Below are 115,343 nucleotides of genomic sequence, written 5' to 3' on the forward strand. Positions count from 1 at the left end.
ACATCGATCGCTTTAAATTCGTCAATGATGACTACGGCCACGCGGCGGGCGACACACTGGTCCGGCTTATGGGCGAACGCGTGCTCCGGTTCTTGGGCGAGGACGCGATCGTGGCACGCATTGGCGGCGACGAGTTCGCGATCTTGTGCACGCCAACCCTAGGCACCACACCAGCTGCGATGTGCAGCGCCTTGGCTGCGCACATGCGAGATCCCTTTGACTTCGACAGCTTCTCGATCGCAGTCACGATCTCGGCAGGCTTCATCGAAACGCAAGACGAACACGGCGACGACATCAACCTGCTGCTCAACCGCGCGGACCTCGCCCTCTATTCATCCAAGCGGGGCGGCCGCAATCGGGTCACCGCGTTCACGGATGGGCTGGAGGAAGAGCGCGCCTTGGCCCGGGCACTTGAGCGCGACCTTCCGCAAGGCCTGGCCGCAGGTGAACTGCGCGTGGTGTATCAGCCCATCTATTCAGCAGCTCGCGGCATGGATGAAGTGGAAGCCCTAGTACGGTGGCGGCATCACGAACTTGGCGATATCTCACCCGCCAAGTTCATCCCTGCCGCCGAACGCTCTGGCCTGATGCCGCAGCTTGGCGCCTGGATCATCGAGCGCGCCCTCACCGACCTTTCGCGTTGGGCCGGATTGTCCATGAGCCTTAACCTGTCTCCGCTGCAGCTGCAGCAGGACGGATTCGTCAGCTTCCTGCTAGAGTGCTGTCGCAAGAACCAGGTCGAACCGACCCGGATCTGCCTGGAAGTGACAGAGACGATCTCTATCGAGCGCAACACGCGCGCGCTACTCACGCTTGAGCTACTGCGCGGAGCGGGTTTCCGGATCGCCCTCGACGATTTCGGCACCGGCTATTCCTCCCTTTGCATGATGAAGACGTTTGACTTCGATCGCCTCAAGCTCGACCGTTCCCTCGTGGAGGATGTCGACACCAACACGACGTCGCTGGCGGTATTCAATGCGGCGGTAAACATGGCCCGCCAGATTGGCGCAGAGGTGGTAGCCGAAGGTGTTTCCGAAGAGCACCTTGTCGCTACCGCCTCCGAAGCGGGCTGCACCCACTTGCAGGGCTTCCACCTTAGTGCTCCCGTCGAAGCCGACATGGTTGCGCACCTCTTCGCGGCTCCGGACGCGGGTGAGCTAAACCGCGGTGCTACATCGAAGCCCTCCCTGCATCGCGCCGCTGCCTAGACTTCCGCTTTCCGAACAAGGTCGAGGCGAGCTGTGCCGGAAGATGCGCTTGCCTCAGCCGCGCAGACCGGCAGCCATCTGGCTCCGACGTCCGTGCGCAACAGAGTTTCCACCACCGCTGAGAACAGTGGAATGTACCGGGCAAATGCCTCATCGGCAATCCGATCGCATATAGGCACCTGTGCTGTGAAAGCACTTAGCCGCTTCCACATGATGATCCGCGTTCCTGCGAAGTTGTGCATGTGTGCCATTCGCGAAACGACGAAGTAACTGACATCGCGCGACGACATGTAGGCCGCCACCTCGCGCAGAGGGTCCTGGCATACGTCGCGTTGCCCCTCCCAATGAGTATGGGCAGGTTGAGGGTGGCCGCCTTGCCTGAAAGGTGCCCGGGAACAAGGCCGCCCCCCGCGTTCGGCGTAGTGGCACCGAGCCAGTAGGCAGACGACGATGCTCCGCTCTCCGCGCTGGCATATGCCTCGGGCACATCTTCCCAGTGGAGGGCAAATCGCTTGTCGAAGGTCCGCAGTGCGGCCAGCCCTTCTGACGGGTTGTCCTTGCCGAGCAAGCAGATGTCTTCGCCTGCCGTCCTGGCCGGCAGCCGCGTGCAAACCGCGCTGCTGCCCAGCATCGCGAGACCATGGAAGCTCCGGTGCTTAGCCTGCATCAGAAGCGCGATATGTCCGCCCATCGACTGACCTTCACCCACGATGGCGGAAGGCTGGAGCGGCGCCAGACCCTCACCCAATTCCCCCGCAGCCAGCCTCTCCAGAATGAGCTTCAGGACAGCGTTGTTGGCTTCTGCTGCAATCTCCAGCGAAGCGTCCTCGAGGTCGGGTATGTCGCTCTCACCGACACGCAAGTGGTCCATCGCTACCACGACCACTCCGCGATCCATGTGGTGGTGCGCTTCGCTGTAGCCCGGCTCCCGCAAGTTGAAGTAGTGGCGGCTGTAGCCGCCCCCGGGCAGGGCATACGAGCTACGGAACATGCTCCCGAGCGTGGGCATCGCACGGAACATGCACCGTGGCAGCCAGTGCCCAGGAGCGCCCGTTGCTAAGCGCGCCCGTCTCTATGCGCACATCTACGCTCTGGTGCGGCATTTCGTCTCTCCCGGTGCAAATGGCTTTGCCCAAGGCATAGCGGCAAAGGAGAACGGAGCGACGCAAGCGCAGGAGGTGCCACAAGCCTGCTCCGCCAGCATCTCGCCATCAGTCCAGAACCGCCTTCTCGCCGCCCTTCTTGCGGGTCAGCAGCAGGAACAGCGCGGGGATCACGAAGAGTGACATGATCGTCGCTGAAACCAGACCGAAGATGATGACGAAGCACAGCGGTCGGTACATGGGATTGCCGATCGCCAGCGGCACGAGGCCGACGATGGTTGTGACCGAGGTCGTCAGGATCGGCCGCAGACGATCCGCCGATCCTCGCGCTGCGGCCTCCAGCTTGTCGCAGCCCTCCGCCAGTCGGCGGTTCATGGTGTCCACCATGACGATCCCGTCATTGGCGACGATGCCGATCAACGAGATCACGCCGATCATCGCGAAGAATGAGAACGACATCCCGAAGGCGAAAAATCCAATGAAGGTTCCGATCAGCGCCAGAGGCATTGTGATCAGGATGATGAACGCCTGAGGGAAGCTGTCGAACACGATCACCAGCACGCCGAACACCATGATGAGCGCGATCACCAGCGCAATGCCGGCAGAGCCGAACGTCTCGCTCGTTTCCTCCGCTTCGCCGCCAATCGAGAAAGTGTACCCCGCCGGCCATTGCTTCTGCATCGCCTCCAGCTTTGGCCGGATCGCCTCCGCTATCTGTGTCACGGCACGCCCCTGGTTCTTCGCCAGAACGGTCAGTGCGCGCTGGCCTCCGCGGTGGGCGATGGAGATTGGGGCTTCGTCCTGAATGGGCTCCAGCAGCGACATCGCAGCGACCGACTCCCCCTGCGGCGTAAAGGCTCGCACCAGCGCCAGCTCTTCAGGCCGCTTGGGACCGCCCGACTGCCCGCTCTCACGACCGGGCCAGGCGATCCCCATGCGGATCTCCAGGTCATCCTCGGGCCCGGCGGTCGCAAAGTTGGCAATCGGCTCATTGCCGAAGGCAAAGCGAGTCTGCGCAACAAGGTCCGCAGGGTCCAGGCCATAGAAGTTCACGGCCTCACGGCGGGGCCGAAGCGCGATCTCGGCCATGACGTTCCCGAGGTTATCGCGCACGTCGACCGCGCCTTCAGTGCGTTCCAGCAGATCCTGCACGTCTTCGGAGATGGTCCGAAGCGTGTCCATGTCGGTGCCGGAGATGGTGATCTCGATCGGATCGCCCTGTGTCGGCTGCCCGGTCTCAGGCACGACTAGCAGCGACGCCCCCGCGACGTTCGCGCTCAGATAGTCCCCGATCTCCTGACGCAACTGGTCTGCCAGAACATAGCTAGGATCGTCGCGGTCTCCCTCGTCGGTGAAAGTGGCGGAAAAGCCGATGAAGTTCTCTGCTTCCGATGGCTGAAGCGAAGCCGCGACGGAGCCGCTGGCGAACGGGCTCTTGCGGCCGACCAGCTTGATGATGCTATCAAAGTAAGGCTTCTCGCGCAGGATCGCACCGACGGCATCCGCCACTTCCTGCGACTGCGGGAGTTGGGTGTCCGCTGGCAGCTCGATGTTGATGCCCAACCGCTCGCCATCCGTCTTGGGATAGAGCTCAAGGGTTGTCTGCGAGATCGCGATGAGCGACACGGCGAACATCGCCAGCGCCCCCCCGACCCAGATCCACGCGTGCTTGCGACTGGAAAGAACCCGGCGGCTGTTGAAATCCTGCAAGCAGGCCGAGCCTTTTTCCGTCAACTCGTCCGCCTTGAGCTTGCGCTGCTCCGCTCCCTTGTCCGCCACCCGGCCAAGCAGGTAACGCGACAGCGGCACGCACACGAGAAGAGCCACCACGAAGGCAAGCGTGAGGCAGGCGATCGCGGTCACGGGCAAGACGCGGATGAACTTGCCGCTGACGCCACCGATCGCCATCAGCGGCGCCAGAGCAAGAATAGTGGTGAGCTGCCCGGCAAACGCAGGCATGGCGTAGTTGTCGATCGTTGCCAGTGCCGCTTGGCCGAAGCTCTTGCGATTGACGTAGATCTCCTCGTGCATGCCCTCCATCATCAGGATGAAGACATCCACCAGCAGGCCCAGCGCCAGCACCATGCCGATGATGACCAGTTCGTTGAGCGAATAGCCGAGCAGCAGCACCACCAGCAGGGCGCCAGAAAACGTGACGGGGACAGCAAGCCCGGCGATCAGCCCCTCGCGCCAGCTGAGCACGAGGAAGAGGATCACGAAAACCGCCAGCATCGCCTGCCAGCCGTTGTTGAACACGCCTGTCAGGGAGTCCCATATCTGCGTGGCCTCGTTCTGCGTAACCGCAAAATCGATGTTGTCGGGCCACAAGCTGGTCTTCTGCATCGCCTCCAGCTCGGACCGAACCGTGTCGATAACCTTGATCGTGTCCGCGCCCGGGGTTTTCTTGATGGAGACCGATATCGTCGGAACGAACCGCCCGTCTCCCGAGGTGTAAAACGCCCGCGCAGTCTCGTTCTCCAGCGCGCGCTGCACCGTGGCGACGTCGGCGAGACGTATCGGCGTGGCGTTGTTACCCTGCCCCGGACGCGCCACCGGCAGCATTGCGAGATCTTCCACCGTGCGGAACTGCCCTTCAAGCCGTACCACCGCGCCGATCTGGTCGCTCTGTATCTCTCCAAAGGGCTGCTCAAGATTGGCGCGCTGAACAGCATCGCGGACCGTAGTCGGGGACAGGCCAAGCGCCAGCAGCCGTTCGGGATTGAGCAGGATCTGCACGACCTGCTCACGCGCGCCGCCCAGTTCCACTTCGTTGACGCCGGAAACGGTCTCCAGCCGATCCTGTACCCGCTCGGCCAGTGCACTGAGTGCCGCCGCATCGGCCTCGCCGTGGAGCGCCACTGTCAGGATTGGCCGATCGTCGACGGAGATCTGTTCCACGCTGGGCCGCTCGGCCGCTTGCGGCAGTTCTGCCTGCGCGCGGTCCACAGCGGCGCGCAATCTTTGCAAGGCGTCCTGCGCGTTCGCGTCCGCCTGAAACTCGACCGAGATGATCGAATAGCTGTCGAAAGATGCGCTGTTGATAGTCTCTACGCCTGCGAGCGACGTCAGCTCATCCTCGATCTCCTGCGTGACCTGCTGCTCGATGGTCTGTGGATCGGCGCCCGGCCATTCGGTCGTGATCGTGGCCTGCGGGATCTCCAGATCGGGCAGCGATTCCTTGACCAGCTGCGTGTAGGCCAGAACTCCACCCACCGAGAGCAGGAGCACGAGCAGAATACCGAACGTGGTCTTGAGGAAGAAGAAGCGCTTGAGCGAACTGGCCTCGGCCACGGCTTCGCTCTCCCCGCGCTCCTGCCGCTCCTGCGTTTCGCTTTCGTCTGACTGCGTCATGGTGACTGCCGCGGCCGTGTGGGCCGCTGCCCGATCACCCGCACCCGGTCGCCATCATTGATCTGGCTATTACCGTCCGTCACCACCAGTTCGCCTGGGCGGAGGCCGGATACGACCGCGCGACTGTTTGCCCCGGAAAGGCCGAGTTCGACCGCGCGCTCGTCCACCTGGCGCGTCTTCGGGTTCAGGACGAAGATGAAGGGACGATTATCGCGATACCGGATCGCGTCGAACGGCACCGCGAGCATCTCCGGCGCCTCCGCCCCGCGAATCCATGCCGACACGAACTCACCATCCTGCAGGAGCTCTGACCCCGCCGTGGTGCGGATCTCCGCCTGGAAAGTGCGAGTCTCCGGATCGAGCGCCGGACTGACGGCGGTCACTCGTCCGCGGATTTCGAACTGGGAAGGTGCCACTGGCGGCGCATTGGTGGAGCGGGCGCTGGCGACAGGCGCACCTGCGGGCGCGTCGCTCGGCCGGATCAGCACCTCACTCCCGACCTCGATCTGGCGCGCGGCGAACGAAGGAACGTCGACCGATATCTCGAAGCGGGAAGCGTCGATGACGAGCACCGGAATGGTCTGGAGCGCCCCCGCTTCACTTTGTGTCTGCACGATCTGCGGGCTGAAATAGCGCCCTTGCTCCAGGTTGAGCCGTGCCAGCACGCCGTTGATCGGCGACACGATCCGCGTTTCAGATACGGTCACCTGCGCCGCCTGAACCTGGGCCTGGGCCGACTGAACCTGGGCCCGAGCGGCGGCAAGCCGCGCCTGGGCTTGCGCAACTCCGGCGCGCGCCTCTGCAAGCCGTGCTTCGGCTTCGTCGTACTCCTGCTCGGACGCAGAGTTCTGCCGCAGCAGGATCTGGTATCGCTCGAAAGTTTCGCGAGTGAGTTCCAACTGCGCGCGCGCCTGCCGCAGATTGGCTTGCGCCACATCCACGTCGGTCCTCGCGCCGGTCACCGCTGCACGCGCATTGGCGAGATCCGCCTGCGCCCGGTCCGGTTGCAACCGCGCGATCAGCTGTCCGCGTCGCACCCGCTCACCCACATCCAGGCCGGGCGCGACATAGGTGACGCGGCCCGACCCCGGAAATGTCAGGAACTCGCGCTGCTCGGCGCGCGCGGTGCCTTGCGCATAGATCCACGACTGCACGCTCTCAACTTGCGCGCGCACCACCCTTACGCTGGTCTCGACCCGATCGGCAGCGGACGAGTCAGCGGTTTCTTCGTCCCCGCCGCCACTACAGCCCACAAGGCCGATTACGGCTGCCAGTGGGAGAAGAAGACGAAGGGCAAACATGGCGGTCAATCCTGCGGCAGCGCGGTCATCGGGGCCTGCTCGAAGCCACCTCCCAGCGCGAGGTGAAGTGCGATGCGGTTGTCCAGCCGCGCGCGGGTGGCAGCGACGTAGGCGCTGCTGGCGTCCAGGGCGTTCTGCTGGCTCTGCAGCACCGTCGCGAAGGGATCGATGCCAGCGCGATAGCGGTTGAAGGAGATAGTAACCGACGCTTGCGCCGCCTCTGTGGCTGCACGCAGGGCTGCCTGGCGTCTGGCGAGCTCGGCCTCCACCGCCAGAGCCGTCTCGACTTCCGACAGGGCCTGCAGCACCGTTTCTGCATAGGCCTCCACCGCCTCCGCTTTCCGGCCTTCCGCCAAGTCCACTTGCGCGCGCAGGCGCCCACCTTGGAAGATAGGCTGGAGCAACTGGCCGGCGATGCTCCAGATGAAGAAGTCACCGTTCAGAAGATCGCCCAGCTCGCTGCTGGAGGTACCCGCAGAGCCGGTAAGATCGATATTGGGCAAAAGCGCGCGCTCCGCTGCTGCTTCTCGATACCCGGCAGAGACAAGGCGCAGTTCGGCTTCACGAACGTCCGGGCGCCGGGCCAGGAGCTGGGCCGGCAGGCCGGCGGGTGGGGGCGGCGGCACCTCTGGCAGCACCTCCGCCGCGGCGACCGCGCCGTCGGGATAGGCGCGGATCAACTGGTCGAAGTTGCGGGTCGCACGCTGAAGCGCTTCGCGTCGCTGCGCCAGACTCGCTCTCGCCTGGCCGAGATTAGCGAAAGCCAGCGTCTTGTCGTTGGGCGGCGCAATGCCGACGTCCACGCGGTTGCCCACTTGCCGCGCCACTTCTGCGATCGCGGTTTCCAGCTGCTCGGCAACCTTAACCTGCTGCTGCGCCTCGACCAGCCCGAAATAGGACTGCGCCACCTGAGCCGCGATGGCCTGGCGAACCGCGCGCAGGTTCTCCTCGCTGGCCAGAAACTCCGCTCGCGCGGCAGCAGTCTGTGATGCGATGCGGCCCCATAGGTCGATCGTCCAGCTGACATTGCCCGTGAGCGAGAAACTGTCGGTCGTGAAGGCTGTCGCGCTCGCCTCATCGCCCTCACCTTCGCCACCTTCAGCTCCGCCGTCATCGCCTGTGCCACCGCCTGCACCTGCTCCCGGCGTTCCGCCGCCCAGCAGCGCACCGAAGCCCGAACCGGCCAAATTCTGCCGCTGTCTTGACGCATTGAGGCCGACGCCAAGCTGGGGATAGAGGTCGGCCCGCGCCACTCGAGCCTGCGCACGCGCCTGCTCCACCCGAGCGACGGCTTGCAGGATCTGCGGGTTGTATACTGCCGCCCGTTCGACATAGCCGTTGAGCTGATCGTCGCCGAAGCGCCGCCACCACTCGTCGATGACCGCCCCCTGCTCTGCCGACGCAGCAACGAAGCGCGTCGGCGGGTCGGCGACGATCCGGTCCAGCTCGGGCGTCGCCACGCGCGGCGCCGCACATCCGCCGACAAGAACGACGCACGCCAGAACAGGCCCGGACCTCGCAACAGCCGAGGCTGTGAGCCGGAGGCCTCCTGCAATTTCACTGCAAAGCGCAAGGTAACGCGATCCCGCGCGTCGTCGTGCATTTCGCAAGGATGCAAGTAGCTGCTGCCCCGCAGCTGCAAACGCGTACACTGTGCCCCCAAGACCAAAGTTATCGCTCCTGAACTCAGAAGCGTTTGGCTGGTTCCGCCTTCCGCCCCAGAGCGCGCAGCGGCGATACGCGCCTGCTTAACATCCCCCACAGGCGGAGCGATCCTCCGCGCACCCTTCTTGATAATTGTTCGCAAAAGGGTTGTCATGCTCACGAGCATTGCTAATGCGAGTCGGTCTTAACTGAGGGGGAATTACAGTGTTGGCCGGTTCGAGCCTGATATCCATCACTTGTCTCATGTCGTCGGTCCCAACGGCTGCGCCTGCCGTGCCCGCAGTTGCGCTGAGCGATGCGCCCCGCGACACGGACATTCTGGTTACCGGCATCAACGACCAGCGGCCCACCACATCGACCAAGCTGCCCCTCACGCTGAAAGAGACGCCGCAGTCGGTAACTGTTGTGGACCGCCAGCGGATCGAAGACTTCAACCTGACCACGATCACGGATGTGCTCGCCCAGACGCCCGGCGTGACCATCTCGTCCACGGACAGCAACCGGACGAATTTCAACATTCGCGGCTTCCCGGTCCGCAATTTCCAGTTGGATGGCGTGCCGACGATCTATCAGGTAGGAGCCTATGAAAACAGCGCGATAGGCGATGTCGCAATCTATGACCGGATCGAGGTGATCCGCGGCGCGGCGGGGCTTGTCACCGGCGTTGGCGATCCATCTGCCACGGTAAACCTGATCCGCAAGCGGGCGCCGGCAGAGCTCGGCGGCTACTTCTCCGCACAGGCGGGCAGCTTCTCCACATATCGGATGGAAGCCGATGTCGGGGGACCGCTGACCAGCGACGGCACCGTTCGCGCGCGGCTGGTGGGCGCTTACACGGACCGCGAGTCCTACATCGATCTGCAGCATGATCGCATCCCGGTGCTCTACGGCACTCTGGAATGGGACGTGACGCCGCGGACCCGGCTGCGCGTCGGTGCGGACTATCTGCGCACGGACTCGCAAGGCGCGGGCTGGGGATCGGTGCCACTGTTCTACAGCGATGGCACGCAGACGGACTTCCCGCGCTCGTTCACCGGCACCGCCGGATGGACTCAGTGGCTGCGCGAGACGACCACGATGTTTGCGGCGGTAGAGCAGGACATTGGCCGCGACTGGCTGGTGCGCGTCAGCTACAACCGCAAGCGGGGGCAGAATGACAGCAAGCTGTTGAACATCCCCAGCGGCTTTCCCAATCGAGACGGGACCGGGCTTGGTGCGCCGTGGATCTTCTATGGCGAAGTGGAGCAGAACGAGGACGCCGTAGACGCTTACGTGGCAGGCAATTTCACGCTTTTCGGCCGGGAACACGAACTCGTCGCGGGCATGAACCATTTTGAGCGTGACTTCCTGGTGAACCAGTCCCGGTTCGCGGTCCCTGAAGACTATCCCGGGGCCAGCAGTCTCGACATCGACCCGTGGAACCCCGACTTAGCGCCGCCACCCATCGTTCGATCCAACCTGCCCGACTTCACGCAGGATCTGCGACAGACCGGCGGATATGGTGTGGTACGGCTGAACCCGGCGGACTGGCTGAAGGTGATCGCGGGCGTCCGCTACACAGACTATCGCAGCGACCGTGACGACTACGACGCCGCAGGCGTGCTGGAGCCGGACGGCCCCAACAGCGTCCAGCATGAGAAGAAGTGGGCACCTTACGGCGGCATCGTGGCCGACCTGACGCCCGCGATCTCGCTGTATGCCAGCTACGCCAGCGTGTTCTCGCCCGTGTCGGCCCGCAACGCAGCCAACGAGATCCTGCCGCCGACGACCGGTGTCAATTACGAAGCCGGTGTCAAAGCCTCGCCCTTCGGTGAGGGCTTCAACATTTCGGTCGCTGGCTTCCACATCAAACAGGACAATCTGACGCAGACCGACCCTAACGGCGTCCCGAACTCACTACCCGGCAATATCACGCCATCGATCTCGATCTCCGGCGTCAAGACCTGGGGCGGTGAACTGGAACTGGCGGGCGAGCCGCTGCCGGGCTGGTCGCTGAACGGAAGCTACACCTACGCACGCACGGAAGACCGCTTCGGCGACCGGGTAAACCCCTTCTTCCCGCTCCATGTTGGCCGCATCTACACGACTTACCGTATGCTTGCCGACCGGCTTACGGTGGGCGGAGGCGTGACCGCACAGTCGCGCATCTTCGATCGGGGCAACGTCCCGTCGGGCCGCTACAACCCGGATGGAGCTCCGGTGCTGGTGCCAGGCACCGTGGAGCAAGGCGCCTATGCCACCGTCGACTTGCTGGCGCGCTACAAGCTGACTGAGCGCGCGATCCTGAGTGTCAACGCCACCAACCTGTTCGACAAGACCTACTACCGCAACGTCCGCTTCGCCTTCGGCGGTCCCGGCGGTTTCTATGGGGAGCCGCGCCGGGTAACGGGCAGCCTGCGGGTCAACTTCTGACGGACAGCGCACGATGGGATCGGCTCACACGACCATGAACCGCCGCGGAGGAACGGGGGCGGCGCCATGGCGGCGGCGAGGAGACGCGGCGCTGCGCCTCCTCGCCGCCCTGCCGCTCGGCTATGCAGTGGCAAGTCTGTGGGCGATGGCTCTCGCTCGCGTGCTGCCTGGGCCTCCTGAGGAAGCAACCGTAGCGGCAAGCCTGATCGCCTTCCTGATCTGCGCAGTCGCCGCCATGTACGCTTATGCCGCGCGAACCGGCTGGCGGGCTTTCTGGGTTCTCACGGCAGCAGGGGGACTGGCCGCTTTTATCGCCTGGCTTTCCATCTCGGCGGGGGGCCGTCTATGAGCCGCAGCTTCCGCCAGTCACAGGCCGGGCTGCACACCTGGTCGGGTCTCCTGCTCGGCTGGGTGCTGTTCCTGGTTTTCGCCACCGGCACGATCGCGTTCTGGCGCGAGGGAATGAACCGCTGGATGCGTCCGGAACTCGCGCGCGTCGAACAGCCGATGCAGGTTCTGGCCGGAGCGCAGCGCTTCCTGCAGGGGAAGGCGCCCGATGCGAAGAGCTGGTTCATCCCGATCGCCAGCGAGCGCTCGCCCGGTGCGCAGGTGTTCTGGCAGCCGCAGCCCAAAGAAGGCGAGCCTCCCCGCCGCCGCAGCCGCCGCGACACCCAGGTGCTGATCGGGGCGGATGGCGAACCCGCGCAGGCACGCGAAACCCGCGGTGGAGAGTTCTTTTACCGCTTCCACTTCGACCTCCATTATATGCCGGTGATCTGGGCCCGCTGGCTGGTCGGCTTTGCGGCGATGATGATGCTGGTGGCGATCCTGAGCGGCATCGTCACGCACAAGAAGATCTTCCGTGACTTCTTCACCCTGCGGCGGATGAAGGGACAGCGATCCTGGCTCGATGGCCATAACGCGACGGCGGTTCTGGCGCTGCCGTTTCACCTTATGATCACGTACACCGGGCTGGTCACGCTGATGGCATTGCTGATGCCTTGGGCGGTCGTGGCGAACTACACCGACGAAACGAAGCTGTTCGAAGCGCTCTTCCCGCAAGGGGAGGCGGTTGAGCGCAGCGGTATCGAGGCCCCCTTGATCGATCTGCGAACGGTGCTGCGCGATGCCGAGGACCGCCTGGGCGGATCCGCCGGGTCGATCAGCGTCAGCGAGCCAGGGGATGCTTCCGCACGCATCACCGTCCACCGCGCCCCATCGTCCATGCTCAGTTCCCGCACGCCCAGCCTCACCTACGATGGGGTCTCGGGTCGGCTGCTGTGGCAGTCACCCGAGCCGGGAGCAGCATCGGTCACGGCAGGGGCGATGATCGGCCTGCACGCCGGGCGCTTCGCCGACGATGCACTGCGTTGGATATACTTCCTTTGCGGCGTGGCCGGGTCACTGATGGTGGCCAGTGGCCTGATCTTGTGGACGGTGAAGCGGCGCGAGAAGCTGCCCGACCCACAGCGTCCGCACTTCGCCTTTCGCTTGGTGGAACGCTTGAATGTCGCAACGCTTGCTGGCTTTCCACTGGGTATTGCCTGTATGCTTTGGGCCAATCGCCTGCTGCCGGTCGGGATGGCCGATCGCGCCGACTGGGAAATCCACACGCTGTTCCTGTCCTGGCTCGCAGCTTTCGCGCTTACTCTGCTGCGTCGTCCCGCATGGAGTTGGACCGCCTTACTCGGCGCGACGGGATTTCTGCTGGCCGCCCTGCCGGTCTACAACCTCTTGGCCACGGACAAAGGCCTGGTGAACGCACTCCTCGCGGGTGACCTGCTGTTCGTTGGGGTAGACGCCACTTTGATCGTGTTCGGGATTGGGTTCCTGCTGGTCGCTCTTCGGGTCGCGCGGCATCGCGGAGAGCCTCGCCAATTCCGGCGCGGCAAGCCTGCAGCCGCACCGGAGCCGGAACCCGCGCTGGCAATCCTGGAGCCGGCCGAGTGAGCGTGCTTGCACTCGCCGCCGCGCTGCTGGCGTTCGTCCTGCTGGGCTTGTCCACGGACATGCATCACAGCCGCCACTTGCAAGGACGGCCAGCACCCCGGCGCAAGCGCGGTATGCGCGGCGCTGCATGGAGCTCGCTCGTGGCAGCGCTGCTGATGTCCGTCGCAGCGCGCGGATGGGTCTTCGGGCCCATCCTGTGGTTCGGGCTGGTGATGCTGAGCGCCGGGATCGTGTTCCTCTGCCTCAACTTCGTGCCTGCCAGTGGCGCATCGCCACGTCCGAAAACGCGCCCTCCCGTCTCGCACCGCTAAAGCCGATGCGCTTCCGCGCCACCGATCAGCGCCGCGGCACAGCCGTGGCCTGGCGTCAGGACAAAGCGCATCAATTCAGGCAAGGCGCCGCGCGTGGCGGAACCGGGCGTAGCGGTTGAGCAGATCGTTGATCAGCTGGTCGCGCGTGAAGCCAGTCACGTCGTGCGGCTGGTCGCCTTCCGATGTCTGCGCCATGGCCCGGTAATGTTGCCGCTCCGCTCCGTGCATCCGGCGCGTCTCGGCATAGGCGAAGTTGGGCGAGCGAAAACCTCGGGCGCGGATCGTGTAACGGAAGCTGCCATGCTCGCCATGAGGCACGTTGAAGACAAGCTGGTCGCTATTCTGTTCCAGAGTGGGCGAGAGGCCATTCTCCAGCATCTGCTCGGTCATTGCACTGAGCGCCGGATAGGCCGTATCCGCAAGATAGGCTGCGATGTCGCTCTTCTCATGGTGATGAGTGATGCTGTCGAGCCGCTGCTGCCAGGTCATGCCGGTGCGGGCGGGCGGAGGTGCCTCGGCGGCAATGGAGAGGTCGATCGACGTGCCACGGCTCTCCGTCTGCAACGCCCTCAGCAGCGCATAGCAGATGAAGACCATCACGATGGCAAACGGCAGGGCGCTGGCTATGGCGGCGGTCTGCAGGGCCTGGAGTCCACCTGTCAGCAGCAGTACGGCCGCGACCAGCCCGGCACACACTGCCCAGAAAATGCGCTGCCACACAGGCGGGTCCTCGACTGCGCCGTTGGTGATCATGTCGATCACCAGAGCCCCGGAATCGGCCGAGGTGACGAAGAAGGTTATGACCAGCAGCGTCGCTATGCCGGACGCGATCATGGACAACGGCAGCTGCTCCAGCGTGACGAACAGCGCCACGGGAAGGTCCGTGGCCACAGTCTGTGCGATCGGAGCGACACCCGCCAGGTCAAGGGCAATCGCGGTGTTGCCGAACACTGTCATCCAGAGGAAGGTGAACAGGACCGGCACCAGCAGCACGCCGGCCACGAATTCGCGGATCGTGCGCCCGCGTGAGATCCGCGCAATGAACATGCCCACGAACGGCGACCACGATATCCACCAGCCCCAGTAGAACAGCGTCCAGTTTCCGAGCCACGGATTGGGCTCGTAAGCGTACATGCGGAAGGTACGCTGGACGACGGAGCCCAGATACGCGCCGATGTTCTGCACATAGGCCTGCAGCAGGAACACGGTCGAGCCAGCGAGCAACACGAACAGCAACAGAGCGATTGCCAGGATGATGTTTAGTTCGGACAGGCGCTTGATCCCCGCATCAAGACCCGCCGCCGCCGACAGGGTTGCAAGTCCCGTAATGACGGCGATCAGCACCACCTGCACCAGCGGCCCCGTGGGCAGCCCGAACAGATAGTTGAAACCCGCATTGACCTGCAGCACCCCGAAACCCAGAGATGTCGCGACGCCGAACATGGTGCCAAGCACGGCAAAGATATCGATGGCATGGCCTATCGGGCCATGGATGCGGTTGCCGATCAGCGGGAACAGTGCCGAGCGAATGGTCAGCGGCAGTCCACGGCGAAAAGCGAAATACGCAAGCGCTAGTCCGATCACGATATAGATCGCCCAGGCGTGCAAACCCCAGTGGAAGAAGGTCAGCGGCAGCGCCTCGCGCGCGGCGGCGATGGTGCGCCCCTCCCCCACCGGCGGAAGCGAGTAATGCTGGATCGGCTCAGCCACTCCGAAGAACAGGAGGCCGATGCCCATGCCTGCGCTGAACAGCATCGCGAACCAGGAGAGATAGCTGTACTCTGGCTCGCTCTCGTCCGGGCCAAGTTTCACATCGCCATAGCGGCTGATCATCAGGAACAGCACGAAAACCAGAAAACCGGCGACCGAAAGGATGTAGAACCAGCCGAAATCGAGGACGATCAGCGCCTGTACAGCCGCGAACAGCCGCTCCGCACGGCCGGGGAACACAGATCCGAACAGCGCGAAAGCCAGGATCAGCGCGGCCGACACGAAGAAGACCGGCGGATTGACGTTCATCCGCGGAGCACGTCCCGCCGGAGCGGCTTCTTTCAGGACTGGCTCGCTCATTCGCCTCCTCGTGTGCGCGGCCGCGGCGGCTTCGGCAGGAACATCGCTAACGGCTGGGCCGCTGCCCAGTTGCCGCGCCTGTAAATATCAGCTGCACCCGCCGGTAGGCTCCGAAGCGGCCAATGCGCAAGCGAGGCGGCAGGAAACTCCTGCCGCAGATCACCCGGCCTCGTAGAGACGCCGCTCCACGAAGCCGCTGCCTTTGAGCTGATGGAGCGCCTTTGCGCCCCACAGCACGGCAAGGTCCACCAGCGGCTCGACGATGATCACCAGCATGTAAGCGGCGCCGAACGTGGCCACCGAAGCCGCGCTGGCCGACGTGAAGCCTTGCCCCCAGAAGGTCCAGAACGCCACCCAGCTGACGATCCCGGCCTGGTAGGTGCTAGAGAGCGTAAGAGTCTGGCTATAGCCAAGGGCGACGTAGGGCGTATCGGGCGCGATGATCCGGCGTGCGAGTGCGCTCAGGCCGAACAGCGGCACCAACAAGGTGGTCACGTTCATGCCGAACTGCGGCAGGTCAGAGGGCGCGAAGAACATGCCCTGGACCAGTAATCCGACAACGAGGCCGATCGCGGTCGGCGCAAGTCCCAGCCCCAGGAACAGGGTCGATCCCAGGATCAGGTGTACTTCCGAGACGCCGACCGGATGGTGCGGCAACACCTGGAAGAAGCTGAAAGCCAGCGCACTGGCAACGAGGCAGCGCGCAGCCAGGGATAACGATCCATTGGTTTTGACGGCATCGGCTGCCAACTTCAGAGCATAGGATCCGGCGGCAGCTGCGGTGATATAGCCCAGCCAGATCTTGCCCGGGGCAACGAAGCCCGGTTCGATGTGCATTGCAGTTCTCCTGCCGTCCCACCGACGGCTTTGAGTGGACAGATGCACGGCCGGTCTCCTGGCTCGCGGGTCATCGCTTGATGCGCACCTTCCCAAGCCTCGCATGTCTCAGCGTCCGGCCCAGTGGATGGCGGGACTGGTCCGCCATGCGCTTCTCGCTCGCCGCTTACAGTCGCGGGGGCGGCTGAGGCTCCGGGCGATACCGCCCTACCCTCATTCCCAGTGTTTCAGAGCCAACTGGCTCAAAAACGCCGTACGGGGGCAGCGGTAACGACGGTCCGGACTTCCAGTCAAGAAAAATGCCGCCTCCACCTCATCAGTGCCATGCGCAACTCGCACCTTGCCGCAGCGGTTGGCGGCGAGTACGAGCATTCCTGTTCGCACTGGCCTTGGCCGCTGCGGACGAAGATCGCGCCGGTGCCTCGCAAGAGGCTTGAATGGGAATGCGGTGAGAGGGCTTGCTCCTCGATTCCGCGGCTGTCCCTGCAACTGTAAGCGGTGAGCGCGATGCACATGCTCTCTGGATCGAGAGCAGCCACTGGGCCGGACGCTGAGACATGCGAGGCCTGGGAAGGCGTGCATCAAGCCTTGACCCGCGAGCCAGGAGACCTGCCGGCGTCTGGTCGCTCTTGCCGTGGCCCAGGGGATGGCCAAGGCACGGTACCTTCCGTCTGAGCGACATCATGCATGCGGCCGGGGCCGCATCGGCACGCTTGCGTCGGGCGCCTCTCGCGCCGGTCCGATGCGCGTGTGCCGTTCGCTGGCGCGCGTCATCTGCGTACCGGCCTGCCCCGCCGCGTAGTGTCGCCGGCGCGGCAGGAGAGTACCTTGAGCAAAGTACCCACGACCGTCATCACCGGCTTTCTCGGAGCCGGCAAGACCACACTGATCCGCCATCTGCTCGGCAACGCCGGCGGGCGACGTCTGGCGCTCATCATCAACGAGTTCGGGGATGTCGGCGTCGATGGCGAACTGGTGAAGGGCTGCAACGATGCCGCCTGTCCCGAGGACGATATAGTCGAACTGGCCAATGGCTGCATCTGCTGCACCGTCGCCGACGACTTCCTGCCGACGATGATGAAGCTGCTCGACCGGCCCAACCGGCCCGAGCACATCATCATCGAGACTTCGGGGCTCGCCCTGCCCAAGCCGCTGGTCAAGGCGTTCCAGTGGCCCGACATCCGTACCCGCGCCACGGTGGATGGCGTGGTCGCGCTGATCGACGCCGACGCGGTGGCAGCCGGGCGCTTCGCCACTGACGAGGCCGCACTGGCGGCGGCCCGCGCCGCCGATCCCAGCCTCGACCATGAAAGCCCGCTGGAAGAGCTGTTCGAGGAGCAGCTCGGCTGCGCCGACATGGTTGTGCTCAACAAGACCGACCTGATCGACGCCGAGCCGCTGGCTGCAGTCGAACGGCAAGTGGAAGCGGAAATCCGCCCCGGCGTGAAGATCGTGCGCGCAGCCCATGGCGTGGTGGACATCGCCGCCTTGCTCGGCATCACCGCCGCCGCCGAGGACGATCTCGACTCCCGCCCCTCGCACATCGACGGCCTGGACGCCGATCACGATCACGACGACTTCGACAGCTTCGTCGTCGCGGGCGGCGAAGTGGCCGATCTGGACGCCATGCTGACGGGCATGGCTACGTTGATCGCCCGCCATGATGTGCTGCGCATCAAGGGCATGGTCGCAGTGACAGGCAAAGGCAGCCGTCTCGTGGTGCAGGCCGTCGGCCCGCGCATCCAGCACTTCTACGATCGCCCTTGGCTTCCGTCCGAAAGCAGGCGCACGCAGCTGGTGGTCATCGGTCAGAAGGGCCTGGACCGCGCTGCCATCGAAGCGGGTCTTGCCCCGCAGCTCGGTTCCGTAGCCGCCTGATGCACCTGCTGTCCGCCACCCCCGGCACGATCTCCAACGGCGAGGAGGCGATCGACCTCGATCAGCCGCCGGGTGACATCGTGATCCTCACGGTGGCGGACAGCGAGCTGGCGTGCTTCGCCAAAGCTGCGGCCAGGCTGGCTGAGGAAACGCCCACAGCGCCGAGCGTGCGCCTCGCAAACCTGCTGCAACTGCGGCATCCGTACTCGGTCGACCTCTATGTCGAGAAGGTGCTGGCGCACGCCCGCTTCATCTGCGTCGTGCTGCTGGGCGGCAAGAGCTACTGGCCCTACGGCATTGACGAGATCGCCGCCCTAGCCCGCGCGCGCGGCATTGCCTTTGCCGCTATTGCCGATGGGCGCGAGTTGGACCCGGCCCTGGACCGCGCCTGCACGATGCCGCTCGAATTGGTGGAGCGGCTGCGCGAGTATCTCCGGCAGGGCGGTCCAGCCAATGCCCTCTCCTTTCTGCGCACGGCGGCGCAAGCGATTGGGGAGGACTGCGGTCCTGCGGACAATCCGGTGCCGGTGGCCGAGGCCGGGCTCTACCTTTCCGGCAAGGACCGCCCGAGCCTTGCAGACCTGCGGGCGAGCTGGCGGCCGGATGCGCCGGTTGCGGTGCTGGTGTTCTATCGCGCGCTGATGATCGCCGGTACGCTGGAAGCTGTCGACGCCATGATTGCTGCGCTACAAGAGCGCGGGTTCAACGTCGCCGCCGTCCACGTGCGCGCCTTGCGCGAACCTTTCGTGATCGACTGGCTGGGCGGTCTCCTGCACGAGGTCTCGCCCGACGTGATCGTCAACGCCACCAGCTTCGCCGCCTCATCCTCGGGCGAGCCACGCAATCCGAGCGTGCTGGAACGCGCCGACTGCCCCATCCTGCAGGTCGCGTTCGCGGGCGTGGAGGAAGGCGAATGGCGCGACGCAGCGCGCGGCCTTGGACCGCGCGACCTGGCGATGAACGTCGCCCTGCCGGAGGTCGACGGACGGGTCTTCACCCGTGCTGTCGCCTTCAAGGCGGCCGAGCGCTTCGATGCGGTGACGCAATGCAGCATCGTGGTGCCCCGTGTCGCGCCGGACCGCGTGGCCTTCGTAGCCGATCTTGCCGCCGCCTGGGCGCGCCTGCGCCGCACGCCCACGCCGGAACGCCGGGTGGCGCTGGTGCTGGCGAACTATCCAAATCGCGATGGGCGGATCGGCAACGGCGTCGGCCTCGACACGCCCGCCAGCGCTGCCTCGATCCTCGCCAGTCTGGGCACGGCGGGATACGACATCGGCGATGCGCCGCGAGAGGGTGCCGCGCTGATGCGGTGCATGACCGGGGGTGTCACCAACGCTCCTGATGCGCGAGACCGACCCGGCGAGATCGCACTGCCACTGGCCGATTATCTCGCCGCATTCGCCAAGATACCGGCCGCTGCGCGCAATTCCATGCTGGAGCGCTGGGGCGAGCCGGCACACGATCCCTTTGTGCGTGACGGCGCTTTCCGGCTGCCTGTGCACCGCTTCGGCAATGTTGCGATCGCGGTGCAGCCGGCGCGCGGGTACAACATAGATCCCAAGCAGACCTACCACGATCCCGCGCTGCCGCCGCCGCACGGCTACCTTGCGTTCCATATCTGGCTGAACCGCAGTTTCGGGGCGCATGCGGTAGTCCACGTCGGCAAGCACGGCAATCTGGAGTGGCTGCCGGGCAAGGCGCTTTCCCTGTCCGATACCTGCTTTCCGGAGATCTGCGCCGGGCCGGTGCCGCAGCTCTATCCCTTCATCGTCAACGATCCGGGGGAAGGCACACAAGCCAAGCGGCGCCTCTCCGCCGTTGTCATCGATCACCTGACGCCGCCGCTCACCCGCGCGGAAAGCTACGGTCCGCTCAAGCAGCTGGAGGCGCTGGTCGACGAGTACTACCTCGCCGCCGGCATGGACCCGCGCCGCCTGGAGCGCCTGCGCCGCGACATCCTCGCGCTCGCGCGCGGGCAGGGACTGGACAAGGAAGCCGGCGCCAGCGGCGATGATGACGACGCGCTCTCCGCCATCGACAACTACTTGTGCGAGCTGAAGGAGCTGCAGATCCGCGACGGGCTGCACGTCTTCGGCCAGTCCCCCGAGGGGCGGCTCCGGCGTGATCTGATGGTGGCGCTGGCGCGTACGCCGCGCGGCTACGATCGGCCAGGACAGGCCTCGCTGCTACGGGCGATCTCGGAGGATCTGGGCCTCGGGTTCGATCCGCTGGACTGCCGCCTCGGCGACCGCTGGATGGGCCCTCGCCCGGCGGTGCTCGACCGGGTGGCCAGCGACGCATGGCGCACGCTGGGCGATACGGTGGAGCGGTTGGAACTGCTGGCCGCCGAGCTGGTCGAGGCCCCCGCGCAAACCCTTGTCGGAGACCGCACTGCCGCCGTGCTGGACGAGATCACCGGCAATCTCGCCCCCCGCGTGGCGCAATGCGGGGAGGCCGAGACCCGCGCGCTGCTGACCGGCCTCGACGGGGGCTTCGTGCCGCCCGGCCCTTCCGGCGCTCCGACGCGCGGACGGCCTGATGTGCTGCCCACCGGGCGCAACTTCTACTCTGTCGACACCCGCGCCGTACCCACCGCCGTCGCGTGGGATCTGGGGCAGCGCTCGGCGCAGTTGCTGGTCGACGACTACCTCCAGCGCGAGGGCGAATACCCGCGCGCCATGGCGCTGTCCGCCTGGGGCACCGCCAATATGCGCACCGGCGGCGACGACATCGCTCAGGCCCTCGCATTGATGGGGGTGCGTCCGCGCTGGGAGTGGACCTCAGGCAGGGTCATCGGCTTCGAGATTATGACCCTGGTCGAACTCGGCCGCCCGCGCGTGGACGTGACGCTGCGCGTATCGGGCTTCTTCCGGGACGCGTTCCCCGAGCAGATGAACCTGATCGACAGCGCGGCCCGCGCGATCATGGCGCTCGAGGAGAGCGATGCGGACAACCCCGCCGCAGCCCGCCACCGGGCCGAGATCAGTGACCTGCTGGATGCCGGGGCCGCGCCCGAAGCGGCCGCCCGGCGTGCAGGAACCCGTGTGTTCGGGTCCAAGCCCGGCGCCTATGGCGCGGGGCTGCAGGCGATGATTGACGAGCGGCTGTGGCACGAGCGTAGCGAGCTGGCCGACGTCTACCTTGACTGGGGCAGCTACGCGTACGGCGGCGGCCTCGATGGAGAGGCCGAGCGCGACCTGTTTGCCGCGCGACTTTCCCAGGTCGACGCGGTGGTACAGAACCAGGACAACCGCGAGCACGACTTGCTCGACAGCGACGATTACTACCAGTTCGAGGGCGGGATTGCCGCCGCTGTCGAGCACCTCAAGGGCCGCAAGCCGCTGTCCTATCACAACGATCACAGCCGCCCGGAACGCCCTGTGGTTCGCACGCTCGAGGACGAGATCGGCCGCATCGTGCGCGGCCGGGTGACGAACCCCAAGTGGATCGCCGGCGTCATGCGCCACGGCTACAAGGGCGCGTTCGAGATCGCCGCTTCGGTCGACTACCTGTTCGCCTTCGCCGCCACGACGCATGCCGTGCGCGACCACCACTTCGACATGGTGCACGCTGCCTTCATCGAGGACGAGGCCGTGCGCGCCTTCATGGCCGAGGCGAACCCCGCAGCCTTGCGCGAAACCGCTGCCCGCCTGTCGGAGGCGCTGGAGCGCGGTCTTTGGAAACCCAGGTCCAACAGCGCGGGCGTCCTGCTCGCCAGCTTGTCAGGAGAATGAACGTGGTCGAACGCACAGAGAAACGCCACACCGAGAAGATGAAGAAGAAGCAGGCCGCGCATGACAAGATCATGGCCGGCAAGACCGCGGAAAAAGGCCTGCTCATCGTCCACACCGGCAAGGGCAAGGGCAAGACAACGGCTGCGCTCGGCATGGTGGTGCGCGCCATCGGCCACGGCAAGAAGGTGGGCGTGGTGCAGTTCGTCAAAGGTGCGATGGCGACCGGCGAAAAGGCTGTCTTCGATGCTTTCCCCGGCAACATCGAGTTCAAGCCGATGGGCGAAGGCTTCACCTGGGACACCCAGGATCGCGCCCGCGACATCGCCGTCGCTCGCGGTGCCTGGGACGAGGTCAAGCGCATGATCGAGGACCCCAGCTACGACATGGTGCTTGCGGACGAGCTGAACATTGTGCTGCGCTACGACTACCTGCCGCTCGAGGAAGTGCTGCCGGTGCTGACGGGCCGCGCGCCGATGAAGCACGTCATCGTCACCGGCCGCAACGCACCCGAAGCGCTGGTCGCCGAGGCCGATCTCGTGACCGAGATGACTCTGGTAAAGCACCCGTTCCGCGAACAGGGCGTCAAGGCACAGCCGGGCATCGAATACTGACGATGGCACCTCGGTTCAGCCCCGAGTTCCGTGAAGAGCTTGCCGCATTGCTGGCTTGGCGCCGCGATGTGCGCCACTTCCGAACGGACCCCATCGACGAGGCGCTGCTCTCGCGGCTGCTCGTCACCGCGCAATGCGCGCCCTCAGTCGGAAACTCGCAGCCTTGGCGCTTCGTGCGCGTTCGCTCGCCCGAATTGCGGGCGGAGCTTGCCGCGCATGTCGACCAGCAAGCGGCGCTCGCCGGCTCCACCATGACCGATCCCGAGCGCAAGACCGCATACGCAGCCCTGAAGCTCCACGGCCTGGACCACGCGCCCGAAGTTGTCGCCGTCTTCTGCGACGATGCGACCGAGACTGGTCACGGACTTGGCGCCGCAACAATGCCGCAGACGCGCACCTGGTCGGTCGTGCTGGCGATCCACACACTCTGGCTCGCCGCTCGCGCCGAAGGACTGGGACTTGGCTGGGTCTCGATCGCAGAGCCCGGCGCCGTCACCACGATGGTACAAGTGCCCGCGGGATGGCGCTTCGTCGCCCTGCTGTGCCTGGGCTATCCGAGCACGCCCGATACCGTGCCCGAACTGGAACGGCGCGGGTGGCAGGCCCGGCTGGACGGACGCCCCCATGTCATCGAGCGTTGACCCCTTCCACAAGAGCCTGCGCCGCTTTGACGTAGGCGGGGCCGCCGCACACGGTCCAGGCCTGCGGAATACCGATGCGCGGAATGCCGGCGATCACCGGATGGTGCATCATCGCGGTGCCCTCGTCCACGACCCGCTCCGTTGCCGTATCGACGATCAGATAGTCCGGGCGGCTGACCGCCAGTTCCTCAAGGCTGATCTGGGACAGGCGCGGCCGCTTCAGCTTGCCTGCCAGATTCACGATACCGGCGCGGGTCATCAGGTCGTCGACGAGCGTCCCGGTTCCGGTCAGGTAGCCGCGCCGCTGGTAATAGGCTGCCACAACGGGCCTGCGCAGCTTTGGCAACTGCGCGAGCTCGCGATCCATCCGCGCGATCAGCGCCTCGCCCCGGTCCCGATGTCCGACGGCCACCGCCACTTCGCGGATCGAACGGCGGATCTCTTCGTAACTGGTGGGAGACTTCAGGTCGAGCACGGGATAGGTCTTGAACCCGAGCACCGCGACGGCCGAACTGCGGCGAGCAGGCGTGCCGATGACCAAATCCGGCTTGATGGCGACAAGCTCCTCGGCCGAGCCGCGCAGGATCCGAAGGCCCCGGCTCTCCCGTGCGGCAGCCGACATCTGCGGATCGCCCGCGTAGCGCGTAAGCCCGGCGATCTGCTCACGGTCCGCCAAGGCCAACACCAGTTGGTCCGTACACAGATTGAGCGAGACGATGCGCCTCGGCGCAGTCTGGCCAGGATCGGCAGGCGGTGCGGTAGCAAGCGCTGTCGCTCCCCCAAAGGCGGCAGCCAAGGCGAGAGTGATCCCGCCTATCCATCGAAGTTTTATCGCAAATGCCATCAAGGCTCGCCCTTAACCACACGACCCCGGGACACAAGCGTGACGGGGAGCCGATCCCATGCGAGGTATTCGTGCAAGACTATACAATACCAGCGGCACGTCATCGCGCGCTGCTCCCTGTTCTCCTCGCGGGTCTTCTCGCCACAGCCACTGCTTCGATAAGCCTAGGCCCGGTCGCACTACCTGGCAGGCAGGTCCTGGAGGCGTTCTCAGGGGGTGGAGACGAGGTGACGCGAGCGATTGTGCTGGAGCTTCGCCTGCCGCGAACGCTGGTTGCGCTGCTGGTGGGGGCCATGCTCGGGCTGGCAGGTGGCGTGCTGCAAGGCTACTTGCGCAACCCTCTGGCCGAACCTTCCGTGCTGGGAGCTTCCAATTCGGCGGCGCTGGGCGCTGTCGGGGCAATCTACTTCGGCATCGCGGAGCGGCATGTGGCGCTCCTGCCCCTGCTCGCGATCCTCTTCGGCCTGTTGGCCCTGCTGCTGCTGTTCGGCCTCGCCGGTCGCTCCGAAAGCCCGCTGGCTCTCGTGCTTGCCGGGATCGCCGTGTCCACTCTGGCGGGCGCCGGTATCAGTCTGGCGCTGAATCTGTCGTCCAACCCTTTCGCCGCCATGGAGATCATGTCCTGGCTGCTCGGTTCGGTCGAGAACCGTTCGATGGAGCATGTCTGGATCGCGTTGCCGTGCGTTGCGATGGGCCTCTCCATGCTCCTGTTCGACACGCGTGCGCTGGACGCGCTCTCGCTTGGAGAGGATGGCGCCCGCTCGCTGGGAGTGAACCTGCGCCGCACACGCGCGCGCCTGCTGATCGGCCTGGCCGTGGGAGTGGGCGGCGCCGTCGCCGTGTCCGGCTCGATCGGGTTCATCGGCCTGATCGTGCCGCACCTGATACGCCCATTCACTGACCGCAGCCCCTCCGCAGTCCTGATGCCGTCCATGCTGGGGGGCGCGATGCTGCTTGCAAGCGCCGATATCCTGGTTCGCCTGATCCCGACCCACAGCGAGCTGAAACTCGGCGTCGTCACTGCCTTCCTGGGGGTTCCGGTCTTCCTGGTGCACTTGTTGCGGGAGCGGCGCCTGTGGTGACCATCACGATTGAAGGCTTGTGTGCAGACCTTCAGCGGCGCCCGGTCCTGAACGACATTTCCGCGACGCTCGCCCCCGGCAAGATGATCGGCATTATCGGCCCGAACGGCTCGGGCAAGTCGACGCTGGTACGCGCCATACTAGGATTGGTGAGAGCGCGGCGCGGCTCGATTCTGGTCGATCGGCGCGACGTTTCTCTCGTTCCGCCACGCGAACTGGCGAGAACTATCGCCTATCTGCCGCAAGGACAGACGCTGCACTGGCCGCTTAGCGTAGAACGTTTGATTCTGCTCGGGCGCCTTCCTCACCTCGGTCCGCTGTCGCGCGTCAGCGAGGAGCACGCGCGGGCCTCCCAGGCAGCGATGGCGCGTGCGGATGTCACGCACTTATCGGGAAGGATCGTCACCGAATTGTCAGGGGGCGAGCGGGCACGCGTCATGCTGGCGCGCGCGCTCGCCGTTGGCGCCCCTGCGATTGTCGCGGACGAGCCGCTCGCCGCGTTGGACCCGGGGCACCAGATGGATGTGATGGAGCTGCTGTCGCGGGAGGCGAAAGCCGGCTCGCTTGTCGTGGTCGTGCTCCACGACCTGACGATGGCCGCGCGATACTGTGACCAGATCCTGTTGCTGAACGAAGGATCGCTGGTGGCCGACGGACCTGCCCCGCAAGTGCTGACCGAACAGGCTCTGATGCAAGTCTACGGGATCACAGCCGCTTTCAGCGATTGCCATGGCAGGGCAGCTGTCATTCCTTTCGCGCGGATGGCCTCTTCAGCTCGCCTCTGAGGGTGCGTCGAAGGTCGGGTAAGGACCGATGAGCAGAAACGTTAGGGCCGATAGCATCACCAGCGGAACCGCGATCCACAGAACCAGCTCATAGGATCCTGTCCGGTCGTAGATCGCGTTTGCGAGCATGGGGCCCAGGCCAAAGCCAAGCGTGATGAGACCGGTAAACGCGCCAAACAGGGCCCCGAAGTTGCGCAGGCCGAAGCACTTGGCAGACAGATAAGCGATGGCGTCCATCTCGGCACCGGCTGCGAAACCCAGAAACACCACCGCCACCAGAGCCGTGACGGGGTTGCCGTTCGAAGACAGCAGCAAGGCGCACGTCGCAAGCGGCAAGGCCACGCTGACAGCGGCTACGAGCCGCGCGTTGAACCGGTCGAGCAGGTACCCGCCGGACAGTCGCCCTACGATTTGTGCCACGCCGATAGCGCCTGCAATGGCTGCCGCCGCCTCCTTGCTCATGCGCTGATCGACCAGGATCGGCACGATGTTGAGCGTGAGGGCCACGCTGGCCAGAGTGAAGATGAAACCGCCACCTGCCAAAAGGGCGAAGTTGCGCGAAAGCAGTCCCTGGCGCAGCGTCAGCCCGGCAAGGCTCGGCAGTGGCGCCCCCTGCCCTGCCTCGACCGAGGCTCGGTTCTTTTCCCTGCGCCGGTCGCGATCGCTCGCGCTGGAGAAGAACAGCAACACGAGCGGCAGAACAAGCAGCAGGGAACCGCCGCCCAGCGCAACATAGGTCATCCGCCAACCCAGCTCTTTCAGGAGCAGGAGCGTCAGGATCGGCATGATGAAGGAGACGAAGCCCGTCGCGCTGAGAACCACGGCCAGCGCCAGACCGCGGCTGACCGAAAACAGGCTGGAAATCGCAGCCACCCAGACAGTCGGCTTGATGAACAGGATGCCCACGGCAACGAGCGCCCACAGCGCCCACCAGACCTGCAGGCTGCTGGTCGCCTGGGAGAGCAGCATCACTGCCGCACAGTAGAAAACCACACCGAAGATCGCCAGGCGGCGCGGACCGACGCGGTCGATGACCATCCCCATCACCAGAGAAAAGGTGACGGAGAACAGCGAAACCACGAAGAATCCGGAGCTGATCTCTGCCCGTGTCCAGCCGAACTCAGCTTCAAGCGGGCCGATCATCACGCCCATGGTATAGGCGTACATGGATGCCAGCGCTGACCCGGCAAACCCCGCCAGAACGACGGGCCAGCCACCAACCCACTCATCCCGAGCCCTGATCGGAGGGCCGTAGTCGCCGTCCGCCGCCAACGCCTGTGCCTGCATTCACCTGTCTCCCAAGCCGCTCTTCGCGGCGCTTGGCTGGCATTACAAGCGCGCACTTCATGCAAGCGCGGCTAACCAGTCTGTCGCGCCGGGATAAACGGCCATGACAACAAATTGTCAAACGGCTAGAGATCGACAATATGCAGGCCGGGGATCCGGATATGCGCAAGCAGGTTGCTCCCTCCAGCGCACGCCACTTGCGGAGGCCCAAGGCACGTCGTTCAGCGCTGGTCGGCAAGCGTGGCGCAAAAAGCACGCCGCTCGGACCATTCATCGACAAGAGCAATCAAGCCATTTGACAACAAATGGTCAATTTCCCATGGGGCGTCGCGAGTGCCTTGAGAACACTTGAGCTGCAATGCCGCTCGCTGTTTTCCGAAGACCGAAACCCTGCGCGTCGCGTGCGGGGCGGGTCTTCGCGCGCGCTGACAACGGGTCAATGGGAGAGATCAAATGCCCTTAGCAGAGATACGCAATTGCAGAACCGTCCGGAGCAGCTGCTCCGCGGCTCTACTCGCTTCGACGATGCTGGCTGCCACGCTGCTGCCTGGGCATGCATTTGCACAAAGCGCTGGCCAGAGCGCGCAGGCCAACGGCGACATCATCGTGACGGCTCGCCGCCGCGAGGAAGCAGTGCAGTCGGTTCCCATTGCGATTACCGCAATCAGTGAGGAAACGCTCCAGGACTTCCGCATTCAGGACGCATCCAGCCTGCAGGCGCTGGAGCCCAGCTTCTCGGTATCGGCATCTTCGGGCCGGCCGAATTCGCCGGTTTACTCGCTGCGCGGCATTCGCCCCACCGAGTCAATCTATGGCCAGGATCCCACCGTGGCGATCTATCTGGCCGATGTCGTTCAGTCGCCTGCGCAGGGTTCCAACCTCGGCTTCTATGATCTGCAGAACATCCAGGTGCTGAAGGGTCCGCAGGGAACGCTGTTCGGACGCAACACGATTGGCGGCGCGATCCTGCTGACGCCGCGCAAGCCGGGAGACGAGTTCGGCGGCAACGTGATGGTGGGCGCCGGCACCTACGGTCTGTTCGAGACCGAAGCGGGCATCGACATCCCCGTTGCCGACACGTTCAAGGTGCGCATCGCAGGCCGCACGATCGACGGTGGCCACTACCAGACCTACGTAAATTCCGGTGACCTTACCGGCAGGAAGATCGGCGGGGAGAAGACCCGCTCGCTCCGCACGACGATTGTGGGCGAATTCACGCCCGACATCACCAACACCATGATTATCGCATACGACAACCGCAAGACACGCGGGCGCGGCAGCACGCTGCAGGCGGTCAATCCCGACCACCCGCAGGCCACCCAGAACCCGGCGTTGTTCTCACAGCTGTTCCCTGCGCTGGAGCGCGCGCAGAACCGCCCAGTGACGGATATCGAGAGCGACCTGAAGCAGTACGACAACGTCGAAGCCTGGAGCGTGACGAACACGACCGAGGCGCGCGTCTCCGATGGCCTGACGATCAAGCTCATCGGCAACTATCGCGAAGTCGACACGGACACGCTGTTCGACCTTGATGCGACCAGCGTAGCGGGCATCCTGACGACGGAGCAGAGTGCCTCGCTGAACCATCACAGCGTAGAGCTGCAGTTCCAGGGCTCGCTCATGGACGACCGGCTCGACTGGTTGCTGGGCGGATTTTACTATCACGAGGATGGCACCGAGGACTCACCCGGCGATTTCTACGGCCGGCGGCTCGTTCAGTCCGGCGAAGTCAACAACAGCAGCTACTCGATCTTCGGACAGGGCTCGTTCAAGATCACGCCTGAGCTTACCGCCACTGCAGGCGTGCGGATGAACTGGGACAAGAAGGAGCTGACACTGCGTCAGACTCTGGGTGACTCGCTATGCCTGCTCACCGTGGACAACGGGCTCGGAAACGGCGGCACGGTGCGGCTGCCGATCTCGAACTGCAGCGTGGCCCTGAAGGACTCGTTCTCGCAGCCGACCGGCACTGTTTCGCTCGACTACAAGATCAATCCGGACGTTCTGGTCTATGTCACCAGCCGCCTCGGCTATCGCTCGGGTGGTTTCAACATCCGCGCCTCGCAGCCGGTCCAGTACCAGCCGTTCCAGCCCGAGACCGCGCTCGACTTCGAAGGCGGCTTGAAATCGGACTGGTGGATCGGTGACGTCAAGATGAGGACGAACGCCTCGGTCTTCTACCAGCTGTACGACGATATCCAGCGCACGGTTGCCATTCCCACGCCGATCGGCAGCCCGGCCTCGGTCGTTACCAACGCGGCCGCAGCCCGTGTGTTCGGTATCGAGCTGCAGCAGACCATCCGGCCGACGGACTTCTTCACCCTCCAGGTGAACTATGTCTACAACAAGCCGACCTACAAGAACTGGATCGATCCGGCCACGAACACGGACCTGTCGGACACTCCGTTCTTCTTCACGCCGCGCCACTCCGGCAACGCCATGGCCCGCTTCGACATCCCGCTCGAGGACGGCTTGGGCGAACTCTACCTGAGCGGAAATGCCGCTTACGTCGATGACCAGTGGATCAACGCGCTGCAGACCAGCGCGATCATCGCGGAGCACCCGGTCTCGGTGCGTCCGCTGCTGAAGCAGGAGGCTTACTGGCTGGTCGACCTGAGCGCTGGCTGGAGGAACATCGGCGACACCGGCGTCGATCTGAACATCTACGTGAAGAACCTGTTCGACCAGGAGTACAAGGTGGGCGGCGTCCAGCTCTACACCGGTGCGACGGGCTTCATCTCGGCAGCATACGGTCCGCCGCGGACGGCCGGTGCGCAGCTGCGCTACAGCTTCTGATCAGTTGTGGATGATCTCCGGGCGGCGTCAATGCCGCCCGGATCAACCGGAAGTCTGCCGGGCGTCACTCAGACGCATATACTGGAACTCCGCGGCCCCGAACAGCGGCCCCGAATAGCGGCCCTGGACTCAGCGACCTTGCGGAGTCAGCGCTTTGATGCAGCCCAGCAGGCGCTCCATTTCACGAAAGAGCACCTCTGCCTCAGCATCGCTGAAGTGCTCCGCAAGACCCTCTGCCAGCGCATCCGCCTTTTTGCGCACTTGCGCGGACAGCGAAATCCCGGCTGGCGTTGCCGCAAAGATCGGAGCGCGCTTGTGGCGGGGATTGTCCACCGCCCGGACCAGATCCATCTCCACCAGCTTGTTCATGGCTCTCTGCACCGATTGGCGTGAATAGCCCAGAATGCGCCCCACCTCGGACACGGTTGGCGCCTCTTCAGCCTCGCAAACGACGGACAGCGAGAGCGCCTCGAGCAGAACCAGTCCGAACCGCGCATGGGGCCCGGCGAACAAGGTGCGTAAACTGCCGTGCAGCCGATAGACCATTCCGATCACGGCCGAACGGGGATCGCGCGCCTGCCTGAGAGGGGCAGCACCTTTCACGCCGTTGGCGGAGTTTGGTTCAACAGCTGAACGGCCCGAACGTCTCGTCATGTGCAAACCACACCTAGTCGCCAGCCTGACCGACCGCAACCAGTTCACCCGGCGTTCAGAGAGAAAGTCTTGCCCGTGATGGCGTGATTGCAGGTACTTCTACGGCTACTCCGAATGCCGGATCGTGGATCAGATCGCATCCCACCGTTCGCCAATCGCGGACTTCCCCTGGATCTCGGCGTCTCGAGAAATCCGCACGCCATCGTCCGCCCAGCAGGAGAGGTAGAGGTCGCGATCCTGACGCATCGCCGCGTCGCTGTAGATGCCGTACAATTCGCGCACGGCCAGCCGATCTTCGCAGGAACCTGAGAAACTCATCGGCCTGCCTTTCGCGCTGCGCACCCTTACCGCAAGATCCGCGAGGGATAATGGATGCGACAGCCCGGTCTTTCAGCCTGTAGCCAGTCCTGGATTGCCGGGTTCGAGCCGAAGCTTCAGCGCGTTCTGGAAGTAGGCCGTAGCGGTGAACTGGCCGACAAGCACCAGCAACTCGAACGTCTGGCGGTCATCGAATGTGCTCGCAAGCTCAGTCCACGTGGCGTCGCTGACCATCGCGCCGGCGTGTAACTCCTCCACGGCCCGAAGAATGGCGCGCTCATGCCGATCCCAGCCGGGCGCTTCCGATCCAGTTCGAATGCGTTCGATTTCGTCCGTTGTGAAGCCCATGCGCCTGGCCTGGTTCACGTGCTCCCCGTACTCATACGGAGCTTGGCAGAGCCAGCCCGTGCGCAGGATCGCCAGCTTACGGTCACGGGGAGGCAGGCAGCTGCCGGGGCCCTGCAACTGCACCGTCACGTCCATGATGCTTCGCCACAGATCGGGAAAGCGGCAAAGCGTGAACATGATCTCCGGAATGGAATTCAGCGGCAGCTGCGGCGGTTGGTCCGAACCGGTGATGCCGCAAAGCAGGTGGTTGGTGTCGGCGATGACCTGCTCTGCCACTGCGCTTCGCTCACGGGGCGCGATGCGTGGAGCAGCACCGAGGATCTCCTCGTGACGGGCTTGGATCTGCGTATCGAGAGCCAGTTGATCGCTGCTCGGCGGCACTTCTCTCATACAGCTCCTTTGGCGTCAGACGCGACTGTGCGGCAGCTCAGCACCCTGAAGGTGCGACCGCAGTTTGTTCTTCACCTTGTTAGCATTGCAAGCGTCGCGTCAAGCCCGTCGGAGCCGATGGCCAGAATTTCGGGCCTTGCCAAAACCGGCGGCAGGAAGCTTCAGCGCTTGCGAACGAATTCTGCCCGCAGGACCAGCCCCTTGATCCCTTCGAACTTGCAATCGATTTCCTGCGCATCGCCCGTCAGGCGGATCGCCTTGATCAGTGTGCCCCGCTTCAGGGTCTGCCCTGCCCCCTTGACGGTCAGGTCCTTGATGAGAGTGACCTGGTCGCCATCAGCCAGGACGTTGCCGACAGCATCGCGCACCTCGACCACAGACGAGGCGGCGCGCTTTTGGGCCTGTTGAGAGGCTGGCATCCACTCGCCACTCTCTTCGTCGAATACGTACTCTTCGTCCTGCATGAACCCTCCAGTCCCGCTTAGCATAGACCGTCCGGGGCTTGGCGCCAGTCTGGAGAGCCTGTTCGTCCCACTCGGACGATAAGGGCCTGGCCAAGCTGTTACCTCAAGCTCGGATCAGCCGGCGAATGCACTCGCCACTTCCGCAAGAAGCATCTGCTCGCAGTCCTCGTAGCGCGGGGAAAAGTGGAAGGGTTCCAGCCTGCGTGCTCCGCATGACCGCCCGATCTCGCCCGCTGCTGTGGTGGTAAGGTGCGCCCTTGCCGCAGCGCGGTCGGCGTCGGCACGGGTGAAACTCGCCTCAATGAACAGGGTGTCGGCGTCACCGCATAGCTCGGCAATGGCAGTTCGATTGCCCGGCGTGTCGGCCACGTCGGTGACATAGCCCACCTTCTGCCCGCGCTCGACGCTGACCAGCGGCCGCAGCTCACCCAGTTCGCGGGTGCCTTCGTTGGGGAGCGCAACTGGCGTGTGATCCGGCAAACCGTCGCGCACTGCTGCCTTGAGCGCCTTGAGCCACGGACCGACCTCCAGCCCTGCCGCCTCGACGCGGTTGCGCCAGACGTTGACGCGGACCGGCTCCTCGATCGCGAAGCCGAGACAGGGACCGTGGTGCGCCAGGATGGCCGTACAGAGCCGCCAATGCGGTGTCTCAAGCACGGCGCCGCTTTGGACTGGAACCAGGCCCTCGGCTTCGGCGGCGAACCGCTGAGAGAAACGAAAGCGCGTGCGCTTGACGGTGTCCGGTGCTTCCACCTCATGCACGACGAACGACAGCTCCGTCGTATATCGGTCGACCAGATCCCAGGTGTACCCGCCCAGCTTCGCGCCCACACAGGCGGCAAGTCCCACCGGACCGACAATGTCGACCTGCGCGTCGCGGCCTACATTCACCCGGAGCAGCGCATCGAACCCGATAAAGTGATCCATGTGCATGTGCGACACGCCCACCGCGCCCACCCGAAGCAGGTCGCGGGCGCTCAGCCTGGCCAGGTCGCCGAGGTCCAGCAACAGCGCTCTACGCTCATGGGCGACCTCCACGAACAGCGCCGGATCACCGAAGCGCCCGTTGACCAACCTCGGTCTTAGCGTTGAGGTCACCAGCTTGTTCGTGCGAGCCACGCCTCCGACAATTCCCTGTTTGGCTTGCCCCCGCCGCTGGTGAACAGACCGTCACCGCTCGGCTGTTCGGGCATGGCCGTGCTCATCGATGCTCTCCTGCATTTTGTAGCAATGATCTGCCGGTCCATCCGTTCCGTACGCCGGCACCAGCACCTTTTCTGCCGATCCGCGGTTTCCCGGACCTACGGGCCCTACTTCTGGGTGTTTTACCGGAGGACGCTGATGAGCAGAAAGAGCGAGCGGAGCGCTTGGAGTAGCGGAGGCTACATCGGGTTGGGCATAGCCCTTGGCGCCGGTTTTGGCGTTCCTTTCGACAGCATTCCGATCGGCGCTGTCGTGGGTCTGCTTGGGGGTGTCATCGTGACTGGCCTCGCCCGGGCCAAGTCAGACTAGCAGAAGGTCTTACGCCGGCCAGTCACAAGTCAGCCCGTTGCGCACCGGCTCGGGCGTCCAGTTTGGGTTTACGCGTAAGCTTCATCAGCAATTGATGACAAATCGCGCTATGGTGGCCCTGAAGCGGTCTTCCTCGAACGGCTTGTCCATCAGGCCGTCATAGTCGTACCCGTGCAGTGCCTCTGCATTCCCGGTGATGAAGATGGTAGGCACCCTGCCCAGCCGGCGCCGGATGCTTGTCACCGCGTCCGGGCCGTTGCCGGTAAGCAGCTTCACGTCCGAGACGATGATATCGGGCTTGCGATCCATCGCGGCACTTACGGCTTCCAATTCGGTTTGAGCGTAGGAAATGCTCTTGGCGCCGGCCTGCTCCACCAGGTCGCCGATGTGAAATGCGATCACCGCCTCGTCTTCGATGATAAGTGCATGACACATTTGCGGCTCCTCTCGAAGGGGGTGAATACACGGAGAGAGCAAAGCGATCCCCTTCAGGGACAGACGGATAATTTTAGACGCCGGGCTGAGCCACCCATCAGCCAAATAGCCATTCACCGGTGATTCGGGCGCTTGGCGCTCGTCGTGACAATTCAACTCATCTGAGTGGAGAAGATCGCCCGTCAGCCATCCTTGCGAGCGAAGCTCACAGCTGCCGCACAGCCAGTTCAAAGCAAAAGACTCCTCATCGCGAGGTGTTTCATTGCTCTTTGGCCTAAAATGCCTTACATCATAAAACGCTGACGTCGCACGCGACGGACTTTCAGGGGGCCCTGCCCCCGCTTTGTCCCAAACTAGCCTCACCGAAGCATAAACGCGCCACTACTCGGCGCATACCCGTTCTACATGGGACAAGGATACCTCATCATGACCACCGGCACCGTAAAATTCTTCAATGCAGACAAGGGCTATGGTTTCATCGCGCCTGAAAACGGTGGTGACGATGCCTTCGTGCACATCACCGCAGTTCAGCAGGCCGGCATGAGCACGCTCGATAAGGATCAGCGCGTCTCCTACGATCTGGAGACCGATCGCCGCGGCAAGACCTCGGCTGTGAACCTGCAGGCCGCTTAAGGCTCGCTTCCTGCTGCGGTGGCACCAGCCGGCCGCAGCAGGCTCCAAGCTGGAGCGTCTCCACTTTGAGCGGAAACGCTCCAGATCTTCGGATGCCGCATTTTCCCAACTTTTGACCGTCCGCGGTCAAATAGAAAATGCTCAAAGGTCGCTGAAAAAAATCAAGGAATTGCACCATGTCTGATCCCACTTCGCGCCCCTTCCTCATCAACAAGGATGCCGCAGGGAACTATCGCCTCACAGTCAGAACGACACGGTACAATTCTCGGGGCTATCCGTTGGTCTCTTCTGCTTTGCAGGAAGAAACCTTCAAGACAGCCAATGCAGCCCGCGCCTACGCACGGGAACACTTCCGCGCTCAGCCGGGTGAATATACCACCAAGTAAGCCCTCGGTCGCACAGGCAATTGGTCGGTACCGGACGGCAATCCTCACGCAAGGAACGCCGGTCGGCCGAACCGCCAGACGACCCGGCAGGGCATTGTCGTTCACGCCAGTGCGACGACAACACACGAAAAGGACAGCACTATATCCATGCCTGCATACAAAGCACCCAGCTTCGAAGAGCGCCGTGAGGCTGCCGCCAAGGCCAAGGCTTCGGCACTTGCCAAGTTGCGCGCCAAGCCGCCCGTCGATGAAGCGGTGCTTGCCGCCCGGACAGCCGCTCGGCTGAAGCGGGAAGCGGCTGAAGCGGAAAAGCGAGCGGCTGCACGACAGACCAAGGAAGACGCAGCAGCTGCAAAGCGCCAGGAGGCACTTGATGCCGCAGCGGCCGCTGCCGCGATCCCTCCCGCGCCAACCGAAGCCGAGCGCAAGGCTGCGCGCGATGCCCGGTATGCGGCTCGGAAAAAGCGCAAGTCCCGGTAACAGCGCCTGGTGCGGGTCGCACAACACCACGCTTCTTCTCAATACAGCGATACAGCCCCGGAACACCGGACGCGTTGAGCAGCTCGATTCAGGATACAGAGATTTATGAGCGAGTTGCGCGAACCATCGTTCTGCGTTGAACCAGCAGCGCCCGTCTTCGCCCTTGCAGAGCCCGGCAGCAAGCCTGCAGGGCATGCACCGCAACATGCAGCCCAAGCGACATCGTCGGACGAGCAAAGGACGCGCGGGATCCTGGTCGATACCGCCGATATTCCCGGTGGCGGTCAGCTTCAGCTGGTCCGCTACGACGATCAGTTTGAGATCATGGTGGGCGAAGACCAGCTGATGAGCAGCTGGGACAGCCGCTCGGAAGAAGCGCTTGCATCGATGGTTTGCCAGCGCCTTGGCAACAGCGCGGAACGCGTGCTGATTGGCGGACTGGGCATGGGCTTCACGCTCGCTTCCGCCCTGGCAGGTCTGCCCGCCAGTGCCGAAATCGTGGTCGCGGAACTGGTGCCCAAGATCGTTGACTGGGCCGCTGGTCCTCTGGCCCCGATCTTCGGCAAATCGCTCTCCGATGCGCGGCTCTCGTTGAAGATCAAGGACGTGCACGATGTGCTCGTCGAAGAGCCGGCAGGCTACAACGCGATCCTGCTGGACGTCGACAATGGACCGGACGGCTTGGTTCACCTCGCCAATGAGCGGCTCTACTGCAACTGGGGCCTGCGCACGGCTTACGCAGCCCTGCGCCCGGGCGGAATACTGGCGGTATGGTCGGCCTATCCCGACACCAGCTTCTTCACACGGCTGACGGACGCCGGCTTTACGGTGGAAGAGCACACGTTGCCGTCGCAGATGTCGCCAGAAGATGCTCCGCACGTCATCTGGCTCGCCGCCAAACCCGCATAGCACGCCGGCTGCGTCCGGAGTGCCTACTGCAGCGCCGACGGCTGCCGTGTGGACGAACGCCAAAGGAGGCTTTTGGTGCGCTTTTCGCCACAGCGTTCAGCGTGAAGCCAAAAAGTAGACGCTTCATGTCCTGGCCTGAACAACGCTTATGAGTTGCAGGCGACCTTGTTGAGCAAGTAGCGGGCGAACGGCCTTTCAGCGCTCGCTCCGTCCGTCATCACAATCTGCCATTCAAGGCGATCACCCGTCCGGCGCCACCGATTGACGAAGTCAGCTTCCGGATAGTCATAGGTGATGTCAAAGCCGCTATTGAAGCTTTCGCCGCGCCCAGATGCGGTGAAGGCACCTCCGAAGCTGTCTGCCCAGAAGCCAGTTACAGAATCCACAGCGGAATCGGGCTGCTTGCTGGCACCACCAAAGACCAGGTGCGCCGCATACTTGTCGCTGGGATCAGCGATTGCGTTACTTTCGGCATCCAGCGACAGCATCGCGTCGTGAAGGATCAATTTCGCTACGGCCGCCATTGTCACAGGCTTGCCCATGACTTCGCCGCGCCCTTCCCAACACCCGGCAATCGCCCCAACCCCGGTCGGAACCGGCGCTGTTCCCGGCTCTGCTGCGTTTGCCTGGAACGCAAGCGCGAACGAAGCCGCGGTGACATAGAGCCTCTTCTTGAACACCGATCCCCCCTGCATCCCTAGCCGCCCTTTAGAACGCGCTATGAGCAAGGCAAGGTTTGCCCTTCCACTCGCCGCTCACCTTGTAAGTGTCCGCGCGCTCTAGCGCCGTTGTCCCACTTCCGCGGCTGCGATCGTCGTCAGGTTCACGATGCCCCTTGCGGTTGTGAGCGGCGTCAGGACGTGGATCGGCTGTGACAGCCCGACGAGCATGGGCCCCACGATGGGCGATTGCGACGAGGCAGACAGAGCCGTCAACGAGATGTTGGCTGCATCGAGGTTGGGCATCACCAGCACGTTGGCGGGGCCTTCGAAGCGGCTGTCGGGCACCAGGCGCTCGCGGATGGGCTGTGACAGCGCGGCGTCGGCGTGCATCTCCCCATCCACCAGCAGATCCGGTGCGGCCTTGCGCACGATCTCCAACGCCTTGCGCATCTTGCGTGCGCTGGGGCTGTGCGAAGTGCCGAAGCTCGAATGGGACAACAAGGCCAGGCGCGGCTCCAGCCCGAAGTTGCGGACCGCACCGGCAGCGAGCACCGTCATTTCGGCGACCTGCTCGGAACTCGGCTCGGGTACCATGTGGGTGTCGGTAATGAACAGGGCTCCCGCTTCCAGGATGAGCCCCGAAAGCGCGTAGACCCGGCTGGCCTCCGGCACACGGTCGATGATGCGCAGGACGTATTCGATCTGGCTCCAGTATTCGGAATTACCTCCAACCAGCGCGGCATCGACATGGCCGGTCTTCAGCAGCATGGCCGCCGTGACAGTCGGACGGCGGTAGACATGACGCGTGATCTCGGCGGCCGGAACGCCCTTGCGTGCGGCAACGCTTCGGTAAGCCTCGATAAGAGGGCGGATGACATCGTGATCCGTCTCGGGATCGATGACCTCCACGTCGCGGTCCAGTTCGAACCGAAGCCCCAGCGCCGGGAGACGACGCTCCAGGATCCTGCGCCGCGCAACAATGACGGGCCGCGCGATGCCGTCGTCGAGCGCAACCTGAATGGCGCGCAGGACGCGATCGTCCTCCCCCTCGCCGTAGGCGATGCGCGTGCGTGAGTGTCGCGCCGCTTCGAAGACGGGCATCATCAACTGCGCAGAGCGGGTGTTCTTCTGGCTCAGCGAACGCCGATAGGCTTCGATATCGAGCGTGCGCCGCGCGACGCCCGTGTCCATGGCCGCCTTTGCCACAGCGGGCGCGATCTCCACGATCAGGCGCGGATCGAACGGAGTGGGGATGATGTACTCCGGCCCGAACTGCAGCTTCTGTCCGCCGTAGGCCTGCGTCACCGCTTCGGGTGCCGGCTGTCGCGCGAGGGAGGCGATCGCCTCCGCCGCGGCGACCTTCATCGCCTCGTTGATGGTGGTCGCACCCGCATCGAGCGCGCCGCGGAAGATGTAGGGGAAGCAGAGGACGTTGTTGACCTGGTTCGGATAATCGGAGCGCCCGGTCGCAACGATGGCATCGGGGCGTGCGGCCTGGGCAATATCGGGCCTGATCTCCGGCTCGGGGTTCGCCAGAGCAAAGATCAACGGCCGCTCAGGCAGCAGCGGCAGCCATTCCGGCTTCAGCACACCCGGCGCGGAAAGGCCCAGGAACACGTCGGCATCCGGCAGCACTTCGGGCAGCGTGCGAGCGTCCGTATGCCGGGCATAGCGTGCCATGTTCGGCCCCATCCCTGCGCGCCCGGAATGGACGACACCATCCTTGTCGGTCAGCGTCACATTCTCGGCCGCAAGCCCCATCGACACGAGAAGGTCGACACAGGCGAGCGCGGCGGCCCCGGCACCGGACGTGACCAGACGCGCTTCCGCCAGCGTCTTGCCCTGCAGGACCAGCGCGTTGCGGACAGCAGCAGCGACGACAATGGCGGTGCCGTGCTGGTCATCATGGAACACCGGAATGTTCATCCGCTCTCGCAGCGCGGCCTCGATGGCGAAACACTCAGGCGCGCGGATGTCTTCCAGATTGATGCCGCCGAACGTGGGCTCCAGCAGGGCGACCGCTTCGATGAACTTTTCAGGATCGGTCGTGTCGATCTCGATGTCGAAAACATCGATGTCCGCGAACTTCTTGAAGAGGACGGCCTTGCCCTCCATCACCGGCTTCGACGCCAGGGCGCCGATCGCACCGAGGCCCAGCACTGCCGTCCCGTTGGTGATCACGGCTACAAGATTGCCGCGCGCGGTGTACTCTTCAGCTTTCGACGGGTCGGCTGCGATCTCTTCGCACGGCGCGGCTACACCGGGGGAATAGGCCAGTGCCAAATCGCTCTGGTTGACCATGCGCTTGGTCGGCTCGATCCGCAATTTGCCGGAGCGAGGGTGACGGTGGTATTCGAGCGCGGCACGGCGCAGCGTATCGTCCATTGCAAGCCTTGGTCATGATTTCGAAGAAGCGCGGGAAATCATGAAGGGACGCTGCCGCGCTCCATGTCAAGCGGACAGGCGCCCGATTCCGTCATTGCAGGTCCGTCGATCGAGACAGGCAGGCAGGTAAAGCCCCCCGCGGGAGGCCGGCTCACTGCAATCGCACGTGCAGCGCCGACACACCGCGCTGCTCCAACCCGCCCGTCACGAAGGGCTCTTCGAAATCCTTGTCGAGCCGCAGGTTCGGGAACTCGTCAAACAGGCGGTTGATGGTGACCCCCATCTCCACGTGGGCGACGAACCTGCCAAGGCACATGTGCGCGCCGATCCCGGTGCCCAGATGCTGCTGGAATGGCCGGTGGAGATCGAAGACCTCCGGATTATCCCAGCGCGCCGGGTCGCGATTGGCGGCGCCCAGACAGATGTCGAGGATTGAACCTTTGGGGATGAACACGCCGTGGAACTCTGTGTCGGCAGCGGCCAAGCGAGTGAAAAGCGGGTTCGTGGGGTTCCACCGCAGGGATTCCTCGATAGCGGCATCGATCAACTTACGGTCCTCACGCGCCGCGTGGTACTGGTCCGGGTTCGTGAGCAGAGCCAACAGAACGATGCCGAGCTGGCGCCATGTGGTACCGCCGCCGGCCAGCAGGATCAGCCGGGCAAAGACAACCACCTCCTGATCGGTCAGGTGGCGCCGCTCTTCCCCCGGCGGGTCGATCTCAGCTGCGAGCAACCAGGATATGATGTCGGTGCCCGGCTCCTGATGGCGCAGTTCGATCTGCTCCATCAGCATGCGCTGGACGGTGGCGTGCGCTTTCATCTGCGTCTCGATGCCGCCCTTGTTGGCGGAGGTCTGAAGCAGCGCGTTGCGGAACACGAGTGCGTCCTCGCCTCTCAGGCCGACCGCGCGGGTAATCGTGTGCACCGGCACGCGTGCGCAAAGCTGCAGGTTGAGCTCGGCCCTGTCCTGCCCGTGAAGCGCGCGCACGAGATCATCCACAAGTGCATCGATGAAGTTCTCGCGCCACCACTTCTGCGCCTTGGGCTTGATGAAGAGTGACTGCACTGCGCGCCGGAATGCGTGATGCTCGGGGTTGTCCATCTCCAGGATGCCGTAGGGCTTCGGGCCGTCGCCGCTCGGCCGATCGAGACTGTAAAGGTTATTCGAATAGTTCACGTTGTCACGAAACGCCTGGTCGCATGCCTCGAATGTGAAGCAGGTGAACCCTTGCCGTTCAAGCGCCCCCTTCTGGCGATGAAACGCGGGGAGGCCGAGGATCTGACGCAAGAAGCCCTCCTGCACCGCGCCCTGCTCGCGGGCGGCGTTCATCAGCGGGTAGGGATCGACATCGATGTAGTTGCCGACTTCTTCGGCCTCACGACGCACATCGTAGAGTTCGTCATAGAGTTCATCGTCGCCGGTGAGAACCTCACCCGCGCTGGCGCTTGTGGTCATGCCGTGCTCCTCTCTATGCACGTCGGTTTTACGGGCGTGCTGCTGGAGCATTTACCGGAGTGGCAGCGCTATGTCAAAATACTGAACTCCCGTTCGCATATGCGAATAGGGCAGTGCAGCGGTATGGAGGCTCGCCTAGCGAAAGCGTGTAGGAAGACGCGCTGAAACAAAGCGATTTCGCCATTTGCGATCTGAACGATATCCGCTAGAGTTGAGCATAAAATGGTTCAGCGGGGTTCAGCATGGCCGAATCGAATGCAATACTTTCCCAGATTGGCGATCTCGCGCAAGCTGGGGAGAAGATGATCGAGCGGCTGCGCCGCAAAGCCTTCCTCCCTGAAAGCCGCAAGGGCCTGAACGTCCGCTTTGGCATCGCGGAAGCCGCTCAGTTGCTCGGCTGCTCGACCAATCGCATCCGCATGGCAGAGGACGATGGCCGCCTCCCCCCTCCTCCGGCAGGAGAAAACGGGCGGCGGATCGGCTATTCCATAGAGGAACTGCTCCACATGCGCGAGGTGCTCGGCGCCTCCCCTGCCCGTGCGCCGCTGGACGTGCCGGCGATCATCGCAGTCCAGAACTTCAAGGGCGGCGTCGGCAAATCCACGGTGACCACGCACCTGGCCCACTACTTCGGTGTGCAAGGCTACCGTGTCCTTGTGGTCGACTGTGACAGTCAGGCGACGACCACCACCCTGTTCGGCTTCAATCCGCACTTCAACATCACGCGCGAAGAAACCCTGTATCCCTATCTCTCGATAGACCCGACACAGGCGGACCTGCTCTACGCGGTCAAGCGCACGCCGTGGCCGAACGTCGACCTGATCCCCTCCAACCTTGAGCTGTTCGATGTCGAATATGAACTCGCCGCAGCGGGTTCGGACGGGCAATCGGTACTGGCGGCTCGTTTTCGCAAGCTGAAACAAGGGCTTATGGATCTTGCCCGCGACTACGACGTGGTGATCCTCGATCCGCCCCCTGCCCTCGGCACCATCAGTCTTGCCGTGATGCAGGCGGCGAATGCGCTGCTTGTCCCGCTTGCCGCCACGACGCCGGACTTCTGCTCCACCGTGCAGTTCCTCTCGATGATGGACCAGGTGCTGGACCAGCTCACCGGCGCGGGGATCGACGTCGACTATTCGTTCGTCCGCCTCATCTGCTCCAAGTTCGACGGCAACGATCCCAGCCACGAGATGGTGCGCACGATCATGGAGCAGACCTTCGGCCCTGCCCTGCTCCCGGTGCCGATCCTCGACAGTGCCGAGATCAGCCACGCCGCGATGCGGATGATGACGGTGTACGAACTGGAAAAGCCCATCGGCACGCCGCGCACGCACAAGCGTTGCCGCGCCAACCTCGACGAGGCGCTTGGTCAGCTCGAGCAACTGGTGCGGACCGGATGGGGACGCAGCCAGAAGGTGGATGAGGAACTGCTGGTCAATGGCTGACCACCCCTCAGGACACGGCACAGCCCGCAAGCTGCGGGCATTTGTGCTTTCCTACACACCATTGTTCACGTTATGTTCCGCCCGTCTGACTGTCTGAGGTACGTGCCATGGCTCGCAAGCAATCCGATTACCTCGCCGCTCTGCTCTCCGACGATGAGGGATCGTTAGCCGCTGAGGCTGACAAGCCGGAGACTGCCCCGCCTCCCCTTCCGCGCGCGGAACGCACGCGGGGAACCACTCTGCTGGGCCGAGAGAGCGCACTGGCCCGCGTGGCCAGCGGCGAAGTTCGCCAGGTTACGCAGCTTCTGCTCGACCCCGCGCGGGTCCGCGTGTGGCCCGGCAATGCTCGCAGCTATGCCCACTTGTCCGAGGAATCCTGCCGCGAACTGATCGACTCGATCGTCGCAGAGGGCGGACAGAAAGTGCCTGCGGTGGTGCGGCGGATCGAAGGCGATCCCGACCATGATTATGAGGTGATCGCCGGCACGCGGCGCCACTGGTCGATCTCATGGTTGCGCCGCCACTCGTACCCCGACATGCAGTTTGTCGCGCAGGTCGCTCAGCTGGATGACGAGGCGGCATTCCGGCTCGCAGATCTTGAGAACCGGGCCCGCCAGGATGTCTCCGACCTGGAGCGCGCGCGCAACTATGCCGAGGCGCTCAAGGCGCATTACGGCAGTCACCTCACCCGGATGGCGGAGCGATTGAAGCTGTCGAAGGGATGGCTTTCGAAGATGCTCAAGGTCGCCGCTCTACCCGATGCGGTGGTGGCCGCCTTCGCATCGCCTGCCGATGTGCAGCTGAAGCCGGCGTATGCGCTGGCGCAGGCTCTGGACAATAGCGACAAGGCTCCCGCGATCCGCAAGGAAGCTCAGCGGCTGTCCAGGGAGCAAACGGCCAGGCGCGCAGAGGGGCGCCCTGCCCTGCCCGCAGCTGACGTGCTGAAGTCGCTGCTCGCCGCTCCGGAAACCGATCGCTCCCAGCCCAAGAACGCGACTGTCGTTCTGGCGCGCACGGGGCGGCCGGTCATCACCCTTCAGTCCAGCAATCGCCAAGGACTGACGGTGCGCCTTCATTCCGGTTCCGGCGCCAATCATGAAGACGTAGCGAACTGCCTGCGCGATCTCCTCGCGCAACTCGAAGAGGAAGGCCGAGGGTTGAAGCCGTGATAGGCAGACAGCCCCCTGCCCTCACTACTGTTTCCCCGGGGAAACAGTCCTGAAGGGAAACGAAGTGAGCCGCCCACGCGAAGCTACCAGCAGCGAGCAGTTCGATCTGTTCCTGCCCTATGTCGCCAACATGCCGATGCGCGACCAGCGCGAGATGATGGAGCGGCCCTTCTTCAGCCTCGCGAAGTCCAAACGGATCAAGCCGATCGATTACACCAGCCCCGACGGCAAGGTGCATGTCCACGTATCGGCAAATCCTGATTATGGAATGGCGACGATCTGGGATGCCGACATCCTGATCTACTGCGCCAGTGTGCTGGCGGATATGGCCCGCCGCGGCGCCAACGATATCCCGCGCAAGCTGCACCTGATGCCCTACGACCTGCTGCGCGCGATCGGCCGCCCCACCACTGGGCGCGCCTATGAACTGCTGGGTCAGGCTCTGGACCGCCTTGTCTCCACCACGATCAAGACGAACCTGCGTGCGGAGAACCGCCGCGAAGCGACGTTCTCCTGGCTCGACGGGTGGACGCAGCTCGTGGACCAGAAAACTGAGCGGTCGCGCGGCATGACCATCGAGCTTTCGAACTGGTTCTGGGAAGGCGTGATGATGAAGGGCGGCGTGCTCTCCATCGACCGCGCTTACTTCGACATCACCGGAGGTCGCGAACGCTGGCTATACCGCGTGGCGCGCAAGCATGCAGGCGGGGCAGGGGAAGGGGGCTTTGCCATCACTATGCCCGTCCTGTTCGAGAAGTCAGGCGCGGAAGGCCAATATCGCCGCTTCAAGTTCGAGATGCTCAAGCTGGCGGAGAAGGATGATCTGCCTGGCTATGCGCTGAGCGTGGAAACGGCCAAGGACGGTGAGCCGATGATCCGTATGCGCCGGGTCGATGGCAAGGGCGGCGCAGAGATCGGTCTTGCTGCCAATCCAGCGCTGGAAGGGGAGGGCGGGGCAAGCCAACTTTCCGGCACGCCAGAAGCCTCAAGCCACACGAATGAAGCGGTGGAGACCGCTCGGCCCCGAGCTGCGGGACCATTCCGCAAAGCCAGTGCGCGTTCTCAACGGCCCGACGGAAAGGCCAGAGGGGCACAAACAGCGCGATCAGGAGACGAGAGTGTTTCCCCGGGGAAACAGGACGACATCATCGACGTGCGCATGCTTATCCGGTCCACGGTTGCCGGGCTTTCCGATGCCGCGACCCGCGGCTTCATGACCGACGAAACAATCGACCTGCTGCGCCGCGAGTGTCCGGGGTGGGATCTCCATACCCTTCACGCCGAGTTCGAGCGCTGGGTATCGGCCAGCCCTGAGCGTACACCCGCAGACTGGCAGCGCGCGTTCGTCGGATGGGTGCGGCGCCACCACGCAAAGCACCGGAACCAGCTGCGCGGCTAGACCTCAGCTTGGCCGCGCAGCCCGAGCAGCCATTCGCGAGGTCAGCGCGAAGGCCTGCGAAGGATCACTCGTACCGCTCTATGGTAACGCCGACCCTGTCCCCGAGGTTCCATTTCCCCACTCTTTTCCCTAGCCATCTGCGCTCCGCAGTCCGATCGCAAACGAGAGGGGGCCACCCGTTCCCGAAGTGTCGCGTCTGGGAGAACTCTTCATGCAGTGCCGTCCGACAGCCCGTCATTGCCGCAGTTTGCGCCCTCAGATTGAACGTACTTCGGCGGGATGCTGGCGAAAGTAATTCAATCGACGCTGGAGGGGACAGACCATCGACACACCGGGAACGTCTTGAGCCTCGCAATCGACCTTTCAGGAACACCCCGACGACACTCCGGGAACGCAGAACTCGATCTATCAGGAACGGTGCCACGACCTTTCAGGAACAGCCACAATCCTCCGACTCGCGCCAAAGCGGGCCTCCACAAGGCTCAGAGTGCAGCCTAACCTTTTCTAACCTACTTCTAACGCCCTCTAACCTTCAGGAAGCTCATGAAGGGGTTAGATAATGGGACGATGCACCTCAGGCACAGCCCTTTGCCTGCGCGCAACTGGCAGTGCTGCGCGATCCGAAGGCGAGGCTGCGCGTCCTCATCTGCCGAGAGATGCCGCTATCGCCATGACCGACGGCAAACGCGAATGGCGCGAATACCGGCATGAGCACACGCTGCGGAGAACGACCGAGCGCTACAATGTGAGAACGAACAGAGAACATAAGTTGTGCTCTCCGCTATCTCTGCGCGCAAATCGGTTTTAAGCCTCACAGGGCGCGTTGGAGCCCTCTCGCGGGGTTCGGGGTGCCTCGCCCCTCCAGAGCTCTTCTGAGGCCCCTCCAGGCGGCCTGGCGGGCAGCATCAGCCAAGTCCCCGATCCCGGCTGATGCCTGGCAGTGCCAAGCACCTCGCGTCCCTCTCACCCGCCGGCGCGATTGTTCACCGAGGGCCAAGGCGGGCCCGTGCGTACTCCCGAAAGCGGACCAGCCGCGAGGGTCAGTGGGAAATCAGGACAGGGAGAGCAGGCGCATCGAGGATCGAGCGCGTCACACCGCCTAGAACGAACTCGCGTGCTCGTGAGTGACCGAAGGCGCCCATAACCAGCAGATCCAGTCCTTCGCCTGTGCAATAGCTTTGGAGAGCGGCCGCCGCATCCATTCCGTCTGCAGGTACGTTGACGGACTGCGCGGTGATCCCGTGCCATTCCAGATTGCGGATGACGTCGGCAACAGGTGCGGTCTTCGACAGGTCCTTGTCACCCGTGATCTGGACGATCTTCACGACCGATGCGCGGTGCAGCAAGGACATGGCATCTGAGAGCGCGCGCGCCGCGACGCTGCTGCCGTCCCAAGCAACGGCAACCCGGTCCAGGCGTTGAGCGGAGGCATGCGGCAGGAGGAGAACGGGATGCCCGCTCTCAAATACCAGCCCCTCCGCGACGGAGCGCGTCTCCGCATGCCCGTAGACGGGAACCACCGTCAGATCGTGAGTCCGCGCGCGGATGGCGAGTTGCCATGGCGTCACCATCCCGGGGCATTCCACGACGGTGCATTGGCCAAGACGGTCTTGCGGAAGGATCGCCTTGAATGCTGCGACCAAGATCTGTGCGTTTTCCTCGCTCCTGCTGTTTTCCGCAGCGATCGTGCCATCGACGTTCAGGAGCGTGTTGGCCAGCCAGCTGGATACCGGAGGGATGTGCACCTGACAGACGCCGAGGGAAGCCTTCGCATCCAGCAGGTTCGCCAGCGCTGCCATGGCTTCCATGGCCCATTCCGGCGTCGGTTCGGGATGGCTGTTGGCCTGCAGTAGGATGTCGCGCACCGTAGTCTCCTTCAGTCACCGCCTGCGCGGCTTGCCGTCCTGCATAGCGCCTATCCGTGGAAAACAAACAAAGGTTATGTCCTTCGTCCGGAGCGGATTATGGCTTGAGGGCAGGGCGGGTGGCTTCGAGCGGGTAGGCGGCCACTGTCATGGCTGCGCACCAGAGGGCTGCAGTCCAGAAACCCAGGGGCAGGTCGTGCACTGCCGTGAATGCGCCTGCTCCTGCGCCTGCGACGAGGCTGGCCCACAGGAGCAGGTAGGGCAACCAGTCGGACGGGCCTTGCCCCCGTATAGCGCCCGCCATTCGTTGACCGGCGCGCACCAGCGTACCGGTCATGTAGGTCAGGCCGATACTCACCTCTCCCTCTCGCAAAAAGACGTTGTTCAACGCTCCCATTCCAAACGCGAGCAGCATGGCGGCTACGCTGATCTGGCCGGAGGTGACGAGCGCGGCAGCCGTGCAAAGGGCGAGGGTGGAGATCAGCAGCACGAGGGACTTGCGTCGGGCCGGACGCAAGGGAGCTATCAACGCGCCTGCGACGACGCCCGCCACGAATGAGGCGATAAGGGCGGTTGCCAGCAGAGCGAGATGGCTACCGTCCACCGATGCGACTGCGAGCCGCGTCGAGTTCCCGCTCATGAACGAGACGAACAGGCCGCCGGTGCCAACGAACGCGACTGCGTCGACAAAGCCGGCAAGCGCCGCCAGCGCCATGGCGAAGATCCGAAAGCGTCGTTCGTATCCGGTCATCTGATCACCGCGTCGCGATTGGGTGAGAGAAGCGGTATTTCACTATAATGCCCGTGAGACCATCGCGCGCTCAGCCGAAGGGCTTCTTCTCGTACACCGTGACAATCGCACTCCCGTCCCAGACATAGCACAAATGTCGCTCCTGACGGCAATTCGCCAGCAGGCGAGGGCGGAACACGGCGGCACATTCACCCCCTGCGTGGCGCACGCTTTGGTACACGATGCCGTTGGAACCGTCCTCTCGCAAGCGGCTGGCGAGCGCCTGACCGGCCGCATAGCTGTCCGCTGCGTAAAGGGCAGGGCGGTTCTCGCGCAGGTCGCGGATATCGTGCAGTTCTGCATCGAGATCGACGGCGTAGACACGCATGTCGAGCTCCTGCGCAGGTTCACGGGTGCGGCTCAGGAACACGGTCCGGTGGTGCCGCGTCTCCGCAACTGCAGTCTCGATCGTCTTGCCAGCATAGAACACACCGAAGCTGCCGTCCGAAAAGCGGCTGCCATCGGGGTTGAGGTGCGTGAAGGCGGCCATAATCGCCGAGGTGCCCGGCCCTGAAACGCGGTCTTCCGGCGCCACCAAGGCGAGTTCGCCCACTTCGTCGCGCAGCCGGTCATTGGTCATCGCCTCGATGGCGTAGACAGCTTCGAGATCGGCAGGGTCGGCAACCTCTTCAAACAGCGAGATGGGCGGAAACCGGCTCGCCACGATGCGGTAGCAAGGTCGCCAGTGCACGTGCACCTGTGGGATATCGTCCATCAGCCGCGCTGGGCGTCGATGTACTGGCGTACCACGAAAAGATCGGCCACATTGCCCGAGGTCATGCGCTCAATCGCGGGACGGCCCGCGAACAGCGGCGCTTCATTGGGTTTGCGCACCCATTCATCGGCGGTTCGGGGCAGGAGCATTTTCAGCCCCTTGTAGATCCCCATCACATAGGAGATCCGCTCCAGCGCGTCCTTCGGGATGGCGGTGACGGCGCCGCGCTTCCAGGCCTGGAAGGTCGAGCGGTTGTCGAGCCCGAGCAGTTTCATCTGCTCAGCCTCCTTGAGGCCCCAGGCTTCGGCGATGCGGAAGAAGGTGCGCAGCGCCGGACCGGTCAGATCCTTGCGGCTTGGCGCTTTGGCACGAGCGGGTTCACCGTTCGCGGGTGAGGCGACTGTAGCCATATGACCTCCTTTCTCGATTCATAATGTACAGGATCTGTACGAAATTCAAGAGAACGTTCGAATAATGTACATTACGCGGTGAAACGAGCGTGCTGCCTCAACGTCCTTGCCGTGCTGATCGTCAGTATGTTAGCGAGCAGCGGAAGACGGCGGAGGAGCTAAGCAGTGGATTTGGGATCAAAGTCCGGCCTTGCCCTTCGCTCGACCGTGACTGGCGATGCCTTGCGGCTTTCGCTGGAGCGGGTGGCGGTGGTGCCTCCGGGGCTTGGCGAAGTGCTGGTCCGAATGGACGCTGCCCCCATCCATCCTGCCGATGTGATGGTGCTGTTCGCAGGCGCGGAGCTTGGCGCCGCGCGCACGGATAGCCCTGAAGCTCTTGTCGCGCCGCTCCCGGAGCATGCCCGCAGCGGGGCAGCAGGGCGCATGGACAGGCCGCTGAAGGTGGGCCTCGAAGGCGCGGGCGTGGTGCTTGCTGCGGGGCAGGACGCAGAAGCCCTGATCGGCAAAAGCGTGGCCGTTCTGGTGCCGGGGCTCGGTGCTTATGCACAATACTGCACCGTTCCCGCGGCAAGCTGTATCGAACTGCCCGCAGGGTTGGGGCCGCGCGCGGGTGCGGCAGCGTTCACCAATCCGCTGACCGCGCTGGCTATGGTCGAAACACTGCACCAGACCGGCGAGCGGGCGATGGTGCACACCGCTGCTGCGTCCAGTCTTGGGCAGATGCTGGTGCGGATCTGTGCCGAGGACGGGATTGGCCTGATCAACATCGTTCGGCGGCCAGAGCAGGTCGATCTGCTCCGTGCGCTGGGTGCGGACCATGTCTGCGATTCGAGCGCGTCTGACTTTAGGGCGCAACTTGCACGGGCTCTCGCAGAAACGGGCGCACGGGTCGCGTTCGACGCGATTGGCGGGGGCGACATGGCCAGCACCTTGCTGGAGGCCATGGAGGAGGCCGCCGTCGGGCAGATGGCGGACTTCAACGCCTATGGCTCACCGGACATGAAGCGGGTCTACCTTTACGGCCGTCTGGACTCCGGCGTTACCGTCATTCCGCGAGGGCCATACGGTCTGCTCTGGAGCCTGGAGGGGTGGTCGATGCCGCCCATCCTGGAACGGGCAGGGGAGGGGCGCACCGCAGACCTGAGGCGCCGCATAGCGGAGGGGCTCAGCACGACATTCACCACGGCGTTCGGTTCTGAGATCACGTTGCCGCAGATGCTGGATCCGGCGGTGGTGCAGCGCTTCGCCCGTCATGAGACCGCTGGCAAGTTCCTCGTCACGATGCCTGCGAACGAGGATCGTTGACAACGCCAGTGGCGCGCTATCAAGGTGACGATCATAACGCCACCACACGAGTTGAGATCTAGGCATGCGCAGCCGTAACCATTTCGCCTCTTGCCCATGCCTGACCTGCAGCTCTCTTCACGCAGGCCGCCACAGGCGCCGCCCCGCGGCGCGCGGAGAGCTTGGGTCCGGTGCAGGTGCAGCGCGCGAGCCTGCTGTTCAGTCCGGTACACGGGCAGACGGCTCGCGGCTTCCGCCGCTTCATCATGTCGGCATGGTCGTGCGTGACTGCGAACGGACCGTGGCCAATCTCTCCAGCGCGCTGGGTTTCGGGCCAGCCTTCCCGTTCGAGGGGGTCTTTCCCGAGGCGGTACTTGCCAACGGGGAGAAGGGCCTGTCGCTGAAGGGCGCGTTCGTGTGGATGGGGAATACCGCTCTCGAAATCGTAGAGCCGGGCGACGTTCGTTCACCGCACCACGCATTCCTGCAGGAGCGGGGTGAGGGGTTGCACCACCTCGCTTACTGGGTCGAGTCCGTGCAGGACGAGATTGCGCGCATGGGAGCTGGCGGTGTCCCGCCCAGGATGCTGGTCGACGGGACCGGGCCCGGAAATGACGTTCCCTGGTGTTACCTCGAAGGCGACATGGCCGGTTCCGCCCTGATCGAGCTGATCGAGCGCTGCGAGGGTTCGGAACAGTACTACGAGGCTGTTTTCAAGGCGATCGGAGGCAAGATCCCTGGCTGACGCCGCGCGGATCGTCGCAGAAAGCGTCCATTTCAATTTCCCGCGTCCAACGATCATCAGGGAACCATTGTTCTCCAACAAAAACCTCTTGACGGCGGTCTGATCTGCTAACAAGCTGACGAGCATAAGAGTAAGAACTGGAGGGGATGGGATGATGGCGGCTGCCTCCGGGAGCTCGCGTGCGCTTTGGCGCGCCACTTTACACAGCACTGTTGCGGCGGCCGCTTGTCTCGTGGCAGCGGCGATGCCGCAGGCTGCTCTGGCGCAGACGGCTGAGGTGCCAGAGGACGATGACGACGATGCGATCGTGGTGACCGCCCAGCGTCGGCAGGAACTCGCCCGCGACGTTCCGATCACCATCTCGAGCGCCAGTGCAGAGCAGCTTGAGGCGGCGAACGTGCAGTCGCTCCTCTCTTTGCCGAAGCTTGCACCGGGCGTGCGGATCAACCAGCAGGGCTCCTACACGCAGCCGACGATCCGCGGTATCGGAACCACGCTGGTCCAGACCGGTGTCGGCAGCAGCGTGGGCACTTACGTGGACGGGTTCTACTTGCCCAACGCGCTGGCGCTGGACTTCAACTTCGTGAACGTCACCGGGATACAAGTCCTGAAGGGCCCGCAAGGCACACTGTTCGGACGCAATACGACCGGCGGCGCGATCCTGATCTCGACCGCCGAGCCGAGCCTCGACACGGGCGGTAGCGTCGAGGCGTCCTACGCCCGCTTCGATGCGAAGAGATTGCAGGGTTACGTCACGACCGGGCTGACAGACAATCTGGCGGTGTCGCTGGAAGGCCAATTCAACGAAGGCGACGGATTTCACCGCGACAACCTGTACGATGGCAGCCAGGCGACGGGCAGCGGTTATGCGCCCGGCGTGAAGATCCGCACTCCCGGAGCCTACGAGAAATGGTCCGTTCGTGCGAGCGCAAAGGCCTTCCTCTCGGACAGTGCCTCGCTCCTGTTGCGGTACATGCATGAAGACCGCGACGATCCGCGCGGAGTGGTGAACGGCACGTATTCCGCCAACGGCCTGGTGTACAGCGGAGGCGACGCGTACCCCGGCGCCGTCTTCGGGCTGGGCCGGCGCGACTTTGCCGCCAACGCACGCACCGAATTGCGTCTGCGAGCCGACACCTTCCAGCTGACCGGAGAGTTCGACCTCGGTTTTGCCGACCTCAAGTCCTATACGCAGTATCGCGAGGAAGAGATCGAGCAGTTCACCGAAGGCGACTACTCGTCTTATGCCGTGCTGGCTCTCGGGCTGCCTGAGCGCGACAAGATCATGTCGCAGGAACTGGTGGTCAATTCGAAGCCCGGCGGGCGCCTGCAATATTCGGCGGGCCTGTTCCTGTTCCAGCAAAAGGTGGAGGCAGACGTCAACCTGGCGGCGCCTTTCGCGGCGGCTTTCGGCCTTGCGCCCGATGCCAGCACGCTGTTCGATTTCAGCGCCACAGGTGCCAAGATCAGCACTTACGCGCTCTTCGCGGACGTCACCTATGAGGCGTTCGACAACCTGTTCGTGACCGGCGGCCTGCGTCTTAGCCGCGACAAGGTTGAGGACGTCTACTACCAGACTTTCCCCGGCGTACCCGATCTCTTCACCTACCAGAGCGACCGCACGGACGATAAGCTGACACCGCGCGTGGTGATCCGCTACAAGCCCAGCAACGCCACCAGCATCTATGCATCGTTCACCAAGGGCTACAAATCGGCGGTCCCAGATTACCGCTCGACCTCGGGAAGCGAGTATCTGGAGCCGGAAGACGTAACCGCGTGGGAAGTGGGCGCCAAGTACGGGACGGGGGCACTCTCGGCCGAGATCGCGGGCTTCACTTACAACTACAAGAACCTGCAGAACGGTTACTACGTGTCAGGTTCAACGATCCTTTCAAACGCAGCCAAGGCGCGCATCAAGGGCGTGGAAGCGTCGCTGCGCTATGACTTCGGCAACGGCCTGGAAGTGACCGCTGCCGGCACGTATGTCGATGCCAAGTACCGCGACTATCCGGTTGCCGGTTTCTTCGCTCCCATCGTCAGGCGCGACCTCGACGGCGACGGCGTGCTCGACTTCGAGGGTATGGACACCTCGAACACCGTTCAGGCTGCCGGGAACAGGGTGCAGCAGGCGCCGAAGTTCACCGGCACCGTCTCCGCCCGGTACGTCACCGAACTCGGGGGCGGGCGCCTGACGACCTCTGCCAACCTGTTCCATACATCGCGCATCTACTACGACGCCGCGAACCAGTTCTCGCAAGGTGCCTATGACATCCTGAGCGCGCGGATCGAATGGACCGATCCGTCCGATCGATGGACGGTGGCGGTCTACGGGGACAACCTGTTCGACGAGACGTACCTGACGCAGTTCCAGGTCGGTACGGCAGGCGTGGGTACGATCTATGGAGAGCCCATCACCTATGGGGCATCGCTCCGCTACAGGTTCGGCGCCGACTAAGCCGGGCCTGGGTCGGGCGCACATCCTCCCGCTCCCGACCCAGCCTTTTTACGAAAAAAACGGCAAGCGCCAGAAAGGCAAGTCATAATGGCGGAAAGCAAGCCCCGGAAGGTGGCGGTGGTCACAGGCGGCAGTTCGGGGATCGGGCGCGCCTCGGCTCTGGCATTCGCTTCGGCCGGATATGCAGTCGGCATTCTGGATAGAAGCGAAGAGGGCGGCCGCGCAGTGGCGCAATCGCTGCAGGAGCGCGGAACGCCCAGCCATTTCGCCTCGGTCGACGTCGAGGACAATGCTGCAACCGGCGCCGCGATCGACGCGATCGTGTCAGCCCTGGGCGGGCTTGACGCCGCCTTCAATGCCGCCGGGATCGACGGTGAACCGGGGAAGAGAGTGCATGAGTGCACGGCCGACAACTGGGCGCGCGTGATCGGCATTGACCTCACCGGAGTATGGCACTGCATGCGCCATCAACTCCAGCATATGCTGGCCGCAGGAGGCGGTGCCATCGTCAACTGCTCGTCGGCAGCCGGACTGGTGGGCGCGCCGACCTACGCCGCCTATTCCGCCGCCAAGCACGGCGTCATTGGCCTCACGAAATCCGCCGCGCTGGAGTATGCGCGGGACAACATCCGGATCAATGCCGTCTGTCCGGGGATGACCGATACCGCGATGACGCGGGAAGGGGACAAGGAAGCGTTGTTCGATCAGCTCGTGGCGCAAAGCCCGCTGGGCCGTCGTGGTCTGCCAGAGGAAATCGCCGCTGCCGCGGTGTGGCTTTGCAGCGAAGAGGCAAGCTTCGTCACGGGGATCGCCATGCCGGTGGACGGCGGGCACACGGTCGGCTGAGGGGCCAGTCCCGCCGCGAGCCCGCGTCCCGCCTGCCTCAAGCGCGCCGGGAGCATCGCTCCCCTTAGTGCTCCCGTGACTGGAGTGCTCCCGTGATTGGCGCACAGGAAAGCGGCACCCGCCACCAGGCGCCGTGCCGAAAAGTCAGTACTCCAGCACCATGCGCTTGATGTGCATGATCGGACCGCCTTCCATCGCCACAGGCTCATCTTGTGCGAGGCGGAAGGGGCCGATCCGCTTCATCCAGGTTTCGTACATGATCCGCAGCTCCATACGCGCAAGGTGCATGCCCAGGCACAGATGATGCCCCGCGCCGAAAGCGTAGTGGTGCGGCCCGCGATTGTCGCTGCCCGGCGTGTTGCTGCCGGACCAGACGATATTCCAGATCATGTCGCCGGCCTTCATCGCAACGCCGTTCAGCTCGGTATCGACAGCGACCGAGCGCTGGACGTTGACAAAGGCAGACCGCCGCAACAGCCACTCCGCAGTGTCCTTGATGTGTTCGGGATGATCGCGCAGGTCTTGCTGCAAGTCAGGGTCCATCGCGAGATAACGCATGCCGAAGCACATCGCGTTCGTTACGGTGTCCAGGCCGCCCAGGAACAGGACGTAGCACATGGAGAGCAGTTCCTGCGGGCCGATGGGCGTGCCCCTGACACTCTCCTGGATGAGCGCCGATACCAGGTCGTCGCGCGGGTCCTCGCGCCGGGCGGCAATCACTTCGCCCAGCATTCCCATGACCTGGGCATTGGCATCCGCGCGTGCCTCCGCCTGCGCGGGATCGTAGAGGCCCTCCGGATCGAGGATGCGCACCGCAAGAGCGCGGAACTCGGGGAAACGCTCTAGCGGCAGACCCATCAGCTCCATGAAGATGGTGATCGGCATCGGCACCGCCACTTCGCTTACGAAGTCGCAACGGCCTTTGTCGGCAACCTCGCCGATAAGCTCCTCGGCGCGCCGGCGGACGGCCTCCTCCAGCTTCTTGATTCTGGCGGGGCCGAGATACTTGATGAGCACGTTGCGCCATGGGCCGTGCTCAGGCGGTTCCAGTCCGAGCGGAATGAATGGCGCGCCGATGGCGGCCATGAGATACTGATTGAGATGGCTGGTGGTGAACCGGTCGGGGCTGGTGAGGGCGGTCTTGATGTGCTCTTCGTCAAAGACCATCCAGTGCCCGCCATTGTATGGCGAATAGGCGACCGGGGGTGCGCTGGCGCGCAGCTCGTCCAGTCGCTGGAATACGTCCTTCTTCATTCCGTGATCGGCGCAGATGTCGAAATCGATGACGAGCTCGGCAGGGACGTGATCGGGGACTCCGGCGCGCGTGGCGGATTCGGTCTGTGCGGTCATGCTCGGCCTCCTGGGTCCTCTCCGCGATCTCGCAGTTCAGGCATGCAGTCCGTATAGCGATAATGTAAACAGCGGTCTACATTATATACGGTAGTGCACATTCAGGCCGAGCACGATGGCAGGGGCTACCCTGCGTATTCCGGTTGAGCCGGCTCTCCGAACGCGCTCAGCAGCACCTGTTGCCGCCGCTCCACCTCGGGTCTGGCTGACGGATGGGTGATGATGTGCTCGCTATTGTTCTCGATCGCGCGTGCAACGGCACGGCCGAGCCACAGCGGGTCCATCATCTGCGCCTGGCGGACCTCTTCCGGGACGTCTGCCATGAGCGCCGCCGAGTCCTCGGACATGGACATGTAGCTGCGGGTTAGGCCGGGGTACAGCGTGGACACGCCGACGCCGAACGGCGCCAGTTCCTGGCGCAGTGCGTCGGTCATGCCGGTCACCGCGAACTTGCTGGCCGAATAAGCGCCGAAGGTCCCGTGTGCGAGCAGCCCGTTAAGCGAGGAGGTGTTGACGATGTGGCCCTGACCGCGCGCCTTCATGTCGGGCGCAAAGGCCCGGATCCCGTTGAACACGCCGGTCACGTTGATGGCCATGATCCTGGCGAAGAGCGACGGCGGCGTTTCATCCAGCAGCAAGGGGGCAGTCGCGATGCCGGCGTTGTTGCACAGCACGTCGACCGGACCCAGCTCCGCTTCGACTTCGGCCTTTGCCTTGGCCCAGCTTTGTTCGTCGGTGACGTCGATGGCGATTGCGCGGGCTGCTTGGCCCAGCGCCTCGGCCTCCTTGCGGGCACGGTCGAGGTCGATGTCGGACAGTACGACGCGCATCCCCTTCTCGACCAAGGCTGCCCCGATACCGGCGCCGATACCGCCGCCGCCGCCAGTGATAAACGCGATTTTACCTGCCAGATCCATGGCAATCCCTCTCCCTCGTTCCTGTTGCTTCTGCTTGTTTTCGATCAGGCAAGATCGGTGACGGAGCGAGTGATCTCCATGGATGCGCGCGCAGCCGCATGCTCTGGCTCCATCTCCCTGTGCACCTCTACCGCCATCTGAACGTGCCCCAGGCTCAGCATGAGGTTCAGGAGCCGTTTGTCCGCGGGCGTCAGCTCCGGGAGCGGCCTGGTGTCGAGATAGGCGAGGGCCGGGTCGAGCAGGGGAGCCGCGGCATCGAAAAAGGTGCTGCGTTCCTCGGCGGTGCTTTGGCTGCGGCGTTCGCTGCGGGCGGCGCAGGTGGTGGCGGCCCAGCGATCGACGAACGGCTCGAGCGTCTCAAACCCCGCAGGCAGCGTTTCAGGAGCCAGTGTTTCAGAGCCCGAGGCTTTGGGGGCGCTCATGCTTCCAACTCCTGTGCAGCCTGCTCGCGCTTGTACTTTTCCACCATCTCGTTCGACTGGACGTAAAGGTGGCGGCACAGGCCTTCCATCGCCTGGAAGTGGATATGCTCCAGAGCACCGCTGTTGAGGCCGCGCTGGCCGGCCCTGATCACATTGACGTCTTCGGCATGAATGTCCCGCGCCACCACGAAGGCGTATTCGCGCGCCATCAGTTCGCTCGCCGACTGCGCCTCTCCCACCCAGTACAGCCGGATGACGCCGCGCGACCGGCGCGCCGAGAGCGGATAGACCGTGTGACTGAAGTGCTGGGTCGGCGAACCGAACAGGAAGAAGTTGGGAAACAGCGCGTAGTATTGCCGGTTGGTAGGATGCGGTAGGAGGCCCTTTTCGGCCGCGAACTGCGATGCCTTGCCGAAGACCAAGGTCTGGAACGCGGTTGCGGCGTTGGGGTCAAAGCCGGGCCAGAAGGTCTGCGTGCGATGCGGACCATAGAAGCCGTAGTCCTCGGGATAGCCGAAGGGGTTCTCCGCCGTGAACGAGGCCGCGCCGCTGCGCGAGTGGATGAACTTCAGGTGGTAGCTTTCCTGGAAGTTGTCGTAATCCAGCTTCCAGTTCGCATCGAGGTTATACGTGTATTCGCTGAACTGCGTCGCGCGGGCGCAAGGCGTCTGCTCAAGCTGATCGACAAGGTATTCGCCCAGGAACTCCTTGAGGTTCTGCGCAGGCTGCCGAGCGAGGTTGATGAAGATCAGGCCGCCGCAGGTATCGACGGCCACCTGACGCAGCGCGCAGTCCTCCTTGCTGGTGAAGAAGTTCGCGAAATCGGGCGCTGACCGCAGCTGCCCGTCGAGCCCGAAGTTCCACATGTGATAGGGGCAGATGAAGCCGTTGACGCGGCCTTCGCTCTCTCCCGTCAGCTGGGTGCCACGGTGCGTGCACACATTGTGAAACGCGCGTATCGTTTCGTCCTTGCCCCGCACGATGAGGATGGACGCTTCAGCGAATTCCAGGTCGCGGCGGATGAAGCTGCCGGGTTCGGACAGTTCGCAGACGTGACCGATCTGCAGCCAGGTTCGCATGAAGATCGCCTGGCGTTCCAGTTCGAAATAGGCCGGGTCGTGATACGCCTTGGCGGGAATGGGGTCTTTGCCGAGCCACGCTGTGCGGTCGGTCGGCGGACGATAGGCGATAGCGGTTTCCGCGTTCATGCGCTGGTCCTTGTTATGCCTGCGCGCCCGATTGCGGCGCGCGGCTCTCTCCATGGCTTGAGCTTACTCCGATCATTTTCGGCTGCAACATGTTTTTGGACACATGTGTATGAAAAGATGCACTGAACGCGTGGCGGCCCTTTGGAGCGGTGGACCAAGCCAGCAGCAGATGAGGAGAACACTGGCCCGCTGCGCGCGCGCTCGCTAAGGCCGGCGCATGACGGTGGCGAAGAAGAAGCGGCAGGGGCGCCCGCACAAAGGGTACGACCAGACGCATCGTGAGATGATCGAAACGGCGGTGCGGCTCATATCCGAGAAGGGAGCCGAGGGGCTTTCCGTGGCAGTGCTCGCGCGTGAGATGGGGATCAGCCGCGCCAACGTCTATTATCACTTCGCCAATCGCGAGGCGCTGCTGGACGCGGTGAAGGTCTGGGCCTCAGATCAGCTGGCGCGAGGGATGGATGAAAGCTGGCCGGTGACGGACAGAACGGTCGGCATTACCCGCTTCGTGCTGGAGAACCCTGAACTGGTGAAGCTGTGGATCGATGACTTCATTTCAGGCGACGATGTTCGGCAAAGCTACACCCGGTGGGAGCCTCTGGTGCAGGGATTGCAGCAGCGCTTCGACGAGCAGTGTCCCGATGAGGAGATCGACGCGGAAGTCTATTGCACCATCATGCTGACGTCCGCCTTCATCGCGCCGCGCATCTTTGCGCGCAGCGTCAGGCCCGACCTGCCGCTTGAGGCCATCGTCGCCCGCTTTGTGAAGGAACAGCACCGGGTGCTACGGCGGGACGGCCTTGACTGGGAGGCCTGAGCGGCTCGCCATCTAAGCTACTGGGCCTCGCCAGGCGCAAAGGGCGGGGCGTAGATGCCGTCCAGCACGAAGCGAATGACGGCCTTGCGGACCATCTCGTCGTCTGAGAGTTCTTTCGGGAACAGCCATTCGCGAAACATCACGCATCCCAGCACCGCTGCAAAGCTGATCCTGACCATGAGATCCGGAGAGATTTTCTCCGAAGGGGATTGGCGCATCCGGGTCATGGCGGCTCCATGCGCGAAGTACTCGTGCAGCGCGTCGACATCGGCCACACCGGCCACTCCACGAACGTCCGCGGTGATCAACGAGAAGAACATGCGCTCGTGTTCACGCAGGAAATCGAGCAATTCCGTGACGTAGCGTTCGGCTTCCCGCTCCAGCGAGACCGGGCCGTCTGGCGGGCCAGCGGAGCGGGCCGTGAAGGTCTGCAGGTGTTCGTCGAGAGGCTGCAGGACCGCTGCCCGGAAGAGTTCAGCCTTGGACGAGAAGTATCGGAAGATCTGCGCTTCAGTGCTGCGCGCACGTTTTGCGATCGCCGCGGTGGTGGCGCCGTCGAAGCCGTAGAGCGAATACTCGACTGCCGCGGCGCGGACGATTTCGTCGCGCAAGTCTTCGCTGGAGCGCCGTTTACGGACCGTCGGCTTTTTCTCTGTCAATGAATTGGCTCCATCCGAAAGTTGCGCGACCGGCGTGTAGCACCGGCGCGCACCTCAAGCGCGGGCAATGCAACTATGGTGCTGCCGGCTTTCGCGCCAGAGCCTTGTGCTCTCTTGCCGCAGAGCGTCCACCCGCGATGAGAGCGTCCCTTGCTCTGGAGTGTGACTAAGGATAGATAGCACACGCTATCATAATCGCCAGCGGCACGAGAGGTGAGAGGCCATGCAGATCCAGCCGAGTATTCTGGCCCACCTTGCGGATCTTGAGAGCGCGGTGGCGAACCTCTCCAACACGTGGCATCCGGACGATCCGACCTACCGGGCAGAGCTGTACCGACAGACCATGACGAGCCTGTCCTACGCCTATTTCGCCTACTTCCATGCCACTCCGGAACATCCGGACTGGGCGCCGCTGTGGAACCCGGTCTTCACCCTGCAGCCGAACCCGGACGACATCTACATCCAATCGCCCATCCGCGGCGACCTGACCTATCGGATCTCGGGCAACCGCGGGACCTGCAAGATTCTCTCGTTCACAAGCCAGAAGGTGCAGTCCGGCTCAGTGGACGAGATGCCTCGCCCCAACGGCCATAACGAAGTCGACGATACCGACTTGGGCCTGAAGCCGGGGGAAGAGTTTTCGGTGATCTTCAGTACCGAGCGCCCGGCAGGCTACGCGGGCAAGTGGGCGCGGATCGATCCGGAGGCCGGTTATCTCTATATGCGGTATCGCAGCTATGACTGGCTGAACGAAGTCGACCCGGTCGTGTCGATCGAGTGCCTCGACCCGGTACCCCCCAAGCCCCGCCTGACGCCGGAAGACATCGTCCATCGCCTGCAGGAAATGGCCAGGTTTCCCGGTCGCAAGACCAGGCTCTACTTCGCCATGCAGAACGGGGTGAAGGAGAGGGTGGGCTTCAACGTCTTCGAGCCCGTGCGAATGCAGGGCGCGCTTGTGAAGCAGGTCTATTGGCCTGCCTGCTTCCGGTTCGATGCGGACGAGGCCCTGATTGTCGAGACCGAGATCCCGGCCCGGGCGCCATACTGGAACATCCAGTTGAACGACCCGCTCTTCAATGCGATGGAATACGTCTATCGGCTGTCGAGCAGCAACGGGCACTACGCAAAACTTAGCTCCGACGGCAAGTACCGGGCCGTAATTGCGCTGGAAGACCCGCAGGTGCCGAACTGGTTGGACCCCGCAGGCTACACGGAAGGCGGGATCTACGGCCGCTGGTACGACTGCGACAGCGAGCCTGTCCCCACGATCAAGCGAGTCAAGTTGACGCAGCTGCGCGATCATCTGCCGCCGGACACGCCAGTGGTCTCGCCGGAAGAGCGTGCCGAGGAACTGCGCCAGCGCGTGCGCGCCTGCCAGCGCCGTCGACGCTGGTAGCGGAGCATTTACGGAACGGACGATTGAATTGCGACGGAGACGAGCATGACCGCCAGACTGGGCATCGATTGCATCAGCGTGTTTGGCCTGCCTCCGGTCGCCTTCATCGAGCTGGCAGCGGAACTGGGCTGCGACAGTGTCAGCCTTGGGCTGAGTTCGATGGAGTATAATCCGGAAGGCTATCCCCGCTTTTCGCTGCGGGAGGACAAGACGCTCCGGCGCGAGATCAAGGCAGCCCTCAGCGCCAACGGCGTGCAGATCGCCTTGGGAGAGAACCTGCCCGTCATTCCCGGATCAGACAGCACGAATACGTGGCGCGCCAGCCTCGACGTGCTTAGCGAACTGGGAGCGCAGCGGATCAACTCGGTCAGCTTCGAGCCGGAGTTCGCTCGCAACGTCGATCAGTATGGGCGGCTGGCAGAACTTTGCGGCGCGTACGGCATCGTGCCCCTGATCGAGTTCGTGCCGATCTTCGGCATTGCCGACTTGCCCACCACAGTCAGGATGATCGAGGCAGTCGGCGCGCCCAACCTCGGGCTGATCGTCGATACCATGCACTGCGGGCGCACCGGCGTGACCGGCGATGATCTGCGCGCACTCCCGCCGGAGTGGATCGGCTACCTGCAATTGTGCGACGCGCCGCTGACATCCGACGCCGATTACATGGACGAGGCGGTGCACGAGCGGATGGCGCCGGGCGATGGCGAATTGGCGCTGGCTGAGTATCTCGCGGCCGTGCCCCGCAACGTGAAGGTCAGCCTTGAGGTCCCGCAGCGTTCGCGTGTCGAAGCCGGGCAGGGGCCACGCGAACGCCTCGCGTACTGCGTCAGCCGGGCGCGCGCATTGCTGGACGCGCTCTGAGTGGCGAGACGGTCCAGCTCCGCTAGGGTGAGACGCCCCGCGCGACCGCTTACGCCATGATGACGTGGACCTTGGTCTCATCGTTGGGACCGCGCAGCATGGCCATCGTGTCGGGCAGGGCATCGAGAGGGACGGTGTTGGTGATGATAGCCTTGGGATCGGTGTGCCCCTTGTCCATCTGGTCGGCGATGTAGAGAAACTCCTTCATCGAGTAGCCGACCAGGAACTGCACGTTCACGCACTTGTACGAGGCGAGGGCGGGGATCACCGGATCGGGCGCAGTGCAGAAGCCCAGCGATACGACTTTGCCGAATGGCCCCGCGTGCATCACCGCCTTGTTGAGCATCCCCTCGGCACCGACACATTCGAGCACCACGTCCGGCGGGCCGCCGAGCGCTTCCATGACTTCGCCGATCTCGTTGTCGCCATAGGCGACGAACCGGTCGGCACCCATCTGCAGCGAGAGGTCCTTGCGGCGGTCGGAGCGCGACATCGCAACCATCTTCCCTGCACCCAGGCGGCGTGCCCAATACATGGCGTAGAGCGCTACAGTGCCACCGCCCAGCACCAGCACACGGTCTCCCGGCTGGATACGGGCGTGCTTCACCCCATAGAGGCTGATCGCCAGCGGCTCTATCAATGCGCCGTCTGCCAGCGAGAGCACGGAGGGCAGCTTTGTGGCGACCTGGGCGGGCACGCGGGCCAGTTCGGCAAAGCCATGCATGGCGCTGCCGGGAGCGCTTTGGCACAGCACGTTGTTCTGGTGCGCGCAGCCGGGGCACTGGCCACAGGCGACCGAGGGCAGCACCGCGATGCGATCTCCGATGGCAAGGCTGGAGACGCCGGCTCCGAGTGCGACGATCTCCCCGGCATATTCGTGGCCGAACTGCACGCCCGCGCCAAAGTCCCACATGCCGCCCTTGGTCATCGACAGGTCGGTGCCGCAAATGCCGCAGCGGCTGACCTTGATCAGCACTTCGCCGGCGGCAGGCGCCGGATCGGCCAGGTTCTCGATCACGACCGGCTCGCCGCGGCCGGGATAGATGGCGGCTTTCATGTGCGCTTCTCCACAAGGTCATAATGCGCGATGTAGTCTTGGAAGGGCGCGCGGGCCTCGTCTTCGGTCATGTCATAGTCAGCAATCGAGTAACGGTGCGCGCCGTGGGCAAGCTCGGGCTTGTCCTCGATCCGTCTGGCAAGGGCGGGGCGCAGGTCATCGGGAATGTCCATGGCGATGAAGGCATAGATCCGCTCCAGCACGCCCATCGGGTCCGCATGGAAATCGGTGTGGATCACGTCGAGCACTTTGCCGGGATGATCCTGCCGCACCCGCTCGGCCTTGGTTACGGCTCGCGCCCACTTTGCGGTTTCGCGCCGCATCATGATGGCGCCGCGCTGGTCCGCACGGCCATCCTCCATCAGCGGGTGCAATTGCATCAGCAGGGAGACGAGGCTGGCCAACGCTTTGGCGGGATCGCGGTGAGTCTGGATCACCTTGGCATCGGGGAAGATGGCGAAGAGCAGGTCGAGGTTCTCGATATGGCCGGGGTTTTTCAGCAGCCACCGCTTGTCCGGATCGTTGCTGCCGATCAGCTGGATACAGCGATAGAGATGCCGATAGGCGTCCGCTTCGCTTTGTGCCTGCCGCCAGGCATCGTAAGTCGGCGCGGACCAGCCGCTGCACCACAGGTTCGAGACGAAGGACTGGCGCAGCACCATGCAATCTTCATGCACTTCTTCCGCCGCGCGATGGTGGGCGGCGCGATGCTCTGGCGCGGCGGCATACTGCGCCTCAAGCTGGGCGGCGGTCCTGCGAAACTGCGGGTAGTCGCTCCACGTCTCGATGGGCGGGCGCGGCATGGGCGAGTCCAGCAGCCATGTCTGCAATCCCTGGAACCGCTGGTCCACCGCCATCAGCCGGTGCAGCGCGGTGGTGCCGGTGCGCGGCACGCCGGTGATGACGACCGGGCTGAGGATCGGCCGCGCCTCGAAGCCGGGGCTGTCCTTCATGGACCTGACCGCTTCATTGCGCCCGCGCAGCACGTCCACGACCATCGACCAGGCGAGGGCGCGACCGCCTTCGCTGAACTGGGGATCGTAGTCCATCGACTGCAACAGCACCTTCAGGCCGGGCAGGTAGTCACGCGATCCGAAGTCGTCGGAGCCGGTTTGTGCGATGACCAGCTCATGGACGCGGTCGAGGGAGTCGCGGAACCGTTCCGGCGGAGCGCAGCGCAGGTTCATTCGGTCGTCCTCGCAAGGGGCGAAAGGGAAGCCTCTCCTGCCGGTACCATTTCAGGCGACTGCGCCCTTCATGAAGGCAGGGATGGTCGTCATCACCGTCCTGGCGCGATATCCAGGCCCATCCCGGTTTTGCATGCCCCATCCTTTCCGCTTCTGCCCGGCCCGGTCAGCTTTGCCACGGACTCACTGTCTGGAGGTGGTACCACTCTCATCCGCAGCCGCAAAGATGGATAGTGCGTACTATCTGATGTGCGGTGCGTCCCCGGCCGATTTGATCCTCGTGGGGCTTGTTGTCCTGTACGGCCTGACATAGCGCGGGCGGGAAGCCTGAGGCATAGTGCGGATCGGCTTGCGTTGGCCGGGACGGGCCGATTTGAGTGAGGGGGAGTACGAAGCGCCATGCCGGCCACCTTGCGAGAGCAGAATGTCGCCCGCACCAAGAACGCCATCCTGAAGGCTGCTCAGGTTCTCTTTGCCACGCGCGGTTATGCCGAAGCGGGGGTGCGCGACATCGCGGAGCGTGCGCGCGTTAACCCCGCGCTGATCGCGCGCTATTACGGCTCTAAGGCCGAATTGTTCGCCACCGCGCTGGAGGCATCACTGGACGTCAGTGTCTTCACTTCCACGAAGCGAGAAGAGTTCGGCGAAGCGTTGTCCCACGTTTTCTGCGACACCAAGGCAAGCGCCGCACTTGCCGTTCCCATGCTGGTGTTTGCTGCCGGCGATACGCAGGCGCGCAAGGCCGCCTTGCAGATCCTGCAGAGCAAAGTCGCACAGCCGCTCGCCAACTGGTTTGCGACAGACGACGCCGCCGACCGGGCGACCCAGGTTATCGTGCTGGTGACCGGCTTTTACACTTACCGGCTGATGCTTCCGCTGGAGCCGCTCAAGGGCGAACCCTCGCCCGGCATGCGTGAGTGGCTGGCGCGGTCGCTACAGCAAATCGTCGATCGCTAACCGCGCGAGTGCCGACCGCCCTGATGCCGAGTGCTCATCCCGGGCTTTGCTCCGCACGCAGTTTCCGGTTCAGCAAGATCTCGTGCTCGTCGGCATAAGCCCGGCATGCGCTGCCATTTCGTGGCGAGCGAATAGCCCCCGACGCATCGGGGTGTGCGGTCAGCAGGATGTCACAAGGCATGGTGCGGAAACGGGCGAACGTGTTGCGGAACATTGTCACGCGCTCAGGGTGATCGGAGAACCGCCAAGCACCGGAAGCGACCGGGTTGAGGCTTGAGGCGAAGACGACGGTGGCGCAGTCCTTCCCCTCGCAACTGCGCCATTGCCAACTCATGCTGCCTTCCGTGTGACCGGGCGAGGCGACGGCCGTGACGGCGACATCGCCGAGCCGGATCTGCTCACCATTCCGCACGGCGCGCACCTTGTCTATGGCCGGGAAGCGCGCAAGCGTACTGGCCTGTGGGTCATCGGGATCTGCGCCGCCGTTCTGCAGCACAGCCGCGGCGGGCGGGCTTGCAATGACCGTGGCGCCGCTGTCGCGGGCGAGGGCGGCGATGCCTCCCGCATGGTCGTAATGCGGCTCGGTCGACAGGATCAGCTTCACGTCGCGAATGGAAAAGCCCAGCCGACGCAGGTTGGCCTCGATGTCGGGTACCGCCTGCGGGACCGCGCCATCGACCAGGATCAGCCCCGCGCTGGTGCGGATCAGGGCGACGCTGAGGCCCCCGAAGCCGACCGCATAAGTGTTGCCGAAGACCTGCTTGGGTGCTTGTGGCGTCAACCAGCGTTGTGCGTACTCAGCGGCTATCGGTCGCAGCAAGGGGTCGTCGCCCGATGATGCTGCCAGCGACCCGATTGCAGCCAGACTGATGGCGAGTGTTGTTCGCGCGCGCTTCATGTAATGACCTCCCGCAGTTATGGGCCAATCCTGCGGCGGGAGCGCCTGCACCACAAAGCATCATTTCTCGACAGAGCCATAAGCTGACCTTATGCCGAGGCATGGATCGAGCACAGCTGCCCCTCAATGCCTTGCGTGCGTTCGAGGCTGCCGCGCGCCACCTGTCTTTCACGCGTGCCGCGATGGAACTGTGCGTCAGCCAGGGCGCGGTCAGCCAGCAGGTCGCCTCCCTCGAGGCGCGCCTGGGCACGGCGCTGTTCCGCCGCCTGCCGCGCGGACTGGCGCTCACCGATGAAGGTCATGCCCTGTGTCCGGTTATGGCCGATGCGCTCGACCGGATTGCCGCTGTGATCGAGCGGATCGAGGGCGGCCAGCCCCGTGAATTGCTCTCTCTCAGCGTCGTCGGCACCTTTGCTAGCGGGTGGTTGCTGGAGCGCCTGCCGGATTTCGCGCGGACGTGCCCGCAAGTCGATCTGCGCCTCTCCACGCACAACAACCGCATCGACCTTGCGGGTGAGGGGATCGACCTTGCGCTCCGTTTCGGCAGTGGCGCCTGGCACGGCACCCATGCGGAGCTGGTGTTGCGCGCTCCCCTTGCCCCGCTTTGCTCACCTGAGACAGCCATGCGCCTCACCGAGCCGAGTGCCCTTGCCCGCGAGCCGCTGCTGCGATCCTATCGGGCCGACGAGTGGCCGCGCTGGTTCGCTGCGGCGGGGTTGCCGTGCCCGGCCTTGCGTGGTCCCATGTTCGACAGCTCGGTGCTGATGGTGGAAGCGGCGCGGCGCGGCTTCGGGGTGGCACTTGCCCCTGCTGCCATGTTCACCGCCGATCTGCGGGCTGGAGACCTTATGCAGCCCTTTGAAGCTACGGTGGACCTTGGCGGCTACTGGCTCACGCGCCTGCAGTCGCGCGCGGACAGCCCAGCCATGGGAGCCTTCCGCGATTGGCTGCTGGCCGCTGCAGCTCAGCCATACGCGAACTGAGATGCCTGCGCGCGAGGTTGCAAGCTGCTGAAGGTTGTGTGGCCATGGCAGAGAACGCTAAGTCTCCGCGCACAACGACAGAACGACACAGAGCTGGAGACCCATGAGGCACGAACAGACTGCCGACCTTCCCTACCTTCGCAAGGTGGTGGGCGCTTCGATGGCGGGCACCATCGTCGAATGGTATGAGTTCTTTCTGTACGGCACGGCCGCCACGCTCGTGTTCGGCAAGCTGTTCTTCCCGCAGACCGGCAACGAGCTGGACGGCATTATTGCCGCGTTTGGCACTTACGCGGTGGGCTTCATCGCGCGGCCTTTAGGCGGGGTCGTGTTCGGGCACATCGGCGACAAGATCGGCCGCAAGTCGCTGCTGCAGTTCAGCCTGATGCTGATCGGCGTCTCAACCTTCCTGATGGGCTGTCTGCCGACCTATGACACGATCGGCTACTGGGCACCGGCGCTGCTGGTCCTGCTTCGCTTCATCCAGGGCTTTGCGCTTGGCGGAGAGTGGGGCGGTGCCGTTCTGCTGGTCGCCGAGCACAGCCCGAACCGCAGTCGAGCCTTCTGGGGCAGCTTCCCGCAGGCCGGTGTGCCGCTGGGCAACGTCCTGGCGACGATTGTCCTGCTCGTCCTTTCCGCCACGCTGACTGAGGAGGCTTTCCTCGCCTGGGGCTGGCGGATCGGCTTCTGGCTGTCGGTCGTCATTGTCGCCATCGGCTATTACATCCGCACCAAGGTGAGTGACTCGCCGATCTTCGAAGCCGCGAAGGCAGAGGCGGAGGAACGTGCGGACGAGGGCTATGGCTTGACGGAAGTGTTCCGCCGCTATCCGCGCGGAGTGTTCACCGCCATGGGTCTGCGGGTGGGTGAGAATATCCTCTACTACATGGTAGTCACCTTCTCGATCACGTATCTGGCTCATATTGGCGTCAGCACGACCGAGATCCTGTCGCTGATGTTCATCGGCCACGTTCTGCAGGTGGCGATGATCCCGGCGATAGGTACTCTTGCCGACCGGGTTGGCCGAAAGCCGGTCTATATTGCCGGCGCGGCGCTCACGATGGCATGGCCCTTCGCCGCCTTTCCCATGTTCGGCAGCGGGCAACCGATGGTGGTCCTGAGCGCGATCCTGCTGGGCATGGCGGTGCACGCGCTGATGTATTCTGCGCAACCCGCGATCATGGCCGAGATGTTCCCCACCCGGATGCGCTATTCGGGTGTGTCGCTGGGCTATCAGGTCACTGCAATCGTCGCCGGATCGTGGGCGCCGCTGATCGGCACGGCGCTGCTGCGCCAATATGACGACTGGCTGCCGATCGCGATCTACATCATGGTCGCCGGTCTGGTCAGCCTCGGGTCCGCGCTGGTGATGAGAGAGACGCGAGGCATCTCGCTGCTCGCCATCGACCGGGAGGATCAGCGCAGGCTCGCCCGCGCCTGAGGCAGGGGGACGGCGCATCGCAGCGTCACGGGTCCGCGTAGCCCAAAGCGCGGACTTGCAGGGTGTGTTGCGCCGGGTTCCTGGTGAAGAAGAGGCCCGCGCCACGCTCCGAACGGCCCGGCACGTAGTCGACCATTGCGCGGCTGGTTTCGAGCGCCGTTCCACCGCTCGTCAGCTCTCCTTCCACCCCGACGGATGCGGCAGTGGCGGGCGAGCGGTTGCGCAGTTTCACCTCGACGACATAGCCGGTTGCAACTGGCGTGATCCGGGCGACCGACGCCTCCACAGCCGGAGGCTGCCCAGCGGCGGTGCCATTCACCGCATCCCATCCGATCACGCCCACGATCACCAGAGTAAGGGTAAGGCCGATTCCTGCCGCGATCCACTCAAGCGCGGGGATACCCGGCTTGGCTGGCGTTGTGAGGTCCTGCTCCGGTTTGGCCATGCAAAGTTCCTTCAGACCACAAGCCGCGCGATCGCCGCACCTACCGCTGCCGGGAAACCCAGAACGATTGTCATGGTCGCGATCTGCTGGAGACCGGCGCCGTCGGTGCGGCCAAAGGTCCACAGCACGAAAAGGCTGGTGAGGAGAGCGATGGCATATCCGGTGACGGTGTAGCCGAAGAAGCGCGCGTTGAAGGTGGTGCCTTCCGGCGTATCCTCCTGCCCCGGAAAGCCCACGCCGAAGACGAAAGCGTGGAGCAGCAGGATGGAAAGCATGACAAGCGCGAGGCTGTGCCATGGCGTCATCTTGAAGCCGATCAGGATCATCTCCTCGGTAGGGGCTACGTTGAAGGCCAGGAACAGCGCACCCGCCATCATCAGGAACAGCTGCCCGCCGTATCCCGCCTCTGCCTCGGCGGCATCCTCGGTCTCCTGATCCTTTGCGCCCGCCAGCTGCTTGCGGGCGATCATCGCGCCGAAGCTTGCGGGCACGCATTGGACGACGATCTTCCCGAAGATCTCGTTGAACGGCATCTGCGCATCCAGGATCCCGAAGATGCCGAGGACAACGGCCGACGCGATCACTCCGACCGCGACCGCGGCAAGAGCATCCATGATGTCGTCGACAAGGCGCACCGTAGGCTCGAAGCCGGAGAACCGCGACAGGCCCGTCAGCACGACGAAGTTGAGGATGAACAGGAGAAGCAGGCGAAAGCGGTCCATGTAGAACCCAAGGAACCACATCTCCATTGTCATCAGCATGGGCAGGCTGAAGATGACCGCGCCGCCGAACGCTCTTGCCAGTCCTCCCGCATAGTCGCTGTTGCTCTGGGCGGGAGGGCTAGGGGCAGGGGAACTGGCCCTTCGATGCATGAGGATCCTCATATCGAATATGGAAGTCGCAAAACGCCGCGGATTGCCGTGCGTTCCTGACTTACGCTGGCGATGGATGGCAAGGGGGAGAGTGAAAACGCTTGACCCTGACACGATGTCAGACCCTACATCGGTGTGCGATGGAGACGATCGCATGACAAATCACGACTGCAGGACAGGACACGGCCCAAGTCACGGCCCAAGTCACGGCCCAAGTCACGGCCCAAGTCACGGCCCAAGTCACGGCCCAAGTCACGGCCCAAGTCACGGCCCAGGAGACGGCCTAGGACACGGCTGTGGCGGCGACACGGCAGGGGCAGACCACGTCAAGGATCCCGTCTGCGGGATGACAGTGGACCTGGCAGTCACCCCGCACCATGCGCATCATGCGGGGCAGGATTATCACTTCTGCAGCGCCGGCTGCCGTACCAAGTTCATCGGCAACCCTGAAAGCTACCTGAGCGGCGCGCCCCGTCCGCAGCCCGATGCCACGCCCGGCGCGATCTGGACTTGTCCGATGCACCCGGAGATCCGCCGCGAGGGACCGGCAAGCTGCCCGATCTGCGGAATGGCGCTGGAGCCGGAGGAACCCTCCCTCGACGATGCACCGAACCCGGAGCTTGTGGACTTCACGCGCCGGACCTGGATCGCAGGCGCGCTGACCGTGCCGCTGCTGCTTGTTTCCATGGTCGCCGAAATGCTCGGCATCGCGTTCGTACCGGCGGCGTGGAACCCCTGGGTCCAACTGGCGCTGGCCGCGCCCATCGTTCTGTGGGCGGGGCGGCCTTTCTTCGAGCGCGGCTGGGCGTCGCTGCGCTCGCGCAACCTCAACATGTTCACGCTGGTGTCGATTGGGGTCGGTGCTGCGTTTCTCTACAGTCTGGTGGCGACTGTCGCGCCGCAGCTGTTCCCGCCCACGTTCCGCATGCATGGCATGGTGCCGGTCTACTACGAGGCAGCCGGTGTCGTCGTCACGCTGGTGCTCCTCGGGCAGGTTCTGGAACTGCGCGCCCGCGCGGCGACGGGGCGGGCGATCCGCGCCCTGATGAACCTTGCTCCCAGGACCGCGCACCGGATCGGCGCCGACGGCTCGGAGGGCGAGGTCGAGTTGAGCGACGTCAGGGAAGGAGACCGGCTGCGTGTGCGGCCCGGAGAGGGGATCCCGGTCGACGGCAGCGTGGTCGAAGGGCGTTCATCGGTCGACGAGTCCATGCTGACCGGCGAGCCCGTGCCGGTCATGAAGGAAGCGGGGTCCAGCCTCACGGGCGGGACCGTGAACGGGACGGGCAGCCTCATCATGGAAGCGCGGGCGGTCGGCTCCGACACGGTGCTGGCCCGGATCGTCAGGATGGTCGCGGAGGCGCAGCGCAGCCGCGCTCCCATCCAGGCGGTTGCTGATCGGATCTCCGGCTGGTTCGTCCCGCTGGTGGTCGGCATCGCAGTGCTGACGTTTATCGTCTGGAACCTTGTCGGACCGGAGCCGCGGTTCGGTCATGCCCTGCTGAATGCGATAGCGGTGCTCATCATCGCCTGCCCCTGTGCGCTGGGGCTCGCGACGCCGATGTCTGTCATGGTCGGCACCGGGCGCGGGGCACAGGCTGGAGTGCTCGTGAAGAATGCCGAAGCTCTGCAGATGCTGGAGAAGGTCGACACTCTGGTGATCGACAAGACCGGCACGTTGACCGATGGCAAGCCAAGGCTGATCGCTGTCGAGACGGTGGGCAGCTTTGCCGAAGAGGACCTGCTGAGCCTTTCGGCGGCGGTTGAACGCCGCTCCGAACATCCCCTTGCCCATGCGGTGCTGATCGCTGCGCAGGAGCGCGGGATTCCGGTTGCGGAGGCGGAGGACTTCTCCTCGACGACCGGAGCCGGAGTGGCCGCGCTGGTCTCAGGGCGCTTGGTGGCGATCGGCAATGCAGCGATGATGCGCGCTGCCGGTGCCGATCCGGACGTGGTGCAAGAGCAGGCCGAGGGCTATCGGCAGCAAGGCGCGGGTGTCATGCTCGTTGCTGTCGACGGTCGGCTGGCAGGCCTGCTGGCGGTGGCGGACCCGGTCAAGTCATCGGCGCGTGAGGCCATGGCGGATCTTCGCGCCGAAGGTCTGCGGGTGGTCATGCTGACGGGCGATGGCCGAAGCACCGCAGAAGCTGTCGCGCGATCGGTCGGCGGCATCGACGAAGTTCATGCCGATCTCAAGCCCGAGGACAAGGCGCGCATCGTGGGCGAGTTGAAGGCAAAGGGCGCCGTTGTCGCAATGGCCGGTGATGGCATCAACGACGCACCGGCGCTTGCGGCTGCCGATGTCGGCGTGGCCATGGGCACCGGCACCGATGTCGCCATCGAGAGCGCCGGAATGACGCTGACCAAGGGCGATCTTGCGGCGATGGTGCGGGCCCGCCGCCTTGCCGACGCGACGATGCGCAATATCCGCCAGAACCTTGGGTTCTCATTCGTGTTCAACGGATTGGGCGTGCCGATAGCAGCCGGCGTGCTCTATCCGGTGGCTGGCATCCTGCTTTCGCCGATGCTCGCAGGGGCCGCGATGGCGCTTTCCTCCTTTGCAGTGGTGACGAACGCACTGCGCTTGAACAGGGTGCGCCTGTGAACATCGGCCAGGCTTCGGAGGCGAGCGGCGTCTCGCAGCGGATGATCCGCCATTACGAGAAGATCGGCCTGATCCCGCCCCCGCCGCGGCGCGACAGCGGGTATCGGGACTATGCCGATGCCGACGTGGCGCGGCTTCGGTTTGTGGCCCATGCGCGCGATCTGGGCTTTCCGCTTGAGGAGATCCGCGCGTTGCTGGGTCTGTGGCAGGATCGCTCCCGATCCAGCGCGGACGTAAAGGCGCTCGCTTCGGCCCGGGCAGAGGAACTCGGGCGCAAGGCCCGTGCCCTGGAACAGATGAGGGCCACGCTGCTCGATCTGGCGAGCCGATGCCACGGCGACGACCGGCCAGAGTGCCCGATCATCAACCGGCTCGCCGAATGACCTCCGGGGTCCGGACGCTCTGCTCAGAGCGGCCAGACCCACAGGATCAGCGGTGTCCCCAGCGCCAGGACCAGCACCGACAAGGGCGCGCCAAGGCGGGCGTAGTCCGCGAACCGGTAACCGCCGGGCCCAAGCACCAGCGTGTTGCACTGGTGCCCGATAGGCGTCAGGAAGTCGCACCCCGCGCCGACGGCCGTGGCGATCAGGAAGGCTTCCGGCCGATAGCCCAGATCATTCGCGAAGACAGCTGCGATCGGCGCCATCACCAGCACGGTGGCGGCATTGTTGAGAAACGGCGTGACGGCCATGGCGGCGGCCAGGATCAGCATGACGGCGCCCCATGGCGGCAGGCTGGCTGCAAGGCTGGCCAGCTGAGTGGCGATCACATCGGAGGCGCCCGTGCTCTGCAGGGTGGCGCTGACCGGTATCAGCGCGCCCAGCATGATGAGGATCGGCCATTCGACAGCGTCGTAAGCGTCGCGCACCGGGAGTGCTCCGGTGATGAGTACCAGCCCCGCCGCAGCGAAGAAGGCAACGGCCACCGGAACCAGCCCCAGTGCCGTTGCCGCCATCGCGATCCCCAGGATAATGACAGCGAGCCATCCGCGCCGCGCGGTGCCGAGGCGGATCTCCCGCTCGGCGATGGGCAGGACACCCAGTTCGCGCAGCCTCTCCGGCATCAGGTCCAGAGCGCCCTGTAGGACGATCACGTCACCGGCACGAAGGATACTCTGGCCTGGCTCGTTTCCGAGTTTCTCGCCCTCGCGAGAGATGGCGATGAGGCGCAGGCGCATCCGGTCCTGCAGGCGCAGGCGGGCGGCATTCCGATCGATCAGGGCAGAGCCAGCCATGATGACGCCTTCCACGACGCCGATCTCATCCTCGCGGTCGTCCTTCTCCTGCCCGGCCAGGATCAGGCGGTCACCGGCGATCACGCGCTCCAGTGCGTCCGGCTCCCCGGTCAGGATCAGGATGTCGCCGCCGCCAAGGTGCATGGCCGGGTGTACCGCGCCGCTCCTGCCGTTGCGCTTGATCGCCGTCACTTCGACGTCGCCGCCATGCCGGTTGATGAAGTGTTCCAGCGTCTCGCCGACCAGCGAGGATTCGTCCGGCACTTTCGCAGACGTTTCGTAGGCGGAAAGGTTGAGCGCCTCCCCCATGGTAACCGCGCCGCGCCGGTCTGAGGGCAGGAGCCGGTATCCCAGACGAAGAAAGATAAGGCCGATGACGAGCAGGCCCAGCCCAGTCGGGAGATAGTCGAACATGCGGAACGGCTCGCCCACCATGTCCTCCCGCACGCGGCTGACGATGATGTTCGGAGAGGTGCCGACCAGCGTCGTGAGGCCGCCCAGCAGCGAGGCGAAGGACATCGGCATCAGGAACACAGAAGGGTTGGTGCCACTCTTGCGGGCAAACTGGGTTGCCGCGGGCATCAGCATCGCCAGCGCGCCCACGTTCTTCACCAGGCCGGAGGCCAGGCCCACCGACGTTGTGAGCAGGAACAGCTGTGACCCCACCCGTTTGACTCGCTGGGACAGGAACGCGACCGCGTCCTCGATCAGGCCCGAGCGCTGCACGGCCGCGGACATTACCAGTGCCGAGCCGACGATGATGACGATGTCGTCGGAGAAACCGGTAAAGGCATTCTCAGGCTTCACGATCCCGAGCGCGATCCCCGCCAGCAGGGCGATAATCGCTGTCACATCATAACGAAAACGGTCCCAGATAAACAAAGCCATCATGCCGATGAGCGTCGCCACCGACAGCCATTGAGGAAGGGTCATTGCACCTCGCAAGAGGAAGCAGGAATGCTTCAGCTGCCGAACACACATTCCCGGTTTAAGTGCCGAGCAGCCTTCACCTTTTTCTTTCGCACAAGGCAGGGCCGAGGAGGGCGGTGCAGCGTACTACCCGCTCTGCCCAATCAGAATGGCCGGACTCTCAGATGAAGCTGCTGGCATCCACGCTGGAGAGCGTGTTCCTGCCGCTCAGGAGAATGCTCTGCTCGAAAGTGCCGTCGCCGTTGGCGTCGTAGAAAAGCCAGCCATCGATCGTGCCGGCGATGAAGGTGACGTGGTTCACGCCTGCGGTCGTACTGGCGGCGGCCTGCGCGTCGGAATACAAGTTGGTCAGGATCGCCGCCTCTGCATAGTCCACCACCGGAAGCGAGCCAGTCAGGAAGTCGAGATCGATCCGGTCGCCGTCGGTCATGTTGAAATCGGCGATGCTGTCGTAGCTGGAGGAGTTGAACGTCGTCTCCCCCCGGTTGAAGACGAACACGTCCGCTCCTGTGCCACCGTTTAGCGTATCCCTGCCGGTCCCGCCGATCAGGATATCATCGCCCGATCCGCCCTTCAGGGTATCGCCGCCTGCGCCGCCGACCAGCAAGTCATTCCCGCTGCTGCCGTCCAGAGTGTCTTGCCCATCTTCGCCGTAAAGGCTGTCATTCCCGCCGGCGCCTAGCAGCGTATCGTTGCCAGCCCCGCCCCGCAGAATGTTGCTGCCGCCGTTACCGGTGATCGTGTTGGCAAGACCGTTGCCCGTGCCATCAAGATTGGCGGTGCCGGTCAGAGTCAGGTTCTCGACTTCCGCTGCCAGCGTATAGCTGACGGACGCTTTGACCAGATCGGTCCCGCCGCTTGCCTGTTCCACCACGATATCGTCGTTGGCGCTGTTGCCGTCGTCGGACCAGCTGTCGACGACATACGTATCGTTACCCTCGCCACCTTCCAGACGGTCCGCACCTGTCCCCCCGTCCAGCAGATCATCGCCCAGGCCGCCGAACAGGGTATCGCTGCCGCCATTGCCATAGAGGAGGTCGTTACCCAGCTCGCCAAAGATGCGGTTGGCTGCGTCGTTGCCCGTGATCGTGTTGGCAAGCTCATTCCCGAACCCGTCGATAGCTGCTGCGCCGATGAGGGTCAGCCTCTCCACGTTGGCTGCCAGTCTGTAGCTTACGGACGCGTTCACAAGGTCCGTACCGCCGCCGGCAAGCTCGATCACCTGATCGTCGTTTCCGGCGAAGCCGTCGTCCGACCAGGTGTCGACATAGAAGGTGTCATTGCCGGAGCCGCCATCCATATAATCGGCGCCTTCGCTCCCATCGATGATGTCGTTGCCGGCCAGAGCGTAGATGGTGTCGTTGAGCGCCGTCGTTTGATACGCGAGCACGGTCGTCGTCGGGCTGATCGTGTTGTTGTTGGATGACCCGGTGATCGTCTTGCCGATTTCCGACACATCGGTGATGGTGATCGAGAGGGACTGGTCGTCCACATTGAGCCCGTCGGTCGCTCGCACGACGACTTCGTAGATGCCGTCGGTATCCGCATCCAGCGGGTTTTCATAATCGGGCGCGATACTGAAGGACAGCGTGCCGGTTGCCGCGTCGATAGTGAAGAGTGCCGCGTCTGCGCCCCCCGCAATTGCGTAGCCTGGAGCCGGCCCGTCCGCATCGCTGGCCTTCACCACAGTGACCGCAGCGGTGTTCTCCGCCATGGCGATGGACGCCGCGGCGCCGCCGCCATTGGAAGAGATTACCGGGGCATTGTCGTTCACGTTCGTGACGCTGATGGCCAGCGCCTGCGAGACGCTGTTGGTACCGTCGCTGGCGCGGACCGTGACGTTGTACACGCGGTCGCCGTTGCTGTCGGACGGGGCCTCATAGTCCGGAGCGGTGAGGAACGACAGCGCGCCGGTGGCGGCATCGACCTTGAAGAGGGCAGCATCCGCCCCGCCGCTGATGCTGTAGGTGAGCGGTGTCCCGTCCGCGTCCGTGGCCTTGATCATCGCTGCGAGCAGTGTGTTCTCGGCAACGTTCAGCGCTGCTGTTGCAGATCCCCCATAAGAGGTCAGGACAGGCACATTGTCGTTCAGGTTTGCGAGAGTGACCGACAGTGTCTGCCTGTCATGGTTTGTGCCATCACTCGCCTGCACGATCACTTCATAGACGTTGTTGCCGTCCGCATCTGCGGGCGCCTCGTAATCGGGTGCCGACTTGAAAGAGAGCTTTCCGGTCGTCGGATCGATGGTGAAGAGCGATGCGTCCGCTCCTCCTGCAACGGAGAAGCTGATCGCCGTGCTGTCCGCGTCCGTGGCGGTGACAGTGGTTACAATGGTCGCGTTCTCGCTGATGGTAATTGCCGCGCCTGCACCCCCGCCGTTCGATGTGATGACCGGCGCTGCGCCGTCGGGAAGGTCGAGTATGGCGACCGAGAGCGCTTGCGTATCGACGCCGCCCGCTGCATCGTCTGCGGCGACGAGGACCTGATAGACGTTGTTCCCATCAGCATCGTTCGGCGCTTCGAAGTTCGGTGCCGAGATGAAGCGCAAGGCGCCGCTCGCCGCATCGATGGTGAAGAACGCGGCATCGTCCCCGCCGACGATGGAGAACCCGATGGTCTGCCCTGCGTCTGCATCGGTGGCCGTGATGGTGGTGACAGCAGTGCTGTTCTCGTTAATGGCAATGGACGCCGCTGTCGCGCCTCCGTTGGATGTGATGACCGGCGGATAGTTGAGGTTGTTCGCGTCCAGCGTCATGTCGGCGAACTGGAAGAACTCGACGTTGCGGGTGGTCTTTACGCCTTCGGGAGATCCAGCGCGCAGATCGGTCAGGCGATAACTGCCGTCGGTTTGCAGCGCGACGAGATATTCCGCACGCTTGCCGGTAAAGACCAGAGTGTCGACGTCACCGCTGCCATCGATGATATCATCCCCTGCGCCCGCGATGATCCGGTCGTTGCCCGCACCCCCGTGCATGTAGTCATTGCCCGCACCGCCATCGAGCAGGTCGTCACCGGTGCCGCCGTAAAGCTCGTCCGCTCCCCCGCCGCCATAAAGCGTGTCGTTGCCGGAATCGCCGTTCAGGATGTCATTGCTGATCGTATCGGGATCGTCGCCGTAGAGAATGTCATCTCCCGCGCCTCCCGAAAGATTGTCGCCGCCCGCCTGACCATAGAGGACGTCGTTGTCGTCGCCGCCGCTCAGCTTGTCGCTGCCGCGACCACCGTAGAGAATGTCGTTGCCTGCACCGCCGTCGACGATGTCGTCTCCGGAGATGTTGTTGAGGCCCAGATCGTCTCCATAAAGCAGGTCGTTGCCTGCGCCGCCTGAGATCGTGTCGCTCCCGCGCCATCCGAAAATGATATCGTCGCCCGCGTCGCCTTGGAGGTTGTCCTTGCCCGCTCCACCGATGATGACATCGTTGCCGAGCCCACCCTGGACCAGCACGCTCTTCGCGTAGTCGATACCGGCGGGGCCCTGCGCAGTCAGGTCGATAAAGTCGTCCCCGTCGCCCAACCAGAACTGCTCGATATTGTCGAAGCTGCCGAACCCGCCGCTGATCACGCCGTTGTTGTAGAACAGCGCGTCCGATAGGTTTGAGCCGTAGACGACGTCGGTGTTGGTGTCACCGAGCAGCAGGTCGGTAGAAATCTGCACGTTCGACGCGACAATTTGGTAGAAGGAGCCGGCGCCCATAAAGATCGCCGTGTTCCACACGAGCTGTGCGATCACATCGTCGGGACGGACCATGTCGAGATTGCCAACGCGCGTGAAGGCGAAGAACTGATCCTTCTCACCTGAGCCAGCAAGTGTCTGACTGCCCGCTGCGTTATAGAATGTTGCCATTTGTACCGCGCCCTCATCCCGTGAAAGGCGGCCCAGCCAAACGAGTCAGGCAATATGCCGCACAAGAAGCAATAGCCTCGGACACGTCTGCAGCGCGAAGAGCACGATGGATAAGCCGTGCCTTCTTCGTAGTTAGGTCATTCGGCTTAGGTTGCTCCCGACACCACGATTGCTGCTCGATTGACGCAGCTTTCCGCAGACAGCTTTACCGACGAGCGAAGCGGCTTGAACCACTTCACTGGCGGGGCAGAGATACCCTTGAGCCGCTGATCGGCAGCGCCTGGGCTTCGTTCCACGAGCATCGACGCGAATGGGTGCCTTACTCGCCTTCCTATTGGCCCCACCCCTACTCGCCCTGCAGGGCTTCCAGCGTTTCCGACACCTTTTCTCGTGCTGTCGGGTCGCGCGTGATCTCGAGGATCGCCCCGAGGCTGGATCGCGCGGCTGAGACCTCTCCATCGACGAGTTCCAGCCTCGCCCGCTCCCACCATGCGTGCACGGTGGACGGTGCAATCGTGGTCATGCGTACGTAAATTTCGAGGGCGCGGCGCCCCCGGCCAGCCTTTTCGGCCCGGGAGGCCTGGTTCTGGAGCAAACGCACGAGTACCGCGCGGTTCGGCATGGCCGAAACCTGCGTCACCGCCGCGCGATCGGGTTCGGCAAACGCGTGGACAAGCGCCGCGATGCGTTCCGCGCCGACCCGAACGCCGCCGGCAAACGGATCCACGATGACCGGATCTGCCTCCGTCCCGATGAGTACAAGGACATGACCCGGCACGTCCAGCAGGTCAGCATCCCAGCCCATGCGCCGTGCCGCGGCGACCCAGAGCATGGAGAGGCTGACCGGCAGGCCGCGCCGGCGGTCGAGCACGCGGATCATGTCCGCGTTGTCAGGATGGTCGTAGGTATCCTTGTCACCTGCGAAGCCGAATTCGTCCCCGAGTACGAAGGCGAGCACTTCCGCGCGCTCCGATGCGGTCTCTGCCATCTGGCCCACGACGTCGAGGCGAGTCTCGATGGCGTCGAGCAGCTCTTCGTAAGGCGCGAGGTCGGTGTCGGGATGGTCGAGTTGAGCCAGCACCAGAGCGGCTTCATCGAGTTCGATCTCATCCTCGTCGACGAGGCCAAGACGTTGCAGGTCATCATTCATGCCATCGATATGGGGATTGTCTGCGCGAATTCGAGCTTTCACAGGCGCAGGCCCCACCGGACCGCATGTGGCGGAAAGTGCGGATGTGCGGGTTCAGCCTTCGTCACTGCGGCCGTTCAGGGTGTGAGCCGGTACTCCCGCTGGATTCCGATCGCGTCCAGAAAGCGTCGATCATGGCTGACGACCAGCAATGCGCCATCATAGTTGCGCAGCGCATTTTCCAATACCTCGACCGAAGCGATGTCGAGGTGATTGGTAGGCTCGTCGAGAATGAGCAGCCAGGGGGCCGTCTCACCTGGCATTGCCGCCGCCAGGCCAGCGCGCAGCCGCTCCCCGCCCGAGAGTGTCCCGACCAACCGATCGGCATCGCGGTTGCGAAAAGCGAAGCGGGCGCAAGCAGCGTATGCCCCGTGCTGGTCCATCTCGGGATGAAGGCGGCGTATGTTGCCGAGGATGGTGTCAGCCGGATCCAGCAGTGTGACGTGCTGATCCAGCGTTGCGACCGCTCCCCCACTGCGGCGCACGGTCCCGCTCGCAGGAATGAGCGGTCCGCTCGCCATCTTGATGAGGGTGGTCTTGCCTGCACCGTTGGGCCCCGTCAGCGCCACGCGCTCCGGACCTCTGATCGTCAGTGTCCACGGTCCCAGACGCCGTTCGCCGACGGACGCCGTCACGGCATCGAGCGTAAGAACCTCTGCGCCCGACGGGAGACCGCTGGGGGGCGGGGCGATCGTGAGCGGGGTCAGCACTTCGATCTTTGTGCGAGCGTCCTCCAATCGAGCCGTCGCCTCCTGGAGTTGCCGCTCGCCCAGACGGCGCGCTTGCCCACCACTGTTTTCGGCGCGTTCGGCTTGCCTGCCCAGCAGGATGCGCGGCTCCGATTTGCGGGCCGCGAATGCCCGCCCGGCCTTGTCGCGCCGATCCTTTGCTTCGCGTTGCTCCTGAACGCCGCGTGCTGTGGCGCGCAATGCCGCCTCGCTACGCTCCCTCTCGGCGGCGGCCTGTGCACGCTCGGCATCGCGCTGTGCGGCAAAGGCGGACCAGCCTCCGCCGACGATATGCACGCCACGCGGCGTCAGTTCGACGATGCGGTCCATGTGCTCCAGCAAGGCCCGGTCATGGCTTGCCAGCAAGACCCCCCCGCGCCAGCTCGCGATCAGGCGCTCCACCGCTGCGCGACCTGCAGCATCGAGGTTATTGGTGGGCTCGTCCAGCAGCAGCAGGTCCGGTCTGACGAGTGCGAGTCGTGCCAATCCCACGCGTGTGCGTTCGCCGCCTGAAAGCGTGCCGATCTGCCGCTCCAGCGCGAGATCTGGCAATCCCACGTCTTGCAGCGCTTGATCCACGCGCGAGGACAGGTCCCAGTCTGCTGCTTCCAAATCCTCGGGCGTACCGTCTCCGGCCAGGATACGTGCGATACGCGCGGCAGCATCGGCGATGCCAAGCGCCTGGGCAAAGCTGTGATCCTCTGGCCAATGCTGGGCAAGCACATCCGATGAACCGCTGCGCGCCAGGGTGCCAGCGCCTGGTGGCAGATCGCCAGAGGCGATGCGCAGGAGCGTAGACTTGCCCGAGCCGTTGCGGCCGACAAGACCGACCCGCTCAGCGCCGATCGAGAGATTCAGATGGTCGAAAAGCGTTTGCCCGTCAGGGGCGATCGCACAAACGGCAGAGAAGGTCAGAAAGCTTGGCATGGGCACCGGCACGTACAGAGTGAACACTATGGGTCATGCTGTCGTGCTGGTTGTTCACGGCCTTACTCCTTGGTTGCCTTCCCTGTAACAGACCGCGCCCGCAAAGGCCAATCGGCCGGGCCGCGAGCGCGCCCCGGCCTTTCCGATCAGAAGCGCATGCCGACCGTCGCCATCACATTGCGCGGTGCGGCCATGAAGCAGTCTCCGCGTGCGAGGCACGATGCGAAGGTCCGCTCGTCGAACAAGTTGGTCGCGTTGAGCGCGAAACGCCACTGATCCCAGGTGATTTCCGCCAGGGCATCAACCGTGGTGCGCGACGGCGTGATGATCGTGTAGAGATCACCGGAGGGAAGCGGGCCGGTGGACTTGCTCTTGCCGTTATACACGGCGCCAGCACCCAGACGCAGCTGGGCACCGTCCGCGACGCCAAAAGTCTTGGTCGACCAGACCGACGCCGTGTGCTGGGGCATGTAGTTCAGGCTGGTGTTCGTTTCAGACCGCAGCTTGTTATAGCCGTAGTTCACCAGCAGTTCGAAGTTGCCGGGGAGAGTGTGGCTTGCCTCGAACTCCACGCCCTTGGTCGTCAGCTCGCCCGACTGAGTGGTTGCATTGCCGGGAAGGTAAAGAACGCGGTTGCGCTCCTTGATGTGGAAGGCAGTGACCGTGACCAGAGTGGCAGGCTGCGGTTGCCACTTGACCCCTGCTTCGTACTGGGTGCCGGTCTGCGGCTGGTACGGATCGCCGATAGTGCCACCCGTGTTCATGATGTTGCCGGCGACCGGCAGGAAGCTTTCGGTGTAGCTGAAGAAGGGCGAGAAACCGGCGCCGATCTCTCCGATGATGCCGGCGCGGAAGGTGGTGGCGTTGTCCTCCTGCCCGCTGGAGTTCTTCACGTGATCGCGGCGGGCGCCCACAACAACTGAAACGCGGTCGAAGAAGCGGACCTGATCCTGCACGTAGACGCCAAGCTGCTTCTGCGAGTTATAGATGAAAGGACCGGACGGATCGTAAGTGAGCAGCGCATCGCGATCGATGTCGTACAGGTCGATGGTCTCGTACCCGCGGGCATAGCGCTTGCCGACCTTGTTCCAGCTGTAGTCAATGCCGACGAGCAGCGTGTGTTCGACGTTCGCGCCGGTGTTGAACTTGAACTGCAGATTGTTGTCGGTCGAAAAGACGTTCATCCGCGCGTCGCTGGCATCGGCATAGAGGCCGATGGTCCTGCCGTCCGCGGCGAAGGGATTGGTCGGGTTGGCGTAGCTGTCAGCGTAGTGGGTGAAATACTCAAGATCGCTGTCGATGTAGCGCGCCTTGAGGCTGAGGCGGACGTTGTCTGAGAAGCGGTGCGTGATTGCGCCGCCACCTTGGAGCGAGCGGCCGTCATAGCGGTCCCAGCCCGGCTTGCCGACGAAGGTGTAGGGATCGATCCGCACACCGGGGTTCACAGGGTTCGGACGGAACGTGCCGATGATCGGCAGGAACTGAGAGGTCGAGCCGGAATCGTCCTCCTGGTAGAGGCCATTGAGCACGACATCGGTGTCGGGCGTCGGCTGCCAACGGATGGACGGGGCAAACAGGACCCGGTCATCGGGCACGTGGTCGATATAGGTGTCGGCATCGCGGACGCGCGCCACGGCGCGGACGGCCAGATTGTCCGCCAGTGCGAGGTTCACGTCGCCCAGGACTTCCTTGCGGTCGTAGCTGCCGTAGACGAGGTTCAACTCGCCGCCGGTCCGGAACTCCGGCGTCTTCGAGACGAGGTTGACGAGGCCACCGATCGAGCCTTGGCCGAACAGCACGGAAGCCGGACCGCGCACGATCTCTACCCGTGAGAAGTTGTACGGGTCAGACGTGATGCTGGCATAGGAGGAGAAGATGTCCCGCATGCCGTCGCGGAACTGGAGAGCGTCGATGCCGCGAATGTTGAACCCATCCACGCGGGTGTCGCGGCCATAGGGGTTCGCCAGAACACCGGCTGCGTATTTGACGGTATCGCTGATGCTGATCGCGCCCTGCGAGAGGTACTGATCCGCCTCGATGACGGTAACCGGCTGCGGCAGTTCGATCAGAGGCGTTTCGGTCTTTGTGCCGGCATTGGCCGCCGTAACGACAATAGTGTCCCTGTCTTCGTCAGCCGCTGCAGCGTCTTCTGCCCAAGCCGGCTGGCTTACCATTGCCCCCGCAAGCCCAGCCATCACGATCAATCTTGCCATTTGCCCGTCCCCATGTCCGTCCGGCGAGTCCGCTTCACCTATGAAGCGCGCACGCCCTACACTAATGCGATAGATTATCAATAGCACCTGATGACCAGGACTCGCGTTGCACAATCTGGCGAACCATGGCCACGGTGGCCACAAATCGGCGCGACCTTGCACATGCGGGATTGACAGTTCCCGGCAGACTGCTGTTCGGGTGTTCAGCATCGTATCAGTGGGAGAGTATCAGGATGACCAGATCGTTGAACGGCCGCGTGGCAGTGATCACCGGGGCAGGATCGGGCATGGGCCGGTCCATGGCGCTTCGCCTGGCAGAAGACGACGCCAAGATCGCGATTTGGGACATCAATGGCGAGGGAGCAGAAGAGACTGCCGAGATGGTGCGCAAGGCAGGCGGAACGGCCATCGCCATCACCGCAGACTGCTCGGAAAAGGCGGCTATCAAGGCTGCCGCGGATCAGACGCGCCGAGAACTCGGCAAGATCGCGATCCTGATCAACAACGCCGGTATCGCGCCATTCACGCCGTTTCTCGAAATCGACGAAGCGCTGCTTGAGCGGGTTCTGCGCGTCAACACGATCGGACCGTTCCTGGTGACGCAGGAATGCGTGCCCGACATGATCGAGGCGAAGTGGGGCAGGATCGTCAATATCACCTCGTCGTCGGTGCAGAGCGGCTCCGCTCTGCAGACCCACTACACCAGCTCGAAAGGCGCGCTGCTGGGCTTCACCAAGTGCCTGGCAATGGCTCTGGGTGAGCATGGGATCACCGCCAACATGATCCCGCCGGGATCGATCGACACCCCGATGCTTCGCGGCGCCGAGGTCATGCAGCGCGAGGGCGCCATCGAGGCTTACGGCAAGGCTCTCCCGGTGGGGCGGATCGGAACGGGCGAGGATATCGCGGCGGCAGCTGCTTTCCTGGTCTCGGAAGAGGGCGGCTACATGACGGGCCAGACCATCAGCGTGAACGGCGGCCGCTACATGGGCTCTGCCTGACCCAAAGGCGCGCGCGTTCTTCCCACTTGGAGAATGCGCGCCGTCCGGGTGGAGCCGGTAAGGTCTCGAAGACCCGTAGGCTCCCGAAGACAGAGAGCGCGGGGGCGGGAGATGAGAGAAAGGCGCAAGATGCGGATCGCAACGGCCGAGATCATCCTGCCGAAGTGCAAAGGGTAAGCCGATGCCTCTTCCCGCGGACCTTCGCACCCGACTGACGCTACCTGCCTTTGCGGCGCCGATGTTCCTTGTCAGCGGCACCGACCTGGCGATCGCCTGCTGCAAGGCGGGCATTATCGGGTCGCTGACACGCAACCACTGCCGCGACATGGCGGAAATGGAGCAGCAGCTCAGGACCGTTGCCGAGGCACTGGCGCAATCTGCCGAAGCCGAGCCCGGAGCGACGATCGGTCCGCTGGCGATGAACATCTCGCCGACGTTCAGCCGTGACGAGTTTCGACAGCACCTCGATATCTGCCGCCGCTACGGCGTGCGGATCATCTTTACATCCGTGGGCGATCCCACCCAGAATGCACCGCTCGTGCAGGAATATGGAATGCTCCATTTCCACGACGCGACGACGATGCGTTTTGCCGAGAAGGCGGCTGCGGCAGGGGCGGACGGGATTGTTTGCATCGGCGCGGGCGGCGGAGGGCATGCCGGTACGATCAGCCACCTGGCCTTTATCCCGCAGGTAAGGGCGATGTTCGACGGCATTATCGTGATGGCCGGCGCGGTCTCTACGGGAGCTGTGATCCGCGCCGCCGAAGTGCTGGGAGCCGATCTTGCCTATCTGGGCACCCGGATGATCGCGACCCGCGAGTCCGCAGCGCCCGATCCGTACAAGGCCATGCTGGTGGAGGGCGGCGTGACCGACGTCATCTACACCAGAGGTGTGAACGGGCTGCCGGCGAGTTGGCTGAAAGCGTCGCTGCGCTCTGTCGGGCTGAACCCCGATGAACTGTTCATCCCTCAAGGGCGGAGCACGGATCACCTCCCCGCAGGAACGACTCCCTGGCGGGACATCTGGAGCGGGGGCCAGGGGATCAGCCTGATCAAGGACGTGCCTTCCGTTGCCGAACTCGTCGAGCGTCTGCAGCGCGAGTATGTTGGCGCCTGTAATGCGCCCGACATGGCGACAGCGGCGCTCGCTGCCCTCGGCGCTCGTACCTGACGAGCACGCGCAACGTTTCGCCGGGACCGGGACGGGCGTGAACACACCCGCCGAGCTAGTCCTAGCAGCCTCCGGCAGCTGCAATACTGTCATTAAAGCCGCCGACCGCTTTAAGCTTCTTTCGATCTGGGGGGTCTTCTTGCTGTCGGCGATCAAGGCCGAGGCTCAGGGGCTCGGCGTTAGAACCAGCCAACGTGCGCAGCGCAGAAGCGGGCGTGAATGGAGCGGGCAATGGCAAGGCCGGGCTGGCGCGAGAGGTGCGCGACCGCTACGCGGGATCTTCGTCATGTCTAAGCATGTCGCGGGAGAGGAGCCCTAAGATATGAAAACCAGCCACTGGGCGATCATCTCCGCTCTATTCTTGGCAGAAATCGCCGCCACCTTTGAATCGGCTATGCTGTACGCTGCGCTGCCGACGCTGATCCGCGAATTCGGAGATCCCATCACCGCAGGCTGGCTGGTGACCATGCACATGCTGATCGGCGCTGCCGCGGGGGTTCTGGTGGGCCGAATGGGCGACATCTATGGCCGCAAGCGAATGACTCTATGGATGCTGGTGATTGCCACCATCGGTTCGATCATAAGTGCGGCAACCAACAACTTTGGCGTCGTTCTCGCCGGACGTGCGCTGCAGGGGTTGTCCGTCGCAGTCATTCCGCTCAGCATTGGGATCATTCGCGAGGCGATCGCGAAAGACCGCATTCCCGTGTCTGTCGGGCTGATGACCACCGGCTCGGGCGTGGGTGTGGCCTTTGGCCTGGTTCTTGGCGGATTGATCGTTGATAACCTCAACTGGCACTGGTTGTTCGTGGTCAGCGCGATCCTGCTCGGCCTCTCTTGGTTGGCAATCAAGCTGTGGGTGCCGGGCAAGCCTGGGATTGCGCCTAAGGAGCCTATCGACTGGGTGGAAGGGGCGCTGCCGGCGCCCGGCATCATGGCTATGCTCTATGGCGTCAGTCAGTCCAAAGCCCTGGGTTGGGGCGATCCGTGGGTCTGGGGAACGATCGTGTTGGGAGCGCTGATCATGGCGTACTGGGCGCGGCGCAGCCTGCGGGCAAAGGAACCGTTCGTCGATCTGCGCTTGCTTGCATCGCGCAACGTGGCGCTCGCCAACCTGCTGACCGTTTGCCTGGGCGCGGGTACCATGCAGGTTGTGCTGGTCTTCTCGACCTATACGCAGTCTCCCACCTGGACGATGGCTGGCCTTGGGCTAGGCGCGACGGTGGCCGGGCTCGCCAAGCTGCCATCGAACATCCTCTCGTTCTTCGCCGGACCTCTTTCGGGTTGGCTGACCAAGACGTTCGGAGACCGCTCGACGGTGGTCGCGGGTATCCTGCTCGCCGTCGTCGGGTGGATCATCGGCACGACCCTGCCCAGTACGCTTGTCGCGGTCATCGTGATCCTGAGCGTTATCTCCTTCGGCACCACGATCCTGAACGCGGCGATCTATAACGTCATCGTGGGCACCGTGCCGGAAGCGCGGACCGGTGAAGCGATCGGCACCATCGCCGTGACACGCGGCATGGCATCGGCCATCGGGGCGCAGGTCATCGCGGTTCTGCTGGCGACTGCAACGCTGACCGATCCGGTGAGCGGCGCGCAGCTTCCCTCTCCGCAGGGCTTCCGTCTGACGATGGGGTGGATAGCCGGACTGACTGCCATCGGCGGAGTGTTCGCTCTGTTCCTCAGCGTTCACCGCAAGGCCATGCCCGACACCGAGGCAGCCCTGCGTGAGCAGACCGCAAGCGAAGCGTGATCCACGCGCGTGTCCCGCTTTCCTTCTGAGGGCCAGAGCACTGCGCGATTGCACTGAGACAATGATAAAAGAGCGCGAGAGGACGAACAAATGAGGCGGATTCGGAAATCGAGCATGGCCTGTTCGGTCAGCGCACTTCTGCTGGCAAGCGCGGCTGCATCCGCCAGCCCAGCCGGCGGCGGCATGCGTCTGGATCAATTGCCGCGGATCGCCGAAGTCGACGAACGTTTCCAGTCCTACAATGTGGAGATGGTGGAGGTCACCGGAGGACGGTTCTGGGCGCCATACGGCGGGCCGCCGGGTGAGCAATACCGGCAGCGGCCGCCCGAAGATCTTTCCGACAAGCGACTTCGCGCCCTGACAAAGCACCTTGGTCCGGCCTACATGCGCGTAAGCGGCACCTGGGCCAATTCCACCTACCTTGAAGCCGATGGCGAGCACCTCAGCGAGCCGCCGGAGGGTTACAATCAAGTGCTGACGCGCGATCAGTGGCGCGGGGTCGTGGATTTCGCCAAGGCTGTCGACGCGAAGGTCGGCGTGAGCTTCGCCGTCAGCGAGGGACCAAGGGGGGCGGACGGCGTCTGGCAGACGGAGCAAGCACAACGGCTGCTGGATCTGACACGCGCGGCCGGAGGCGAACTTGGCTTTGCCGAGTTCATTAACGAGCCGAATGCCGCCTCACTAGGCCGACTGCCCAAGGGCTATTCCGTTGCAGACTACACGCGCGATTTCTCGATCTTCCTCGACTGGGCGCGCAAAGTGTCCCCGAACACGAAGATCGTCGGACCCGGGGGAGTTGGCGAAGGTGGCGACCTCAGCAAGATCCCGGTCGCGACCCTGGCCAGAATGCTGCTCACCGAAGAGCTGATGAAAGCCAATCCCAACGCTGTCGATGCAGTGTCATACCACTTTTATGGCGGCGTTTCGCAGCGCTGCGCGAACACACAGGCAGAGCAGGCGCAGCAATCGCAGGCGCTGACACCCACATGGCTCGATCTCACCCTGCGGGACTGGAAATATTATTCGGGGCTCCGCGACAAGTACGAGCGGGGCGATCCCATGTGGGTGACGGAAACGGCGCAGGCTGCTTGCGGCGGAAGTCCTTGGGCAGCGACTTTCCTGGACACGTTCCGGTATGTCAATCAGCTCGGCCTGCTGGCTCAGAAGGGCGTGCGCGTGGTGTTCCACAACACGCTTACGGCATCGGACTACTCGCTGATCGAGGAGGGTACGAAGAACCCGCGGCCGAACTATTGGGCAGCCGTGCTGTGGCGCAGGACGATGGGTACGACCGTTCTGGCCTCTCCTCCTTCGCCGGCGGAAAACCTGCGAATCTACGCTCATTGCCTGCCGGAATCGAACGGGGGAGTGGGCATGGTCGCTATCAATTATGGCGATACACCGCAGGTCCTGACCTTAGGCGAAGGAGCAAAGGTCTGGCTGCTGGAGGCGCCATCTGTTGACGGAACAAGCGTGACGGTGAACGGCCAAACGCCTCACCTGCAAGCGGACGGCTCCCTTTCCGGTCTGCGTGGCGTATCAGCAGGACCTTCAACGCGCATCCCGGCGACGTCCATAGCGTTCTTCACCAAGCCCCACGCGGGCAACGCCGCCTGCAAGTGAATGGAGTGCATCACTGATAAGACGGTGGGCTGTTTGCCACCTCATACGCTTGCTCACTCTTGTGATGCGACATTATGCCATTGCGCATGTGCAGAGGTTCGCTGCGGTGCATGCTCCAGCGCACGGACCGGTGCGCTGCAAATCCGGGCGTGAAGAGCGGCATGACCTACACAACGAGTTCTGTCAGACCGGCTGAACCGACGCAGAGCCGCAGGCCGTCTGCCCTCTTCCGTTATATCGAAGACCTGCAAGGAGAGGCGCCCCGGGGCAGCGTGCTCGATGCCGGCGATGTCGCTGACCGGGCGCTGGCGGCGGCACTGGCAGTGCAAGGCGAGAATTTGAGAGCGCGGGCCCTGAATCAGATCGCTCGCGGAGGTCGCCTGAAAAGCGGTTATGATGATGTGCTGGCTGCAGAGCGGCTTCCCGGCGCGGCGGAGTAGACAAGCAGGAACAATCTCCGCGTCGCAACACAGTTGCTCCGGCAAATCGCTCCAGCCGCTTCGCATGAATGGAGGCTTGCGGACCGACCTCGCACCTACTATCCGGCGCGCGTCCGGCACCGCTCCAGTAGCGGCGCCGGATAATGATCGCGCCGGTGCCTTGAGAGAGGCTTAAAAGGGAACGCGGTGAGGACGGTTCAGGCGCATGCCTGAAGGTCCAAATCCGGGGCTGTCCCTGCAACTGTAAGCGGTGAGCGCGATGCACACGCGGCAGGACACACGTCTTTGTCGCAGCCACTGGGCCGGACGCTAAGTCATGCGAGGCCTGGGAAGGCCGTGTATCAAGCGATGACCCGTGAGCCAGGAGACCTGCCGGCGTCTGGTCGCTCATGCTTTGGTCCAGGGGATGGCCCAGGCACGGTTCTTCCGTCGAGCGACGAACGAGCGGCTGGGGCCGTATCGGTTCGTGCCGCGGGCGCTTTCTGGCGTCCGCCCGTTGGCGCGCGCCGACCGTTCGTGCGGACGCCCCGCCTACGTCACCTGATGCCGACGGGGCACTTTCAATGGCTTTTCATCATACAGACACGTGTATTTTCGCGCTCGTGCTGAGCATGCTTCTATGCTCACCGGCGTCCGCGCAGACGCAGCCGGCAGCCCGAGAGGACGATCCGACTGGCGAGATCATCGTCACCGGCGTGGTGGACCCGCTGCAGCTCAACAAGGTCAGCGAGGGCGGAAGCCGGCTCAATCTCACGCCGCTTCAGACACCGGCGAGCGTCGAAATTCTCGATGGTGATGCGATCCGCCTGCGCGGCGACCTTACGGTTCAGGACGCCGCAGCCCGCGCCACCGGTATCGTGAACACCTCGGGCGTATTTGGCTACAACCTCTCGGCTCGCGGGTTCGCCGGTCAGAACAGCGTGATGCAGCTCTACGACGGCATGCGGATGTACAACAACACTCTGACGTTCCCGGCGGACCCGTGGATGGCGGAGGCGGTCGAAGTGCTGCGCGGACCCGCTTCGGTTCTCTATGGCGAGGCCGCGATCGGCGGTGCGGTGAACGTCGTGCGCAAGCAGCCGAGCGATGAGTACCAGCACGCCTTGCGGGCAGGGCTGGGGTCCTATGGGTTTGCGAACCTGGCGGCAGGCAGCGGCGGCCCGGTTACCGATCGCATCGGCTACCGCGTCGATGCCAGCTATCGCCAGTCCAATGGCTGGATGGAGCGTGGTGACAGCAGCGCTATCGCTCTTTCGGGTGCACTGCGCTTCCACCCGACAGAAACGCTCAGCCTGACTGTCTCGCACGATTACAGCCGCCAGAAGCCGCGAACCTGGTTCGGTGTGCCGCTGATCGACGACGGGCTCGACCTTTCGATCCGCAAGAACAACTACAACGTCAGCGATGCCGACTTGCGCTTCCGCGACAACTGGAGCCAGCTGCGAGTTGAGTGGGCGCCAAGCGACACGCTCACGCTGCGCAGCACGTTCTATCATCTGACCGCGAACAAGTACTGGTTCAACAGCGAGAACGCCAGGTGGATAGCCGCAAGTGCCACGGCGGCAGCGACCATTCGCCAGTCAAGCTTTCTCGAACTCTACCATCTTCAGCGGCAGACAGGGAACCGTACGACTGCGACGCTGTCGCACGATCTCGACAGCGGGATCGACAATCGCTTCGTGATCGGCGCGGACTACAACGACATCACCTACAAGAACGTCAGCAACAGCGGGAACAACGCCACCCGTCTCGTGGATATCGCTGACCCCTTCGTGGGGCGGTTTATCCAGCAGACCGGGGCTGCGGCGACCCAGGCCCGCTACAAGAACACGATCAGGCAGTACGCGATCTTCGCGGAGGATCGTCTGGCCTTGGGCGATCGTTTCTCTCTCGTCGGCGGGTTGCGGTATGACCGACCCGAAATCGCCAAACGAGACTACATCAACCCCGCCAACGACTTCACCTCCACGCCTGATGCGGTGACCTGGCGGCTTGGCGCGGTTCTCAACCCGGTACCGTTCATGTCGCTCTACGTCTCCTACGCCACCGCGGCTGACCCGGTTGGCGCGCTCGTGTCGACCTCCCTCGCGCAGAGCGCCTTCGACCTGTCGACCGGCAGGCAGTGGGAGGCCGGGATTAAGCATGTGTTCTGGGAGGGGCGTGGCCAGTGGACGTTCGCCGCCTACACGATCACTAAAAAGAGGCTGTTGACCTCCGATCCGCTGATCCCCTCGATCCAGGTGCAGGTGGGACAGCAATCGTCCAGGGGACTGGAGGCTTCGCTTTTCGTCGAACCCGTGCGAGACCTGAGCATCACTCTGAATGGCACTGTGCTCGACGCCCAGTACGATGATTTCGCGGAGTCCGTCGGCGGCGTTCGTTTCCAGCGAGCGGGCAATCGCCCCGCGAACATTGCCGCGAAGTCGGCCAACCTGTTTGTCAGCTGGAAATTTGCGCCCGCCTGGGTCGCCGATGGCGGTTTGAGCTACGTCGGCGACCGCTTCCAGGATGCTGCGAACACCCGGCGCCTGCCCTCCTATACGCTCACCGATTTCGGTATCCGCTGGTCTGCGACCGAAAGGCTGAGCGCGGGCGTGCGCATGCGCAACATCTTCGACGAGATCTATCCGCGCGCCACATACGGAGCGACCCAGTGGGTGCTGGGCGATCCGCGCACAATCGAAGTGGTGGTCAATGCAGCGTTCTGACCTGGGGCTTTGGAAACGCTGGCTCTGGTCTCTGCAAGAGAGTAAGACTGGCATTATTGCGTTTGACTCGCATTAGCGTAAAAAATAGAGGCCCTGTGTGGGAACATCAGGGGGAATCATGAACACCAATTGGCTGCTATCCACATCGCTGCTTGCCGTTCTTGTATGGCCTGCTGCGGCGATCGCGCAGGACGTCGCGCCTGCCGATCAGCCGATGGACATCATCGTCACGGGCGAAAAGGCCTCGCGCAGCCTGCAGGAAACGACGGCGTCCGTGAGCGTCGTGACCGCTGAGCGCATTGCTGATGAGAATATCCTGACAATTCAGGAGATCTACCAGCGCACTGCAAACGTCTCAGAGACGTATGGTGCTTCCGGCTTTTCCATTCGTGGCATCGATCAGCGCGGCGTCTCCGGCGGCGGCGATGCGGCGACTGCTACCGTGTTCGTCGACGGCGCACCCGTTCAGCAGGACATCCTCTCCAACGGCCCCACCGACATGTGGGACGTCGCCCAGGTTGAGATCTTCCGCGGACCGCAGTCGACCATCCAGGGCCTCAACGCGCTGGCTGGCGCGGTGCATATCCGTACCCAGGATCCGACCTTCGACTGGGGCGTCAGGGGTCGCGCTCTCGTGTCGTCGTTTGATACCACTCAGTTCGCCATTGCCGGCGGCGGACCGCTGGTGCCGAACGAACTGGCCTTCCGACTTTCTGCTGAAAAGCGTGATGCCGACGGATATATATACAATCCCACGCGCGCCGCACTCGAAAACCCGGTCGATTCGGTTTCGGTACGTGGCAAGCTGCTCTGGACGCCCTCGGCTCTCCCTGCTTTCGAGGCACGCCTGAACTACCATCATTTCGAGACGCAGGGCGGCTATCTGTTCGTGTACGTCGACCGATCGAATGGCGATTATTTCGACACCCGGACAAACCCGTCCGATTACCCTAACAGCAGTGTCGTCGATAACGATCAGGTGACGCTGGATTTGCGCTATGATCTGGGCGGTGGTCTGTCTCTCAGTACCTTGGGAACTTGGACGGAGACGGATTTTATCCGCAAATATGACGGGGATTACTCGGCCGCCAGCATCGCCTATAGTGACATCGCCGGTGGAGCGGAGACTTTTACGCAGGAACTGCGGCTCAACTATGAAAGCGACCGGCTGAGCGGACTTGTCGGCCTGTTCTACTATAATCGCGATCAATATCGAAAGTCGCATCAGGTCACACTGGTACCGACACCCGCCAGCACGATAATCAGTGCGCTCACGCCCAGCCTTGGTGCAGCGACGGCGCAGCAGGTTGCGGCGATCTATACCGCCGCGCTGCCCAACATCCCGGTCGACTATACGTCGGATTTCCCGACACAGGTCGAAACGATGGCCGTGTTTGCCGATGCCCGGTATCGGCTGACGGACAAACTGTCCCTCATTGGCGGCTTCCGCTACGATCATGAGCGTAACAGGATCGGCGGCGAGGCGATTGCGACATTTGTCGGCACGTTACCGGATTCAACACTCTACCCGTCACCGCTCGATGGCGCGATCACGGCTCTGAACGGCTTTGTTCTGGGGCTGGTGGACGATGCCAACGGTTCTGCCCCGGTGGGCACGCGCAAGTTCGACGCGTTCCTTCCCAAGGGCGGGATCGAGATGGCGTGGACGCCCGACCTTTCGACCGCTTTCGTGGTGCAGCGCGGCTATCGCTCGGGCGGCAGCAGCTTCAACACCGCGCGATCACAGCTCTTTGCCTATAACCCGGAATTCACCCGGAATTATGAACTCTCCTTGCGCTCGGCCTGGCTGGATGGTCGGCTGACACTCAACGGCAATGCCTTCTACATCGATTGGACTGACCAGCAGACCACCGCCAATTTCGGCAATGGCACCTATGACACGCATACGGTCAATGCCGGCAAGTCGCACCTCTACGGGTTCGAGGTTGAAGTGGCGCATCGTGTTTTGCCTGGCTTCGACTGGTACGCGAGCGTTGGACATACCCGAACGAAGTTCGATGAATTCGTGACCGAGGTCGGCTCAATCACCGACCTTTCGGGTCTGGAATTCCCATACGCGCCGAAATGGACGCTCTCCGGCGGGGCCAATGTGCGTTTTGGTGGCGGCTTCAATGCCAATATCAACGCCAGTTATCGCAGTGCGGTGCTGACTGACGTGGCCATCCCGCAGGCGGACAGCCGCGTTGGGGCGCGCACGTTGGTCAATGCGCGGATCGGCTATGAAACCGATCGCTGGAGCCTCTCGCTCTTTGCGAACAATCTGTTCGACGAGAAATACGACCAGTACGTCAATGAAGTCACCAACTTCGCCGTGATTGGGGCGCCCCGCAGCGTTGGCGTTGTGCTGAAGGCCGGAATTTGAGTGACGCCGGATTTATGCCGGCCATCGCTGCAATCCTCGCTGGCAGCCTTGCCGGCGCTTGGTCGCTGCGTCGGGCGTGGCGCCTCAAGGAAGGGAAGGGCGCTGCTGGTACACCTGATAATCTGCCAGGGCATAGGCTGACCAGTTTCGCTCCTGTCCGCGCCCGTCAACACGGTCATACATCGTCTTGTTGTAGTTGCCGCCGGCGCGAAGCCAGATCTGGCGGCTGTCCGGAGAGGCTGCGCGGCGGACGCCGAATTCCTGGATGAACACCGCCTTTGCGCCGTCTTGGTTGAACTTCAGCCCCAGCCTGCGCCCGCCACATCTTCGGACATGCCTTGGGGGATGAGACTGCGCTGAATGGCGCTTTTGGAATAGATGCCGTCCTTGCCGTTCAACTGCACATTGAAGGTCGGCGCGACGGCAGTGCCGCCGCTCATGCCGTTGGAAATCGGGATAGAGGCAGCCAGGCCGGCGGCCAAAATGGGATTGCCGCCGGAGAAAATGCCGACGAAGTCGGAAAGCTTGGAATTGTAGCCGGCCCGGATCTCGATTGTCCGGTCCAGAAACGAACTGAAGATGTTGAGGTTCGAGAACTTTGCGTCGGATGGGCCGACCTGGCGCCAGCCCGGCCCGATTGCCTAAACGCGCTTCTCGCATCATGTGACCACGATGTCCGGTGTCGCCGACAAAACGGCCATTGGCGGGTAGTGCCCTGGGACGTCGCGTAGGAAGCAGCCTTGGATAAGGTGGCCATCGCCGCTCTTCGGTAGGGTTCGGATGCGAACTTGAACCTGGAGAAGAGGACGATGACCAATGCCAAGATGGCTCTGCCGAGGATCGGTGTTCCTACACCACCCCTCGGGGCACTCCCGGTCCGGTGAACCTGCGGGAAGCAAACGGACGTCGGACTCGGAAGAGACAGAGCAAGTTTGCATGCGATATCCGGGCGCGAGCCGAACAATTGGCGGCATCGGAGTAGACTCGTTGCCTCACGGTATTACCGCTTACAGCTGTGCGGGATGCTTGATAGTAGCACCCACTGAACTCATTCCTTTTAGCATTTTAGTCGGAGCGACATGGTAGACCTACCGATCAAAAGCCGGCGGTGGTTCGCCAGCTTGTTGCTTTTGCTCGCAGGCCTGATTGGATCTCCAGCTTCGGCTAACCCGCCGGCAGGGACTTGCTTCGGCGTTTCAGCGCGAGCTGAAATCGCGCCCCCGCCATCCGGAATACGCTGCACGGGAACGCCAACAGATTATCGGGACAAGAGTTTATGGTTGCGGCTGCCCGTTGCAGCAGAGGCCGCAAATCGAGGTGGCTGGCTCGTGGTGCACAATACGCGCTTCGAGAGCATGAGTGCCATATTCGCTTACTCCGATGGATCTGCCGACGTTCAAACGATCCATGAAGGGGCGTTTCGCGATCGCTGGCATATTGGCGGCCAACTTGGCTTCTCGTCGCGTGTCGGCATTCCTGTGACAGGAGCCTGGCTGCGAATAGAGGGCCTGGAAAACTACGATCTGCTGCGCGTGCGCTTCCTGCCTGGAGAGGCTGCAGCCCGGCAATTTGAGCTGTCAGCACTGGCGATTGGCGCCGCACTCGCCCTGCTGGCCATAGCGGCTGCGTACAATGTTGGCCTTGCCGTGTTTCTGCGTCGCCAATTTTTTCTATGGCATGGCTGCTGGGCTGCATCAGTACTGGTATGGGGCATTGTCTGGTCGCAATCAGGATTGGTTCTCTTTCCCGCGATGGCTGGCACGATATCGGCGCGGCTGGCGACGATCCTTGCCTGCCTTGCAGTGATGTTCGCAGCGTTCTCGAGTGCTGCCGCACTTCGATCAGCACTGCCAGAAACAGCGAGGCGATCGGTTGTTGGTCTTGGCCTGCTTGTGGCTGCGTTAGGCATCGGCGCCAGCCTCCCCGGCGCGGCCCTCCAAGTTTACGGTACCCTTCTTGCGATCGCGACTCTGCTGACACTCACCGCAGTGGCGATCTCCATCGGCACGGCGTGGTGGCGCGGTCATGCAGAAGGTCGGGATATGGCTATCAGTTGGGCCTTCCCGATGATCGTGCTGGGTACGACCCAGCTGGTCGACCTTGATACATTTCTGTGGGGCGGGGGCGCCCAGATCGCGGTCTTGTTCGCGTCAGCCTTCCAAACCTTATGCTTATCCTCGTTGGCGACTGCGCGCCTGAGTGCCTTGCGCGTCGAACGGGATACGGCCGTGGCAGCCGGCAACGCGCTTGCCGAACTGGCTGATCGCGACCCACTCACCGGACTGCTCAATCGGAGGGGCTTTGTCACCCGTTGTGAACAGGCGTTCGGAGATCAAAAGACAATCCCATTCGGGCTGCTTTTGATTGACGTAGACCACTTCAAGCGGGTGAACGATCGGTTCGGCCACGAGGCCGGGGATGCCTTGCTCGTTTCCTTCGGCGAGAAGCTGCGATCACTTGAGCAGCGCTATCCTTGCTTAGCCGGTCGGCTGGGAGGCGAAGAATTTGTCCTGGGAGTTACTGGACTGTCGCGGCATGCGCTTGGCCTGTTCGCCGAGGTCACACGCGAGGAGCTAAACACCTGCGATCACAGCACTAGAGCGTCGCTTCCTGCTGTCACCGTCAGCATCGGTGTGGCTGAAGGCGTAGCCGATGGACCGTTCCGAAAGCTATACGGAAAAGCGGATCGCGCCCTCTATGCGGCGAAGCACGCTGGCCGGAACACTGTAGTCTTCGCCTCTGGGAGCATCGAAGTGCCGGGTGCGCAGATCAGTTTCTTCGAGCTTGGAGAATAGAAGAGGTCATATGCTCAATGCACATGGGTTGGCCGGCGTGCTCTGATAATGCTGTTGCGAAAGATCTGATGGCTATGGTCGAGCGAGCATGGGAAGCGCCCAGGACTCCCGAGCTCCCGCGCCTTTGAGACACATGTCGGTCGACTGTCAGCGGTTCGGCGTTCACCTCTGCGGTAGACGGCGTGTCGGATCGCACGAAACAACTCTGGGCCTCATCCGAAACGGTCGGTGGGAGTAGCCGCCTGAACAACGGCCGCGAGCATGCACCAACGACCAATGCATCAGGCGGACCTCCTGTGAACGCTAGCACTCTCTAACCGGCGTAATCGACAGCTGCTGTAAGCACCGACGTTCATCGGAGATGAAGTGAACGACGCATTCTGGTCGCAATAGCCGCCGCGACGCCAGACCTACAACCGGCCATTTGGCCGCATAGCCTGCTTCCGAACTCCACACCCTCGTTCAGCCCGCCGCTCGACGGGTTCAACCATGGTGTTGGGCCGGCTGATTAAGGGATTGAGGAAGCGGACGATGTTCTCGAGCCTGTCGTTGTTGCATAGTGCCAGAGCCCTACCCAGCCTGGTGGAAGCCCATGCAGACATCCACGGAGACAATGCGATCCTGATCGTCGAAGGCGTAGATCGAAATGGAGCGGAGCGTGTTCACGGTTCCATCCGGACGTTCGCTGCGTTCGTCCAAATCGAGATAGACTACGTCGCCAGCTTGCGACGCTCGGAAAAGAGTCTTGTCGTAGATGCCCCCAACGGCCTTCCATTGCACCAGCAATTCACGGTAGGCGGGCCATCGTAGTTCCTGATCACGTTCATTGCCCCGACGGACGAAGCGATCGGTGTCTATCATCGGGACCAGCACATCCCAGTCATCGTCCGTGGTTCCGTTGACGATGGCCGTCATCCGGTCCCCCCAGTCCAGCGCCTTGCGCACGCGGTCGCTCGTGATCTCATCCTGCCTCGTCCAGTCGCCAGTCATGTCTCTCTCCCCATCTGATCATATTTTCGCCGCCTACCTTTTGGAACGGCGGTCCTGCTGTTGAGGCATGCTACGTCTTCGTCACGCTTGACGTATCTGCTCCCGCTTGACGGTCACAAGTAAACCGATCGGAGGTCTTTATTACTTGCCGTCAACCATGCCGACGCGGAGGTTCTCACCAGATCCGTCAACTGCCAAGGCCGCGGCACCGACGGACGTTTCGGCATGCGTGCGCTCGAGCTTTCGATAGCTGAAGCGCCATTGCCCATCAGGGCCTCGTACATAACGTTCATGGTAGAACCCGAAGCCGCGAAGCCACTGCCTTTCTCCATCGCGATACCAGAACAGATTGTCCTCCATCGCCCACACACCGGTGGCGTTGTTGCAGTCCTGGAATTCGATGACCGGTGTGTGGCAATGGTGAACAGTGGTGACGTTAGCCATGTGCACGGCAAGCGCATCGGCGGCGGCCCGTCCGCCGACGATGGGTTCGTCGCCAATCGACATGGCGACATAGTCGTCGCTGTGAAGCTGGGCGTATGTGTCCCAGTCCTTGCGGTCGACGGCATGATCGCGCCGACCTTTCAGATCGTGGATCGCCTGCAGTTCGACCAGCCGCTCCAGATCACTCATGTCGCTCATGTCGGGCCTCTCCTCCGGGGCTTGGTACTCTTCTTGGTGCATCACGTAGATGTCGCGGTGGCGCAGCTTGTCCGCATCGCTCGAATAGGTCGAAAACTAGAGCATGATCTGCCCACCATCGGCGTTGATCGTCTGCCCGGTGACGTAGTGGCCATCGTCGCTCGCGAGGAACACGGCGATCGGGGCTATGTCCTCATCCGGACGGCCGAAGCGACGCAGCGAGATCTCATCGTAGTACTTCTGCGCGCGTTCGGGGTTGGCGTTCAGCGCCTTCTCAGCCGAGGGGCTGAGCGCCGCGGGATTGATGACGTTCACCCGGATGCCGAACTGCCCCCACTCGCGAGCGGCTGACCGGGAAAGGCCGCGGATGCCCTCCTTGTTGGCACCGTAGATGCCGTCCCCCGGCTCGCCGTAGATGCCCTGTCGCGTGCCGAAGTTGATCACCGATCCGCCCCGCGCCCTCAGGTAAGGGAAGGCAGCCTGCATGTGGTAGAGGGTTCCGAACAGGCCCGAACCGAAGGTGAGCTGGATAGACTCATCGGTGATGTCCTCGATCTTGGCCTGCCGCGTAGCCTGGGCATTATTGACGAGGATGTCGACGCGGCCGAACTGCTCGACGGCGGTCTGGATCGTGCGCTGCGCATCGTCGCGGCTCGCCACGTCTGCCTGGATGCCGATGACCTGGCCGCCATCGGCACTCAACTGGCGCGCGGCCTCCTCGATCGCATCGGCCCGCCTGCTTGAGATGACCACCGAGGCACCTTCACGCGCAAAGGCGCGCGCCATGGCAAGGCCGATGCCCTGGCTTCCTCCGGTCACGATTGCAACCCGTCCGGCCAATCTGCTCATCCGTCATCCCTCTCTTGCTGCCTGCACTGATGCGCGGGTCTTTATCAGGTCTTGGCGTAGTCAGGTTCAGAGCGGCTTCTCCGCCCAACCCTCGCCCTCGCCAGGTTTGAGGCGCCTGCCGGGAGCGAGGCCTGCCCTAGTCTTCAGGTCGAAGCCGATCGGGTCCACACCCTCTTCCAGCTGAACGCCGAATGCGGCCAACGCCCAGCCGAGCATAACGTACTGTCCCAGCGCGAAGATCAAATCCATCAGCTGCTGCGTATCGAAATGATGGGCGAGCACCGCCCATGTTGCATCCTGAACGCGGGAATGTGTCCACAATTCGTCCACACAGCGCAGCACGGCGGCATCCAGCTCGCTCCAGGAGCCCGCGTCGGGCCCGACCACGATGGCGGCGACTTGTTCCAAGGTCATGCCTAGGTTCAGGGCATAGCCGACGTGGTAGTGCCACTCATACTGTGACTTCATGTGCCAGGCGACACGAAGCGTGACGAGTTCGCGCGCCCAGGCTGGCGCGGTATTATCAATCAGGACGTGCTTGCCGAAATGGTTGAATGCCATGGCAAGCGGCGGATGGTTTGCGAGCACCATCTGGCTGCTGGTCCGCGAGCCGTTCTCCCATGCACCGGGCTCACCCCAAAACGCGAACACCTCGCGCGCGGCATCGGTCCACTGGTCGCGAGGGAGCGGGGGAACGCGGATCGGCGTTTCTGGATGTGCAGCATCGCTTCTGTCCACGGCCACCAGTTTCCTCAGCTGTTGATGGCGTCACGCGATCACGGCGCGCCCATCGATCTTAGGCGAGTGCCTAACACCGATTGGCGGGCCGCGGCAAGATCGATTGCGCCGCGATGCTTGCACCACTTACCCGATCATGGAAGGACAGCAGGGGGAGGAGCGAACAACCTTGAGCCGTGAAGCCATTCTTGACGCTGCCGAAGCGATCCTGCGCGACGAAGGCTATGCTGCCGTGAGTTCGCGAAAGGTCGCTACAGTGGCCGGCCTGAAGTCGAAGCTTGTGCACTATTACTTCAAGACCATGGACGAGCTGTTCCTGGCCTTGCTGCGCCGCGTAGAGGAAAAGCATTTCGATGAGTTGCGGAAGGCAGCCGCGTCCAACGAACCGCTGCGAGCCTTGTGGCAGCTCAGCAGGGAACCGACCGTTCCCAAGTTGCACAAGGAATTCGTTGCCCTCGCCACCCACCATGAACCGCTGCGCCAGGAGATTGCCCGCTCGGCCGAGCGCACACGCCAGATCTACGCAGCCGCTGCCGGGGATGCTTTGGTCAGGGCCGGGCTGAGCACAAGCACGTACCCCCCCGTTGCAGTCGGGATGATGATGGACGGCATCTCACGCGTTATCAGTACTGACAAAATCCTTGGCTTAGACTGCGGCCATGCGGACGCCATTTCGCTAATGGAAACATTGCTCGATCTCCTGAGCGTGTCTCAGTGTGAGTAGAAGACGGACGCGTAGCAGGCCCACATTGTCTGATGACAACCTGTGGTGGCTCTGACCGCCTTGTCGGCGCGGGTTCACAACTGCGATGGAGCATTCGCGACGACCCATGCCCGGCCATTCAGCACACTACGCGAGGCGCCCAGCTTCGTTGGGGTCGTCTAATCGCGGGTCATAGTGCAAGCTCTTTTTGCGCTGGGTCGTATGCCGGGTGCAGGGTCGTCTTCGCGGTCGGCATGAGCCGCCGCATGATGGAGCTTCGCGGGAGGAGCCTTCCAGTGTGGACGCCGCACTCTGCTGAAACAGCGGTGCACCCCATCAAACGGAATGGCTCGGCCCACGTCCCGGCAGGGACGTACCAGCGCGTCCGGGCTCGGACGCGATCCGCTATTCAGATCAACCTGTAGCTCCTGCTGTCCGGTTAAACATCTCGCCGGATCGCAGCATCGCATGCATGGTCACTGCAAGCCTGCGGGCAACGGCAACAGCAGCCCGCTTGAAGCCCACCCGTTCTCTGAGTTTGACGCCCCATGTGCGCAGCGTGCTCTCGGCTGAGCTGCGGGTGAGGATCACCGTGGCCGCCTCGTAGAGCAAGCTTCGTACATGCCGGTCGCCCCGCCTTGAAATGTGGCCGTTATAATCGACTTCGCCTGACTGATAGCGTCTGGTCGTGAGGCCAAGCCATGCCCCCACGGAACGCGACTTTTTGAAGTTGCCAGGATCTTCAATGGCAGTGGCGAAGGACGTTGCCGTGACGGCGCCCACGCCTGGGATCGACATTAGCAGGTGGCACGCTTCACTCTTGCGGGCATCGGCAATCAGCTGACGGCTGAGCTCGGCCACGCGCAAGCGCATGCTGCGCCAGACTTCGAGTAGATCGCCCTGCTCGACCACGAGATTGCGAGCCGTGCGAAGGCTGATCCCGTGGCAAAGCGGCTGATGACGATTCCAGGCGTCGGCCCGGTAATAGCGACCGCCCTGGTGGCGCGGGCGCCCGCTGCCAGCACCCTCCGTCGCGGGCGCGACTTCGCCGCCTGGCTCGGCCTCGTACCCCGACAGCACTCCAGCGGCGGCAAGGAGCGCCTTGGGCGGACAACGAAGATGGGCGAGCGTAGCTTGCGTAGGCTTCTGATCATCGGCGCGAGCTCGGTGACGAAGGTTGCGGCGCGCAGGACACACGGAAGCACCTGATCCTGCGCAGCCAAATCTTTCGACAACCCCCTTGTACCCGGTGGGGCGTTCTCTAATCGCGCCGCCTTCGTCAAGCCCTGCTGCATCTACTTCGCCCGGGTCACGGTTCTCTACGCGGTCGGCATCGGCCGCCGCAACATCTGGTCCGCTCCGGAAAGCGTAGGTGCTGCAAGGTCCACAACGGGTTTGCGCCCGTGGCGCACCCAAGGCCCCGTACCGCGCAGTCACCTACACCCTCGCCCGAGGGCGACAGTAGCGTCCGGCGAGTGCCGGACTAACTCGACTTGTCAGGCCGGCAGTGTGGCAGCAGACCAGCGGAATTCCTCTCCTGATCGCCAGATGCTGTGCAGGATGACGGAAAGTTTGCGAGCCAATGCGACGCGCGCTTTCCCCGGTCCGGCTCGTTGAGCGATGGCCTGAGCCCATTCACTCAGCTGTGACGCTCGCTTGACCCGATGCAGGATCACGCTGGCGGCCTCGTACATCAGCGTACGCGCCAGACTGTCGCCGCATCGCGAAATCCGGCCGCTACGATCGATGTCACCGGACTGGTATCGGCGGGGGGTTAAATCCAAGTGCGCTCCCACAGCACGGGATCGCGAGAACCGTTTTGGATCCTCGACAGTGCTCACGTAAACGAGCGACGACAAGGCGCCGATGCCAGGAACGCTCATCAACAAGCGGCAGGTTGGATCGGCGCGAACCTGACGCAGCACCGCTTTGTCGAACGTGGTGATCTGCTCGCCCACATGCCGCAATGCCGCAAGCAGGGGGCGAACGACCATGCCGACTTCCTGATTGCCCTGGATGAGCTCTTCGACGCGTCGGTCGAAGCGTAGGCCGCGCCCTGATCCTGGCAGCATGCCGTAGGTCTTGAGGATGCCACGGATCATGTTGGTGAGGCGCGTCCGCATGCCGACCAGCTGCGCTCTGGCACCCAGCAAAGATCTCGCCCGGTGAGCGTCCAGCGACTTTACATGCACAGGGCGGTACCACCCCGAGCGCATCACCTGAGCCAAGCCTTCGGCGTCGTTCTGATCCGTCTTGTTGAGCCGCATCTGCAGAGCGGCCTTCACTCGCCGTGCGTCTAGGCAATCCACTGTTAGGCCGGCTTGGCGCAGGCCATGTACGAGCCACGGTGTCATGGCCCCAGTCTCGATGCCAATCCTCGCGACCGCGCCGGCGTGAAGTTTGAGCTGAGAGGCCAGAACATTCGGGGTCAGTGGGACAGGTACCACGCCACTGGCGCTGCCCTCGCTCATTCACCACGCAGATAGCGGTCGACTTCTGAGAAACGTCTAGTCCCACGTACATCATTGGAGCTCTTCGATCATGCTCGCGTCACCGGGACGGTCACCCGGATCGCGGCACATTATCATCAGCTCGACTCAGACCGCGATTACCCGAGGTCCACACACGGACGCTCAAAATTTTAGCCGGTCGGGGGCTCTAGGCGACGGCATGGATGACGCGGAAACAGCAAGAAGTGGGGCAGAAGCCGTCATTCGCGGATACGACGGCGAGGTCTGGTCTTGGCAGCAACAGACATTCGCACGTTCCGAGCTACCGGTCCTGAACGAGCAGCGTCGACCGTCTCCTGCCCTTTCGGTCTCAGCTCCAAGAATTGGTCGCAGGGCCGTCGACACGCGCGATTAGGAAGTTCTTCGAACGGCGCTTCTCGCAGAGCGGGTAGCGCCGCCATTGCCGATTCTCACTCTGTGACGTCGATCTGGCGCTTCAGGCGCAGGCGACCGCTCACGACGCCAGCGGTCATTTCCGGTTGCCCGCCACCGACATGCACTTGATAGACGCCGGCCAAGGCGCGCCGATCTCCTTCGAGTGAGACGGTGCTCAAGTCCCGTGCCGAGAGCTGGAAGACGACGTTGCGACTCTCGCCGGGCGCAAGGTTGACACGCTTGAAGCCACGCAGAGCAACGTGAGGATTTCCCGGCGCGGTTGGAAAACGAAGGTAGAGCTGCGCGACCTCGTCACCCGGACGCTTACCGCTGTTGGTGAGCCGGGTGGTCACTGTCACGTCGCCGTTTCGACCTACTGATCCGAGCTGAAGTGGACCGTAGTTGAACGTCGTATAGCTCAGACCGTGGCCAAAGGGGTACAAAGGTCTGCCGGAGAAGTACCGGTACGTGCGCCCTGTCATATCGTAGTTGTCGAAAGCCGGGAGATCGCCCACGCTCCGATAGAAGGTCACCGGGAGGCGACCGGCAGGATTGACCGCACCGGCGAGCACGCGGGCGATCGCTGTCCCGCCTTCTTCACCGGGATACCATGCTTGAAGCACTGCGTTTGCATTGTCGTCGGCCCAGCCGAGGTTCATGGCGCTGCCGCTCATGTTCACGACAACAAGCGGCTTACCGGTCGCCTTGGCTTCTTTCAGGATCTGCTGCTGATCGGCAGGCAAATCGATGGTCGTACGGTCGCCACCGCTGAAGCCCGGAATTTCCAGCGACTGTTCCTCACCCTCCAGGTCGGAGGTCAGCCCCACTGCCGCGATGATGAGGTCTGCGTCGCGAGCAGCGGCATTCAGCTCGGCAGCCGGGTTGTCAGCCACTCGCGCCCAGACCAGCTGCGAGTGGTAGTAGTTGGTTTTCAAAGCCTCGATGCGGAAGGCATGACGGCGGCCTTTCTCCAGACGCACCGTTTTCAGGTCTCCCAGTGGGACGGGTTCGGCGCCGACACTGGAGACCGGCTTCCCATCCAGCGTCAAAGTGGCATTCGCGCCTCGCATCCCGATGCGGTACGTACCGGTTTCGGGTGGAACGATGAAGCCACTGAACACGACCCTGTAACCTCGGGTCGCGGGATCGTGCTCCTTGCCGATCTTTTCGACAGTCTTCGTCAGATAAGGTGTGTCGTCATATTGAGCCGGCCCGTGGTGACCCGGGTCTCGCGCGTTCGCACCTGCGGGCTTCACCGCGTAGAATTCGGCCTGGATGCCTTCCTGTCCTGCGGGCGTAACGAAGGCGGAGGGCGGGACCGGCTCTCCATCAGTATAGGATGGGCCGACCGGTGAATGGATAACTTGCGCTTGAGGGAACTGCTTCCGGATTCCCTCAAGGACCGAGACCGGCGAGACGATCTCTGCTGAGGAGTAGTTGCCGCGCAGCACCCGCAAGGAGTCAGCAAGGGGTCCGGTCACAACGATCTTGCGCGCGGTTGAGGCCAGCGGCAGGACACCATCGTTCTTCAACAGCACCATGCTCTGTTCCGCACTCCGCAATCCAAGTTCGCGATGTCCGGGCATGATGATGCGGTCGGGCTTCGAGGGGGCCGCGGCTCGCCCGCCGGGTTGTAGGTCCCCCGTACGGATGCGCGCTGCGAACAGGCGGGTGAGCGCCCGGTCAAGGTCCGTTTCCTTCAGCAGCCCCTTTGCCAGCACCTCGGCGTAGCGGTTCGGGCCTGAGATGCACTCCAAGTCCACCCCGGACTTGATTGCCACGGCTCCGGCCGAAGCAGCGTCCGGGACGAACTTGCGGGGGTCGAAGAGATCGCGAACCGCACCGCAGTCGGACACGACATAGCCTTCAAATCCCCACGCCTTGCGAAGCTTCGTCTGCAGAAGGAACTCGTTGGCGCAGGCGGGTTGACCGTTGACGGCGTTGTACGCGCACATGATCGAGCCGGCGCCACCTTCGATGATCGCGGCGCGGAATGCCGGCAGGTAAGTATCCTCCAGGTCATGAGCCGAGACGGTCACGTTGGCGAAGTTGCGCGTCGATTCCGGTCCGCTGTGGACAGCAAAGTGCTTCGGCGTAGCAATGACGTGCGGCCGCATGGGGTCGGGCCCTTGCATGCCTTCGATGTATGCAACGCCCAATTTGGCAGTCAGAAAGGGATCTTCGCCATAGGTCTCCTGCCCGCGGCCCCATCGCGGATCGCGGAAGATGTTTATGTTCGGCGACCATGCGGCAAGTCCGTTACCCTTGCCGATCTGCCCACCTCGGCCCTCGGCGCGAGCATTTGCATGGATCGCGCGCACCTCTGTTGAAATCGCGGACGCGACATCCTTGATCAGAGCATCGTTTAAGGTGGCCGCAAGGCCGATCGGCTCTGGGAAATTGGTGGTCTCACGATCGCTCATCGCGCCATGCAAAGCTTCCGTCCACCATTGGTATGCCGGGACCCCCAGGCGCGGGATGGCCGGCGCGCTGTTCACCATCTGGGCCGCCTTTTCGTCCGCAGTCATTTGCGCGACGAGAGCCGCTGCTTGCCGCTCAGCGGAGTCGTCAGCCAGAGCCGGCGCAGACGGGGGCTGCCCCACCGCCGGTACAACAGTGGCCGACATGGCAAGCGGAGCAAGAGCCATTATCGCTGCTTTGCCAAATGACTGGACCGACGAGGAGATCACGTCGCGCTTCACAACGCCTTCCCCCTTTCCGCTATTCTTATGCCTTGAAGCAGCAAGCTCACTTTCCGATGGTCAACGCTCCGAAGCACCATTGTCACGCCAGGTACGGCCAGGCAGACTGATCTCTGTAACTGGACCAAGGCGATCCGCGCTTTTTCCAACTGCGAAGCTGTATTTGCCTGCTGGCATGTGCCAGCCGCCGTTCTTCCAGTCGGCGAGCAGGCGCGGATCGATGTTGACAGTCACCTGCTTCGTCTCACCGGCTTTCAGCTCCACGCGTTGAAAACCGATCAGGCGCTGTTGCGGCTGACCCGCTTGTGAAACCAGGTAGAGCTGAGAGACGTCGGCGCCCGCGCGCTTGCCCGTGTTGCGCACGTTGAACGTGGCTGTCATTCCCGAAAGCTTGGGGCGCGACGTGTCGAAGGTGGTGTAGCTCAGTCCGTGACCGAAGGGGAACAAGGGCTTGAGCCCCTTCTGAGCATACCATCGATAGCCCACGTCCGATCCTTCCGGGAACGTGATGGGGAGAACTTGCTGCTCCTTGGGCAAAGTCCGGACGTCCTTGCCCCCTGCGGCATCGATCAGGTTCTGACCCGGCAGAACAGGATTCGGCAACTGCGCCGCTGCGACCGGGAAGGTCACCGGAAGATGTCCCGAGGGATTGACCGCGCCGGAAAGAATGCGGGCAGTCGCCTCACCGCCGCGGTTGCCGGGATACCACGCCTGCAGCACGGCCGGCACTTTGTCGATCCACGGCATCGCCACCGGACCACCAGTTTCGAGCACGACGACTGTGCGCCCGTTTGCGGCGGCCACGGATTCGATCAGGGCGTCCTGGTTGTCCGGCAGACTCAGATCAGGCACATCGCGCCCCTCGCGCCGGAACTGTTCAGCGAAAACGACCACCACGTCGGCACCGCGCGCTGCCTGAGCGGCACGGGCCGGATCGCTTCCATCGTCAAAAGATATGGCCGCTTGAGGGAATTGCTCCTTCAGCGCGGCCACTGGCGGAGACGGCATATAGAGGCGGAAGTGATACTCCTTCTCATCGTAGCGAAGCCGCAAGGGAGAACCGCCCACCGGCCAAACCTGAGACGAGCCGGCTCCTGCGGGCACGCCGACGTCAGCATGGCCGCCCACCACCAGGATACGCTTGGCGCCGGCAGCTATCGGCAGGATACCGTTCTCGTTCTTGAGCAGAACAGTTCCTTGCTCCGCCACACGCTGCGCGAGGTCGAGATGCGGGGCGAAGTAAATCGGCTTACCCGCCACGGGTGAGTCATCCGCCACCCCCAGCGCATACATGGTCCGCAAGATCCGGGACACAGAGCGATCCACATCGGCCCATGTCACGGTGCCAGCCGCAAGCGCATCCTTCAGGCGTTGACCGAACCACGGAGTATGCCGGGGTTGGGTGCCCGATTCCTGGTCCAGACCCTTGTCGATGGATACGGAATGGACCGCGCCCCAATCGGACATGACCCAGCCTTTGTAACCCCAATCGCCCCGCAGCACGTCGTTCAGCAGGAACCCGTTCTCGCATGCATAAGTCGTGTTCACCTTGTTGTAAGCACACATGACGGAGCCTGGCTCGCCGATCTCGATGGCGATCTGGAAGGCAAGCAGGTCGCTCTCACGCATGGCAGGCTCGTCCATCCGCACGTCCGCGAACGAGCGCCCGGTTTCATTCGCATTCAGCGCGTAGTGCTTGACCGTCGAGACGATCCCATTCGACTGAACGCCCCGGACCGAATAACCGCCGAGAATGCCCGTCAGCAGGGGGTCTTCGCTGAAATACTCGAACGCGCGTCCGCCGCGTGGGTCGCGCACCAGGTTGATGCCTCCGGCCAGAAGAACGTTGAAGCCCTTCGCCCGGGCCTCGGCGCCCATCGCGCGCCCGACCTGCTCGATTAACGCAGGGTTCCAGGTGGAGGCCATGGTAAGGCCTGCCGGCATCGCCGTCGCCTCGTCATTGGTGCGCATCAGCCCGCCCATGTTGGCGACGCCCAAGCTCGCATCGGATTCCGCCAGCGCCGGAATGCCGAGGCGCGGCACGCCCGGAACATAGCCGGCCCCTTTCGGGAGGTCGGCAGGAAATGTTCCGGCGGGCCATGTCTGGGGGACGAAGCCCTGTAGCATCGAAAGCTTCTCTTCCTGCGTCATCTGAGCGAGCGTCGCGGCTGCTTGTGCATCCGGATCAGCAGACTGTGCGACGGCACTCGGCCCCGTCAGGGCGGTGGCGATCAGGGCCAGAGAGATAATCTTTCCAATGCGCTTCATGTCCATCGATCCCCAGTTTCAGCATCCAGATCTCACGGCAGGTCAGCCGCCTCAGCCCGCTTCGCTCGGACCGACACCAGGCACTTGCCGGGCGAGCCCAAGTCGCGGCGAGTACGTCGCGGTGAGAGAGTCTGTGCCTCGGTGTTCGAGTGCCTTCTAGATACTTCCGGTGCGTCACCTGCCGCGTTGCCAATCGCGTGCAACCGCGAATTCGCCACTGGGACCCAGACCCTTGCGCACAGCCACGGAATCCGCCATTCTCCCGCTCGCGCTTCGTGAATTGGCAGTGGTGTTCGGGTGAACCGATTTAGACGCGGCTTGCTCGAGCTTTGGGCGATGTTTGTCCTCGCGGTGGCCGTTGGCTTCCTCGGACCCTTTGGCACATACCACAATGACCCGTTCGTCTACCGGGTTAGCGTCTGGTTCTTGCTGCTGATGGGCGCTTACCTGTTGGTGCGGCCCCTGATGTTGATCCTTGATATGGTGGCGAACGCCACGTCTCTGCCAGCGCGCCCTCTGCGCTTCTGGGGCGCCGTGGTAGCCACCGCACCGGTCGCAGCCCTTTGGAGCATTATCGGTGAGGACACGCTTCGGGCGGAGGAGGGCTATCTCCTTCTCGTATCGTTTGCGCTGCTCTGTGGCCTGGCCGTATTTGCGGTCACGGAGTGGGCCGGATGGGCTGACCGCCGCGTCAGGGCGCGATTGAGCGTTGCTGAGGTGGACGTCTCCAAATTCCAGGAGAGTGCACCGCCCGAACTGCGAGATGATAGAGACACCGAAGAAGGAACATCGCAGGCTTCCGATCCACCGCTGCGTGCCCGCCTCAGCCCAGCATTCGTGTCCCCGATCGTCGCGCTCCAGAGCGAGGATCATTACGTGCGCGTGTACGGCGCGAACAGCAGCGAACTTCTCCTGATGCGCCTCCAGGACGCAATCGCCGAGATGGGGAACGTGCGCGGGGAACGAGTCCATCGCAGCTGGTGGGTCGCGCTCTCTGGCGTCGAGGCCTTCGGACGATCCGGTCGTGCTTGGGTGGTGCGGATCGCCGGAGGGAAGCGAGTGCCCGTTGCTCGCGCCTCCGTTGAACGGCTCCAGAAATCGGGTTTCTTGCCCGACGTCCCTCGCAAGGACTGTGTCGGACGAGTTGAAACCTAATTGTGGTTAGCGCTGAACTGCCGCACGACGTTCTTTGCGCTGCAGCCAGCTCAATGGATCGCAAGGATGGAACGCCACTGCCCATGATTGCACTGCCAGTCTTCGGCTACAAATCTCACATCAGCATCGACCGGCGCTTCGGCTTCATCCGGGAGATGGCGGTGACCTCGGCGTCAGCAGCCGATGGGCGTCTGCTCCGGCAGGTCGTCAGGACGGATAACACCGGTTCCCACGTCTGGGCCGACAGTGCCTATCGCTCAAGGCGCAACGAGAAGTGGTTGTCGGATCGGATGCTCACGTCCCGAATTCATCGGCGCAAACCCATGGGCAAGCCAGTGTCGAAGGCAACCGCCCGAGCCAACGCTGCTAAATCCTCGATCCGCGCTCATGTCGAACACGTCTTCGCCCATCAGAAGAACAGGTTCGGGCTGTTCATCCGCAGCCTGGCCCGCGCCGAAGCGAAACTGACCCTTCGCAACCTCGCCTACAACTTCAACAGGCTGATCTTCCATGAGCGCCGCGAAATCATGGGATGACTATGCCTGCCACCCGGGAAAACCGGGCAAAATCGCCCGGAAGTCCCCCGCAAACCGACCCAAGGCGCGCCCGCCAGCCTCAGGCAGAAACGGCATCATCCGCCATCAGGTCGCAAGCCTCCAAGCACCCGGTTATTGCGGGTCTCCAGCTGATCTAGCAAGTATCTTGGAAATGCGCGCCTGGCAGCTTCAGAAAGCAAAGAGCCCACTAAGCGAAGTGATCGAGATCGCCCAAGCGTACGGCCCGGCCCTCCGGGAGGAGGTCGCCCACGACATTCGATCTATCGCAGGCAAGATCATCATTTCACCGGGGCGCGACCGCGGCCAAGTCTATGGGGAGCTGTGCGGCGAACTCATGGGTATTCTGAACATGGTGAGTAAAGAAGGTGGGGGCGGTGGTCCCTTATACCAACGGGCACTGCGCCCTCTCGCAACGATCTTAGCCGCCAACGCCGCTGTTCCCCGGCCAGAAGCTGCCCTTCGGAGCTGCCTTCTGTTTACGATGCTTCGTACAAGCCAAGCTGGGCCACGTTAGGATAGCGGACGGTTGGAGCTATGCATCCAACTCATCGACAAGTCTGCTCGTTTCCAAGTCTTCATAAGCTGTTGTCAGCCGCAAATGAGCCAGCACGCTCACCTCCCACCCGTAATTGACCACAGGCGTCGTTAGCCAGCCGATATAGAGGCCCCAGACAATAGCCATCCGGTACTCGCGCCATAGTTCTTCTGACGCCGGAGGTTCCTTGCATCCGTTGGCGATCAGCTGTTCGCGATAGTAGGCGAGCAATTCACGCTCACTGGTCCGGCGCTGCTCGACGGAGAGGCCCGTCGCTATCACATAGCTGACGTCGTGAATGCAGAAACCCTGGGACGCAAGCTGCCAATCCAGCAGACCCGCTTTCTCTCCGGGCAGGATGTAGGTGTTGCCGATGTGCGTGTCGCCGTGACAGACCGTCTGCGGCAGACCCGTCTGGTGGCGCTGCACCGACTGGAAGCGGCGAAAAAGTCCGTCGGGGCTCGTGCCCAGGCGCTCAACCATCTCTTTCTTGAACTGCTCACGCTCGACCTGATCGGCGATGAAGCGCGGAACCACTGCCGGATTGTTGAACTGCTGGTGAAGGCGTCCGCTCGTGTGCTTCTCCATCCACGAGAGACCGGCAGTCAGCTCCGCGCTTTGCCAATAGCGCGCGTGCAGGACGGCCAATTGATCGAGGATACTGCGCATACGCTCAAGGCTGGTGGGCACAGTGACGCTGGCGAAGGTCGCATCGCGGTCCCGCAGGTCTTCCATGACGAGCAGTAATGCGTTCGACGACGGATCGTATGCGCCGCCCAGCGTCATGGGCGCTTCCAGGAAAGTAGCAGGCCGAAGCCGGCGATAGACAGCCACCTCGTTCTCGTAGAGCGCGCCGCCCGCTCCGGCGATCGCCAGCGGCTTGTTCGGCTCCTCTGGCGCAGCACGAGCGACTTTCAGAACCAGATGGTCCGGCAGCGAGGCGTCGGCATGAACATAGACCGGCCGAATGATGATGCGCCCTGCGGAGGAAGCATTGCCGTCGCCCCAGACATGCGAAGCAACGACGGAGAAGTCGCTTAGCCGGGCATCAGGCGTTTCGGCGCAGATGACCTTGTTGAGAACGCCCAGGGTCAGGTCGTCAGCGTGAGTGGGTAGCGTAGTTTCCATCATGGCGCATGACCATGACCCCAGTGCGTCAGAGTGACAAGGCTACTGCGCACAGTTCGTGCGCTGATTTGGGGGGCGACGCTGCCACCCACATGGCCGATAGAGCCGTCATAGAAGCGTCGCGCTGAGTGGTGTGAAAGCTCTTGCTCACTCGAGGAGCGATCGTGGCTTTCCTCGCCAGCCCGCACTCCGCTTTCGGGACCGGTGTGAACTATCGCATTGATGGCGGGCAGGTGCAGTCGGTGAACTGATCCCCGGCCGGTCCGGTCAGGCCTGCTGCCGAGCCTGCGGCTTCATCGTCGCATCCACCTCGTCGATCGCTTCCTGAATAGGATCGGCCAGGGAGACCATGAGGTTTCCAAAACGTTCAAGCGCGCCAGCGTAAGCGCGAGTGAAACGCTCCTCTTCCGCTTCCGTCGAACATCCAGCGCACATGGACTGGCCGATGAGTGTCCAAGCGTCCCGCCGGGATTCGGCGAACGCCTTTGGGTCGAAGTCCGAGATACCAACGCCAGCCTGAAGTACGTGGGTCGCAACCACAAGCTCCAGAGCGGAGATGCGCGCTTCGAGGTCTACAAGGTCCATCCATGCCTCTATTTCTTGCGTCCGGGGCACTTGAGATAGTGTCGCGGCTGCCGATTGAAAGGCGCCTTACCTGACCTGGATAGCTGCCGGCTGCGCCTCTGTTCGGCTGCTCCTGCACCGCAGGATCAGAATGCCGCTCAGCAAACTTCCCGGTACGCCCGCAATCAGGAGGTATTGGTAGGATCCGAACGCGTCGAAGATCATGCCGGACAGCAAAGGTCCCAAACCGGCACACAGCGCGATTACGCTGTTCATCAGTCCGAAGATCTTCCCGAAGCTGGCCATGCCGGTGAGCTTGCTGGTCAGATAGGCAGTGATCTGGAGCTTGGTGCCGACAGCGTAGCCGATGATCGCAACGCCCGAGATGATCGCGATCAGGTTGCTGGAGACGAGCAGGATGCCGAAGCCGAGGGCAGATGTCGCGATGGTCGCGGCGCCGATCTTGGCTCCGTCGAACCGGTCCATCAAGGCACCGGTGATGAGCTTGCCCGCGATACCGGCAATGCCCGAGATGCTGGCCAGCCATGCTGCGCGCTCCCGCGTCAGGCCTAGCTCCGTAAGGATCGGCACCTGATGAACGATCACGCCGAGCCCGAGCGTCATCATGATGAACGTCGCCAGTGCCAATTGCAGCAGGGCAGGGTTGGTGAGGGCCTGGCGGATCGTCATCCTCTCGTCCGAATCGCCCAGCGGCGCGGCCTCGGAGGTGGGGCGCTCGCGAACGCGGGGCTGATCCTTCAGGAAGAACCAGGCGAGAATGAAGGCAGGTACGCACCAGCCGAAGCCGAGCCAGAACCAGGCCTCTCGCCAGCCGAAGTTCGCAATCAACCAACGGGAGACGGGCGGGACGAGCGACTGGGCGATGGCGGTTCCTGACAGCATCACCGCCAGCGCAAGGCCGCGCCCGGCGCTGAACGTGCTGGAGATCGCGTAAGTCCAGACGGTCGATTTCACCGTAAGGCCAATCAGCGCATAGACGCACCACAATCCGATCCAGTGAGCCACCGAACTGCTGGTCGTGCCGAACGAGGCCAGTGTGCATGCCGTCAGCAGCAGGCCGGGCAGGGCGATCCTGCGACTTCCCCACTTGTCTATCGCGGCGCCCACCAGGGGCGACAAAGGCACCGTCGACATGGCCGCAATCGCAAGGCCCGCAGAGATCTGGCTGCGGCTCCACCCGAACTCTGCTTGCAGGGGCTCCATGAACAGGCCCGACGCGTATGTCGCGATGGAGTGGAACGAAAAGCCGACAGCCGTCGTCAGGACGAGCGGCCAGTGGGCGCTCCACTCGTCACGCGCGCGGGGCGCTGGGGTCGCAGGTGTCAGTTGAGCCTCCTTCTGGCCACGCGAGGTGCCGGGCCGACATCAGGTTTGCTTCTGGAGGAGCGAGCGCCACCGCATGGGCGGCGCTCGCCACCCGCAATCAGTCGAAGCTGTAGCGTACGCGCAGGCCATACATCCGCGGCTCGCCCAGGTAGCGCGAGATGAAGCCGGAGGAGGACTGCTCGTTGACGTGGGTATAGTAGTGCTCGTTGGTCACGTTGGTCGCGAACAGGCCAAGGTCGACGGGCGAGCCGGCCACGCGTTCCCAGTTGAGACTGAGGTCAAGCAGGCTGAGCGGGCGCAGGGTGCCTTCTGCCGAAGTATAGGTCGTGATCAGGCTCGACCGGTAAGAGTAAGTGCCCGATGCGGTGACAGTGCCCACAGAGGAGGGTAGGGGAAGCGTGTAGGACGCCGTCACCGCCGCCTGATGCTTGGGCGAATAGGGCAGAGGCTCACCCGCGACGGAGGTGAACAGCACGAAGTTGTAGAGGCTCCCCGGCGGGATCGGCACCGGGCTCAGCGTCTTGAGCTTGGTGTTGAGATAGCCGTAGCTGGCGCTCAGGTCGAAGCCGACGAAGGGCGAGATGCCCGCCTCCACTTCCAACCCGTAGATGCGGGAGCTGCCGGCGTTCACGATCGCCGTGTTCGGAGCCACGGTGTTCTGCAGGTTGACCAGGCCAAGCTGCACCTGCTGATCGCTGAAGTCGTTGTAGTAAGCCGCCACATTGAAGCGGCCGGGTACGGCGCCGCGCCAGCTGGTCTTCGTGCCCACCTCGTAAGTGTCGACCTTTTCGGGTCCGAACGTCTCGAAACCGTCGGCGCCGAACGGATTGGTGCTGCCCTGACGGTATCCGCGGCTGTACTTGGCGTAGAGCAGGATGTCCGGGGTCGGCTTGAAGTCCAGCCCGACGGTCCATGTCGGCGCTTCGGACTTTTGCATGAGCGACTGGTTGCACGCGCTGGAGGCGTCGGCAGCTGGGATGGCGTTGCCGAAGTTGAAGGTGCCGTCCGGGTTGCGCGTGGGAGAGTTGGGCCCGAGAGCGGGATTGAGGCAGTAGACACGCGGATCGTTCTCGGCCGGGAAGCGAATGACCTGCTTGCTCGCGAAGCTGGTGGTCTTGTCCCAGGTGTAGCGCAGGCCCCCGGTGAAGGAGAGCTGCTCACTGAGCGCATAGGTGCCCTGCGCGTAGACGCCGATGTTCCGGAATGACGTGCGGGTGAGCTGGCGAGAGACGCTGCCGACGA

93 protein-coding genes, 2 pseudogenes and 3 riboswitches (2 of these 98 running past the window's edge) are annotated in these 115,343 nt (G+C 63.5%); of the genes and pseudogenes, 45 read left to right on the forward strand and 50 right to left on the reverse strand.

Annotated features, from left to right (window positions below):
• A protein-coding gene (locus tag ABUH87_RS15305) for a putative bifunctional diguanylate cyclase/phosphodiesterase (protein ID WP_367774962.1) crosses the window boundary here: on the forward strand, positions 1–1,208 show its 3' portion. The gene continues 898 nt to the left of window position 1, outside the view; only the last 1,208 of its 2,106 coding nucleotides appear in the window; its start codon lies beyond the left edge, outside the window; its stop codon occupies positions 1,206–1,208.
• Between the two features lie 196 nt (positions 1,209–1,404).
• Here the strand turns inward: ABUH87_RS15305 and ABUH87_RS15310 are convergent, their stop codons facing one another.
• The 4 genes from ABUH87_RS15310 to ABUH87_RS15325 form a co-directional block, all read right to left on the reverse strand.
• Entirely contained in the window at positions 1,405–2,199 is a 795-nt protein-coding gene (locus ABUH87_RS15310; protein ID WP_367774963.1) for an alpha/beta fold hydrolase, read from the reverse strand.
• 220 nt (positions 2,200–2,419) lie between these two features.
• Positions 2,420–5,662: an efflux RND transporter permease subunit gene (locus ABUH87_RS15315; protein WP_367774964.1), complete on the reverse strand. Its 3,243-nt coding sequence runs from the start codon at positions 5,660–5,662 to the stop codon at positions 2,420–2,422.
• Positions 5,659–6,963, reverse strand: a complete 1,305-nt coding sequence (locus tag ABUH87_RS15320) for an efflux RND transporter periplasmic adaptor subunit (RefSeq protein WP_367774965.1) — start codon at positions 6,961–6,963, stop codon at positions 5,659–5,661. The genes ABUH87_RS15315 and ABUH87_RS15320 overlap by 4 nt, the downstream gene beginning before the upstream one ends.
• 5 nt (positions 6,964–6,968) lie before the next feature.
• Positions 6,969–8,423, reverse strand: a complete 1,455-nt coding sequence (locus ABUH87_RS15325) for an efflux transporter outer membrane subunit (RefSeq protein ID WP_367774967.1) — start codon at positions 8,421–8,423, stop codon at positions 6,969–6,971.
• A gap of 478 nt (positions 8,424–8,901) precedes the next feature.
• Between ABUH87_RS15325 and ABUH87_RS15330 the strand changes: the two genes are divergently transcribed.
• Genes ABUH87_RS15330 through ABUH87_RS15345 form a run of 4 tightly spaced genes read left to right on the forward strand, consistent with a single transcriptional unit; the run spans position 8,902 to position 13,301 of the window.
• On the forward strand, positions 8,902–11,040 hold the full coding sequence (locus ABUH87_RS15330; RefSeq protein WP_367774968.1) for a TonB-dependent siderophore receptor: 2,139 nt from the start codon (positions 8,902–8,904) through the stop codon (positions 11,038–11,040).
• 13 nt (positions 11,041–11,053) lie between these two features.
• Complete coding sequence (locus ABUH87_RS15335) at positions 11,054–11,389, forward strand: hypothetical protein (protein WP_367774969.1); 336 nt, start codon at positions 11,054–11,056, stop codon at positions 11,387–11,389.
• Positions 11,386–12,990 carry a PepSY-associated TM helix domain-containing protein gene (locus tag ABUH87_RS15340; protein ID WP_367774970.1) on the forward strand — a complete coding sequence of 535 codons (1,605 nt, stop codon included), beginning with the start codon at positions 11,386–11,388 and terminating at the stop codon, positions 12,988–12,990. Before ABUH87_RS15335 ends, ABUH87_RS15340 begins: the two co-directional genes overlap by 4 nt.
• Entirely contained in the window at positions 12,987–13,301 is a 315-nt protein-coding gene (locus ABUH87_RS15345; RefSeq protein ID WP_367774971.1) for a DUF3325 domain-containing protein, read from the forward strand. Before ABUH87_RS15340 ends, ABUH87_RS15345 begins: the two co-directional genes overlap by 4 nt.
• Positions 13,302–13,376: 75 nt before the next feature.
• On the opposite strand, the gene ABUH87_RS15350 is transcribed toward ABUH87_RS15345, so the two are convergent.
• Both ABUH87_RS15350 and ABUH87_RS15355 read right to left on the reverse strand, forming a co-directional pair.
• On the reverse strand, positions 13,377–15,371 hold the full coding sequence (locus ABUH87_RS15350; RefSeq protein ID WP_367774972.1) for a BCCT family transporter: 1,995 nt from the start codon (positions 15,369–15,371) through the stop codon (positions 13,377–13,379).
• A gap of 159 nt (positions 15,372–15,530) precedes the next feature.
• On the reverse strand, positions 15,531–16,208 hold the full coding sequence (locus tag ABUH87_RS15355; protein ID WP_367774973.1) for an energy-coupling factor ABC transporter permease: 678 nt from the start codon (positions 16,206–16,208) through the stop codon (positions 15,531–15,533).
• Positions 16,209–16,239: 31 nt separating this feature from the next.
• A riboswitch (cobalamin riboswitch) is annotated at positions 16,240–16,479 on the reverse strand.
• A 127-nt stretch (positions 16,480–16,606) separates the two neighbouring features.
• Positions 16,607–16,839: riboswitch (cobalamin riboswitch) on the forward strand.
• Between the two features lie 197 nt (positions 16,840–17,036).
• Between ABUH87_RS15355 and cobW the strand changes: the two genes are divergently transcribed.
• From cobW to bluB, 4 genes are read left to right on the forward strand one after another with little or no spacing between them, the layout of a single operon-like run.
• Positions 17,037–18,086, forward strand: coding sequence for a cobalamin biosynthesis protein CobW (gene cobW / locus ABUH87_RS15360; protein ID WP_367775178.1), 1,050 nt, complete (start codon positions 17,037–17,039; stop codon positions 18,084–18,086).
• The gene (gene cobN, locus ABUH87_RS15365; protein ID WP_367774974.1) at positions 18,086–21,820 is read left to right on the forward strand and encodes a cobaltochelatase subunit CobN; all 3,735 of its coding nucleotides are present in this window, start codon (positions 18,086–18,088) and stop codon (positions 21,818–21,820) included. Before cobW ends, cobN begins: the two co-directional genes overlap by 1 nt.
• 2 nt (positions 21,821–21,822) lie before the next feature.
• A complete protein-coding gene (gene cobO, locus ABUH87_RS15370; protein ID WP_367774975.1) occupies positions 21,823–22,431 on the forward strand; it encodes a cob(I)yrinic acid a,c-diamide adenosyltransferase in 609 nt (202 codons plus the stop codon).
• Positions 22,432–22,433: 2 nt separating this feature from the next.
• Positions 22,434–23,072 (forward strand): 5,6-dimethylbenzimidazole synthase, encoded by a 639-nt coding sequence (gene bluB, locus ABUH87_RS15375; RefSeq protein WP_367774976.1) that lies wholly within the window; start codon positions 22,434–22,436, stop codon positions 23,070–23,072.
• On the opposite strand, the gene ABUH87_RS15380 is transcribed toward bluB, so the two are convergent.
• Complete coding sequence (locus ABUH87_RS15380) at positions 23,059–23,916, reverse strand: ABC transporter substrate-binding protein (protein ID WP_367774977.1); 858 nt, start codon at positions 23,914–23,916, stop codon at positions 23,059–23,061. The two genes, bluB and ABUH87_RS15380, sit on opposite strands and share 14 nt — an antisense overlap.
• Before the next feature lie 86 nt (positions 23,917–24,002).
• Here ABUH87_RS15380 and ABUH87_RS15385 point away from each other — a divergent pair, with 86 nt between their 5' ends.
• Entirely contained in the window at positions 24,003–24,998 is a 996-nt protein-coding gene (locus tag ABUH87_RS15385) for a FecCD family ABC transporter permease (protein WP_367775179.1), read from the forward strand.
• The gene (locus ABUH87_RS15390; RefSeq protein WP_367774978.1) at positions 24,992–25,783 is read left to right on the forward strand and encodes an ABC transporter ATP-binding protein; all 792 of its coding nucleotides are present in this window, start codon (positions 24,992–24,994) and stop codon (positions 25,781–25,783) included. Before ABUH87_RS15385 ends, ABUH87_RS15390 begins: the two co-directional genes overlap by 7 nt.
• Here ABUH87_RS15390 and ABUH87_RS15395 read toward each other — a convergent pair.
• A complete protein-coding gene (locus tag ABUH87_RS15395; protein ID WP_367774979.1) occupies positions 25,769–27,070 on the reverse strand; it encodes an MFS transporter in 1,302 nt (433 codons plus the stop codon). The genes ABUH87_RS15390 and ABUH87_RS15395 overlap by 15 nt on opposite strands.
• A 525-nt stretch (positions 27,071–27,595) precedes the next feature.
• On the opposite strand from ABUH87_RS15395, the gene ABUH87_RS15400 reads away from it, so the two are divergent.
• Positions 27,596–29,866 carry a TonB-dependent receptor gene (locus ABUH87_RS15400; protein ID WP_367774980.1) on the forward strand — a complete coding sequence of 757 codons (2,271 nt, stop codon included), beginning with the start codon at positions 27,596–27,598 and terminating at the stop codon, positions 29,864–29,866.
• Between the two features lie 129 nt (positions 29,867–29,995).
• Here the strand turns inward: ABUH87_RS15400 and ABUH87_RS15405 are convergent, their stop codons facing one another.
• From ABUH87_RS15405 to ABUH87_RS15425, 5 genes are all read right to left on the reverse strand, one after another.
• Positions 29,996–30,520 carry a MarR family winged helix-turn-helix transcriptional regulator gene (locus tag ABUH87_RS15405; protein WP_367774981.1) on the reverse strand — a complete coding sequence of 175 codons (525 nt, stop codon included), beginning with the start codon at positions 30,518–30,520 and terminating at the stop codon, positions 29,996–29,998.
• Between the two features lie 129 nt (positions 30,521–30,649).
• Positions 30,650–30,838: a Cif family virulence factor gene (locus ABUH87_RS15410; protein ID WP_367774982.1), complete on the reverse strand. Its 189-nt coding sequence runs from the start codon at positions 30,836–30,838 to the stop codon at positions 30,650–30,652.
• Positions 30,839–30,910: 72 nt separating this feature from the next.
• Positions 30,911–31,576 (reverse strand): carboxymuconolactone decarboxylase family protein, encoded by a 666-nt coding sequence (locus tag ABUH87_RS15415; RefSeq protein WP_367774983.1) that lies wholly within the window; start codon positions 31,574–31,576, stop codon positions 30,911–30,913.
• 161 nt (positions 31,577–31,737) lie between these two features.
• Positions 31,738–32,040, reverse strand: a complete 303-nt coding sequence (locus ABUH87_RS15420; RefSeq protein WP_367774985.1) for an alkylphosphonate utilization protein — start codon at positions 32,038–32,040, stop codon at positions 31,738–31,740.
• A gap of 114 nt (positions 32,041–32,154) precedes the next feature.
• The gene (locus ABUH87_RS15425; RefSeq protein WP_367774987.1) at positions 32,155–33,159 is read right to left on the reverse strand and encodes an MBL fold metallo-hydrolase; all 1,005 of its coding nucleotides are present in this window, start codon (positions 33,157–33,159) and stop codon (positions 32,155–32,157) included.
• A 222-nt stretch (positions 33,160–33,381) separates the two neighbouring features.
• Here ABUH87_RS15425 and ABUH87_RS15430 point away from each other — a divergent pair, with 222 nt between their 5' ends.
• A complete protein-coding gene (locus ABUH87_RS15430; protein WP_367774988.1) occupies positions 33,382–33,552 on the forward strand; it encodes a glycine zipper domain-containing protein in 171 nt (56 codons plus the stop codon).
• An 84-nt stretch (positions 33,553–33,636) separates the two neighbouring features.
• Here the strand turns inward: ABUH87_RS15430 and ABUH87_RS15435 are convergent, their stop codons facing one another.
• Positions 33,637–33,987, reverse strand: coding sequence for a response regulator (locus ABUH87_RS15435; protein WP_367774989.1), 351 nt, complete (start codon positions 33,985–33,987; stop codon positions 33,637–33,639).
• A gap of 426 nt (positions 33,988–34,413) precedes the next feature.
• Between ABUH87_RS15435 and ABUH87_RS15440 the strand changes: the two genes are divergently transcribed.
• The 4 genes from ABUH87_RS15440 to ABUH87_RS15455 all read left to right on the forward strand — a co-directional run bounded on the left by ABUH87_RS15440 (position 34,414) and on the right by ABUH87_RS15455 (position 36,395).
• Positions 34,414–34,620, forward strand: coding sequence for a cold-shock protein (locus tag ABUH87_RS15440; RefSeq protein WP_367774990.1), 207 nt, complete (start codon positions 34,414–34,416; stop codon positions 34,618–34,620).
• Between the two features lie 176 nt (positions 34,621–34,796).
• Positions 34,797–35,006 (forward strand): hypothetical protein, encoded by a 210-nt coding sequence (locus tag ABUH87_RS15445; RefSeq protein WP_367774991.1) that lies wholly within the window; start codon positions 34,797–34,799, stop codon positions 35,004–35,006.
• A 147-nt stretch (positions 35,007–35,153) separates the two neighbouring features.
• A complete protein-coding gene (locus tag ABUH87_RS15450; protein WP_367774992.1) occupies positions 35,154–35,486 on the forward strand; it encodes a DUF6481 family protein in 333 nt (110 codons plus the stop codon).
• Positions 35,487–35,591: 105 nt separating this feature from the next.
• Complete coding sequence (locus ABUH87_RS15455; protein ID WP_367774993.1) at positions 35,592–36,395, forward strand: spermidine synthase family protein; 804 nt, start codon at positions 35,592–35,594, stop codon at positions 36,393–36,395.
• Between the two features lie 146 nt (positions 36,396–36,541).
• Here ABUH87_RS15455 and ABUH87_RS15460 read toward each other — a convergent pair whose 3' ends face one another.
• From ABUH87_RS15460 to ABUH87_RS15470, 3 genes are all read right to left on the reverse strand, one after another.
• On the reverse strand, positions 36,542–37,090 hold the full coding sequence (locus ABUH87_RS15460) for a hypothetical protein (protein ID WP_367774994.1): 549 nt from the start codon (positions 37,088–37,090) through the stop codon (positions 36,542–36,544).
• A gap of 84 nt (positions 37,091–37,174) precedes the next feature.
• Complete coding sequence (locus ABUH87_RS15465) at positions 37,175–39,442, reverse strand: NADP-dependent malic enzyme (RefSeq protein ID WP_367774995.1); 2,268 nt, start codon at positions 39,440–39,442, stop codon at positions 37,175–37,177.
• Positions 39,443–39,593: 151 nt separating this feature from the next.
• The gene (locus ABUH87_RS15470) at positions 39,594–40,898 is read right to left on the reverse strand and encodes a cytochrome P450 (protein WP_367774996.1); all 1,305 of its coding nucleotides are present in this window, start codon (positions 40,896–40,898) and stop codon (positions 39,594–39,596) included.
• 242 nt (positions 40,899–41,140) lie between these two features.
• On the opposite strand from ABUH87_RS15470, the gene ABUH87_RS15475 reads away from it, so the two are divergent.
• From ABUH87_RS15475 to ABUH87_RS15485, 3 genes are all read left to right on the forward strand, one after another.
• Complete coding sequence (locus ABUH87_RS15475; RefSeq protein ID WP_367774998.1) at positions 41,141–42,343, forward strand: AAA family ATPase; 1,203 nt, start codon at positions 41,141–41,143, stop codon at positions 42,341–42,343.
• A gap of 107 nt (positions 42,344–42,450) precedes the next feature.
• Complete coding sequence (locus ABUH87_RS15480) at positions 42,451–43,512, forward strand: ParB/RepB/Spo0J family partition protein (protein ID WP_367774999.1); 1,062 nt, start codon at positions 42,451–42,453, stop codon at positions 43,510–43,512.
• A gap of 64 nt (positions 43,513–43,576) precedes the next feature.
• Positions 43,577–44,911: a replication initiator protein A gene (locus ABUH87_RS15485; protein WP_367775000.1), complete on the forward strand. Its 1,335-nt coding sequence runs from the start codon at positions 43,577–43,579 to the stop codon at positions 44,909–44,911.
• 1,040 nt (positions 44,912–45,951) lie between these two features.
• Here the strand turns inward: ABUH87_RS15485 and ABUH87_RS15490 are convergent.
• The 4 genes from ABUH87_RS15490 to ABUH87_RS15505 all read right to left on the reverse strand — a co-directional run bounded on the left by ABUH87_RS15490 (position 45,952) and on the right by ABUH87_RS15505 (position 48,691).
• Positions 45,952–46,776 carry a universal stress protein gene (locus ABUH87_RS15490; protein ID WP_367775001.1) on the reverse strand — a complete coding sequence of 275 codons (825 nt, stop codon included), beginning with the start codon at positions 46,774–46,776 and terminating at the stop codon, positions 45,952–45,954.
• Between the two features lie 97 nt (positions 46,777–46,873).
• Complete coding sequence (locus tag ABUH87_RS15495; protein WP_367775002.1) at positions 46,874–47,527, reverse strand: YoaK family protein; 654 nt, start codon at positions 47,525–47,527, stop codon at positions 46,874–46,876.
• A gap of 70 nt (positions 47,528–47,597) precedes the next feature.
• On the reverse strand, positions 47,598–48,281 hold the full coding sequence (locus ABUH87_RS15500) for an RES family NAD+ phosphorylase (protein WP_367775003.1): 684 nt from the start codon (positions 48,279–48,281) through the stop codon (positions 47,598–47,600).
• Complete coding sequence (locus ABUH87_RS15505) at positions 48,281–48,691, reverse strand: antitoxin Xre-like helix-turn-helix domain-containing protein (RefSeq protein ID WP_367775004.1); 411 nt, start codon at positions 48,689–48,691, stop codon at positions 48,281–48,283. Before ABUH87_RS15505 ends, ABUH87_RS15500 begins: the two co-directional genes overlap by 1 nt.
• Positions 48,692–48,856: 165 nt before the next feature.
• On the opposite strand from ABUH87_RS15505, the gene ABUH87_RS15510 reads away from it, so the two are divergent.
• The 4 genes from ABUH87_RS15510 to ABUH87_RS15525 all read left to right on the forward strand — a co-directional run bounded on the left by ABUH87_RS15510 (position 48,857) and on the right by ABUH87_RS15525 (position 54,021).
• Entirely contained in the window at positions 48,857–49,996 is a 1,140-nt protein-coding gene (locus tag ABUH87_RS15510) for a zinc-binding dehydrogenase (protein WP_367775005.1), read from the forward strand.
• Between the two features lie 64 nt (positions 49,997–50,060).
• A complete protein-coding gene (locus ABUH87_RS15515; protein ID WP_367775006.1) occupies positions 50,061–50,720 on the forward strand; it encodes a VOC family protein in 660 nt (219 codons plus the stop codon).
• Positions 50,721–50,871: 151 nt separating this feature from the next.
• On the forward strand, positions 50,872–53,175 hold the full coding sequence (locus ABUH87_RS15520) for a TonB-dependent receptor (protein ID WP_367775007.1): 2,304 nt from the start codon (positions 50,872–50,874) through the stop codon (positions 53,173–53,175).
• Between the two features lie 87 nt (positions 53,176–53,262).
• The gene (locus tag ABUH87_RS15525) at positions 53,263–54,021 is read left to right on the forward strand and encodes an SDR family NAD(P)-dependent oxidoreductase (protein WP_367775008.1); all 759 of its coding nucleotides are present in this window, start codon (positions 53,263–53,265) and stop codon (positions 54,019–54,021) included.
• Between the two features lie 144 nt (positions 54,022–54,165).
• Here the strand turns inward: ABUH87_RS15525 and ABUH87_RS15530 are convergent, their stop codons facing one another.
• From ABUH87_RS15530 to ABUH87_RS15545, 4 genes are all read right to left on the reverse strand, one after another.
• Positions 54,166–55,371 carry a cytochrome P450 gene (locus tag ABUH87_RS15530; protein WP_367775009.1) on the reverse strand — a complete coding sequence of 402 codons (1,206 nt, stop codon included), beginning with the start codon at positions 55,369–55,371 and terminating at the stop codon, positions 54,166–54,168.
• 125 nt (positions 55,372–55,496) lie between these two features.
• Entirely contained in the window at positions 55,497–56,288 is a 792-nt protein-coding gene (locus tag ABUH87_RS15535) for an SDR family oxidoreductase (RefSeq protein WP_367775010.1), read from the reverse strand.
• A 44-nt stretch (positions 56,289–56,332) separates the two neighbouring features.
• Complete coding sequence (locus tag ABUH87_RS15540; protein ID WP_367775011.1) at positions 56,333–56,710, reverse strand: hypothetical protein; 378 nt, start codon at positions 56,708–56,710, stop codon at positions 56,333–56,335.
• Entirely contained in the window at positions 56,707–57,918 is a 1,212-nt protein-coding gene (locus tag ABUH87_RS15545) for an aromatic ring-hydroxylating oxygenase subunit alpha (RefSeq protein WP_367775012.1), read from the reverse strand. The genes ABUH87_RS15540 and ABUH87_RS15545 overlap by 4 nt, the downstream gene beginning before the upstream one ends.
• A gap of 217 nt (positions 57,919–58,135) precedes the next feature.
• On the opposite strand from ABUH87_RS15545, the gene ABUH87_RS15550 reads away from it, so the two are divergent.
• On the forward strand, positions 58,136–58,735 hold the full coding sequence (locus ABUH87_RS15550; protein ID WP_367775013.1) for a TetR/AcrR family transcriptional regulator: 600 nt from the start codon (positions 58,136–58,138) through the stop codon (positions 58,733–58,735).
• Between the two features lie 17 nt (positions 58,736–58,752).
• Here ABUH87_RS15550 and ABUH87_RS15555 read toward each other — a convergent pair whose 3' ends face one another.
• Positions 58,753–59,394, reverse strand: a complete 642-nt coding sequence (locus ABUH87_RS15555) for a TetR/AcrR family transcriptional regulator (RefSeq protein WP_367775014.1) — start codon at positions 59,392–59,394, stop codon at positions 58,753–58,755.
• Positions 59,395–59,617: 223 nt separating this feature from the next.
• Between ABUH87_RS15555 and ABUH87_RS15560 the strand changes: the two genes are divergently transcribed.
• Positions 59,618–60,790 carry an RHS repeat-associated core domain-containing protein gene (locus tag ABUH87_RS15560; RefSeq protein WP_367775015.1) on the forward strand — a complete coding sequence of 391 codons (1,173 nt, stop codon included), beginning with the start codon at positions 59,618–59,620 and terminating at the stop codon, positions 60,788–60,790.
• A 45-nt stretch (positions 60,791–60,835) separates the two neighbouring features.
• Positions 60,836–61,651, forward strand: a complete 816-nt coding sequence (locus ABUH87_RS15565; protein ID WP_367775016.1) for a sugar phosphate isomerase/epimerase family protein — start codon at positions 60,836–60,838, stop codon at positions 61,649–61,651.
• A 49-nt stretch (positions 61,652–61,700) separates the two neighbouring features.
• Here ABUH87_RS15565 and ABUH87_RS15570 read toward each other — a convergent pair whose 3' ends face one another.
• Together ABUH87_RS15570 and ABUH87_RS15575 are read right to left on the reverse strand one after the other, a co-directional pair.
• Positions 61,701–62,708, reverse strand: a complete 1,008-nt coding sequence (locus ABUH87_RS15570; RefSeq protein WP_367775018.1) for an alcohol dehydrogenase catalytic domain-containing protein — start codon at positions 62,706–62,708, stop codon at positions 61,701–61,703.
• Complete coding sequence (locus ABUH87_RS15575) at positions 62,705–63,895, reverse strand: sulfotransferase family protein (RefSeq protein ID WP_367775019.1); 1,191 nt, start codon at positions 63,893–63,895, stop codon at positions 62,705–62,707. Before ABUH87_RS15575 ends, ABUH87_RS15570 begins: the two co-directional genes overlap by 4 nt.
• Before the next feature lie 399 nt (positions 63,896–64,294).
• On the opposite strand from ABUH87_RS15575, the gene ABUH87_RS15580 reads away from it, so the two are divergent.
• Complete coding sequence (locus ABUH87_RS15580; protein ID WP_367775020.1) at positions 64,295–64,852, forward strand: TetR/AcrR family transcriptional regulator; 558 nt, start codon at positions 64,295–64,297, stop codon at positions 64,850–64,852.
• A 34-nt stretch (positions 64,853–64,886) separates the two neighbouring features.
• On the opposite strand, the gene bla is transcribed toward ABUH87_RS15580, so the two are convergent.
• Entirely contained in the window at positions 64,887–65,750 is an 864-nt protein-coding gene (gene bla / locus ABUH87_RS15585; RefSeq protein WP_367775021.1) for a subclass B3 metallo-beta-lactamase, read from the reverse strand.
• Positions 65,751–65,851: 101 nt separating this feature from the next.
• Here bla and ABUH87_RS15590 point away from each other — a divergent pair, with 101 nt between their 5' ends.
• Both ABUH87_RS15590 and ABUH87_RS15595 read left to right on the forward strand, forming a co-directional pair.
• The gene (locus ABUH87_RS15590) at positions 65,852–66,733 is read left to right on the forward strand and encodes a LysR substrate-binding domain-containing protein (protein WP_367775022.1); all 882 of its coding nucleotides are present in this window, start codon (positions 65,852–65,854) and stop codon (positions 66,731–66,733) included.
• A 103-nt stretch (positions 66,734–66,836) separates the two neighbouring features.
• Positions 66,837–68,174 (forward strand): MFS transporter, encoded by a 1,338-nt coding sequence (locus ABUH87_RS15595; RefSeq protein ID WP_367775023.1) that lies wholly within the window; start codon positions 66,837–66,839, stop codon positions 68,172–68,174.
• A gap of 25 nt (positions 68,175–68,199) precedes the next feature.
• On the opposite strand, the gene ABUH87_RS15600 is transcribed toward ABUH87_RS15595, so the two are convergent.
• Both ABUH87_RS15600 and ABUH87_RS15605 read right to left on the reverse strand, forming a co-directional pair.
• Positions 68,200–68,619, reverse strand: a complete 420-nt coding sequence (locus ABUH87_RS15600; protein ID WP_367775024.1) for a hypothetical protein — start codon at positions 68,617–68,619, stop codon at positions 68,200–68,202.
• 11 nt (positions 68,620–68,630) lie between these two features.
• On the reverse strand, positions 68,631–69,491 hold the full coding sequence (locus ABUH87_RS15605; protein WP_367775025.1) for a TIGR02587 family membrane protein: 861 nt from the start codon (positions 69,489–69,491) through the stop codon (positions 68,631–68,633).
• 115 nt (positions 69,492–69,606) lie between these two features.
• Between ABUH87_RS15605 and ABUH87_RS15610 the strand changes: the two genes are divergently transcribed.
• Positions 69,607–72,096, forward strand: coding sequence for a heavy metal translocating P-type ATPase (locus ABUH87_RS15610; RefSeq protein WP_419956714.1), 2,490 nt, complete (start codon positions 69,607–69,609; stop codon positions 72,094–72,096).
• Complete coding sequence (gene cueR, locus ABUH87_RS15615; RefSeq protein ID WP_367775026.1) at positions 72,093–72,479, forward strand: Cu(I)-responsive transcriptional regulator; 387 nt, start codon at positions 72,093–72,095, stop codon at positions 72,477–72,479. The genes ABUH87_RS15610 and cueR overlap by 4 nt, the downstream gene beginning before the upstream one ends.
• A 23-nt stretch (positions 72,480–72,502) precedes the next feature.
• Here the strand turns inward: cueR and ABUH87_RS15620 are convergent, their stop codons facing one another.
• From ABUH87_RS15620 to ABUH87_RS15640, 5 genes are all read right to left on the reverse strand, one after another.
• On the reverse strand, positions 72,503–74,263 hold the full coding sequence (locus ABUH87_RS15620) for an SLC13 family permease (RefSeq protein ID WP_367775027.1): 1,761 nt from the start codon (positions 74,261–74,263) through the stop codon (positions 72,503–72,505).
• A 157-nt stretch (positions 74,264–74,420) separates the two neighbouring features.
• A complete protein-coding gene (locus ABUH87_RS15625) occupies positions 74,421–78,104 on the reverse strand; it encodes a cadherin domain-containing protein (RefSeq protein WP_367775028.1) in 3,684 nt (1,227 codons plus the stop codon).
• 346 nt (positions 78,105–78,450) lie between these two features.
• On the reverse strand, positions 78,451–79,254 hold the full coding sequence (locus ABUH87_RS15630) for a SirB1 family protein (protein ID WP_367775029.1): 804 nt from the start codon (positions 79,252–79,254) through the stop codon (positions 78,451–78,453).
• A gap of 116 nt (positions 79,255–79,370) precedes the next feature.
• Entirely contained in the window at positions 79,371–80,975 is a 1,605-nt protein-coding gene (locus ABUH87_RS15635; RefSeq protein ID WP_367775030.1) for an ABC-F family ATP-binding cassette domain-containing protein, read from the reverse strand.
• 119 nt (positions 80,976–81,094) lie between these two features.
• Positions 81,095–83,161, reverse strand: a complete 2,067-nt coding sequence (locus tag ABUH87_RS15640; protein WP_367775031.1) for a TonB-dependent siderophore receptor — start codon at positions 83,159–83,161, stop codon at positions 81,095–81,097.
• Between the two features lie 233 nt (positions 83,162–83,394).
• Here ABUH87_RS15640 and ABUH87_RS15645 point away from each other — a divergent pair, with 233 nt between their 5' ends.
• From ABUH87_RS15645 to ABUH87_RS15675, 7 genes are all read left to right on the forward strand, one after another.
• On the forward strand, positions 83,395–84,162 hold the full coding sequence (locus ABUH87_RS15645; protein ID WP_367775032.1) for an SDR family NAD(P)-dependent oxidoreductase: 768 nt from the start codon (positions 83,395–83,397) through the stop codon (positions 84,160–84,162).
• Positions 84,163–84,343: 181 nt separating this feature from the next.
• Positions 84,344–85,333, forward strand: coding sequence for an NAD(P)H-dependent flavin oxidoreductase (locus ABUH87_RS15650; protein WP_367775033.1), 990 nt, complete (start codon positions 84,344–84,346; stop codon positions 85,331–85,333).
• 322 nt (positions 85,334–85,655) lie between these two features.
• On the forward strand, positions 85,656–87,089 hold the full coding sequence (locus ABUH87_RS15655; protein ID WP_367775034.1) for an MFS transporter: 1,434 nt from the start codon (positions 85,656–85,658) through the stop codon (positions 87,087–87,089).
• 90 nt (positions 87,090–87,179) lie between these two features.
• Positions 87,180–88,712, forward strand: coding sequence for a hypothetical protein (locus ABUH87_RS15660; RefSeq protein ID WP_367775035.1), 1,533 nt, complete (start codon positions 87,180–87,182; stop codon positions 88,710–88,712).
• Positions 88,713–88,873: 161 nt separating this feature from the next.
• Positions 88,874–89,152, forward strand: a complete 279-nt coding sequence (locus ABUH87_RS15665) for a hypothetical protein (protein WP_367775036.1) — start codon at positions 88,874–88,876, stop codon at positions 89,150–89,152.
• A gap of 136 nt (positions 89,153–89,288) precedes the next feature.
• Positions 89,289–89,543, forward strand: a riboswitch (cobalamin riboswitch).
• A gap of 172 nt (positions 89,544–89,715) precedes the next feature.
• Positions 89,716–91,860: a TonB-dependent receptor gene (locus ABUH87_RS15670; RefSeq protein WP_367775037.1), complete on the forward strand. Its 2,145-nt coding sequence runs from the start codon at positions 89,716–89,718 to the stop codon at positions 91,858–91,860.
• A 118-nt stretch (positions 91,861–91,978) separates the two neighbouring features.
• A complete protein-coding gene (locus tag ABUH87_RS15675) occupies positions 91,979–94,243 on the forward strand; it encodes a TonB-dependent receptor (protein WP_367775038.1) in 2,265 nt (754 codons plus the stop codon).
• An 84-nt stretch (positions 94,244–94,327) separates the two neighbouring features.
• Here the strand turns inward: ABUH87_RS15675 and ABUH87_RS15680 are convergent, their stop codons facing one another.
• Positions 94,328–94,516: a hypothetical protein gene (locus ABUH87_RS15680; protein ID WP_367775039.1), complete on the reverse strand. Its 189-nt coding sequence runs from the start codon at positions 94,514–94,516 to the stop codon at positions 94,328–94,330.
• Positions 94,517–94,542: 26 nt separating this feature from the next.
• Positions 94,543–94,725, reverse strand: coding sequence for a hypothetical protein (locus ABUH87_RS15685; protein WP_367775041.1), 183 nt, complete (start codon positions 94,723–94,725; stop codon positions 94,543–94,545).
• Positions 94,726–95,523: 798 nt separating this feature from the next.
• Here ABUH87_RS15685 and ABUH87_RS15690 point away from each other — a divergent pair.
• Positions 95,524–97,038, forward strand: a complete 1,515-nt coding sequence (locus ABUH87_RS15690) for a GGDEF domain-containing protein (RefSeq protein WP_367775042.1) — start codon at positions 95,524–95,526, stop codon at positions 97,036–97,038.
• A 570-nt stretch (positions 97,039–97,608) separates the two neighbouring features.
• Here ABUH87_RS15690 and ABUH87_RS15695 read toward each other — a convergent pair.
• The 4 genes from ABUH87_RS15695 to ABUH87_RS15710 all read right to left on the reverse strand — a co-directional run bounded on the left by ABUH87_RS15695 (position 97,609) and on the right by ABUH87_RS15710 (position 100,257).
• Complete coding sequence (locus tag ABUH87_RS15695) at positions 97,609–98,028, reverse strand: hypothetical protein (protein ID WP_367775043.1); 420 nt, start codon at positions 98,026–98,028, stop codon at positions 97,609–97,611.
• Positions 98,029–98,169: 141 nt separating this feature from the next.
• Positions 98,170–98,670, reverse strand: coding sequence for a nuclear transport factor 2 family protein (locus tag ABUH87_RS15700; RefSeq protein ID WP_367775044.1), 501 nt, complete (start codon positions 98,668–98,670; stop codon positions 98,170–98,172).
• Between the two features lie 96 nt (positions 98,671–98,766).
• Complete coding sequence (locus ABUH87_RS15705; protein WP_367775045.1) at positions 98,767–99,519, reverse strand: SDR family NAD(P)-dependent oxidoreductase; 753 nt, start codon at positions 99,517–99,519, stop codon at positions 98,767–98,769.
• Between the two features lie 66 nt (positions 99,520–99,585).
• A complete protein-coding gene (locus ABUH87_RS15710; protein ID WP_367775046.1) occupies positions 99,586–100,257 on the reverse strand; it encodes a carboxymuconolactone decarboxylase family protein in 672 nt (223 codons plus the stop codon).
• 169 nt (positions 100,258–100,426) lie between these two features.
• Here ABUH87_RS15710 and ABUH87_RS15715 point away from each other — a divergent pair, with 169 nt between their 5' ends.
• Complete coding sequence (locus ABUH87_RS15715) at positions 100,427–100,981, forward strand: TetR/AcrR family transcriptional regulator (RefSeq protein ID WP_367775047.1); 555 nt, start codon at positions 100,427–100,429, stop codon at positions 100,979–100,981.
• Positions 100,982–101,374: 393 nt separating this feature from the next.
• On the opposite strand, the pseudogene ABUH87_RS15720 reads toward ABUH87_RS15715, so the two are convergent.
• Positions 101,375–101,785: pseudogene (locus ABUH87_RS15720) on the reverse strand (transposase); the annotation flags it as partial.
• 69 nt (positions 101,786–101,854) lie between these two features.
• On the opposite strand from ABUH87_RS15720, the pseudogene ABUH87_RS15725 reads away from it, so the two are divergent.
• Positions 101,855–102,148, forward strand: a pseudogene (locus ABUH87_RS15725) (transposase); the annotation flags it as partial.
• Between the two features lie 308 nt (positions 102,149–102,456).
• On the opposite strand, the gene ABUH87_RS15730 reads toward ABUH87_RS15725, so the two are convergent.
• From ABUH87_RS15730 to ABUH87_RS15740, 3 genes are all read right to left on the reverse strand, one after another.
• Positions 102,457–103,314, reverse strand: a complete 858-nt coding sequence (locus ABUH87_RS15730; protein WP_367775049.1) for an IS110 family RNA-guided transposase — start codon at positions 103,312–103,314, stop codon at positions 102,457–102,459.
• 566 nt (positions 103,315–103,880) lie between these two features.
• The gene (locus ABUH87_RS15735; protein WP_367775050.1) at positions 103,881–106,493 is read right to left on the reverse strand and encodes a glycoside hydrolase family 3 C-terminal domain-containing protein; all 2,613 of its coding nucleotides are present in this window, start codon (positions 106,491–106,493) and stop codon (positions 103,881–103,883) included.
• 114 nt (positions 106,494–106,607) lie between these two features.
• The gene (locus tag ABUH87_RS15740) at positions 106,608–108,815 is read right to left on the reverse strand and encodes a beta-glucosidase family protein (protein WP_367775051.1); all 2,208 of its coding nucleotides are present in this window, start codon (positions 108,813–108,815) and stop codon (positions 106,608–106,610) included.
• Positions 108,816–109,112: 297 nt separating this feature from the next.
• Here ABUH87_RS15740 and ABUH87_RS15745 point away from each other — a divergent pair, with 297 nt between their 5' ends.
• The gene (locus tag ABUH87_RS15745; protein WP_367775053.1) at positions 109,113–109,970 is read left to right on the forward strand and encodes a LytTR family DNA-binding domain-containing protein; all 858 of its coding nucleotides are present in this window, start codon (positions 109,113–109,115) and stop codon (positions 109,968–109,970) included.
• A gap of 83 nt (positions 109,971–110,053) precedes the next feature.
• Positions 110,054–110,506, forward strand: coding sequence for a transposase (locus ABUH87_RS15750; RefSeq protein ID WP_367775054.1), 453 nt, complete (start codon positions 110,054–110,056; stop codon positions 110,504–110,506).
• Positions 110,507–111,059: 553 nt separating this feature from the next.
• Here ABUH87_RS15750 and ABUH87_RS15755 read toward each other — a convergent pair.
• The 3 genes from ABUH87_RS15755 to ABUH87_RS15765 form a co-directional block, all read right to left on the reverse strand.
• Positions 111,060–112,193, reverse strand: coding sequence for a phosphotransferase (locus ABUH87_RS15755; RefSeq protein ID WP_367775055.1), 1,134 nt, complete (start codon positions 112,191–112,193; stop codon positions 111,060–111,062).
• A gap of 264 nt (positions 112,194–112,457) precedes the next feature.
• Positions 112,458–112,775 carry a hypothetical protein gene (locus tag ABUH87_RS15760; protein ID WP_367775056.1) on the reverse strand — a complete coding sequence of 106 codons (318 nt, stop codon included), beginning with the start codon at positions 112,773–112,775 and terminating at the stop codon, positions 112,458–112,460.
• Between the two features lie 66 nt (positions 112,776–112,841).
• Positions 112,842–113,978: an MFS transporter gene (locus ABUH87_RS15765; protein ID WP_367775057.1), complete on the reverse strand. Its 1,137-nt coding sequence runs from the start codon at positions 113,976–113,978 to the stop codon at positions 112,842–112,844.
• Between ABUH87_RS15765 and ABUH87_RS15770 the strand changes: the two genes are divergently transcribed.
• Positions 113,977–114,105 carry a hypothetical protein gene (locus tag ABUH87_RS15770; RefSeq protein ID WP_367775058.1) on the forward strand — a complete coding sequence of 43 codons (129 nt, stop codon included), beginning with the start codon at positions 113,977–113,979 and terminating at the stop codon, positions 114,103–114,105. The genes ABUH87_RS15765 and ABUH87_RS15770 overlap by 2 nt on opposite strands.
• A 93-nt stretch (positions 114,106–114,198) precedes the next feature.
• Here the strand turns inward: ABUH87_RS15770 and ABUH87_RS15775 are convergent, their stop codons facing one another.
• Positions 114,199–115,343 carry the 3' portion of a TonB-dependent receptor gene (locus tag ABUH87_RS15775; RefSeq protein ID WP_367775059.1) on the reverse strand. It continues 1,363 nt past the right edge of the window, so only the last 1,145 of its 2,508 coding nucleotides appear in the window; the start codon falls outside the window, past its right edge — the gene reads right to left on this strand; it ends in the stop codon at positions 114,199–114,201.

It is taken from the genome of Novosphingobium rhizovicinum (assembly GCF_040813635.1).
GTDB lineage: Bacteria > Pseudomonadota > Alphaproteobacteria > Sphingomonadales > Sphingomonadaceae > Novosphingobium > Novosphingobium rhizovicinum.

Coding starts and splice junctions, on each gene's coding strand:
- ABUH87_RS15310 (WP_367774963.1), bottom strand. CDS start 2,199: ATGTTCCGTAGCTCGTATGCCCTGCCCGGGGGCGGCTACAGCCGCCAC.
- ABUH87_RS15315 (WP_367774964.1), bottom strand. CDS start 5,662: ATGACGCAGTCAGACGAAAGCGAAACGCAGGAGCGGCAGGAGCGCGGG.
- ABUH87_RS15320 (WP_367774965.1), bottom strand. CDS start 6,963: ATGTTTGCCCTTCGTCTTCTTCTCCCACTGGCAGCCGTAATCGGCCTT.
- ABUH87_RS15335 (WP_367774969.1), top strand. CDS start 11,054: ATGGGATCGGCTCACACGACCATGAACCGCCGCGGAGGAACGGGGGCG.
- ABUH87_RS15340 (WP_367774970.1), top strand. CDS start 11,386: ATGAGCCGCAGCTTCCGCCAGTCACAGGCCGGGCTGCACACCTGGTCG.
- ABUH87_RS15350 (WP_367774972.1), bottom strand. CDS start 15,371: ATGAGCGAGCCAGTCCTGAAAGAAGCCGCTCCGGCGGGACGTGCTCCG.
- ABUH87_RS15355 (WP_367774973.1), bottom strand. CDS start 16,208: ATGCACATCGAACCGGGCTTCGTTGCCCCGGGCAAGATCTGGCTGGGC.
- cobN (WP_367774974.1), top strand. CDS start 18,086: ATGCACCTGCTGTCCGCCACCCCCGGCACGATCTCCAACGGCGAGGAG.
- bluB (WP_367774976.1), top strand. CDS start 22,434: ATGGCACCTCGGTTCAGCCCCGAGTTCCGTGAAGAGCTTGCCGCATTG.
- ABUH87_RS15380 (WP_367774977.1), bottom strand. CDS start 23,916: ATGGCATTTGCGATAAAACTTCGATGGATAGGCGGGATCACTCTCGCC.
- ABUH87_RS15395 (WP_367774979.1), bottom strand. CDS start 27,070: ATGCAGGCACAGGCGTTGGCGGCGGACGGCGACTACGGCCCTCCGATC.
- ABUH87_RS15400 (WP_367774980.1), top strand. CDS start 27,596: ATGCTGGCTGCCACGCTGCTGCCTGGGCATGCATTTGCACAAAGCGCT.
- ABUH87_RS15405 (WP_367774981.1), bottom strand. CDS start 30,520: ATGACGAGACGTTCGGGCCGTTCAGCTGTTGAACCAAACTCCGCCAAC.
- ABUH87_RS15410 (WP_367774982.1), bottom strand. CDS start 30,838: ATGAGTTTCTCAGGTTCCTGCGAAGATCGGCTGGCCGTGCGCGAATTG.
- ABUH87_RS15415 (WP_367774983.1), bottom strand. CDS start 31,576: ATGAGAGAAGTGCCGCCGAGCAGCGATCAACTGGCTCTCGATACGCAG.
- ABUH87_RS15420 (WP_367774985.1), bottom strand. CDS start 32,040: ATGCAGGACGAAGAGTACGTATTCGACGAAGAGAGTGGCGAGTGGATG.
- ABUH87_RS15430 (WP_367774988.1), top strand. CDS start 33,382: ATGAGCAGAAAGAGCGAGCGGAGCGCTTGGAGTAGCGGAGGCTACATC.
- ABUH87_RS15435 (WP_367774989.1), bottom strand. CDS start 33,987: ATGTGTCATGCACTTATCATCGAAGACGAGGCGGTGATCGCATTTCAC.
- ABUH87_RS15440 (WP_367774990.1), top strand. CDS start 34,414: ATGACCACCGGCACCGTAAAATTCTTCAATGCAGACAAGGGCTATGGT.
- ABUH87_RS15445 (WP_367774991.1), top strand. CDS start 34,797: ATGTCTGATCCCACTTCGCGCCCCTTCCTCATCAACAAGGATGCCGCA.
- ABUH87_RS15450 (WP_367774992.1), top strand. CDS start 35,154: ATGCCTGCATACAAAGCACCCAGCTTCGAAGAGCGCCGTGAGGCTGCC.
- ABUH87_RS15455 (WP_367774993.1), top strand. CDS start 35,592: ATGAGCGAGTTGCGCGAACCATCGTTCTGCGTTGAACCAGCAGCGCCC.
- ABUH87_RS15460 (WP_367774994.1), bottom strand. CDS start 37,090: ATGCAGGGGGGATCGGTGTTCAAGAAGAGGCTCTATGTCACCGCGGCT.
- ABUH87_RS15465 (WP_367774995.1), bottom strand. CDS start 39,442: ATGGACGATACGCTGCGCCGTGCCGCGCTCGAATACCACCGTCACCCT.
- ABUH87_RS15470 (WP_367774996.1), bottom strand. CDS start 40,898: ATGACCACAAGCGCCAGCGCGGGTGAGGTTCTCACCGGCGACGATGAA.
- ABUH87_RS15475 (WP_367774998.1), top strand. CDS start 41,141: ATGGCCGAATCGAATGCAATACTTTCCCAGATTGGCGATCTCGCGCAA.
- ABUH87_RS15480 (WP_367774999.1), top strand. CDS start 42,451: ATGGCTCGCAAGCAATCCGATTACCTCGCCGCTCTGCTCTCCGACGAT.
- ABUH87_RS15495 (WP_367775002.1), bottom strand. CDS start 47,527: ATGACCGGATACGAACGACGCTTTCGGATCTTCGCCATGGCGCTGGCG.
- ABUH87_RS15500 (WP_367775003.1), bottom strand. CDS start 48,281: ATGGACGATATCCCACAGGTGCACGTGCACTGGCGACCTTGCTACCGC.
- ABUH87_RS15505 (WP_367775004.1), bottom strand. CDS start 48,691: ATGGCTACAGTCGCCTCACCCGCGAACGGTGAACCCGCTCGTGCCAAA.
- ABUH87_RS15515 (WP_367775006.1), top strand. CDS start 50,061: ATGCGCAGCCGTAACCATTTCGCCTCTTGCCCATGCCTGACCTGCAGC.
- ABUH87_RS15520 (WP_367775007.1), top strand. CDS start 50,872: ATGATGGCGGCTGCCTCCGGGAGCTCGCGTGCGCTTTGGCGCGCCACT.
- ABUH87_RS15525 (WP_367775008.1), top strand. CDS start 53,263: ATGGCGGAAAGCAAGCCCCGGAAGGTGGCGGTGGTCACAGGCGGCAGT.
- ABUH87_RS15530 (WP_367775009.1), bottom strand. CDS start 55,371: ATGACCGCACAGACCGAATCCGCCACGCGCGCCGGAGTCCCCGATCAC.
- ABUH87_RS15535 (WP_367775010.1), bottom strand. CDS start 56,288: ATGGATCTGGCAGGTAAAATCGCGTTTATCACTGGCGGCGGCGGCGGT.
- ABUH87_RS15540 (WP_367775011.1), bottom strand. CDS start 56,710: ATGAGCGCCCCCAAAGCCTCGGGCTCTGAAACACTGGCTCCTGAAACG.
- ABUH87_RS15545 (WP_367775012.1), bottom strand. CDS start 57,918: ATGAACGCGGAAACCGCTATCGCCTATCGTCCGCCGACCGACCGCACA.
- ABUH87_RS15550 (WP_367775013.1), top strand. CDS start 58,136: ATGACGGTGGCGAAGAAGAAGCGGCAGGGGCGCCCGCACAAAGGGTAC.
- ABUH87_RS15560 (WP_367775015.1), top strand. CDS start 59,618: ATGCAGATCCAGCCGAGTATTCTGGCCCACCTTGCGGATCTTGAGAGC.
- ABUH87_RS15565 (WP_367775016.1), top strand. CDS start 60,836: ATGACCGCCAGACTGGGCATCGATTGCATCAGCGTGTTTGGCCTGCCT.
- ABUH87_RS15570 (WP_367775018.1), bottom strand. CDS start 62,708: ATGAAAGCCGCCATCTATCCCGGCCGCGGCGAGCCGGTCGTGATCGAG.
- ABUH87_RS15575 (WP_367775019.1), bottom strand. CDS start 63,895: ATGAACCTGCGCTGCGCTCCGCCGGAACGGTTCCGCGACTCCCTCGAC.
- ABUH87_RS15580 (WP_367775020.1), top strand. CDS start 64,295: ATGCCGGCCACCTTGCGAGAGCAGAATGTCGCCCGCACCAAGAACGCC.
- bla (WP_367775021.1), bottom strand. CDS start 65,750: ATGAAGCGCGCGCGAACAACACTCGCCATCAGTCTGGCTGCAATCGGG.
- ABUH87_RS15590 (WP_367775022.1), top strand. CDS start 65,852: ATGGATCGAGCACAGCTGCCCCTCAATGCCTTGCGTGCGTTCGAGGCT.
- ABUH87_RS15595 (WP_367775023.1), top strand. CDS start 66,837: ATGAGGCACGAACAGACTGCCGACCTTCCCTACCTTCGCAAGGTGGTG.
- ABUH87_RS15600 (WP_367775024.1), bottom strand. CDS start 68,619: ATGGCCAAACCGGAGCAGGACCTCACAACGCCAGCCAAGCCGGGTATC.
- ABUH87_RS15605 (WP_367775025.1), bottom strand. CDS start 69,491: ATGCATCGAAGGGCCAGTTCCCCTGCCCCTAGCCCTCCCGCCCAGAGC.
- ABUH87_RS15610 (WP_419956714.1), top strand. CDS start 69,607: ATGTCAGACCCTACATCGGTGTGCGATGGAGACGATCGCATGACAAAT.
- ABUH87_RS15620 (WP_367775027.1), bottom strand. CDS start 74,263: ATGACCCTTCCTCAATGGCTGTCGGTGGCGACGCTCATCGGCATGATG.
- ABUH87_RS15625 (WP_367775028.1), bottom strand. CDS start 78,104: ATGGCAACATTCTATAACGCAGCGGGCAGTCAGACACTTGCTGGCTCA.
- ABUH87_RS15630 (WP_367775029.1), bottom strand. CDS start 79,254: ATGAATGATGACCTGCAACGTCTTGGCCTCGTCGACGAGGATGAGATC.
- ABUH87_RS15640 (WP_367775031.1), bottom strand. CDS start 83,161: ATGGCAAGATTGATCGTGATGGCTGGGCTTGCGGGGGCAATGGTAAGC.
- ABUH87_RS15645 (WP_367775032.1), top strand. CDS start 83,395: ATGACCAGATCGTTGAACGGCCGCGTGGCAGTGATCACCGGGGCAGGA.
- ABUH87_RS15650 (WP_367775033.1), top strand. CDS start 84,344: ATGCCTCTTCCCGCGGACCTTCGCACCCGACTGACGCTACCTGCCTTT.
- ABUH87_RS15655 (WP_367775034.1), top strand. CDS start 85,656: ATGAAAACCAGCCACTGGGCGATCATCTCCGCTCTATTCTTGGCAGAA.
- ABUH87_RS15660 (WP_367775035.1), top strand. CDS start 87,180: ATGAGGCGGATTCGGAAATCGAGCATGGCCTGTTCGGTCAGCGCACTT.
- ABUH87_RS15665 (WP_367775036.1), top strand. CDS start 88,874: ATGACCTACACAACGAGTTCTGTCAGACCGGCTGAACCGACGCAGAGC.
- ABUH87_RS15670 (WP_367775037.1), top strand. CDS start 89,716: ATGGCTTTTCATCATACAGACACGTGTATTTTCGCGCTCGTGCTGAGC.
- ABUH87_RS15675 (WP_367775038.1), top strand. CDS start 91,979: ATGAACACCAATTGGCTGCTATCCACATCGCTGCTTGCCGTTCTTGTA.
- ABUH87_RS15695 (WP_367775043.1), bottom strand. CDS start 98,028: ATGACTGGCGACTGGACGAGGCAGGATGAGATCACGAGCGACCGCGTG.
- ABUH87_RS15700 (WP_367775044.1), bottom strand. CDS start 98,670: ATGAGCGACATGAGTGATCTGGAGCGGCTGGTCGAACTGCAGGCGATC.
- ABUH87_RS15705 (WP_367775045.1), bottom strand. CDS start 99,519: ATGAGCAGATTGGCCGGACGGGTTGCAATCGTGACCGGAGGAAGCCAG.
- ABUH87_RS15730 (WP_367775049.1), bottom strand. CDS start 103,314: ATGACACCGTGGCTCGTACATGGCCTGCGCCAAGCCGGCCTAACAGTG.
- ABUH87_RS15735 (WP_367775050.1), bottom strand. CDS start 106,493: ATGGCTCTTGCTCCGCTTGCCATGTCGGCCACTGTTGTACCGGCGGTG.
- ABUH87_RS15740 (WP_367775051.1), bottom strand. CDS start 108,815: ATGAAGCGCATTGGAAAGATTATCTCTCTGGCCCTGATCGCCACCGCC.
- ABUH87_RS15750 (WP_367775054.1), top strand. CDS start 110,054: ATGATTGCACTGCCAGTCTTCGGCTACAAATCTCACATCAGCATCGAC.
- ABUH87_RS15755 (WP_367775055.1), bottom strand. CDS start 112,193: ATGATGGAAACTACGCTACCCACTCACGCTGACGACCTGACCCTGGGC.
- ABUH87_RS15760 (WP_367775056.1), bottom strand. CDS start 112,775: ATGGACCTTGTAGACCTCGAAGCGCGCATCTCCGCTCTGGAGCTTGTG.
- ABUH87_RS15770 (WP_367775058.1), top strand. CDS start 113,977: ATGAACAGGCCCGACGCGTATGTCGCGATGGAGTGGAACGAAAAGCCG.
- ABUH87_RS15765 (WP_367775057.1), bottom strand. CDS start 113,978: ATGGAGCCCCTGCAAGCAGAGTTCGGGTGGAGCCGCAGCCAGATCTCT.